Annotated in this window: 108 protein-coding genes, 1 rRNA gene and 4 riboswitches (1 of these 113 running past the window's edge); of the genes, 87 read left to right on the top strand and 22 right to left on the bottom strand. The window is 38.1% G+C overall.

The annotated features are described in order from the left end of the window. From rrf to purD, 14 genes are all read left to right on the top strand, one after another. A 5S ribosomal RNA gene (rrf, locus tag ACIQXI_RS19365) occupies window positions 1-92 on the top strand; the annotation flags it as partial. 250 nt (window positions 93-342) lie between these two features. Next, on the top strand, window positions 343-537 hold the full coding sequence (locus tag ACIQXI_RS19370) for an NETI motif-containing protein (RefSeq protein WP_402927862.1): 195 nt from the start codon (window positions 343-345) through the stop codon (window positions 535-537). Window positions 538-628: 91 nt separating this feature from the next. Continuing rightward, window positions 629-727, top strand: a riboswitch (purine riboswitch). A 212-nt stretch (window positions 728-939) separates the two neighbouring features. Beyond that, a complete protein-coding gene (gene purE, locus ACIQXI_RS19375; protein ID WP_340822204.1) occupies window positions 940-1,428 on the top strand; it encodes a 5-(carboxyamino)imidazole ribonucleotide mutase in 489 nt (162 codons plus the stop codon). After that, window positions 1,425-2,549, top strand: a complete 1,125-nt coding sequence (purK, locus tag ACIQXI_RS19380; protein ID WP_402927863.1) for a 5-(carboxyamino)imidazole ribonucleotide synthase — start codon at window positions 1,425-1,427, stop codon at window positions 2,547-2,549. The genes purE and purK overlap by 4 nt, the downstream gene beginning before the upstream one ends. 13 nt (window positions 2,550-2,562) lie before the next feature. Further along, window positions 2,563-3,858 (top strand): adenylosuccinate lyase, encoded by a 1,296-nt coding sequence (purB, locus tag ACIQXI_RS19385; RefSeq protein ID WP_402927864.1) that lies wholly within the window; start codon window positions 2,563-2,565, stop codon window positions 3,856-3,858. Window positions 3,859-3,985: 127 nt separating this feature from the next. Next, entirely contained in the window at window positions 3,986-4,696 is a 711-nt protein-coding gene (gene purC, locus ACIQXI_RS19390; protein ID WP_402927866.1) for a phosphoribosylaminoimidazolesuccinocarboxamide synthase, read from the top strand. A 2-nt stretch (window positions 4,697-4,698) separates the two neighbouring features. Further along, entirely contained in the window at window positions 4,699-4,947 is a 249-nt protein-coding gene (gene purS, locus ACIQXI_RS19395) for a phosphoribosylformylglycinamidine synthase subunit PurS (RefSeq protein ID WP_402927868.1), read from the top strand. A gap of 2 nt (window positions 4,948-4,949) precedes the next feature. Continuing rightward, complete coding sequence (gene purQ / locus ACIQXI_RS19400) at window positions 4,950-5,633, top strand: phosphoribosylformylglycinamidine synthase subunit PurQ (RefSeq protein WP_402927869.1); 684 nt, start codon at window positions 4,950-4,952, stop codon at window positions 5,631-5,633. Continuing rightward, window positions 5,620-7,854: a phosphoribosylformylglycinamidine synthase subunit PurL gene (purL, locus tag ACIQXI_RS19405; RefSeq protein ID WP_402927871.1), complete on the top strand. Its 2,235-nt coding sequence runs from the start codon at window positions 5,620-5,622 to the stop codon at window positions 7,852-7,854. The genes purQ and purL overlap by 14 nt, the downstream gene beginning before the upstream one ends. After that, window positions 7,830-9,254 carry an amidophosphoribosyltransferase gene (gene purF, locus ACIQXI_RS19410; protein ID WP_402927873.1) on the top strand — a complete coding sequence of 475 codons (1,425 nt, stop codon included), beginning with the start codon at window positions 7,830-7,832 and terminating at the stop codon, window positions 9,252-9,254. Before purL ends, purF begins: the two co-directional genes overlap by 25 nt. 117 nt (window positions 9,255-9,371) lie before the next feature. After that, a complete protein-coding gene (gene purM, locus ACIQXI_RS19415) occupies window positions 9,372-10,427 on the top strand; it encodes a phosphoribosylformylglycinamidine cyclo-ligase (RefSeq protein WP_402927875.1) in 1,056 nt (351 codons plus the stop codon). Then, window positions 10,427-10,996 carry a phosphoribosylglycinamide formyltransferase gene (gene purN / locus ACIQXI_RS19420; RefSeq protein ID WP_402927877.1) on the top strand — a complete coding sequence of 190 codons (570 nt, stop codon included), beginning with the start codon at window positions 10,427-10,429 and terminating at the stop codon, window positions 10,994-10,996. The genes purM and purN overlap by 1 nt, the downstream gene beginning before the upstream one ends. A gap of 176 nt (window positions 10,997-11,172) precedes the next feature. Next, the gene (gene purH / locus ACIQXI_RS19425) at window positions 11,173-12,699 is read left to right on the top strand and encodes a bifunctional phosphoribosylaminoimidazolecarboxamide formyltransferase/IMP cyclohydrolase (protein WP_402927878.1); all 1,527 of its coding nucleotides are present in this window, start codon (window positions 11,173-11,175) and stop codon (window positions 12,697-12,699) included. 214 nt (window positions 12,700-12,913) lie between these two features. Next, on the top strand, window positions 12,914-14,170 hold the full coding sequence (purD, locus tag ACIQXI_RS19430) for a phosphoribosylamine--glycine ligase (RefSeq protein WP_402927880.1): 1,257 nt from the start codon (window positions 12,914-12,916) through the stop codon (window positions 14,168-14,170). An 82-nt stretch (window positions 14,171-14,252) separates the two neighbouring features. Here the strand turns inward: purD and ACIQXI_RS19435 are convergent, their stop codons facing one another. After that, window positions 14,253-14,744 carry a YgaP family membrane protein gene (locus ACIQXI_RS19435; protein ID WP_402927881.1) on the bottom strand — a complete coding sequence of 164 codons (492 nt, stop codon included), beginning with the start codon at window positions 14,742-14,744 and terminating at the stop codon, window positions 14,253-14,255. Window positions 14,745-15,024: 280 nt separating this feature from the next. Here ACIQXI_RS19435 and ACIQXI_RS19440 point away from each other — a divergent pair, with 280 nt between their 5' ends. From ACIQXI_RS19440 to ACIQXI_RS19525, 18 genes are all read left to right on the top strand, one after another. Further along, window positions 15,025-16,746 carry an adenine deaminase C-terminal domain-containing protein gene (locus tag ACIQXI_RS19440; RefSeq protein ID WP_402927883.1) on the top strand — a complete coding sequence of 574 codons (1,722 nt, stop codon included), beginning with the start codon at window positions 15,025-15,027 and terminating at the stop codon, window positions 16,744-16,746. Between the two features lie 86 nt (window positions 16,747-16,832). Beyond that, window positions 16,833-17,885: a DUF3048 domain-containing protein gene (locus ACIQXI_RS19445; RefSeq protein ID WP_402927885.1), complete on the top strand. Its 1,053-nt coding sequence runs from the start codon at window positions 16,833-16,835 to the stop codon at window positions 17,883-17,885. A 16-nt stretch (window positions 17,886-17,901) separates the two neighbouring features. Further along, window positions 17,902-18,222, top strand: a complete 321-nt coding sequence (locus ACIQXI_RS19450) for a YerC/YecD family TrpR-related protein (RefSeq protein WP_004225717.1) — start codon at window positions 17,902-17,904, stop codon at window positions 18,220-18,222. A 109-nt stretch (window positions 18,223-18,331) separates the two neighbouring features. Beyond that, a complete protein-coding gene (gene pcrB, locus ACIQXI_RS19455) occupies window positions 18,332-19,021 on the top strand; it encodes a heptaprenylglyceryl phosphate synthase (RefSeq protein ID WP_402927887.1) in 690 nt (229 codons plus the stop codon). A 31-nt stretch (window positions 19,022-19,052) separates the two neighbouring features. Further along, complete coding sequence (gene pcrA, locus ACIQXI_RS19460) at window positions 19,053-21,305, top strand: DNA helicase PcrA (protein WP_402927888.1); 2,253 nt, start codon at window positions 19,053-19,055, stop codon at window positions 21,303-21,305. Window positions 21,306-21,319: 14 nt separating this feature from the next. Continuing rightward, window positions 21,320-23,317, top strand: a complete 1,998-nt coding sequence (gene ligA / locus ACIQXI_RS19465; protein ID WP_402927889.1) for an NAD-dependent DNA ligase LigA — start codon at window positions 21,320-21,322, stop codon at window positions 23,315-23,317. Window positions 23,318-23,414: 97 nt separating this feature from the next. Beyond that, a complete protein-coding gene (locus ACIQXI_RS19470) occupies window positions 23,415-24,551 on the top strand; it encodes a CamS family sex pheromone protein (protein ID WP_402927891.1) in 1,137 nt (378 codons plus the stop codon). A gap of 263 nt (window positions 24,552-24,814) precedes the next feature. Beyond that, window positions 24,815-25,102 (top strand): Asp-tRNA(Asn)/Glu-tRNA(Gln) amidotransferase subunit GatC, encoded by a 288-nt coding sequence (gatC, locus tag ACIQXI_RS19475; protein ID WP_024364473.1) that lies wholly within the window; start codon window positions 24,815-24,817, stop codon window positions 25,100-25,102. 24 nt (window positions 25,103-25,126) lie between these two features. Further along, window positions 25,127-26,590 carry an Asp-tRNA(Asn)/Glu-tRNA(Gln) amidotransferase subunit GatA gene (gene gatA / locus ACIQXI_RS19480; RefSeq protein WP_402927892.1) on the top strand — a complete coding sequence of 488 codons (1,464 nt, stop codon included), beginning with the start codon at window positions 25,127-25,129 and terminating at the stop codon, window positions 26,588-26,590. A 1-nt stretch (window position 26,591) separates the two neighbouring features. Continuing rightward, entirely contained in the window at window positions 26,592-28,019 is a 1,428-nt protein-coding gene (gatB, locus tag ACIQXI_RS19485; protein WP_402927893.1) for an Asp-tRNA(Asn)/Glu-tRNA(Gln) amidotransferase subunit GatB, read from the top strand. 167 nt (window positions 28,020-28,186) lie between these two features. Then, window positions 28,187-28,753, top strand: a complete 567-nt coding sequence (locus ACIQXI_RS19490; protein WP_402927895.1) for a thioredoxin family protein — start codon at window positions 28,187-28,189, stop codon at window positions 28,751-28,753. Between the two features lie 146 nt (window positions 28,754-28,899). Continuing rightward, window positions 28,900-29,814 (top strand): diacylglycerol kinase, encoded by a 915-nt coding sequence (locus tag ACIQXI_RS19495; RefSeq protein WP_402927897.1) that lies wholly within the window; start codon window positions 28,900-28,902, stop codon window positions 29,812-29,814. Between the two features lie 363 nt (window positions 29,815-30,177). Next, window positions 30,178-31,524 carry a cytochrome ubiquinol oxidase subunit I gene (locus tag ACIQXI_RS19500; protein WP_402927898.1) on the top strand — a complete coding sequence of 449 codons (1,347 nt, stop codon included), beginning with the start codon at window positions 30,178-30,180 and terminating at the stop codon, window positions 31,522-31,524. Beyond that, window positions 31,521-32,546, top strand: a complete 1,026-nt coding sequence (locus tag ACIQXI_RS19505) for a cytochrome d ubiquinol oxidase subunit II (protein ID WP_402927900.1) — start codon at window positions 31,521-31,523, stop codon at window positions 32,544-32,546. The genes ACIQXI_RS19500 and ACIQXI_RS19505 overlap by 4 nt, the downstream gene beginning before the upstream one ends. Window positions 32,547-32,558: 12 nt before the next feature. Next, window positions 32,559-32,681 (top strand): cytochrome bd oxidase small subunit CydS family protein, encoded by a 123-nt coding sequence (cydS, locus tag ACIQXI_RS19510; protein WP_402927902.1) that lies wholly within the window; start codon window positions 32,559-32,561, stop codon window positions 32,679-32,681. A 119-nt stretch (window positions 32,682-32,800) separates the two neighbouring features. Further along, window positions 32,801-34,165: a 23S rRNA (uracil(1939)-C(5))-methyltransferase RlmD gene (gene rlmD / locus ACIQXI_RS19515; protein ID WP_402928054.1), complete on the top strand. Its 1,365-nt coding sequence runs from the start codon at window positions 32,801-32,803 to the stop codon at window positions 34,163-34,165. A 212-nt stretch (window positions 34,166-34,377) separates the two neighbouring features. After that, entirely contained in the window at window positions 34,378-36,552 is a 2,175-nt protein-coding gene (locus tag ACIQXI_RS19520) for a transglycosylase domain-containing protein (RefSeq protein ID WP_402927904.1), read from the top strand. A 294-nt stretch (window positions 36,553-36,846) separates the two neighbouring features. Next, a complete protein-coding gene (locus tag ACIQXI_RS19525; RefSeq protein WP_402927906.1) occupies window positions 36,847-37,137 on the top strand; it encodes a hypothetical protein in 291 nt (96 codons plus the stop codon). A gap of 294 nt (window positions 37,138-37,431) precedes the next feature. Here ACIQXI_RS19525 and ACIQXI_RS19530 read toward each other — a convergent pair whose 3' ends face one another. Then, the gene (locus ACIQXI_RS19530; RefSeq protein WP_402927907.1) at window positions 37,432-37,632 is read right to left on the bottom strand and encodes a cold-shock protein; all 201 of its coding nucleotides are present in this window, start codon (window positions 37,630-37,632) and stop codon (window positions 37,432-37,434) included. 769 nt (window positions 37,633-38,401) lie between these two features. On the opposite strand from ACIQXI_RS19530, the gene ACIQXI_RS19535 reads away from it, so the two are divergent. The 3 genes from ACIQXI_RS19535 (at window position 38,402) to ACIQXI_RS19545 (ending at window position 42,279) form a co-directional block, all read left to right on the top strand. Further along, on the top strand, window positions 38,402-39,610 hold the full coding sequence (locus ACIQXI_RS19535; protein ID WP_402927908.1) for an MFS transporter: 1,209 nt from the start codon (window positions 38,402-38,404) through the stop codon (window positions 39,608-39,610). Between the two features lie 248 nt (window positions 39,611-39,858). After that, window positions 39,859-40,044, top strand: a riboswitch (Lysine riboswitch). 161 nt (window positions 40,045-40,205) lie between these two features. Further along, window positions 40,206-40,922, top strand: coding sequence for a cysteine hydrolase family protein (locus ACIQXI_RS19540; protein WP_402927910.1), 717 nt, complete (start codon window positions 40,206-40,208; stop codon window positions 40,920-40,922). Between the two features lie 13 nt (window positions 40,923-40,935). Next, window positions 40,936-42,279, top strand: a complete 1,344-nt coding sequence (locus ACIQXI_RS19545; protein ID WP_402927911.1) for an APC family permease — start codon at window positions 40,936-40,938, stop codon at window positions 42,277-42,279. 221 nt (window positions 42,280-42,500) lie between these two features. On the opposite strand, the gene ACIQXI_RS19550 is transcribed toward ACIQXI_RS19545, so the two are convergent. Next, a complete protein-coding gene (locus ACIQXI_RS19550; RefSeq protein WP_402927912.1) occupies window positions 42,501-43,394 on the bottom strand; it encodes a 3-hydroxyacyl-CoA dehydrogenase in 894 nt (297 codons plus the stop codon). Window positions 43,395-43,554: 160 nt separating this feature from the next. On the opposite strand from ACIQXI_RS19550, the gene ACIQXI_RS19555 reads away from it, so the two are divergent. Beyond that, window positions 43,555-44,637, top strand: a complete 1,083-nt coding sequence (locus ACIQXI_RS19555) for a LuxR C-terminal-related transcriptional regulator (protein WP_402927913.1) — start codon at window positions 43,555-43,557, stop codon at window positions 44,635-44,637. Window positions 44,638-44,708: 71 nt separating this feature from the next. On the opposite strand, the gene ACIQXI_RS19560 is transcribed toward ACIQXI_RS19555, so the two are convergent. After that, window positions 44,709-45,434 carry a FadR/GntR family transcriptional regulator gene (locus ACIQXI_RS19560; protein WP_402927914.1) on the bottom strand — a complete coding sequence of 242 codons (726 nt, stop codon included), beginning with the start codon at window positions 45,432-45,434 and terminating at the stop codon, window positions 44,709-44,711. A gap of 236 nt (window positions 45,435-45,670) precedes the next feature. On the opposite strand from ACIQXI_RS19560, the gene ACIQXI_RS19565 reads away from it, so the two are divergent. Together ACIQXI_RS19565 and ACIQXI_RS19570 are read left to right on the top strand one after the other, a co-directional pair. Then, window positions 45,671-47,056, top strand: a complete 1,386-nt coding sequence (locus ACIQXI_RS19565; protein ID WP_402927916.1) for an FAD-binding oxidoreductase — start codon at window positions 45,671-45,673, stop codon at window positions 47,054-47,056. An 11-nt stretch (window positions 47,057-47,067) separates the two neighbouring features. Further along, window positions 47,068-48,051: a bile acid:sodium symporter family protein gene (locus tag ACIQXI_RS19570; protein ID WP_402927918.1), complete on the top strand. Its 984-nt coding sequence runs from the start codon at window positions 47,068-47,070 to the stop codon at window positions 48,049-48,051. A gap of 102 nt (window positions 48,052-48,153) precedes the next feature. Here ACIQXI_RS19570 and ACIQXI_RS19575 read toward each other — a convergent pair whose 3' ends face one another. Then, window positions 48,154-48,747 carry a TetR/AcrR family transcriptional regulator gene (locus tag ACIQXI_RS19575; protein ID WP_402927919.1) on the bottom strand — a complete coding sequence of 198 codons (594 nt, stop codon included), beginning with the start codon at window positions 48,745-48,747 and terminating at the stop codon, window positions 48,154-48,156. A 140-nt stretch (window positions 48,748-48,887) separates the two neighbouring features. Here ACIQXI_RS19575 and ACIQXI_RS19580 point away from each other — a divergent pair, with 140 nt between their 5' ends. The 15 genes from ACIQXI_RS19580 to ACIQXI_RS19650 all read left to right on the top strand — a co-directional run bounded on the left by ACIQXI_RS19580 (window position 48,888) and on the right by ACIQXI_RS19650 (window position 65,421). After that, window positions 48,888-49,658, top strand: a complete 771-nt coding sequence (locus ACIQXI_RS19580) for an SDR family NAD(P)-dependent oxidoreductase (protein WP_402927920.1) — start codon at window positions 48,888-48,890, stop codon at window positions 49,656-49,658. A gap of 18 nt (window positions 49,659-49,676) precedes the next feature. Then, entirely contained in the window at window positions 49,677-50,459 is a 783-nt protein-coding gene (locus ACIQXI_RS19585; RefSeq protein WP_402927922.1) for a glucose 1-dehydrogenase, read from the top strand. Window positions 50,460-50,672: 213 nt separating this feature from the next. Beyond that, window positions 50,673-51,482, top strand: a complete 810-nt coding sequence (locus ACIQXI_RS19590; RefSeq protein WP_402927923.1) for a MerR family transcriptional regulator — start codon at window positions 50,673-50,675, stop codon at window positions 51,480-51,482. 41 nt (window positions 51,483-51,523) lie between these two features. Beyond that, window positions 51,524-52,702, top strand: coding sequence for an MFS transporter (locus tag ACIQXI_RS19595; RefSeq protein ID WP_402927925.1), 1,179 nt, complete (start codon window positions 51,524-51,526; stop codon window positions 52,700-52,702). A 295-nt stretch (window positions 52,703-52,997) separates the two neighbouring features. Next, the gene (gene ltaS / locus ACIQXI_RS19600; RefSeq protein ID WP_402927927.1) at window positions 52,998-54,944 is read left to right on the top strand and encodes a lipoteichoic acid synthase; all 1,947 of its coding nucleotides are present in this window, start codon (window positions 52,998-53,000) and stop codon (window positions 54,942-54,944) included. Between the two features lie 312 nt (window positions 54,945-55,256). After that, window positions 55,257-56,210, top strand: a complete 954-nt coding sequence (locus tag ACIQXI_RS19605) for a tRNA dihydrouridine synthase (RefSeq protein ID WP_402927929.1) — start codon at window positions 55,257-55,259, stop codon at window positions 56,208-56,210. Between the two features lie 135 nt (window positions 56,211-56,345). Next, window positions 56,346-57,971: a nickel ABC transporter substrate-binding protein gene (gene nikA, locus ACIQXI_RS19610; protein WP_402927931.1), complete on the top strand. Its 1,626-nt coding sequence runs from the start codon at window positions 56,346-56,348 to the stop codon at window positions 57,969-57,971. A gap of 17 nt (window positions 57,972-57,988) precedes the next feature. Next, complete coding sequence (gene nikB, locus ACIQXI_RS19615; RefSeq protein ID WP_402927933.1) at window positions 57,989-58,933, top strand: nickel ABC transporter permease subunit NikB; 945 nt, start codon at window positions 57,989-57,991, stop codon at window positions 58,931-58,933. After that, window positions 58,930-59,763, top strand: coding sequence for a nickel ABC transporter permease subunit NikC (nikC, locus tag ACIQXI_RS19620; RefSeq protein WP_402927935.1), 834 nt, complete (start codon window positions 58,930-58,932; stop codon window positions 59,761-59,763). The genes nikB and nikC overlap by 4 nt, the downstream gene beginning before the upstream one ends. 66 nt (window positions 59,764-59,829) lie before the next feature. Then, window positions 59,830-60,588, top strand: coding sequence for an ABC transporter ATP-binding protein (locus ACIQXI_RS19625; protein ID WP_402928056.1), 759 nt, complete (start codon window positions 59,830-59,832; stop codon window positions 60,586-60,588). A gap of 44 nt (window positions 60,589-60,632) precedes the next feature. Then, window positions 60,633-61,472, top strand: coding sequence for an ATP-binding cassette domain-containing protein (locus ACIQXI_RS19630; RefSeq protein ID WP_402927937.1), 840 nt, complete (start codon window positions 60,633-60,635; stop codon window positions 61,470-61,472). A gap of 134 nt (window positions 61,473-61,606) precedes the next feature. Continuing rightward, window positions 61,607-61,697: riboswitch (cyclic di-GMP riboswitch) on the top strand. A gap of 167 nt (window positions 61,698-61,864) precedes the next feature. Further along, window positions 61,865-62,239, top strand: coding sequence for a hypothetical protein (locus ACIQXI_RS19635; protein WP_402927939.1), 375 nt, complete (start codon window positions 61,865-61,867; stop codon window positions 62,237-62,239). Between the two features lie 40 nt (window positions 62,240-62,279). After that, window positions 62,280-62,993 (top strand): hypothetical protein, encoded by a 714-nt coding sequence (locus tag ACIQXI_RS19640; protein ID WP_402927940.1) that lies wholly within the window; start codon window positions 62,280-62,282, stop codon window positions 62,991-62,993. A 39-nt stretch (window positions 62,994-63,032) separates the two neighbouring features. Further along, window positions 63,033-64,067 carry a methyl-accepting chemotaxis protein gene (locus ACIQXI_RS19645; RefSeq protein WP_402927942.1) on the top strand — a complete coding sequence of 345 codons (1,035 nt, stop codon included), beginning with the start codon at window positions 63,033-63,035 and terminating at the stop codon, window positions 64,065-64,067. 94 nt (window positions 64,068-64,161) lie between these two features. Next, on the top strand, window positions 64,162-65,421 hold the full coding sequence (locus tag ACIQXI_RS19650) for an MFS transporter (protein ID WP_402927943.1): 1,260 nt from the start codon (window positions 64,162-64,164) through the stop codon (window positions 65,419-65,421). A gap of 396 nt (window positions 65,422-65,817) precedes the next feature. Here the strand turns inward: ACIQXI_RS19650 and ACIQXI_RS19655 are convergent, their stop codons facing one another. Further along, on the bottom strand, window positions 65,818-66,018 hold the full coding sequence (locus tag ACIQXI_RS19655) for an alpha/beta-type small acid-soluble spore protein (RefSeq protein WP_402927945.1): 201 nt from the start codon (window positions 66,016-66,018) through the stop codon (window positions 65,818-65,820). Window positions 66,019-66,211: 193 nt separating this feature from the next. On the opposite strand from ACIQXI_RS19655, the gene ACIQXI_RS19660 reads away from it, so the two are divergent. From ACIQXI_RS19660 to ACIQXI_RS19670, 3 genes are all read left to right on the top strand, one after another. Continuing rightward, complete coding sequence (locus tag ACIQXI_RS19660) at window positions 66,212-66,709, top strand: YehS family protein (RefSeq protein ID WP_402927947.1); 498 nt, start codon at window positions 66,212-66,214, stop codon at window positions 66,707-66,709. A 153-nt stretch (window positions 66,710-66,862) separates the two neighbouring features. Then, window positions 66,863-67,057: a hypothetical protein gene (locus tag ACIQXI_RS19665; protein WP_402927949.1), complete on the top strand. Its 195-nt coding sequence runs from the start codon at window positions 66,863-66,865 to the stop codon at window positions 67,055-67,057. Between the two features lie 189 nt (window positions 67,058-67,246). Next, complete coding sequence (locus ACIQXI_RS19670) at window positions 67,247-67,942, top strand: hypothetical protein (RefSeq protein WP_402927950.1); 696 nt, start codon at window positions 67,247-67,249, stop codon at window positions 67,940-67,942. An 82-nt stretch (window positions 67,943-68,024) separates the two neighbouring features. On the opposite strand, the gene ACIQXI_RS19675 is transcribed toward ACIQXI_RS19670, so the two are convergent. Beyond that, window positions 68,025-69,719 (bottom strand): methyl-accepting chemotaxis protein, encoded by a 1,695-nt coding sequence (locus ACIQXI_RS19675; RefSeq protein WP_402927951.1) that lies wholly within the window; start codon window positions 69,717-69,719, stop codon window positions 68,025-68,027. A gap of 288 nt (window positions 69,720-70,007) precedes the next feature. After that, on the bottom strand, window positions 70,008-71,003 hold the full coding sequence (locus tag ACIQXI_RS19680) for a M23 family metallopeptidase (protein WP_402927953.1): 996 nt from the start codon (window positions 71,001-71,003) through the stop codon (window positions 70,008-70,010). A gap of 200 nt (window positions 71,004-71,203) precedes the next feature. Between ACIQXI_RS19680 and ACIQXI_RS19685 the strand changes: the two genes are divergently transcribed. The 3 genes from ACIQXI_RS19685 (at window position 71,204) to ACIQXI_RS19695 (ending at window position 75,879) form a co-directional block, all read left to right on the top strand. Beyond that, the gene (locus tag ACIQXI_RS19685; protein WP_402928057.1) at window positions 71,204-73,099 is read left to right on the top strand and encodes a PrkA family serine protein kinase; all 1,896 of its coding nucleotides are present in this window, start codon (window positions 71,204-71,206) and stop codon (window positions 73,097-73,099) included. A 162-nt stretch (window positions 73,100-73,261) separates the two neighbouring features. Further along, a complete protein-coding gene (gene yhbH / locus ACIQXI_RS19690; protein WP_402927955.1) occupies window positions 73,262-74,431 on the top strand; it encodes a sporulation protein YhbH in 1,170 nt (389 codons plus the stop codon). Window positions 74,432-74,478: 47 nt separating this feature from the next. Next, the gene (locus ACIQXI_RS19695) at window positions 74,479-75,879 is read left to right on the top strand and encodes a SpoVR family protein (protein WP_402927957.1); all 1,401 of its coding nucleotides are present in this window, start codon (window positions 74,479-74,481) and stop codon (window positions 75,877-75,879) included. Window positions 75,880-75,939: 60 nt separating this feature from the next. Here the strand turns inward: ACIQXI_RS19695 and ACIQXI_RS19700 are convergent, their stop codons facing one another. Then, entirely contained in the window at window positions 75,940-76,368 is a 429-nt protein-coding gene (locus ACIQXI_RS19700) for a hypothetical protein (protein WP_402927959.1), read from the bottom strand. Between the two features lie 246 nt (window positions 76,369-76,614). On the opposite strand from ACIQXI_RS19700, the gene ACIQXI_RS19705 reads away from it, so the two are divergent. After that, entirely contained in the window at window positions 76,615-77,499 is an 885-nt protein-coding gene (locus ACIQXI_RS19705; RefSeq protein ID WP_402927960.1) for a radical SAM/SPASM domain-containing protein, read from the top strand. A gap of 498 nt (window positions 77,500-77,997) precedes the next feature. On the opposite strand, the gene ACIQXI_RS19710 is transcribed toward ACIQXI_RS19705, so the two are convergent. Then, window positions 77,998-78,387 (bottom strand): helix-turn-helix domain-containing protein, encoded by a 390-nt coding sequence (locus ACIQXI_RS19710; RefSeq protein WP_173479607.1) that lies wholly within the window; start codon window positions 78,385-78,387, stop codon window positions 77,998-78,000. 212 nt (window positions 78,388-78,599) lie between these two features. Between ACIQXI_RS19710 and ACIQXI_RS19715 the strand changes: the two genes are divergently transcribed. Beyond that, window positions 78,600-79,247, top strand: a complete 648-nt coding sequence (locus ACIQXI_RS19715) for a restriction endonuclease subunit S (protein WP_402927962.1) — start codon at window positions 78,600-78,602, stop codon at window positions 79,245-79,247. Between the two features lie 73 nt (window positions 79,248-79,320). Here the strand turns inward: ACIQXI_RS19715 and ACIQXI_RS19720 are convergent, their stop codons facing one another. Continuing rightward, window positions 79,321-81,000, bottom strand: coding sequence for a ribonuclease J (locus ACIQXI_RS19720; RefSeq protein ID WP_402927963.1), 1,680 nt, complete (start codon window positions 80,998-81,000; stop codon window positions 79,321-79,323). A gap of 136 nt (window positions 81,001-81,136) precedes the next feature. On the opposite strand from ACIQXI_RS19720, the gene ACIQXI_RS19725 reads away from it, so the two are divergent. From ACIQXI_RS19725 to ACIQXI_RS19745, 5 genes are all read left to right on the top strand, one after another. Beyond that, window positions 81,137-81,367: a hypothetical protein gene (locus ACIQXI_RS19725; protein WP_402927964.1), complete on the top strand. Its 231-nt coding sequence runs from the start codon at window positions 81,137-81,139 to the stop codon at window positions 81,365-81,367. Between the two features lie 44 nt (window positions 81,368-81,411). Beyond that, window positions 81,412-81,621 (top strand): hypothetical protein, encoded by a 210-nt coding sequence (locus ACIQXI_RS19730; RefSeq protein WP_402927966.1) that lies wholly within the window; start codon window positions 81,412-81,414, stop codon window positions 81,619-81,621. Window positions 81,622-81,638: 17 nt separating this feature from the next. Beyond that, on the top strand, window positions 81,639-81,833 hold the full coding sequence (locus ACIQXI_RS19735; protein WP_402927967.1) for a gamma-type small acid-soluble spore protein: 195 nt from the start codon (window positions 81,639-81,641) through the stop codon (window positions 81,831-81,833). A gap of 81 nt (window positions 81,834-81,914) precedes the next feature. Then, window positions 81,915-82,097: a cysteine-rich CWC family protein gene (locus tag ACIQXI_RS19740; RefSeq protein WP_402927969.1), complete on the top strand. Its 183-nt coding sequence runs from the start codon at window positions 81,915-81,917 to the stop codon at window positions 82,095-82,097. 82 nt (window positions 82,098-82,179) lie between these two features. Then, the gene (locus tag ACIQXI_RS19745; RefSeq protein ID WP_402927971.1) at window positions 82,180-82,758 is read left to right on the top strand and encodes a DUF305 domain-containing protein; all 579 of its coding nucleotides are present in this window, start codon (window positions 82,180-82,182) and stop codon (window positions 82,756-82,758) included. A 356-nt stretch (window positions 82,759-83,114) separates the two neighbouring features. Here the strand turns inward: ACIQXI_RS19745 and ACIQXI_RS19750 are convergent, their stop codons facing one another. After that, entirely contained in the window at window positions 83,115-83,726 is a 612-nt protein-coding gene (locus tag ACIQXI_RS19750) for a metallophosphoesterase family protein (RefSeq protein WP_402928058.1), read from the bottom strand. Between the two features lie 224 nt (window positions 83,727-83,950). On the opposite strand from ACIQXI_RS19750, the gene ACIQXI_RS19755 reads away from it, so the two are divergent. The 9 genes from ACIQXI_RS19755 (at window position 83,951) to ACIQXI_RS19795 (ending at window position 96,742) form a co-directional block, all read left to right on the top strand. Next, window positions 83,951-85,441, top strand: coding sequence for a class I adenylate-forming enzyme family protein (locus ACIQXI_RS19755; RefSeq protein ID WP_402928059.1), 1,491 nt, complete (start codon window positions 83,951-83,953; stop codon window positions 85,439-85,441). Between the two features lie 162 nt (window positions 85,442-85,603). After that, complete coding sequence (locus tag ACIQXI_RS19760; protein WP_402927972.1) at window positions 85,604-86,587, top strand: C39 family peptidase; 984 nt, start codon at window positions 85,604-85,606, stop codon at window positions 86,585-86,587. A gap of 91 nt (window positions 86,588-86,678) precedes the next feature. Continuing rightward, on the top strand, window positions 86,679-87,905 hold the full coding sequence (locus tag ACIQXI_RS19765; RefSeq protein WP_402927973.1) for a carboxylate--amine ligase: 1,227 nt from the start codon (window positions 86,679-86,681) through the stop codon (window positions 87,903-87,905). Then, window positions 87,905-88,606, top strand: coding sequence for a cysteate racemase (cuyB, locus tag ACIQXI_RS19770; RefSeq protein WP_402927975.1), 702 nt, complete (start codon window positions 87,905-87,907; stop codon window positions 88,604-88,606). The genes ACIQXI_RS19765 and cuyB overlap by 1 nt, the downstream gene beginning before the upstream one ends. Before the next feature lie 131 nt (window positions 88,607-88,737). Beyond that, complete coding sequence (locus tag ACIQXI_RS19775) at window positions 88,738-89,886, top strand: DEAD/DEAH box helicase (protein WP_402927976.1); 1,149 nt, start codon at window positions 88,738-88,740, stop codon at window positions 89,884-89,886. 1 nt (window position 89,887) lies between these two features. Beyond that, the gene (locus ACIQXI_RS19780; protein ID WP_402927978.1) at window positions 89,888-91,117 is read left to right on the top strand and encodes an aminopeptidase; all 1,230 of its coding nucleotides are present in this window, start codon (window positions 89,888-89,890) and stop codon (window positions 91,115-91,117) included. Window positions 91,118-91,139: 22 nt separating this feature from the next. Then, complete coding sequence (locus tag ACIQXI_RS19785) at window positions 91,140-92,063, top strand: SGNH/GDSL hydrolase family protein (RefSeq protein WP_402927979.1); 924 nt, start codon at window positions 91,140-91,142, stop codon at window positions 92,061-92,063. 444 nt (window positions 92,064-92,507) lie between these two features. Beyond that, entirely contained in the window at window positions 92,508-93,665 is a 1,158-nt protein-coding gene (locus ACIQXI_RS19790) for an exonuclease SbcCD subunit D (protein ID WP_402927980.1), read from the top strand. Next, window positions 93,662-96,742, top strand: coding sequence for an AAA family ATPase (locus tag ACIQXI_RS19795; RefSeq protein ID WP_402927981.1), 3,081 nt, complete (start codon window positions 93,662-93,664; stop codon window positions 96,740-96,742). Before ACIQXI_RS19790 ends, ACIQXI_RS19795 begins: the two co-directional genes overlap by 4 nt. A 189-nt stretch (window positions 96,743-96,931) precedes the next feature. Here ACIQXI_RS19795 and ACIQXI_RS19800 read toward each other — a convergent pair whose 3' ends face one another. Both ACIQXI_RS19800 and ACIQXI_RS19805 read right to left on the bottom strand, forming a co-directional pair. Beyond that, a complete protein-coding gene (locus ACIQXI_RS19800; protein WP_402927982.1) occupies window positions 96,932-97,054 on the bottom strand; it encodes a hypothetical protein in 123 nt (40 codons plus the stop codon). Window positions 97,055-97,082: 28 nt separating this feature from the next. Then, window positions 97,083-97,415, bottom strand: a complete 333-nt coding sequence (locus ACIQXI_RS19805; protein WP_402927983.1) for a magnetosome magnetite crystal formation protein family — start codon at window positions 97,413-97,415, stop codon at window positions 97,083-97,085. Between the two features lie 129 nt (window positions 97,416-97,544). After that, a riboswitch (TPP riboswitch) is annotated at window positions 97,545-97,652 on the top strand. A gap of 123 nt (window positions 97,653-97,775) precedes the next feature. Here ACIQXI_RS19805 and thiT point away from each other — a divergent pair. Beyond that, window positions 97,776-98,336: an energy-coupled thiamine transporter ThiT gene (thiT, locus tag ACIQXI_RS19810; protein WP_402927984.1), complete on the top strand. Its 561-nt coding sequence runs from the start codon at window positions 97,776-97,778 to the stop codon at window positions 98,334-98,336. A 234-nt stretch (window positions 98,337-98,570) separates the two neighbouring features. Next, window positions 98,571-99,326, top strand: coding sequence for a type I methionyl aminopeptidase (map, locus tag ACIQXI_RS19815; RefSeq protein WP_402927985.1), 756 nt, complete (start codon window positions 98,571-98,573; stop codon window positions 99,324-99,326). Between the two features lie 24 nt (window positions 99,327-99,350). Here map and ACIQXI_RS19820 read toward each other — a convergent pair whose 3' ends face one another. Then, window positions 99,351-100,064, bottom strand: coding sequence for a hypothetical protein (locus ACIQXI_RS19820; protein ID WP_402927986.1), 714 nt, complete (start codon window positions 100,062-100,064; stop codon window positions 99,351-99,353). Between the two features lie 206 nt (window positions 100,065-100,270). On the opposite strand from ACIQXI_RS19820, the gene ACIQXI_RS19825 reads away from it, so the two are divergent. Both ACIQXI_RS19825 and ACIQXI_RS19830 read left to right on the top strand, forming a co-directional pair. Next, the gene (locus ACIQXI_RS19825; RefSeq protein WP_402927987.1) at window positions 100,271-101,089 is read left to right on the top strand and encodes a polyphosphate kinase 2 family protein; all 819 of its coding nucleotides are present in this window, start codon (window positions 100,271-100,273) and stop codon (window positions 101,087-101,089) included. Between the two features lie 108 nt (window positions 101,090-101,197). Next, window positions 101,198-101,788, top strand: a complete 591-nt coding sequence (locus tag ACIQXI_RS19830; RefSeq protein ID WP_402927988.1) for a GNAT family N-acetyltransferase — start codon at window positions 101,198-101,200, stop codon at window positions 101,786-101,788. A 288-nt stretch (window positions 101,789-102,076) separates the two neighbouring features. Here the strand turns inward: ACIQXI_RS19830 and ACIQXI_RS19835 are convergent, their stop codons facing one another. Further along, the gene (locus ACIQXI_RS19835; protein WP_402927990.1) at window positions 102,077-102,826 is read right to left on the bottom strand and encodes a class I SAM-dependent methyltransferase; all 750 of its coding nucleotides are present in this window, start codon (window positions 102,824-102,826) and stop codon (window positions 102,077-102,079) included. A gap of 118 nt (window positions 102,827-102,944) precedes the next feature. Between ACIQXI_RS19835 and ACIQXI_RS19840 the strand changes: the two genes are divergently transcribed. After that, window positions 102,945-104,024, top strand: a complete 1,080-nt coding sequence (locus tag ACIQXI_RS19840; protein ID WP_402927992.1) for a helix-turn-helix domain-containing protein — start codon at window positions 102,945-102,947, stop codon at window positions 104,022-104,024. Window positions 104,025-104,094: 70 nt separating this feature from the next. Here ACIQXI_RS19840 and ACIQXI_RS19845 read toward each other — a convergent pair whose 3' ends face one another. Then, a complete protein-coding gene (locus ACIQXI_RS19845) occupies window positions 104,095-104,664 on the bottom strand; it encodes a beta-class carbonic anhydrase (RefSeq protein ID WP_402927993.1) in 570 nt (189 codons plus the stop codon). 404 nt (window positions 104,665-105,068) lie between these two features. Here ACIQXI_RS19845 and ACIQXI_RS19850 point away from each other — a divergent pair, with 404 nt between their 5' ends. Beyond that, window positions 105,069-105,416, top strand: a complete 348-nt coding sequence (locus tag ACIQXI_RS19850; protein WP_402927995.1) for a hypothetical protein — start codon at window positions 105,069-105,071, stop codon at window positions 105,414-105,416. A 184-nt stretch (window positions 105,417-105,600) separates the two neighbouring features. Then, window positions 105,601-105,795, top strand: coding sequence for a hypothetical protein (locus ACIQXI_RS19855; protein WP_402927997.1), 195 nt, complete (start codon window positions 105,601-105,603; stop codon window positions 105,793-105,795). Window positions 105,796-105,928: 133 nt separating this feature from the next. Here ACIQXI_RS19855 and ACIQXI_RS19860 read toward each other — a convergent pair whose 3' ends face one another. Together ACIQXI_RS19860 and ACIQXI_RS19865 are read right to left on the bottom strand one after the other, a co-directional pair. Beyond that, window positions 105,929-106,063: a hypothetical protein gene (locus ACIQXI_RS19860; protein WP_402927998.1), complete on the bottom strand. Its 135-nt coding sequence runs from the start codon at window positions 106,061-106,063 to the stop codon at window positions 105,929-105,931. Between the two features lie 142 nt (window positions 106,064-106,205). Then, window positions 106,206-107,441, bottom strand: a complete 1,236-nt coding sequence (locus ACIQXI_RS19865; RefSeq protein WP_402928000.1) for an aminopeptidase — start codon at window positions 107,439-107,441, stop codon at window positions 106,206-106,208. 197 nt (window positions 107,442-107,638) lie between these two features. Here ACIQXI_RS19865 and motA point away from each other — a divergent pair, with 197 nt between their 5' ends. Beyond that, window positions 107,639-108,442 (top strand): flagellar motor stator protein MotA, encoded by an 804-nt coding sequence (gene motA / locus ACIQXI_RS19870; RefSeq protein ID WP_402928001.1) that lies wholly within the window; start codon window positions 107,639-107,641, stop codon window positions 108,440-108,442. After that, window positions 108,426-109,199, top strand: a complete 774-nt coding sequence (motB, locus tag ACIQXI_RS19875) for a flagellar motor protein MotB (RefSeq protein WP_402928002.1) — start codon at window positions 108,426-108,428, stop codon at window positions 109,197-109,199. The genes motA and motB overlap by 17 nt, the downstream gene beginning before the upstream one ends. Window positions 109,200-109,262: 63 nt before the next feature. Here the strand turns inward: motB and ACIQXI_RS19880 are convergent, their stop codons facing one another. After that, a complete protein-coding gene (locus tag ACIQXI_RS19880) occupies window positions 109,263-109,484 on the bottom strand; it encodes a DUF1128 domain-containing protein (RefSeq protein WP_024364531.1) in 222 nt (73 codons plus the stop codon). 179 nt (window positions 109,485-109,663) lie between these two features. Here ACIQXI_RS19880 and ACIQXI_RS19885 point away from each other — a divergent pair, with 179 nt between their 5' ends. Further along, window positions 109,664-109,990 carry a YtxH domain-containing protein gene (locus ACIQXI_RS19885; protein ID WP_402928003.1) on the top strand — a complete coding sequence of 109 codons (327 nt, stop codon included), beginning with the start codon at window positions 109,664-109,666 and terminating at the stop codon, window positions 109,988-109,990. A gap of 24 nt (window positions 109,991-110,014) precedes the next feature. Further along, window positions 110,015-110,938: a YihY/virulence factor BrkB family protein gene (locus ACIQXI_RS19890; protein WP_402928004.1), complete on the top strand. Its 924-nt coding sequence runs from the start codon at window positions 110,015-110,017 to the stop codon at window positions 110,936-110,938. Between the two features lie 188 nt (window positions 110,939-111,126). Here ACIQXI_RS19890 and ACIQXI_RS19895 read toward each other — a convergent pair whose 3' ends face one another. Together ACIQXI_RS19895 and ACIQXI_RS19900 are read right to left on the bottom strand one after the other, a co-directional pair. After that, entirely contained in the window at window positions 111,127-113,031 is a 1,905-nt protein-coding gene (locus tag ACIQXI_RS19895; RefSeq protein ID WP_402928005.1) for a heavy metal translocating P-type ATPase, read from the bottom strand. A 316-nt stretch (window positions 113,032-113,347) separates the two neighbouring features. After that, window positions 113,348-114,886 (bottom strand): fumarate hydratase, encoded by a 1,539-nt coding sequence (locus tag ACIQXI_RS19900; protein ID WP_402928006.1) that lies wholly within the window; start codon window positions 114,884-114,886, stop codon window positions 113,348-113,350. A 225-nt stretch (window positions 114,887-115,111) separates the two neighbouring features. Between ACIQXI_RS19900 and ACIQXI_RS19905 the strand changes: the two genes are divergently transcribed. Further along, window positions 115,112-115,343, top strand: the 5' end (the start) of a protein-coding gene (locus tag ACIQXI_RS19905; protein WP_402928007.1) for a YwqG family protein. The gene runs 569 nt beyond the window's last position; 232 of the gene's 801 nt are visible here — the first part of the coding sequence; the start codon lies at window positions 115,112-115,114; the stop codon falls past the right edge of the window.

The following is a 115,343-nucleotide window of genomic DNA, read 5'->3' on the forward strand; positions in this document are numbered from 1 at the left end:
ACACCCGTTCCCATACCGAACACGGAAGTTAAGCTCTTTAGCGCCGATGGTAGTTGGGGGCTTCCCCCTGTGAGAGTAGGACGTCGCTAGGCAATTGTCAAAAAGCCAAGGATTTATTCCTTGGCTTTTTTTATTTCCTTCCTATCAGCTAATTAATCTACACACTAAGTAGGAGATTACGATATTACTACTATTTCAAGATGATATGGTAATCATTTTTAGAATTTGTACAGCATTACTAGCTTTTCAATATCGTGCATTCAGGATGCGTTATATCGGGTATAATGGATATTACAAGTAAGGAAAAAACAACAACAACATGCGAATGGAAGGAAGAACAGTTTGGGAAAAAAGCAAATTTGGTATGAAGTGGAAGAAAATGAAACGATTGATCAGTGCTTGGCTAGAATGCGGAAAGATGGATATATCGCGATGGGACGTAAAGAGGAACCAGTTTTTCATTTAGTAAATGGTGAACCCACATACTTGCGTCAAAAAATACAATTTAAAGGTATGTTGTGTCAAGATTCTGAATAAATCACCCTTAAAACCGAACGATTTTTAAAGCCTAAAATAAAATGTTCGCATTTTTCGTTGACGATATTGTTTCCAATTGTTAAAATGTGATTAGGAAAACAATTAAATCCCTCATATATGCTAGAGGATTGGCTCTAGTGTCTCTACCCGGCACCGTAAATGCTGGACTATGCGGGAAAGCAACTTTTGGCATGTTACGGGAAGGTGTGTGTACAGATGTCTAAATCTGCATATTCTTTTCATAATAGTCCTCAAGTAAGCTGCTTTCACGCCTAGAGTAGAGAGTAGCTTATTTGAGGTTTTTCTTTGTTAATAAAGAGAAAGAAATGCAGTAACTATTGAATAATAGAGGCTTGCACAATAATCGATCATTTTTCTATCGTTTAAAAGGAGCGACAATTCATGAATCCGAAAATCGGTGTCATTATGGGTAGTTCAAGTGACTGGGAAACTATGAAACATGCGTGTGATATTTTAGATGAGTTACAAGTACCGTACGAGAAGAAAGTAGTGTCTGCACATCGTACGCCTGATTTAATGTTTGAATATGCGGAGGCAGCACGTGGTCGTGGTATTCAAGTAATTATTGCAGGTGCTGGCGGTGCGGCGCATTTACCAGGTATGGTAGCAGCTAAGACAACGTTACCTGTCATTGGCGTGCCAGTACAATCTCGTGCGCTTAACGGTCTTGATTCACTGTTATCCATTGTACAAATGCCAGGTGGTGTACCTGTAGCAACTGTGGCAATTGGAAAAGCAGGTGCAACAAATGCAGGCTTACTTGCAGCACAGATTTTATCGACAACAGATGTAGAGCTTGCTAATAAACTAGATGCTAGACGTGAGGCGACTAAGCAACAAGTTTTGGAAAGCACAGGTGACTTAGTGTGACAAAAATAATTTATCCTGGACAGACGATAGGAATAATCGGAGGAGGACAGCTTGGCCGTATGATGGCACTTGCTGCTAAGGAAGCAGGCTTTAAAATAGCTGTTCTTGAACCGACAATGGATTCACCATGTGGACAAGTTGCAGATATTCGAATTGTGGCACCTTATGATGATGAGGCCGCATTAGAGGAACTTGCTGAAGTCAGTGACGTTATTACGTATGAGTTTGAAAATATCGATTACGATGGCTTAAAACGTTTAACACAAATGGCTTACGTCCCACAAGGAGCGGAATTAGTACGCATTACACAAAACCGTGTGACAGAGAAGGATGCAATTGTCAAAGCGGGCTGTCCAGTAGCTCCTTATATAGTAGCCAATACATATGAGGAGTTAGTAGCTAACATTGATCAGATTAGTTACCCATGTATCGTAAAAACAGCAAGGGGTGGCTATGATGGCAAAGGACAGCAACTTCTAAACTCAGCAGCAGATTTACCATTGGCGAAAGGGCTTTTTGCTCATTCCCAGTGCATTGCTGAAGGTTTTGTACCTTTTGTAAAAGAAGTATCAGTTATTGTACAGCGAAACGGTGATGGCGAATTATATTGTCAGCCAGTTGGTGAAAACATACATGTTCATCATATTTTACACGAAACAATTGTACCAGCACGTATTGAAGAGTCGACAGCACAAGCGGCTGAACAAGAAGCTTTGAAAATAGCAGATTACTTAAATTTAGTAGGGACGCTGGCAGTAGAAATGTTCGTGTTAGAAAACGGTAACATAATAATTAATGAACTAGCACCGAGACCTCATAATTCAGGTCATTATTCGATAGAAGCATGTAATATATCACAATTCCATCAGCATATACGCGCTATTTGTGGTTGGCCATTGCGCAAGCCACAACTTTGGGCGCCATCTATAATGGTGAATGTATTAGGGCAGCATGTAATGCCACTTAGTAACTCAATTGCAAAATATCCTGAATGGTCAGTACATCTTTATGGGAAAGCTGAAGCTAAGGTGAACCGTAAGATGGGCCACGTAACGATTATGACAAAAGACTTAGAAGCAACACTACAACAAATCGAGAGTTCTGGCATTTGGTCAGAATAGAAGGAGAAACGCGATGATTGAACGTTACACAAGACCCGAGATGGGTGCAATTTGGACAGAACAAAATAAATACCAAGCTTGGCTAGAGGTTGAAATTTTAGCATGTGAGGCTTGGGCAGAAATCGGCGATATTCCAAAAGAAGATGTAGCTAAAATTCGTGCCAATGCATCCTTTGATGTGGATCGTATATTAGAAATTGAGAAAGAGACACGACACGATGTAGTAGCCTTTACACGCGCTGTATCGGAAACTCTTGGTGATGAGCGTAAATGGGTGCACTACGGCTTAACTTCAACAGATGTTGTAGACACAGCTCTTTCTTATTTAATTAAACAAGCAAATAATATTTTACGAAAAGATATTACAAATTTTATTGATATTATTGCGGCAAAGGCAAAAGAACATAAGCATACGGTGATGATGGGGCGTACACATGGTGTGCATGCTGAGCCAACAACATTCGGCTTAAAATTAGGTTTATGGTACGAAGAGATGAAGCGTAACCTAGAACGTTTTGAGGCAGCAGCAGCGGTGATTGAAACAGGTAAGATGTCTGGAGCAGTAGGCACATACGCCAATATTGACCCACGTGTAGAACAATATGTATGCGATCAATTAGGGCTTACAGCATCACCAATTTCAACACAAACATTACAACGTGACCGCCATGCACAATATTTAGGTGCTCTTGCATTAATTGCAACATCAATTGAAAAGTTTGCAACTGAAATTCGAGGATTGCAAAAATCTGAAACAAGAGAAGTAGAAGAAGCTTTTGCCAAAGGGCAAAAGGGTTCATCTGCAATGCCACATAAACGTAATCCAATCGGCTCTGAGAACATGGTTGGGATGTCACGTTTAATGCGTGGTTACATGGTGACAGCTTATGAAAACGTAGCGTTATGGCATGAGCGTGATATTTCACATTCATCTGCTGAGCGCGTGATTTTACCGGATGCGACGATCACATTGAACTATATGTTAAATCGCTTCGGCAACATCGTTAAAAACTTAACAGTATTCCCTGAAAACATGAAACGTAATATGGGTCGTACATTTGGACTGATTTACTCTCAACGTATCTTATTAGCGTTAATCGATAAAGGATTAGTACGTGAAGAAGCGTATGATACAGTACAGCCATTAGCGATGCAGGCGTGGGACGAGCAAGTACAATTCCGTACGTTAGTTGATGCAAGTGAGAAAATCACTTCTTACTTAACGAAGGAAGAGTTAGATGAGTGCTTTGATTACAACTACCACTTACAACATGTAGATATGATTTTTGAGCGTCTTGGACTTAACTAACCGTATTGAATTGATAGACAGTTAGTGCCACGACGGATGTTACGGGTTTTGAATCTTATCCCAGATTCAAAATCCTTAACATTAATACGTCGAGGCGTATTTCATAATAATCTGGGGGAATGACGATATGACGAAAGACCAACTTTTGTATGAAGGTAAAGCCAAAAAACTATATGCAACAGAAGAACCTACTATACTTTTAGTAGAATACAAGGATAGTGCAACTGCCTTTAATGGTGAGAAAAAAGAAGAAATTGAAGGCAAGGGCATTTTAAATAACCGTATTACTTCTTTAATTTTCGAAAAATTAAAAGCAAACGGAATTGCGTCACATTTCGTAAAACAATTATCTGCTACAGAACAACTAGTGAAAAAGGTTGATATTATTCCAATCGAAGTTGTCGTACGTAATATTGCAGCAGGGAGCTTAGCTAAACGTCTTGGTATTGATGAAGGCACACTATTAAAACGCCCAATCGTTGAATTTTATTATAAGGATGATGCGTTAGGCGATCCATTGATTACGACTGAGCATATTGATGTACTTGGTTTAGCAACACCGGAAGAAGTAACAGCTATTTATAATGGAGCATTAGCTGTGAACAAAGTATTGCAACCAATTTTCGCTGATGTCGATGTCACGCTAATTGACTTCAAGCTAGAATTCGGTCGTGATACAAATGGAGACGTTTTGCTGGCAGATGAAATCTCACCAGATACATGCAGACTTTGGGATACAAAAACAAAGCAAAAGTTGGACAAAGATGTCTTTCGTCGAGACCTTGGTAATTTAACTGAAGTATATACTATTATTCTTTCTAGACTCGGAGGCAAATAACAATGAAAAAAGTTAAAATTTACGTGACATTACGTGAGAGTATTCTAGATCCACAAGGTTCAGCAGTACAAGGTTCGTTAGCAAAAATGGGTTACGATGAAGTAGAAGATTTACGTATCGGTAAATATCTTGAACTAACTGTCGGCGATTCAGCGCGTGATATTGATACTCTAGTAAAAGAAATGTGTGAAAAAGTTTTAACCAATGTAGTAATTGAGGACTACCGTTACGAAGTCGAGGAGGCTAACTAATCATGAAATTCGCAGTACTCGTATTCCCTGGGTCAAACTGTGACATCGATATGTATCATGCGATTAAAGACGAACTAGGTGAAGAAGTAGAATATGTATGGCACGCAGAAACAGATTTAAGTGGCTTCGACGGTATTTTAGTACCTGGAGGCTTCTCATATGGCGACTACTTACGTTGTGGCGCGATGGCGAACCAATCAAACATAATGGCAGAAGTGAAAAAAGCAGCAGATGCTGGTAAGCCCGTATTAGGCGTTTGTAACGGGTTCCAAATTCTTACTGAAGCCGGTTTATTGCCAGGTGCATTACTGCGCAATAAAAATTTGAAATTCATGTGTCGTACAATTCAGCTTAAAGTTGAAAACAACAATACATTATTCACAAATCACTATGAGCAAGGTCAAGTAATTAATATTCCAATCGCACACGGTGAAGGTAACTATTACTGTGACGAGGAAACATTACAAAAACTAAAAGATAACAATCAAATCGTGTTCACATACTCAGGAGAAAATCCGAACGGTTCTTTAGCCGATATCGCAGGGATTATTAACGAGCGCGGCAATGTATTAGGGATGATGCCTCACCCAGAAAGAGCTGTCGATGCATTAGTGGGCGGAGCAGACGGTCTAGCAGTATTCAAATCAATTGTGAAGCAGTGGAGGGAAAATCATGTCAACAACTAAGTTTGAGCCAACAGCACAGCAAATCAAAGATGAAAAGCTATACGCTGGAATGGGAATGTCAGACGAAGAATTTGCAATGGTCGAAGGTATTTTAGGCCGTTTACCAAATTGGACAGAGACTGGTCTTTTCTCAGTAATGTGGTCTGAACACTGCTCATACAAAAATTCAAAACCAGTTTTACGTAAATTCCCTACAAAAGGACCTCAAGTATTACAAGGTCCTGGTGAAGGAGCAGGGATTGTCGATATTGGGGACGAGCAAGCAGTTGTCTTTAAAATGGAGTCTCATAACCACCCTTCAGCCATTGAGCCTTATCAAGGGGCAGCAACAGGTGTAGGCGGTATTATTCGTGACGTCTTCTCAATGGGCGCACGTCCAATTGCTATGCTGAATTCACTTCGCTTTGGTGAGCTGAAATCAGCACGTGGTAAATACTTATTCGAAGAAGTGGTTGCTGGTATTGCTGGCTATGGTAACTGTATTGGGATTCCAACTGTTGGTGGCGAAATTCAATTTGACCCATGCTACGAAGGCAACCCACTAGTGAACGCAATGTGCGTTGGTTTAATTGACCACAAAGATATTCAACGTGGAATTGCTGCAGGTGTAGGTAATACAGTGATGTACGTAGGGGCTAAAACGGGTCGTGATGGTATTCACGGTGCGACATTTGCCTCTGAAGAATTAACAGAGGAATCAGAAAATCAACGTCCAGCTGTGCAAGTAGGGGACCCATTTATGGAAAAACTACTACTTGAAGCTTGCTTAGAAGTTGTAAAATCTGATGCGCTAGTCGGGATTCAAGATATGGGTGCTGCGGGTCTTACTTCTTCGTCAGCAGAGATGGCTTCAAAAGCAGGATCTGGTGTAGAAATGAACCTTGATTTAGTCCCTCAACGTGAAACTGGGATGACTGCCTACGAGATGATGCTATCCGAGTCTCAAGAACGTATGTTATTAGTGGTGAAAAAAGGTCGCGAAGATGAAATTAAAGCGATTTTCGATAAATATGATTTAGATGCAGTAGCGATTGGTGTCGTGACAGACGATAAAATGCTTCGTTTACTTCACAACGGTGAAGTTGTAGCAAATGTACCAGCAGATGCATTAGCAGAAGATGCGCCAGTTTATCATAAGCCATCCGCTGAACCTGCATACTATGCACAATTCCAAGCAATGGACAACGCTGAACCAGCTGTAACAGATTTTAAAGCAACGTTAAATGCTCTGTTAAAAGCACCGACAATTGCTTCAAAGGAATGGGTTTATGATCAATACGATTATCAAGTACGTACATCAACAGTTGTAGCACCTGGTTCAGATGCGGCAGTTATCCGTGTGCGTGGTACGAATAAAGGTCTTGCAATGACTACGGACTGTAACTCTCGTTACATTTATCTTGATCCGGAAGTGGGCGGTGCCATTGCAGTAGCGGAAGCGGCTCGTAATATTGTCGCAACAGGTGGTACGCCACTTGCTATTACCGACTGCTTAAATTTCGGTAATCCAGAAAAACCAGAAATTTTCTGGCAAATTGAAAAATCTGCTGACGGTATTTCTGCTGCATGTACAGCCCTTAATGCACCAGTAATCGGTGGTAACGTATCGCTTTACAATGAACGTTCAGGAGAAGCTGTTTATCCAACCCCAACAATTGGTATGGTAGGTCTAATTGAAGACTTAGCACATGTAACGACGCAAGATGTAAAAGCAGCAGGTGATATCGTATTCGTTATCGGTGAAACGAATACAGAATTCGGTGGCTCTGAGCTGCAAAAATTATTGAATAACGGTGTAATTTCAGGAAAAGCACCAGCTATCGATTTAGAGGTGGAGGCAGCGCGCCAACAAGCATTGCTAAAAGCAATTAAAGCGGGACTTGTCCAATCTGCGCATGACGTAGCAGAGGGTGGACTTGCTGTAGCACTTGCAGAAACTACTTTTGGTGCGCAAGGTCTTGGTCTAGATGTTACGTTAACAGGCTCTGCAACAACGGCTCTATTCAGTGAAACACAATCCCGTTTTGTAGTAACAGTGAAAGAAGAACATGCAGCTGCATTTATGGAAACAGTAAAAGATGCACAAAAAATCGGTGTCGTAACAAACGATGCGCTTGTTAAAATCAACGGGGACAACGGTGTGCTTGTAGAAGGTACAGTGGAGGAATTCCGTTCTAATTGGAAAGGAGCAATCCCATGCTTGCTGAACTCAGAGGCTTAAACGAAGAATGTGGGGTGTTTGGTATATGGGGCAACCCAAATCCAGCACACCTAAGTTATTACGGGCTTCATGCTCTTCAACACCGTGGACAAGAGGGTGCAGGGATCGTCGTATCTGACGGTCAGCATCTTCGTGCGGTGAAAGGCGAAGGATTAGTGAATGATGTTTTCAATGAAGAGAAATTAAAAGCAGTGGACGGGAAAGCAGCCATTGCACATGTTCGATATACGACTGCTGGTGGTGGCGGTATTGAAAATGTACAGCCATTACTATTTCATTCATCTACAGGAAGCCTTTCAATTGCTCATAACGGTAACTTAGTCAATGCGACACACTTAAAGCAGTATTTAGAGCGTCAAGGTAGTATTTTTCATTCGAGCTCAGATACAGAAGTGTTAGCGCATCTTATTAAGAAAAGCTCGCATTCACCTTTTCGAGCAAAAGTGAAAAATGCTCTTTCATTGCTGAAGGGTGCGTATTCTTTCTTAATTATGACAAAAGATGAAATGCTTGTTGCGCGTGATCCACATGGTTTACGTCCGCTATCTCTTGGCAAGTTAGGCGATGGTTGGGTTGTTGCTTCTGAAACTTGTGCGTTTGATTTAATCGGGGCAGAGTTTGTTCGTTCTGTAGAACCAGGGGAATTATTAATTATAAACGATGAGGGTGTAAAATCTGACCGCTTTGCTGATATGGAAAATCGCGCAATGTGTGCGATGGAATATGTATACTTAGCTCGTCCTGATTCAGATATTGACGGTATTAATGTGCATATGGCACGCAAACGTATGGGCAAACAATTGGCACGTGAATGTGCACATATTGAAGCGGATGTCGTTACTGGCGTGCCCGATTCAAGTATTTCTGCAGCGATTGGCTTTGCTGAAGAAAGTGGTATTCCGTATGAGTTAGGGTTAATTAAAAACCGTTATGTGGGCCGTACGTTTATTCAACCGACGCAAGAATTACGTGAACGCGGAGTGAAAATGAAGCTTTCGCCTGTTGTTCAAGTTGTCAAAGGAAAACGCGTTGTCATGGTGGATGATTCAATCGTGCGCGGTACAACATCTCGCCGTATTGTCAAAATGCTAAAAGATGCAGGTGCAGCTGAGGTGCATGTCGTTATCTCTTCTCCACCAATGACTGATCCTTGTTATTACGGTATTGATACGTCGACACATGAAGAGCTCATTGCTTCTAGTCATAGTGTAGATGAAATCCGACAGGCGATTGGTGCTGATTCACTGACATTCCTTTCCGTTGAAGGAATGGTGGAAACGATTGCGCGTCCATTTGAGGATGAAAATAAAGGTCTTTGCTTAGCTTGCTTTACAAGCAAATACCCAACAGAAATTTTCCCAGATACAATCTTACCGCACGAAAAAGAACTTTTACGCTAAGTGTGAATGGACATTAGGTCAGGATTTATCGTCCTCACTAAATGTTGAACATGGACAAATCTGCTCCTTGTGAAAGTAAGGGACGGTTGCGTAAATTATTTAAAGGAGGATCTCTGCATGTCAAAGGCATATGAACAAGCAGGTGTAAATATTGAAGCGGGCTACGAAGCTGTAAAACGAATGAAGTCTCACGTTGAACGAACAAATCGACTCGGTGTGATGGGTACGTTTGGTGGCTTTGGTGGTATGTTTGACTTGTCAGAACTAAATCTTAAAGAACCTGTTCTTATTTCAGGTACAGATGGTGTTGGGACAAAATTAAAATTAGCATTCATGGTAGACAAGCACGATACAATTGGTATGGATTGTGTGGCAATGTGTGTCAACGATATCGTAGCGCAAGGTGCAGAACCACTTTACTTTTTAGATTATGTGGCACTTGGCAAAGCAGAGCCAGCTAAAATCGAACAAATTGTCAAAGGCGTTGCAGATGGCTGTGTACAATCTGGTGCTGCTTTGATCGGTGGAGAAACTGCTGAAATGCCAGGTCTGTATGAAGAAGATGAGTATGATTTAGCAGGATTTGCGGTTGGTGCTTGTGAAAAATCGGCAATTATTACTGGTGAAAAGATTGTGGAAGGTGACGTGCTTATTGGTTTAGCTTCAAGTGGTGTCCATTCAAATGGCTATTCATTGGTACGTAAAATTGTTTTCGCGGACAACGATTATGCAGTAGATGCAGTTGTTGAAGGCTTCGAAGATTTAGGGCCAATCGGTGAAGCACTTTTAGTACCGACTAAATTATATGCAAAACCAGTGCTGGCAGCATTACAAACAGCAGACGTACATGGTTGTGCACACGTAACAGGTGGCGGCTTCTATGAAAACCTGCCACGTATGATGCCGGGAGGCTTAGCAACTGAAATTGACTTAGGTTCTTGGCCAGTTCTTCGCATTTTTGAATTTTTAAAGGAAAAAGGTCAGCTTGAAGATAAAGATTTATACAATGTCTTTAATATGGGGATTGGTTTCGTCTTGGCTGTACCAGCAGCAGAAGCCGATAAAGTCATTGCTTCAGCACAAGCGAATGGTGAAAAAGCTTACAAAATCGGTCGGGTTGTAAAGGGCGAGGGTGTTATATTTAACGGCTCACATGATGGGAGCTTAGTGTAATGACTGCACCGGTTAAAATTGCCGTTTTTGCTTCGGGGAGCGGCAGTAATTTTCAGGCTATTCAAGAAGCGATAGACCGTGGCGAACTACATGCAAAGATTGAGCTTGTTGTAACCGATAAGCCTGGTGCATTTGTAGTGTCACGTGCGAAACAATTTGGCATTCCGGTCCTTGCTTTAAGTCCGAAACAATTTACGTCAAAAGTAGAGTACGAGACTGCTATTGTTGAAGCTTTACGTGAATATGGTGTGCAGTGGATTGTACTAGCGGGGTATATGCGTTTAATTAGCGATGTGTTATTGGCTGCATATCCACAGCGAATCGTCAATATCCACCCATCGCTATTGCCATCATTCCCAGGAAAAGATGCGATTGGCCAAGCACTCGAACATGGGGTAAAGGTGACAGGAGTTACTGTACATTTTGTAGATGAAGGTATGGATACAGGGCCCATTATTGCGCAAGCAGCAGTTGCTGTTATTGAAGGTAATCGCGAAGCAACTGAAACGGCTATTCATAAAGAAGAGCATGTACTCTATACAAAGGCATTACAGCAATTATTAAAGTAGATTAGTAAGTAGTTAGGTTTGGCTGATTGTAACGGGAGATGCTCATTGCCCGTAGGATTCGCTCCAGTCATGATGAACTCCGCTCAAGTAGAACGAGTCGTTCAATTAGCACCTAACTCTACTGTTGGTTAGATATTTTCGTGTATAATCACGAGACAAATTAGGAGGATTTCGTTGTGACAAAACGTGCATTAATCAGTGTTTCCAATAAAGATGGTATTTTAGAATTTGCTAAAGAATTAGTGGCATTAGGTTATGAAATTTTATCAACTGGTGGTACGAAAAAAATGTTACAAGACAATAATGTCGCAGTAACAGCAGTGGATGAAGTAACAAAATTCCCAGAAATTTTAGATGGTCGTGTGAAAACGTTAAATCCAATGATTCACGGTGGGCTATTAGGGAAATTTGATGATGCTTCTCATCGAGCACAAATGAATGAGCATGGCATTGAACCAATTGAAATTGTGTGTGTAAATCTTTATCCGTTCGTTGAAACAATTTCAAAGCCTAATGTAACTTGGGATGATGCCATCGAAAATATTGATATTGGTGGACCAACAATGCTACGTTCTGCTGCTAAAAACCATCAATACGTAACAGTAATTGTCGATAGCAATGACTATGCGCAAGTTTTAGAAGAACTAAAAACGACTGGCGCTACAACAATTGCAACACGTCGTAAACTAGCGGCGAAAGTTTTCCGTCACACAGCAGCGTACGATTCTTATATTTCGAATTACTTAACGGAAGAAGCATTCCCTGAAAGCTTAACGCTTACTTATGAATTAAAGCAAAACTTACGTTATGGCGAAAACCCACATCAAAAAGCAGCGTTCTATCAAAAACGTCTTGGTTCGGATTTCTCTTTAGCGTATGCAACGCAATTGCACGGCAAAGAGTTATCCTATAATAATATCCAAGATGGTAATGCTGCGCTTCAAATCGTTAAAGAATTTGAAATGCCTGCAGCCGTTGCTGTGAAGCATATGAATCCTTGTGGTGTTGGTACAGGTGTCACACTAGAAGAGGCATTTGACAAAGCCTATGCAGCGGATCCTACCTCTATTTTCGGCGGCATAATCGCATTAAATACGGAAGTAGATGCGGCAACTGCAGAAAAGCTAAGCCATATTTTCTTAGAAATTATTATTGCACCTGCTTTCTCTCAAGAAGCATTAGACATTTTAACACAGAAGAAAAACATCCGTTTATTAACTATTCCATTTGAGCAAGCGAAAAAAGATCAATTTAACGTTGTATCTGTTGAAGGTGGTTTATTAGTACAAGAGCCAGATAGTTATGGCTTTGCAGAGGCTGACGTCAAAGTAGTGACAGACAGAGAACCGACTGAGCAAGAATGGGAAGCGTTACAGCTAGGATGGTCTGTAGTGAAACATGTGAAATCAAATGCCATCGTTGTAACCGATTCGCACATGACATTAGGTGTTGGTGCTGGTCAAATGAACCGTGTAGGCGCGGCAAAAATCGCTTTCGAACAAGCAGGTGACAAGGCGAAAGGGGCTTCACTAGCATCGGATGCATTCTTCCCTATGAGTGATACAGTGGAAGCTGCGCATGAAGCTGGGATTACAGCAATTATCCAACCTGGTGGCTCAATTAAAGATCAGGATTCAATAGATAAAGCAAATGAATACGGCATTGCAATGGTGTTTACAGGCGTGCGTCACTTCAAGCATTAATCAACGGCCATACTGTAATTAACAAAGGATAAAAGCCTATCCTAATAGAAAATAGTATACTGGGAGCGCTTCTAGTATGCTATTTTTTAATAGTCAAATAAAACATGTAGCGAGGGTTGCGACTGCCATAGTTGCCTATGGATAGCGATGTGGATGTTGGATGCATAAAGCTACTCAAATAGCCCTTATTGTCAAAGAGGAGGATTCACCCAATATGAACGTATTAGTTATAGGAAGTGGCGGTCGTGAATATGCCATTGCCAAACAATTTAGCATTTCTCCGTCTGTAGAAAAAGTTTATGTAGCTCCAGGTAATGATGGTATGCGTGATGATGTAGAAGTTATCGGGATTGATACAATGGACTTTGCAGGTCTTGCGCAATTTGCAAAAGAACATGCAGTAGATTTAACCTTTGTTGGTCCTGAGCAACCACTTGCAGAAGGAATTGTGGATTTCTTTACGCAACGCAGGTTACGAATATTTGGCCCGACGAAGGCAGCAGCGCAAATTGAAAGCAGTAAATCATATGCGAAAGATCTTATGAATAAATATCATATCCCAACTGCTGCACACGCAACGTTTACAGAAGCAGAGCAAGCGATACACTATATCCAAGCACAAGGCGCACCAATTGTTATTAAAGCAGACGGCTTAGCAGCTGGTAAAGGTGTTGTGGTTGCAATGACCGATGAGGAAGCGATTGAAGCGGTGCAAGATATGATTGGGAATCAGCGTTTCGGTGAGTCTTCATCTCGTGTAGTCATTGAAGAATTCCTCGATGGAGAAGAATTCTCTTTTATGTCGTTTGTCCATAAAGGTCAAATATATCCAATGGTCATTGCCCAAGATCATAAACGTGCATATGACGGCGATAAAGGTCCAAATACAGGTGGGATGGGTGCATATTCACCTGTACCACAAATTTCACAAGATGTCGTTGAAGTAGCATTTGAAACGGTCGTTAAACCTACTGTTCAAGGCATGGAAGCAGATGGGGTATCGTTTACTGGGATTTTATATGCAGGTCTAATTTTAACAAAAAATGGACCGAAAGTAATTGAGTTTAATGCTCGCTTTGGTGATCCAGAAACACAAGTTGTACTACCACGCATGCAATCAGATTTTGGAGCTTTTATGAGCGCCTTAATGGATGAAAAACCATTTGATCTACAATGGACAAAGGATGCGATGTTAGGCGTTGTCATTGCGGCTGAAGGCTATCCTGGAGATGTAGTCAAGGGCAATGCATTACCGAATCTGGAAGCACTTTCTGCTACGCACGCAGTCTATCATGCAGGTACAAAGTTTGTAGATGGAAAATTCGTAGGCAATGGTGGGCGTGTTTTATTAGTCGCTGCCAAAGCGCCTACTTTACAGGAAGCACAACAACAAGTATATGCTGGTATTGCAACAGTTGAATGGGACAACTTCTTCTACCGCAAAGATATCGGCTGGCGTACTTTTAAATAGCTATTGTATTCATCATTATAGACTTATCATTTCTTTAAAAAGTAAGGAGCCGTCTCATTTTGCATTGAGACGGCTTCTTTGACTAAGAAGGATTTTGTGCTTTAGTTGTAGAATTTTTACTGTCCGAGGAATTTTGGGTTGAAGTGTTGGCGTCAGTCGCAGTAGTTTTTGCTGTTGATGTTGTTATTTCTGACGCATTTCCAGTTATAGCAGAGGAGAAATCCTGCATCAGTTTATTGATTTGATCAGTAGACATTGGATTCTGTTCAGAATTCAGTGGATTTTGCCCAGAAGACATTGAATTCTGTCCGGAAGACATAGAATTCTGTTCACTGAACATACTTTGCATAGAGGTGTTCATGACATTTTCTAAACCAGAGCCCTTCATAGCTTTTAAAGGACAATATTTAAAAATACCTTCAGCCATTTTCATGGCCCCTAATGCAATCAAAAGTCCACCTTTCATACAGTTAGGATTTCTAGAAGCTCTAGCAATACCAAACGCCGTCATACCAGTACCAAGAGCAAAGCGGCAAAAGGCATTTTTATCACTAAGATTTGCTTGTTGCGTCATATCATTTCCTCCTTTAGTCATAGTGGAAAAAATAAAGCGGGGTGCACTTTGCTTTATGAAAGTGCTGTGTTACGATTGAAACAAGATGATTGCATAAAGCAGCATTATTTAGAGAAACTAAAGCACAGATTTTGAATGGCATCAAATAACCCCTTCAAAATGCAAATCATTACGCAAAAGGCGCAATGCATACAAATAAGCGTTTATGCAATAGTAGTATGTGAATTCAAGTAGGAATTACACAATGAAATTTTACGCAAATTAGGAAGGAGCGATTTACATGGATCCGACATGGAAAATTTCGGAGTTGCGTCAACATATAGCTGTCATAGATGGCAAAAAATCGCCTAATATTGTCTTAAAAAATGCACGTTATTTACATAGCATGTTAAAACAATGGGTGGTAGCAAACATTTGGATTTCAGGAGACCGCATTGTTTATGCGGGAGACCGAATGCCTCCTTTAATGGAAGGGACTGAAATAATCGACTGTACAAATAAAACAATTGTACCTGGTTATATCGAACCGCATGTTCATCCGTTCCAGTTATATCACCCACAATCCTTTGCTGATTTTTGTGGGCAATTAGGGACAACGACCTTTATTTCGGATAATTTAAGTTTTGTCTTATCTTTAGAGAATAAGAAAGCGTTTTCAATTTTAGATGACTTAAAGAAATTACCGTTCTCCTTTTATTGGTGGACGCGTTTTGATTCACAAACGGAAATGGTACAAGAGGAAGAGATTTTTTCAAATACGTCCATTTTAGAGTGGTTACAACGTGATGATGTATTGTTAGGGGGCGAGCTAACGGGATGGCCACGTTTATTGCACGGTGATGACTTGATGTTGTATCGCATGCAAATGGCGAAAGCACATGGCAAAAAGATTGAAGGCCACTTCCCAGGGGCATCAGAGCGAACTTTGGCGCGCATGAAGTTACTTGGTGCGGATGGAGATCACGAGGCAATGACGGTAGAAGAAGTAGAGCGACGAATTATGCAAGGATTTGCAGTAACACTACGTCATTCTTCGATACGTCCAGATTTACCGATTCTCTTAAAAGGAATTGTAGAAAAACAACTACCTATTTTCGACCACTTAATGATGACAACGGATGGTTCTACGCCTTCATTCCATCAAGATGGCGTAATGGATAAATGTATTCAAGTTGCCTTAGAGGCAGGTGTCTCACCAATTGATGCTTATCAAATGGCATCTTATAATGTTGCGCGTTATTATAATATGTCCAACTTACATGGCTTTATCGCGACGGGGCGTTTCGCTTCATTGAATATTTTGCAAGATGAATGGCATCCAGTACCAGAAAGTGTATTGTCAAAAGGTGTTTGGTTAAAACGTGATGGCGAACGAGTGCATCGTTTAGCTGAAATCGATTATTCGGCCATTCCTTCTTTTGACTTGGATTTCTCCCTAACGGCACATGATTTCCAATTCTCCATGCCATTTGGTATTGAATTAGTCAATGATGTGATCACGAAGCCTTATAATTCATTAATTACAAGAGAAGGTCAGCTTGCAAATCACGATGAAAGTTACTTAATACTGATGAATCGAAGTGGTAACTGGCATGTCAATACGATGATTAAAGGCTTTGCAACAAATGTTCAAGGCTTTGCATCGTCGTATTCGAACACTGGTGATATTTTGTTAATTGGGAAAAATAAAGACGATATGTTGAAAGCCTTCGAAGAGATGAAGGCAATGCGTGGAGGCATTGTTCTTGTAGAAAAAGGAGAAGTCGTAGCATCTGTTCCGCTCGCGATAGGTGGTCTTCTTTATGATGGCAATGTCGAAGAGCTGACCGAGCGAGAGATAGCATTAAAGCAAGCCTTAGCAGAACGTGGCTATCGATTAGGAGACGCCATTTATACTTTATTGTTTTTACAATCAACGCATTTACCGTATATTCGGATTACACCTAAAGGGATTTTTGATGTCATGAAGAATAAGTTATTATTACCTGCAGTTATGCGTTAGTAGTTGTAGCACATTTTTTGAAGCGCCTGAGCATCCACTTTCACATTTACATCAGAGGCGGAATTGACTAAAGGAGAGTAATGCAAGTGTTTAAATCAAAGAAACTATTAGTTGGCTTAGCATTTAGTGCTTTGTTTATCGGCGGATGTTCTAAAGACGCCTCTGAACAAGAAGAAGACGTAAGTAAAGTAGATGATGAACCAGCTATTGAAGAGCCGGTGAAGGAAGAGACGATTACAGCGCCGTTAACTGGGGAGATTGTTAAAGAAGAAGTGACACAGCGTCCTATTATGGTGACTGTTAATAATCACCCTGCTGCACGTCCGCAATCAGGCATAGCAGCAGCGGATATTATTTACGAGATGTTAGCAGAAGGAAATGTTACTCGTTTTCTAGCAGTCTATCAAAGTGAATTACCAGAAAACATTGGACCAGTACGAAGTGCACGCTCATACTTTGTTGATATGGCAAAGGGCTTTAACGCATTTTATGTAGCACATGGCTATAGTCCAGAGGCCAAAACGATGCTTAGCAATAACGTCGTTGATAATATAAATGGCATGAATTATGATGGCACATTATTTAAACGTTCGAATGATCGCGTAGCACCACATAATTCCTATATTACGTCTGAAAACATAGTAAATGGTGCTGAAAAAGTTGGCGCTTCAATGAATTACAGTGAAAAAGTGCATCAGGCTTTTTATGAACCCGATGAACGTGGTAAAATAGGCGTTGAAACAAGTCAAGTTGACATTTACTATGGGAATAGTGAATATTTCCACAATACGTATGTGTATGATCATCAAACAAATCGTTACGGACGACAATCGGCAGGCGTTGAAACAAAAGATATGCTGACAGGTGACGCATTAACATTTGCCAATGTTTTGTTTTTTGAAATGAAGCACCAAACAATCGATGATGTAGGGCGCCAAGATATTGATTTAACCTCTGGTGGAAATGCGTATGTATTTCAAAATGGTTATTTAAGAGAAGTAAAATGGGCTAATATCGATGGAATACCAACGGCTGTTGAAGAAACTGGTGAACTTGTGAAGCTCGTGCCAGGGAAGTCATGGGTTCATTTCGTACCGGCTTCACCAGGGTTACAAACAATGGTGAAAACGCAGCCTTAAGAGGGAGGAAAATGGCATGCAAATCGAAAAAATTCGAGGGCATCAAACTGATCAGTTATTTAAAGCAGTATTAGAACTGAAGGACATTGAAGAATGTTATAAATTTTTTGATGATTTATGTACGATTAGTGAAATTCAATCATTAGCACAACGCTTTGAGGTAGCGCATTTATTACGTTTAAAGAAAACCTATGAATCCATTAAAAAGGAGACAGGGGCAAGTACGGCAACGATTTCTCGTGTACGTCGCTGCTTTGATTATGGAAACGATACATATGATGAAATGTTAGGTCGTTTGTATCCAGATGAAAAGCCATTCCAAGCACCAAAAGAATAGTAGGTAAGAGGCTGGGTAGAGTTTCTGCTCAGCCTTTTTCATTCTTTTGTAGACAGTCATAAGCTATACTTGTAAACGGATAGATAGAAAAAGATAGGTGGTAAATTAGATGGATTATTTACAGTGGAGACATGTGTTCAAGCTAGATCCGGCAAAGGAGATTTCGGATGAAGCATTAGAAAAAATTTGTGAATCAGGAACAGATGTTATTTTAGTAGGGGGAACAGATGGCGTAACATTAGATGGTGTTTTAGATATCCTTGTTCGCGTACGCCGTTTTGAAGTTCCAATTGCGCTAGAAATTTCAACGATTGATTCAGTAACGCCAGGCTATGACTATTATTTCATTCCAACGGTGCTAAATAGTGATGATCCAAAATGGATTAAAAATTTGCACCATGAGGCCATTAAAGAATATGGCGATATTATGGTATGGGATGAGTTAGTAGCGGAAGGTTATTGTATTTTAAATCCAAATTGTAAAGCAGCACAAGTAACACAAGCAAAGACCGATTTATCGGTCGAGGATGTAGTGGCCTATGCTCGCCTAGCTGAAAATTTCTTTAAACTGCCTGTATTTTATTTAGAATATAGCGGGGAATATGGCGATACTGAAATGGTACGTGCTGTAAAAAATGAATTACAAAACACGAAGCTATTTTATGGTGGTGGTATTACCTCTACGAAGCAAGCAGCAGAAATGGCACAGTTTGCAGATACTGTCGTTGTAGGGAATATTATTTATGACGATTTAAAAGCCGCACTTGCGACTGTTAAGGCTGTAAAAAATGCGATATAATTAAGAACAAATGTTTGTAAGGTGGTGCCAAATGGAGCATTTAACAAAAAACTTATTGATAGGTATGAATCCAGAGCAGGAAAAAGCAGTGAAAACAACTGAAGGGCCACTGCTTATTATGGCGGGTGCTGGTTCAGGGAAAACGAGAGTATTAACGCATCGTATTGCCTATTTAATCATAGAAAAAGAAGTATACCCTTCGAAAATTTTAGCCATTACGTTCACGAACAAAGCTGCACGTGAAATGCGTGAACGTATAGATGGTATTCTTGGCAATGGAACGGGCGACAGCATGTGGGTATCCACGTTCCACTCAATGTGTGTACGTATTTTACGACGCAATATTGAACAACTCGGCATATCGCGCAACTTCACAATTTTAGATTCGACAGACCAACTTTCTGTTATTAAAAATGTCTTGAAAGATGAAAATATTGATCCTAAGCGTTTTGAACCTCGTGCTATTTTAAATGCCATCAGTTCAGCAAAAAATGAATGCATCACAGCAGATGAATATGCAGGTCAAATCAATGAACATAACCCATATGAAAAAACAGTGGCGCGTGTTTATAAAGGCTACGAAAAAAGACTACGTCGCAATCAGTCGCTTGATTTTGATGATTTAATTATGACGACCATTACATTATTTAAGCGAGTACCCGAAGTGCTTGAATACTATCAAAATAAATTTCAATATATTCACGTCGACGAATACCAAGATACCAATAAATCGCAATACTTACTCGTACAATTACTGGCAAAGAAATTTAAAAATATTTGTGTCGTAGGGGACTCAGACCAATCGATTTATCGTTGGCGAGGTGCGGATATTGGCAATATTTTATCGTTTGAAAAAGATTATCCAAATGCCAAAGTCATTATGTTAGAGCAAAATTATCGATCAACAAAACGCATCCTCCAAGCGGCAAATGACGTCATTCAACATAATACAAGCCGTTATCCAAAAGAGCTGCGCACTGATAATGCACATGGTGAAAAAATTGCTTTATTCAAAGCCTATAATGAGCAGGAAGAGGCTCAGTTTGTTGTCCAAACGATTCAACAGCTGATGGACAAGGAAAACCGTTCATTTGATGATTTTGCCATTTTGTATCGTACGAACGCACAGTCTCGTGTAATGGAGGAAGTGCTTGTAAAATCCAATATGTCGTATCAAATCGTTGGCGGTACAAAGTTCTATGACCGCAAAGAAATAAAGGATTTATTAGCGTATTTACGTCTCATTGCCAACAATGATGATGATTTATCACTGGCACGTATTATTAATGAACCGAAACGCAGCATCGGTGCAACGTCCTTTGAAAAAATGGCACGCTATGCAATTGATCAAGATCGCTCGATATTTGATGCGATGAATGATCTTGTGTTTATGGGGCTAACAGGAAAAGCCGCAGCTTCAGCAGAACATTTTTATGCGATGATTAAAGGCTTTACCGAAATGCAAAATTACTTGTCTGTCACAGAAATAGTGGAGCAAGTTATTGAGAAATCAGGCTATCGCGCGATGCTTCAAAATGAAAAAAGCATTGAAGCGGAAAGTCGTTTAGAAAATATTGAGGAATTTTTATCTGTCACAAAGGCGTTTGAAGAGCGTAGCGAGGATAAAAGTTTAATTGCCTTCTTAACGGATTTAGCACTTATTGCGGATATAGATGCGCTTGATAAGGAAGATGCATCGAAAGGTAATATTATTTTAATGACCATGCATGCCGCAAAAGGGTTAGAATTCCCTATCGTTTTCATTATTGGTATGGAAGAAAATATTTTCCCACATTCTCGTTCGTTAGATGATAATGATGAGATGGAAGAAGAGAGACGTCTTGCTTATGTGGGCATCACGCGAGCAGAGGAACGGTTGTATTTAACATGCGCACAATCTCGCACAATTTTTGGGCGTTCAAGCTTTAATAATGCTTCTCGTTTCTTACGTGAAATTTCAGAGGATATTGTAGAGTCCATATCCAAAGGTGGTTCAAAACCTGAAGTACCATTTGCATCAAGTAATCGTTCGGCTAGTGGGTATCCAAAACGTACACTTGGTGGACATCAGCAGACACAACCCGCAACAGCACGCCTACAAGCTACGGGAGGCGATCAGTTCGGTTGGAAAGCTGGAGATAAGGCGATTCATAAAAAATGGGGAACAGGTATGGTTGTGAGCGTAAAAGGTGAGGGTGATAGTACAGAGCTTGATATCGCCTTTCCACAACCAATCGGTATTAAGCGATTATTAGCGCAATTTGCACCTATTGAAAAAGCGTAAGTGGAGGAACTTAAATGAATGAAATTGAACAGCGCATAGCGGAGTTAAATAAATTATTGCATGACTATGGGTATGCGTATTACGTGCTAGATAAACCTCTAGTTCCAGACAGCGTCTATGACCAGCTACTACACGAACTCATTGCATTAGAAGAAGCGAACCCATCACTTATTTACCCTGATTCGCCGACACAGCGTGTTGGTGGTGCTGTGGTAGAAGGATTTAAAAAAGTAACACATGACTATCCAATGTTAAGTCTATCGAATGCATTTAATGAAGCGGACTTACGAGAGTTTGACCGAAAAATTCGCCAAGCAATCGGGGATCAATTTTCTTATGTTTGTGAATTGAAAATAGATGGTCTTGCTATTTCACTTAAATATGAGAATGGCGTTTTTGTGCAAGGTGCAACACGCGGCGATGGTGTAATTGGCGAGGATATAACAGCGAATTTAAAAACGATTCATGCTGTGCCATTGCGCTTAAAAGAGCCTATTACCATCGAAGTACGCGGCGAAGCATATATGCCTAAAAGGTCATTTGAAAAATTAAATGCCCAGCGCGCTGAAAAAGGAGAAGAGTTATTTGCCAATCCTCGTAATGCGGCTGCTGGTTCATTACGTCAGCTAGATCCAAAAATTGCAGCGAGTCGTCAACTATCAACTTTCATTTATGCGATTGGAGGAGATGGTGAGGCGTACGGTATTGATGGACATGGCGAGATGCTCGATTATTTGGAGGGGCTTGGCTTCCCATCTAATAAAGAACGTCAACGCTGTGTATCCATTGAGGAAGTAATGGCCTTTATCGAAACGTGGACAGAAAATCGTCCAAATCTAGCCTATGAAATCGATGGCATCGTTATTAAGGTAGATCGTTATGCACAGCAGGATGAACTTGGCTATACAGCAAAAAGTCCACGTTGGGCAATTGCCTATAAATTCCCTGCTGAAGAAGTTGTAACAACGTTGCTTGATATTGATTTAACAGTAGGGCGAACTGGCGTTGTGACACCAACAGCGATTTTAGCACCAGTACAAGTAGCTGGCACAACAGTGCAACGAGCATCTTTACACAATGAAGATTTAATTCGCGATAAAGATATTCGAATCGGGGATCGTGTCATCATCCGAAAAGCAGGCGATATTATTCCACAAGTAGTTGGCGTCATATTAGAGCAACGTCCGGAAGATTCAGTGCCATATGAAATGCCGGAAAATTGTCCTGTATGCGATAGCGAGCTTATTCGCATTGAGGGAGAAGTTGCCTTGCGTTGTGTCAATCCAGCATGTTTTGCCCAAATTGCTGAGAGCATTAAATACTTTGTGTCGCGGAACGCAATGAACATTGATGGGCTAGGTGAAAAGGTTGTTGAGCAACTATTGCGTGCTGATTTAATTCATGATGTATCAGATTTATATCAGTTAACAGTGGAGCAATTAGTGGCGCTTGAACGTATGGGCGAAAAGTCAGCTACGAACTTAGTGACGGCTATTCAAGCTTCGAAGGACAATTCAATGGAACGTCTCCTCATTGGATTAGGGATACGACATGTTGGAGAGAAGGCAGCGAAAATTGTTTCAGAGGAATTTGAGACGATGGAAGCAGTGATGGCTGCAACAGAAGAACAGCTCGTAGCAATTCATGAAATTGGCGATAAAATGGCATCTTCGCTCGTTGAGTATTTTGCCAATGAAGATGCACGCGCTGTGATTAAGCGCCTTGCTGAAGCGGGTGTCAATATGACGTATAAAGGCAAAAAGGTGGAAGTAGTCGTTGGTGACAATCCATTTGCAGGCAAGACGATCGTGCTAACTGGTAAACTTGAGCAATTGACACGAAACGATGCAAAGGCGAAAATAGAAGAGTTAGGTGGAATTGTTACAGGCAGTGTTAGTAAGAAAACAGATCTTGTGATTGCAGGTGCCGATGCAGGATCTAAACTAACAAAGGCTGAGCAACTAGGCATTGAAGTTTGGAACGAAGACGACCTAATTGAACAACTAACTTAATAGTTAAAGCACCGACGGAAATGTGCGCCTTAAAATGAGCGTTAACGAAAAAATTATTAAGGATGAATCTGATAATTAGTAAAGGGGTACTAACACAATGAAGTCATTTCGACTCATTCCAGCAATTATAGCTGCTGCAATGCTAGTCGGCTGTGTGCCTTCAAATAAGAAGGAGACAGAGCTTACACAGGAAACGCAACAGGAAAAAGCGGAAACAACGATTATTCCAAGTCTACAGATTGATGAATCTTTTTATAAAACACTAATCCCATATAAAGAAAGTGCTAGCCGTGGATTAGTCGTGTCAAACATTTACACGAAATATGATATGAAGGAAGTTGAAACAGGATTAATGCGTCTTTCTCAAAATGAGTTTGACACGGATAATTATTACTTCCAAGAAGGTCAATATTTAGCCGAAAGCACAGTAAGTTCTTGGCTGGCGCGTAGCTCACAAACGGAGGATGGTTTAAACCCTCCTACAACTGACGCTATGACACCGGAAGAACGTGCTACAAAGGCACCGATTTATTTAGCACATATTGTTGAGCAAAATTATTTAAAGAAAACGGATGATAATAAAGTAAAACTAGGTGGTATTTCAATCGGGCTATCTTTGAATTCTATCTACTATTATCAAAAAGAAAAGTATGGTGAATATTACGAAGAGCCTATTCCAGAGTCTGCGCTTATTGAGCAAGGCAAAAAGATGGCGGCTGAAATCGTCTCGCGTATGCGTTCACGTGATGAATTAAAAGACGTGCCAATTGTCGTTGGTTTATTTAAACAACAGGCTCGCAATTCAATTGTTCCTGGTGCGTATTTTACTTACGGTGTGGCAAAAGAGGGACAAAACGACATTGGTGATTGGCAAGCAATTGACGAAGAATATGTGTTGTTCCCAACGGATGATTCGCACGATACTTATCGAGATGTAAGTAATAATTTCAAAAACTTTAAGCAAGACGTGGATAAATATTTTTCCAACTATACAAGTGTCATTGGCACAGGCTTCTATCAGAATAAAAAAATTCAAAAGTTGAAAATTGAAGTTCCAATTCAATTTTTTGGCACTGCTGAAATCATTGGATTCACCCAATATTTGACAGGTGTGCTAATTAATCAATTTGATAATATAAAAGTCGAAGTAAGCATTACATCGATTAATGGTCCAGAAGCGTTAATTATTAAAGAAGCAAATGATAAAGACCCGTATGTACACGTTTATGAATAATAAAAAGCCAGCCTTGTGCTGGCTTTTTATATGCAAAGATTATGTCTAATTAGGCTATACTGTCACTTACCTGAAGCGAAGTTCGTTATTCATTCAACAAAAGAAGACAACACTTTGTTATAGTAGTGAAAGTTTCTATATTTTTGGTGAAAGTTGTGATTTTTAGTAGGAAAAATGTTATGATTATTGGCATGGTTAACTTTATTCAACCCTATTGTTATCGATAAAAACAATGAATTGGATAGTATTCGGAGGTGTGAACAATGGCAAAATTGACAAAAGAAGAGGTTAAGCACGTTGCGAATTTAGCACGTCTTGCAATTACAGAAGAAGAAGCGGAAAAATTTGCTGAACAACTTGGTAAAATTACTGACTTTGCAGAGCAGTTAAACGAGTTAGATACAACTAATGTTGAACCAACAACACACGTTTTACCATTAGTAAACGTAATGCGTGAAGATGTGGCAACAAAAGGTTTAGACCGCGATGTAATGATGTTAAACGTAAAAGAACAAGAAGATGGTCAAGTAAAAGTACCAGCTATCATGTAATACTAAAAAATAGGAGGATTCCTCATGACGTTATTTGAACGTTCAGCAAAGGAGTTACAAGCGGATATTAAAGCTGGTAACTTAACAATCGCTGACTTAACAAAAGAAGCATATGAACGTGTGACAAAGCTGGATGGCGATGTACAAGCATTCCTTGCTTTAAACGAAGAAAAAGCAACTGCACAAGCAGCTGAAATGGACAACGTGCCATTTGAAGAACGTGGACCACTTTTTGGTCTTCCTATTGGTGTCAAAGACAATATCGTAACAGAAGGCTTAGAAACAACATGTGCTTCTAAAATCCTTGAAGGGTTTATGCCAATCTACGATGCAACAGTCGTTCATAAGCTACGCGAAGCTGGCATGATTACAATCGGTAAATTAAACATGGACGAGTTTGCAATGGGTTCTTCAAATGAAAACTCATACTATAAAACAACAAAAAATCCATGGAATTTAAATCATGTTCCAGGCGGTTCTTCAGGTGCATCTGCAGCAGCAGTAGCAGCAGGAGAAGTACCATTCTCATTAGGTTCTGATACAGGTGGTTCTATTCGTCAACCTGCGGCATATTGCGGTGTGGTAGGGATGAAACCTACATATGGTCGTGTATCTCGTTTTGGACTTGTGGCATTCGCCTCTTCATTAGACCAAATTGGACCAATTACACGTAATGTGGAAGACAATGCGCACTTACTAGAAGCTATTTCAGGCTTAGACCCTAACGATTCAACTTCAGCAGACGTAGAAGTACCAAACTTCGCAGCAGCATTAACTGGCGATGTAAAAGGCTTACGTATTGCTGTACCAAAAGAATTTTTAGGTGAAGGTGTTGGCGAAGCAGCACGCCAATCAGTACTGGATGCATTAGAAGTATTAAAAGGCTTAGGTGCGACAGTAGAAGAAGTATCACTTCCGCATTCTAAATATGCATTAGCAGCTTATTATATCCTTTCTTCTTCAGAAGCGTCTTCAAACCTATCTCGTTTTGATGGTATCCGTTATGGCTTCCGCGCAGAAAACGTTACGAATTTAATGGACCTTTACAAAGAAACACGTGCACAAGGCTTTGGCGATGAAGTAAAACGTCGTATTATGCTAGGAACTTACTCACTTAGCGCAGGTACGTATGACGCTTACTACAAAAAAGCACAACAAGCACGTACACTTATTAAAGCAGACTACGACAAAGTATTTGAAGACTTTGATGTAATTATTGGACCAACTGCACCAACACCAGCATTTAAAATTGGTGAAAATGTAGATGATCCAATGACGATGTATGCCAACGATATTTTAACAATTCCTATGAACTTAGCGGGCGTACCAGCGATTTCAATTCCATGTGGCTTTGAAAACGGTCTACCACTAGGCTTACAAATCATTGGTAAATACTTCGATGAAGCAACAATTTACCGTGTAGCGCATGCGTTTGAGCAAGCTACTACGTTCCATAAAGAAGTTCCTCAAATTTGGGAGGGAAAATAACATGAACTTTGAAACAGTCATTGGTTTAGAAGTACACGTTGAGTTAAAAACAAACTCAAAAATCTTCTCGCCAGCACCAGCTCACTTCGGTGCTGAACCAAATACAAATACAACAGTAATCGACCTAGGTTACCCTGGTGTCCTTCCTGTGTTAAATAAAAATGTTGTAGATTTCGCGATGCGTGCGGCACTTGCATTGAACATGGAAATCGAACAAGAAACTAAATTTGACCGTAAAAACTATTTCTATCCGGATAATCCGAAAGCTTATCAAATTTCTCAATTCGATAAGCCAATTGGTAAAAACGGTTGGATTGATATTGAAGTAGATGGTTATACAAAACGTATCGGTATTACTCGTCTCCATATGGAAGAAGATGCTGGTAAACTAACGCATGCTGGTGACCATTCACTTGTAGACTTTAACCGTCAAGGTACACCGCTTGTAGAGATCGTTTCTGAGCCAGATATTCGTACAGCAAATGAAGCGTACGCTTACCTTGAAAAATTAAAATCCATTATCCAATATACAGATGTTTCAGACTGTAAAATGGAAGAAGGTTCACTGCGCTGTGATGCCAATATTTCTATTCGTCCTTATGGTCAAGAGGAATTCGGTACTAAAACAGAGCTTAAAAACCTAAACTCATTCAACTACGTACGTCGTGGGATTGAGCACGAAGAGTTACGCCAAGCAGACGTATTACTTTCAGGTGGCGTAATTGATCAAGAAACACGTCGTTTTGATGAGAAAACAGGTAAAACAATTTTAATGCGTGTGAAAGAAGGAACAGATGATTATCGTTACTTCCCAGAGCCAGATTTAGTACGTCTATCAATCGACGATGAATGGTTAGAGCGCGTAAAATCAGAAATCCCTGAACTTCCAGATGCACGTCAAAAACGTTATGTTGAAGAATTAGGGCTAACACCTTATGACGCTAGCGTACTTGTTATTTCAAAAGAAATTTCGGATTTCTTTGAAGCGATGGTTGCAGACGGAGCAGACGCGAAACTTTCTGCTAACTGGTTAATGGGCGATGTTTCAGCTTATTTAAATGCTGAACAAAAAGATTTAAAAGATACGGCATTAACACCAGAAAACCTTGGCGGCATGGTGAAGTTAATTACGGATGGTACAATTTCTTCTAAAATCGGTAAAAAAGTATTTGCTGAATTAGTAGAAAATGGCGGTTCAGCTAATGACATCGTTAAAGCAAAAGGCTTAGTACAAATTTCTGATGAAGGTGCTTTATTAGCAATCGTAACAGAAGTATTAGATAACAACGCACAGTCAATCGAAGACTTTAAAAACGGTAAGGATCGTGCCATTGGCTTCTTAGTTGGACAAATTATGAAAGCGACAAAAGGCCAAGCGAACCCACCGATGGTTAATAAATTATTACAACAAGAAATTGCCAAACGCTAATTTTTTGTGATAACAATGAGTCAAGAGAGTGTTTTCACTTTCTTGGCTTTTTCAATGCAAAGATTGTACATACTAACAAATAGTAGCACTAAATAGTTGTCTAAATAGCGCATTCATAGCAAAATATAGAATAGAACAACCATATCAATGAAAAAGGGGATAAGTATATGAAAACTGAACAACAATATTTTGAAGAAGCCACATCTATTCAGCAATATATGGACAACATGTCAACGCTAAAAGAAGACAGCTTTCGTATTTATGATGGCTTTGAAGTCCCAATGAACGATGGTTTCGTAGCTTTATTAAAAGACAAGCAACCAAAAATATTAACAATTACTGAAGATTGGTGCGGTGATGCGATGTTAAATAACCCAATTATTCGCCGTATTGCAGAGGCTGCTGGATTAGATATGCGTGCAGTCTTACGCGATGCGGATACAGATTTAATTGACCGTTATTTAACAAACGGTGGACGTGCAATTCCAATGTATATATTATTAAACGAATCAGGTCAGGTTATCGGTAAATGGGGTCCACGTGCGCCTGAGTTACAAGAGATTGTGGTGACAAAAAGAGCGACTTTGCCGGATAAAGAAGATTCAACATTTGAGGAAGCACAAAAAGCAATTTACGCAGAAATTCGTGAAGAGAATTTGACAAGTAAGACAAATTGGCATTATGTTTATGAAGATTTCAAGAAACATGTAACAGCAGCATTGCAAACGGTGTAATGCACATTACGTGTTTGTACTGGCATGGTGCTAGCTTATGGAGTATAAGTTGTAAAGTTTAGCACTTCGTATGAAATCACCAGTGCAACAATTCAGCGTATTATGCGTTGAAAGAATTAGAATCTTATGAAGCAGGAAGGTATGTTATGAAACGAGCAAGAATCATTTATAATCCTACATCTGGGCGTGAAGCGTTTAAAAAGCATCTACCAGAAGTATTGGAGAAACTAGAGGTAGCAGGCTATGAGACATCTTGTCACGCAACAACGTGTGAAGGCGATGCAATAGAAGCAGCAAAAAACGCAGTAGAACGTGGATTTGATATTATTATAGCAGTTGGTGGAGATGGGACGTTAAATGAGGTTGTCTCTGGTGTAGCTCAATTTGAAAAACGTCCAAAGATTGGTCTAATTCCAATGGGGACAACAAATGATTTTGCACGTGCTATTCATATTCCACGAAATATTGATGAAGCCGTTGATATTATTATTAAAGGCGATACCTTACCGGTTGATGTTGGATTGTTAAATGGAGAACGCTATTTCATCAATATTGCTGCTGGAGGACGTATTACGGAGCTAACATATGAAGTACCAAGCAAAATGAAAACAATGCTAGGGCAGTTAGCTTACTATTTAAAAGCAGTGGAAATGATTCCTTCGATTAAGGCATCACATATGCGTATTGAATACGATGGAGAAGTTTTTGATGGGGACGCCATGATGTTTTTATGTGGCTTAACGAATTCTGTTGGCGGTTTTGAAAAGCTAGCACCAGATGCAAGCATAAACGATGGCTATTTCACATTATTAGTATTGAAAAAAGTGAGCCTACCTGAGTTTATTCAACTTGCTGCCATGGCGCTACGAGGTGAACATTTAAAGGATGACCGTGTTATTTATAAAAAAGCGAGTGTTGTAAAAGTAACGACGGACAGTGAAGTCCATTTAAATTTAGATGGCGAATATGGTGGAGATGCACCTGCAACATTTGAAAACTTAAAACGCCATATTGAAATGTTTGTACCGCTTGAAGATATTCGCGAAGAAGACCGCATTTAAACAAAAAGTATTATTATGGGTCATCTTCTATAATCACGTTAAAATATTTTGCAAACATGTTCTTATTTTCATTAAATTCCCTTTAAAATCGTGCATGTGAACGAAATAAGAAAAATGTTTGGCGAATGTGCGTATATTACTTGAACAAAATTTGAAACCTTTATAATAGGCCGAAATATCGGTCCATTATAAAGGTTTTTTTCGTTGCAATAGTGGAAAATATGGGTATGGATAGGGAAAGGAAGTGGTGCGATTTGTATAAGTCACAGGAAAGGAAACTTATTTGGTTAAGCTTCGGTGTTGCAATTATTATGCTACTTTCCATACTTGGAAGAATATTTGGAAGTTAGGGGGGCAATTTAGATGATTAATGAATCAGCAGTCTTTTGGAGTAGAGCATTAACGGAGCTGACGTTAACGTTCCATATCATTTATGCAACGATTGGTGTTGGTGTGCCATTAATGATTATGCTCGCACAATGGACTGGATATAAAAAGAATGATGAGCATTATATTTTAATGGCGCGCCGTTGGGCAAGAGGTTTCGTTATTACTGTTGCTGTAGGAGTTGTAACAGGAACTGCTATTGGCTTGCAATTATCGTTACTTTGGCCGAATTTTATGCAACTTGCAGGGCAAACGATCGCATTACCACTTTTTATGGAAACCTTTGCATTTTTCTTTGAAGCCATTTTCTTAGGCATTTACTTATATACTTGGGACCGATTCGATAGTCAGAAAAAGCATATGTTGCTACTAATTCCTGTTGCTGTAGGAGCATCTATGTCCGCAGTCTTTATTACAATGGTCAATTCCTTTATGAACGCACCACAAGGCTTTGATATTGTAGACGGTCAGCTGGTCAATATTCAACCGTTTTTAGCTATGTTTAACCCCGCAATGCCAACGAAAGTAGCACACGTTGTCGTAACAGCCTATATGACATCGGCATTTGTGTTAGCTGCCATTGCAGGCTACCGTATGCTTAGAGGATCAGATCATATATACCATAAAAAATCATTGTTTTTATTGATGAAAATTGGTTTAGTTGCATCGATTGCTTCTGCTATTATTGGCGATTTCTCAGGTAAATACTTAGCGGAATACCAACCAGAAAAATTAGCTGCGGCAGAATGGCATTTTGAAACAACTGATAAAGCATCCCTGATTTTACTCGGTGTATTAGATGGTGAAGAGGTCAAGTATGCAATTAAGGTTCCGTATGCTTTAAGTATCCTTGCACGTAATAATCCAACTGCAGAAGTAATTGGCTTAGATCAATTTGCTGAAGAAGATCGACCACCGCTCTATATACATTATCTATTTAATATAATGGTCTTTATCGGGATGTTCCTAGTACTCGTATCATTGCTTTACGTTGTCGGGAAACCACGTGGTTGGCTCTTTATTCATTCCCGATGGTTTAGATGGATTATCGTTGCAGGTGCACCACTGTCCATTATTGCAATTGAAGCAGGTTGGTGGCTAGCAGAGGTAGGGCGTCAACCGTGGATTTTATATGGCATTATGCGCACCTCAGAAGGCGCAACAACGAGTGATCATGTGGATTTAATGATGCTGTTATTTACAGCTGTTTATGCAGTCCTTGGTATCGGAAGTACGGTCGTATTAGTCCGTATGTTTAAAAAGAATCCCATTGAGCGAGAAATTGAAGATCGACATACTGAAAAGGGCGGTGACATCATATGACATTAGAAGTATTAGGGATTTCAGTATTGTGGATTTTCCTTTTTGGTTATGTGATGATCGCATCGATTGATTTTGGGGCAGGCTTTTTCAATGCTTATAGTTTGCTTATTGGCAAAAACCATATTATTACTAATGTAATTAAGCGTTATTTATCACCTGTTTGGGAAGTAACGAATGTCTTTTTAGTGTTTTTCTTTGTAGGAATGGTTGGTTTCTTCCCGCAAACAGCCTTCTACTATGGAACAATTTTGCTTGTACCTGTGAGTATTTCATTAGTGCTACTTGCCATTCGAGGATCGTATTATGCGTTTGAGGCGTACGGGGCACGCGGGCATATTGGTTACACGCTGACATATGGTGTAACAGGCTTATTAATTCCCGCTTCACTATCTGTTGTATTTGCAATAGCAGGTGGTGGCTATGTGGACATCGTGGATGGGCAACCAGTATTAAATTATTGGACATTATATACGAGTACATTTGCCTGGAGTATCGTCGTACTAAGTATAGCGGCCGTCTTGTATATATCCGCCGTATTTTTAACGTGGTATGCAAATAAGGCAACCGATGTAGAAGCCACTAATTTAATGCGAAAATACGCACTGATTTGGGCAGCACCTTTAATCATTAGTGCACTTGGCATTATGTATGAGATGAAATCCATTAACCCTGAAAGCTATCAGCATATGCTCAACTTATGGTGGATGTTTGCCATTTCTGCAGTGTTATTCATTATTACGGTCATCTTGTTATGGATGCGAAAAAATTATGGGTTAGCGGTTGGCTTATTAATTGCACAATTTGCGGTAGCATTTTTTGCTTACGGTATCGCACAATATCCTTATTTACTGTATCCATATTTAACGATTTATGATAGTTTTACAAACAAACAAATGGCTATTTCATTAGTAGTCGTCTTTGTTTTAGGATTATGCTTGCTTCTTCCTTCACTGTATTTACTGTTGAAATTATTCTTATTCAATAAAAATTATGTGACAGGGAAAGAAGACCATCATGCATAGGAGGGAATAGCGATGGATAAAATTGAAATCTTTTATGCACCATTTATAGTAGTTATTCTTAGTATTATCATTATGTTTTGGTGGGCGCCAAAAGATGATTATGTAAGAAAAAATAACAAAAAGAGTCGCGAATAGCGGCTCTTTTTTAGCATTAGAGGAAGCTCGCCATCGTCTAGGCTATTAATTCAAGCCTTGTTCTTTTTTCCTCCGCTATCACATGCTACAATAAGGAGATTGAAATGGAGGATGTACGAATGTCAGCACCCGTAAAAAAGAATGACCAACTTACAGTTTATATAGAAGATTTAACACATGATGGCAATGGTGTCGCAAAAGTCGATGGTTATCCATTATTTATTCAAGGGGCATTACCAAATGAAACAGCAGAAATTCACGTGTTAAAAACATTAAAAAATTATGGATTTGCCAAAGTGGTAGAAATTATAAAACCATCACCGGATCGAGTTGATGCACCTTGCGATTATTTCAAGCAATGCGGTGGCTGCCAATTACAGCATTTATCGTACGAAGGGCAGTTAAAGTGGAAGGAAAATATGGTGCGTAATGTGATGCAACGCTTAGGCAAAATTGATGCGCCCGTTTTACCTGTAAAAGGGATGGCAGAACCTTGGCACTATCGCAATAAAGCCCAAATTCCATTTGCTACGAATGATGCAGGACAAGCCATTGCCGGTTTCTATAAAACGAAATCACATACAATTGTCGATATGGATCATTGTCTAATCCAAACTGGCGAGGCGGACGCTATTCTGTCTGGGCTAAAAAAGGAATTAGCAGCAATCGGTCTACAACCATACAATGAAGCATCACATCATGGCATGTTGCGTCACGTCGTAATCCGTACAGCACGTGCAACAGGTGAAGTAATGGTCGTACTCGTGACGACAAAGAAAAAATTCCCTCAAAAAGATGCGGCAGTAGCGAGCATATTGAAGCTAGTGCCGAATGTGACGTCCATTATGCAAAACGTTAATGGTGCGAAAACAAATGTTATTTTTGGTGATGAGACGATAAACCTTTGGGGTAAAGACGTCATTATCGACACGATTGGTGATGTGCGTTTTGAAATTTCGGCACGCTCTTTCTACCAAGTGAATCCACAGCAAACAGAAGTGCTATACAAGCAAGCGCTAGACTATGCTGATTTACAAGGACATGAACGTGTGATTGATGCCTACTGTGGCATCGGGACGATTTCTTTATTCCTTGCCCAAAAAGCAAAAGCTGTTATGGGTGTTGAAATCGTGCCTCAAGCCATTGAAGATGCAAAGCGCAATGCAGAGCTAAACGGCTTTACGAATACGTACTTCGAGGCAGGGCCAGCAGAAGAAGTGATTCCGCGCTGGTATAAAGAAGGCAAGGAAGCAGATGTCCTTGTAGTCGACCCACCACGTAAAGGCTGCGATGAAGCACTTTTACAAACGATATTAGAACAGCGTCCACAACGAGTTGTTTATGTGTCATGTAACCCTGCCACACTCGCACGCGATTTACGCTTATTGGAAGATGGCGGATACAAAACACAAGAAATTCAACCAGTCGATATGTTCCCGCATTCTACGCATTGTGAAGCGGTTGCGTGGTTGGAGTTAGTATAAAGAAAAAGAACGAATTTCCGATTGTGGAGTTCGTTCTTTTTTTGTAATAAAGGTGTTATTTGGACAGGTTAGTAAAATAATATAGTATCAACTATTAGTACTAGATGATAAAATTAATTGTTTAGGATATTGTTATGGGGGCATTAATAATATCGACACAGGCTTTTAATCTTATATGAACTGTAATTGTATTTAAATGGGAGAGAATAGGGATGTCAGAAAAAGGGTATCAAACTCGTAAGGAACGAAAAAAAGCGGAATTAACAAATAAAAAAAAACAAAGAAGTATAAGTATATTAAAAAAAGGATCGTTGTTTAAAAAAATAGTCATAGTCTGCTTGGTACTCGGTGTCGTTGCAACAGGAGTAGGCGCCATTACAGTCGCTTCAATAATGAAGGGGACACCTACCTTAGATTCTGCTAAGCTAGTGGATCCGCTTTCTACTAAATTTTATGATAAAGACGGAAACTTCCTTTATGAATACGGCAAGGAAAAACGGACAAAAATTACATACAATCAAGTGCCGGAAGTGTTAGAACATGCCTTTATTGCCACAGAGGATTCCCATTTTTACAAACATTCTGGGATTGACCTCAAACGGACAGCCAAGGCTATTTTCGTGAATGTAACCGGAAATTTCGGATCTCAGGGAGGTAGTACGATTACACAACAAGTCATTAAAAATTCATTCTTGTCTCCAGAGAAAACACTGAAACGCAAAGTGCAAGAATGGGACTTAGCATATCAGTTGGAAAAAGAATATTCTAAGGAAGATATTTTAATGATGTATTTAAATAAAATCTACCTTGGAAATCGTTCTTATGGAGTGGCTACTGCAGCAAAGAATTATTACGGAATTGAGTCCGATGATTTGGAAAAAATGACGCTTGCGCAAGCGGCGATGATAGCCGGACTGACACAGAGTCCGAACAATTATGATCCAACCATACCGGAAAACAAAGATGCCGCCACGAAGCGCCGTCACATCGTATTAAGCTCGATGCTTCGAGATGGCTATATTACGGAAAAACAAATGAAGGAAGCAGAAAAAGTTCCTGTAACAGAGGGACTTGTAGCAAAAAATACGCAGCAAAGTATGCCATATGAAGCATTTTTGGATGCAGCTGTGAAAGAAGTAAAGGGAAAACTGAAGGATGTGGACATTAGCGAAGACGGATTGTCGATTTATACAACCCTGGATCCAAAAGCACAGGACTTTGCGGAAAAAATGATGAATACGAATGAAATCATTGCCTATCCGGATGAAAATTTTCAGGGAGCCTTCGTTTTATTAGATACCATGACGGGGGAAGTCAGGGCAATCGGGAGTGGTCGCAATGACTATAAAGCTCAATTTTTAGGTAACAACTTTGCTATTAATATTAAACGTCAACCAGGATCAATCTTTAAGCCTATTTTTGATTATGGACCGGCGATTGAAAACTTAAAATGGTCCACTGCTCATTTGATTAACGACCATAAGACAACTTATGCAACGGGTGAGCCCATCTCAAACTGGGATCATCAATATCATGGAACGCTGACAATAAGGACGGCTCTGCAAAATTCCTACAATATCCCGGCATTGCTTACATTGAGAGAAGTTGGGATGGATAAAGCTAAGAGTTTTGCAGAACAACTTGGCATTACGTTTAACAATAATGAAGTATATGAATCCTACTCGATCGGCAGCAATACTGTCAGTCCTTTAGATATGGCAGGGGGATATAGTGCTTTTGGAAACAACGGATTATACAATAAACCGCATTTTGTCCAAAAGGTTGTATTAGCGGATGGCGCAGTCGTAAATTTTGCAGAAAAAGCAAAACGTGTTATGCAGGATTACACGGCCTATATGGTAACTGATATGTTACGCACAGTCGTAAATGCTGGTACAGGAACAGCGGCCAATGTTCCCAGACTGGATGTTGCCGGAAAAACAGGTACAACCAATTTTGATGAAAAAACTCGAGCTAAATATGGATACCCAAACTCTGCTACGAATGATAGCTGGTTTGCAGGCTATACACCTCAATACACCATGGCTGTCTGGACGGGTTACACTCAAAACGGACAGGGTAACTATATGACTGGAAATACGACGAAAATCTCACAGTTAATGTTTAAAGCTATGATGGAAGCTTACGGAACAGATACAGCAAATTTTCAGCAACCAGAAAGTGTCTACAGAGTGAATAATGAACTTTATATAAAAGGAATTGCTTCTGCAGAAGTGCCACCTAAAAAAATAACGCATCCTAATAATGGAGGGCATAAAGAGAAGTTCAAAAATGAGGAAAAGAAACATAATAAAGAGGAAAAGAAACTTAAAAAAGAAGAAGAGAAGCGTCGGAAAAAGGAAGAAAAGGAACATCAGCATGGTTAGATAGAAATTTTTTCTTCCCATTGTTCTACTGAATTAAGTAATCTGAAAATCTTGTAGGTTTGTTTCTAACAAAGAGGAAAAGAACTGATTAGAAATAAACTTACCAAAATCTCATGTGTTACCTCATCCACTCCGCACATTGTGAGGCAGTGGCGTGGATGGCATTCGTATAATAAAGAAGAACGAATTTCCGATGGTGGACTTCGTTCTTTTTTATTTGTCTAAAGGATAAAAGTTAATTTTGAAGAAGTATATAAGAATGCATTTGTAAAAATTTTCTATGGAGGCACAAGAATGACAAAGGAAATTATTATAACCATAGCGATCATTTTAGTATTGGTCATAGCAATCGACAAAATCTACGGAAAAATTAATTTAGAAAATTATTCACCTATTTGGGAGTATTTTTCTAAAGCTCTGCTCTATGGCTTTATTGCAAGCATTACATTATTTTATGAAAAGGATTCGCTACGAGATGTGAATACACTAGAATGGGCCATAGTTACCGTTTCCATAATAGAAGGAACAGGGAATTATATTAATTATGTAAAAGAATCAAAAAAGAGGAAAAAACAAAAGATATGAAGTCAAGTTAGACATCATCCTGAACAATGAATCCACCAGCACCTCTTATGTTGTCGTATACAATTCACACATTTTGAAGCTGTTGTGTGGTCGGAGTTAGAATGTGACACCATCAGCTCTTACCGGATGACCTATTGGACGTGGAGCGGTATGTGGCCGGCGTTAGTATAATTAAAATGAACGAAAGTTTGAAGTGAAACTCGAACTTTTTCTTTTATAAGTTGATTTGAGAAAGAGAAAAGGATGCAACTCTGCAAATTGCAGAATTACATCCTCCTTCAAGGAAAAAGTGAATTATCCTTTTAGAACGTTTGTTGCTTGAGGACCACGTTGCCCTGCTTCAATATCAAACGTTACTGGTTGTCCTTCTTCTAAAGATTTGAATCCTTCGCCTTGGATAGCTGAGAAATGTACGAATACATCTTCGCCACCTTCACGTTCGATAAATCCAAAACCTTTTTCTGAGTTAAACCATTTTACTGTACCTTTTTCCATGAGAAAAAACCTCCGTTGCGTATCCGCGTTTTATTACTATTCTTGCCTTCATTACATAAATCACAGATTTGCAACTTTGTAAAGTCAAAAATAACTTTCGTAGAGATAATAACACCATTAAAATAGAATTTCAACTACTTAAAGTAAGAAAAAATGTTACAAAAATGTGAAAAACAATGGGAGTGAAAGACTGAAGAAGTCCGTACAGTGTGCCGTTACGTGCCGCCCATTTACTTGTAAATTGCTAGCAGTGAAATTGATGTTTTTATCGTAATTTGCATCTGGAAAAGTTTACTTGTGACAGCAAATTGTGCTCTTAGGGAAATGTTTGAAAGCAGGAAGAAAATAAGTTTTGCATATTATAGGAGCCACTGTAAAAATTTATTTAGAAGCACTGCAAGCCTTACGAGACATCACTTTGTGCATTTTTTACCAATATTTTCTTGTATGAAAATAAAGATAATTTTGCTAGAATATCTTTTGAAATAATTAACCTTTAATACGGTCCAGAGAGGCTGACAAGGGATACATGGAATTTTAAGTTATTATGTAAGTAATATCTTCGCTTATTCATGCCCTTTTGTCTGTTTGGACGAAAGGGCTTTTATTTTGCCATTTAGCTGTGAGTACACAACTAACGTACCTCTTTTAAAGGAAGTCCAGTGAGGCTTAAAAGGAGAATGGAAACGTTATATTTATATAGATACATCCATTCATTCGTAAATAAAAGAGATTTATTTTCATCTAGAACATACTGGAGGATAGAAGAATGGATTATCGAAAAAAGACCGTGGTCGCATCGGTAGCAGGTTTAACATTAGAAGGCATGGATATCATGTTTATCTCATTTGCGATGACAATGATTATTGCCGAATTTAACATTGATTTAGCAACGGGAGGACTTATTTCTTCCATCACGAACGTAGGGATGCTTTTAGGAGGCATTATTTTCGGGATATTAGCGGATAAGTATGGTAGGGTAAAGGTCTTTACCTATACCGTAATCTTGTTTGCAATAGGTACAGCTTTAACTGGATTAGCGACAAGTATTGAACAAGTATATCTATTTAGATTTATTGCAGGTATTGGTGCCGGAGGAGAATACGGTATTGGGATGGCACTTGTAGCTGAAGCTTGGCCGAAAAATAAACAAGGGCGTGCATCTTCATATGTTAGTGTAGGCGCGCAATATGGTGTTATTTTAGCCGCATTACTAAGTGCTATCATTCTTCCTACTTTAGGTTGGAGAGCATTATTCTTTGTAGGGGTAGTACCCGTTATTTTTGCCTTTATCGTTAGAAAAAATTTAGATGAATCACCTGAGTGGCTAGCTGCCCAGAAACAGAAAAAAGCTAGTAAAAAAGCTGAAAAGGGCAAGTTAGTGCAATTGTTTGAAACGCCACGAACAGCGATTACAACCATTTCTTTAATCATCATGGCGACGGTGCAAATTGCCGGTTATAACGGATTAATGATCTGGTTACCATCAATGTTGCAACAGTCACAAGGTTTATCTGTTTCTGGCTCTGCTCTTTGGACAATTAGTACAGCGGTAGGTATGATTATAGGGATGTTATCTTTTGGTATATTTTTAGATCGATTTGGTGCAAAGCGTGCCTTTGGTATCTTCCTTCTTGCTTCAGCGTGTGCAGTATTCTTATACTCTTATGCTACTGGTAGTGCAGGTGTGCTAATAGGTGGTGCAATTGTCGGCTTCTTCTCAAATGGGATGTTCGCCGGATATGGTGCGCTGATTGGTAGTCTATATCCTGTACAAATTCGCAGTACAGCAACAAACACAATATTTAACTTTGGTCGAGCGATAGGTGGTTTCTCTCCAATCCTAGTCGGCTATATTTTACAAAGCTATGATATGAAAGTTGCGATGCTTTACTTAGCAGGGTTATATTGCATTTCCTTTATCGTCATGCTGATGCTAAAAAAAGAGCATGTAGGGAATGTAAGCGAAACGATATAATGAAGTACGACCATCAATTATAGAATTGGTGGTTTTTTATGCTCTTAATGTTCAGTCGCTTGTTAAATGCATATATCGGTAAAATGGAATAGTACATGCAAAAGTTATTGTGTAAAAATGTTTTTAATGTTATTTATTTGAAGTTTTATAAGGTAAACCTTATAAAATATAGTAAAATTAAAGGTTGACATAGAAAAAACACAATACTATAATTATTTCAAACAATTAAATATGCCTCACTTTTCCGATAGTGAGGTAGAGGCGCGACAGTTTAACAGTACCTAATGGAGTCCGAGAAGACGTAGAGGTTAGGTAGAAGGAAATGTCGCCGAAGTGTATGGTGAGTTCTCGCCATCATATGCTGGGTCTGTAGCGAATAGTTGCAGGACTGTCTTCATAAACATAGCTGTTTATGAAGTTGTGCTATCTCTGTTTAGACAAACAGTGGGGAATTTTAAATGGTCCATTCATTTTTAGTTTCTAGCTTTAAAATGAGTAGGTCATTTTTTGTGTTAGACAGATTCTTTTGCACAAAGAGTCTGTTTTTTTATTTGTCTAGGCAATTCGGAATAAGAGGTATTTTGGAGGAATTATTATGGATAATACATCAACTTTATATTATGAATTTTTACCGACGGACGGTCAAAAAATCAATGTGAACCCAGATAAAACAGCATTACTTATCGTCGATATGCAACATCAGTTTATTAGCCGTGACGGGTTAGATGCGCAAGTGGCAAGAGAAAAGGGCATGTTTGAGCAGTGGGCATACTTTTTTGATCGTATCGACAATTTAACGATTCCGAACAATAAAAAGCTTTTAGAATTTTTCCGTACGAATCAATTAGAAGTTACTTTTGGACGCATTGCTTGTCATCATAAAGATGGACGAGACCGTTCTCCTGTTCAACGCCGTCCAGGCTGGAACAATATTTTATTGCCAATCGGTGATCCAGGGGCGGAGATGGTCGAAGAATTAACGCCTCTTGCTGATGAAATTGTTGTCAATAAAACGACAGATAGTGTATTAAGTGGCACGAACTATGAATTTTTATTGCGCAATATGGGCATTGAAACAGTCGTTTGTACAGGCGTTGTCACAGATCAATGTGTTGCTTCAACAGTACGAAGCTTAGCGGATGCAGGCTTTGAAGTGATTTTAGTTGAAGATGCATGTGCAGCGGCAACACAACAGCTTCATGATGCTGAAATTATGATTATGAATCAAATTTATTGCCAAGTGATGAGCACAGATGAAGTCATCGATTTAGTAACAGCGGAACTAGCTAAACGTGAATCAGTGAATGTCTGAGAGGAAATAGACTATGAGTCAAACAGCCAATGATCATACACCACAGTTAAAACGTGTTTTAACATTAAAAGATTTAGTTATTTATGGTATTGCTTTTATGACGCCAATTGCGCCTGCTTATATTTATGGCTTTGCAGCAGAATCTACAGGCGGGATGTTGCCATTAGCCTACTTGGTTGCGATGGTAGCTATGATGTTTTCTGCCTATAGTTACGGTCGAATGGCTGCGGTCTTTCCGAATGGAGGGTCGACTTATACCTATACACAGCGTGCCATTAATCCGCATTTAGGATTTTTTGCAGGATGGGCAATGTTTATGGATTATGTTTTAGTACCACTCATTGTCTTTATGGTCGGTGCGTCATATGCGAATGCACTAATACCATCTATTCCGTATTGGGCTTGGGTGTTATTCATTGCAGGTATTATTACGATTGTGAATATTTTAGGTATTGGTATCGCAGCGAAAACCAATCAAATTCTCGTGCTATTTATGGGCATTATTGTCGTAATTTTTATCATTTTTTGTGTGAAGACAATTGTCGGTGGGGAAAGTAGTACGTCGTTCTTTTCGATTGTGCCGTTCTTTAACGATGAAAAATTCGTGATGTCTGCCATTATTTCTGGCGCCGCCATGGCCTGCTTCTCGTTTTTAGGGTTTGATTCGATTACAACACTTTCTGAAGAAGCCGTTAATCCAAAAGATGATATTTGGAAGGCAGCGATTTTAGCTTGTTTAATCGGAGGAATTATTTTTATTGGGCAAGCGTATGTAGCGCAACTCGTATGGCCGGATGTGACCAACTTTAGCTCAGCTGATACAGCTTTATTTGATATAGCAGAAAAAGCCGGTGGTGCCGTTCTTGCAACGCTTTACACGGTTGCGATTATTGTATCGACAGTGACAGCTGGTTTAACAGGCCAAGCCAGTGCATCTCGTTTAATGTTTAGTATGGGGCGTGATGAAGTGCTGTCGAAAAAGTTTTTCACACACTTACATCCAAAATATCAAACACCCGTCTATAATATTTTATTAATGTGTGCGATTAGTGTTTTAGGAGCACTGTTTTTATCAGCTAATTTCGTAGCAGAATTAATGAACTTTGGTGGCCTGACAGGATTTATGTTTGTCAATTTGTCAGTGATTGTCTATTACTTTTTCCGCAAAAAAGAAAGGAAGATCATTCGCTACCTATTAATTCCTGGGCTAGGTTTTAGTATTTGTTTCTACTTATTTATTAACTTATCACCAATGACCTTAAAGATAGGCTTTAGCTGGCTAGCAATCGGCTTTATCTATGCTGTTATTACGACAAAAGGCTTCAAAAAGAAACCACCAACTTTTACAGAATTATAAAACATGCTTGCAATTAATAATAAATTAGCAAGCGCACAAGTTATTTGTAGCGAAGGCGGTGACTCCTGTAGGAAAGCACGGAACGCAGACGGGCATTTAGCGCGTCAGCGAGGGTTGCGGCTCCTGTGCTGAGCAGAAAGCACCGCCGTAGCCGACAACAACGACAAAAAAAGTGTTAGATTGAGCTAAGCAATCTAACACTTTTTCAATGTTGTCTCTAATTAATTATGTTTAAGGAAGTCTTTATCCATATAGGCTGGATTAGGATATTTATAAAAACCTTCCCCTGAAGACATGCCCATTTTCCCTAAATCGATATACTCAGCTTTAATTTTTTCCGCTATGATTTTAGCCATAGGGTCATGTTCTGCCTTCATCATATTTAAGTTATATGGTGTTTCCATGCCAACGATATCTAAAAATCCGAACGGTCCGGCTGGTGATCCTGTTGAAATCATCCAGTTTTTATCGATTGTCTGTGGATCTGCAATGCCATTTGCCCACAACGCCATACCAGCACTTAAAAACGGTACAGATAATGAGTTTAAAATATAGCCTGTTTGTTCCTTTTTCAAATGGAATGGAATCATGCCAATCGTACGGGCGAATTCAACTACTTGTTCCGTGTACTGTGGATCAGTGCCTGCGTGACCCATTACTTCAGCTGTGTTGTTTTTCCAAATAGTATTGGCAAAGTGTAATGCTAAAAACTTCTCAGGTCGTCCTGTAAATTGTGCAAATTGACTAGGTAATAGCGTAGAAGAGTTTGATGCAAAAACAGTTTTTGCTGGTGCTACTTTGGCTAGTTGCTCATAAAATGATTGTTTAATCTCAATACGCTCTGGAACTGCTTCAATTACTAAATCGACGTCAGCAACTGCTTGTGCTAAATCAGTGTAAAATGATAAGCTTTCCAATGCTTTCGCTGCTCGTGCATCATCATTAAAATATTCTCCATATGTGTGTGATAACGATTGCAATCTCTCTTGTGCTGTTGCAATTGCATCGTTGTTAATGTCATAGACATTCACTTCGTAGCCGAAAAAGGCAGTTTGAAAAGCAATTTGACTTCCTAATACACCGCTACCTGCCACTAATACTTTTTTATATTCCATGTCTAGTCCCCATTTCTTAATTTAAATACCCTACTTAAATAGTTGAGCAAAATCACAAAATAAGTTGTTACAACTAAAGTGTAAATGATAGAGTAAATGCAAAGATACCGGCATTTAAGGGTATATTAATCGAAAATAAACATGCAAATGTAGGTGTACTATGACGAAAATAAACTTTCAATATGTACTGTTTCATAAAATGCATCATCAAGATATTGCCTATGCGTGGAATAAGCATGTGCAATCAAAAAAAGAGTTAAGTGAGCAAGAAATTATACAAATTGGTTATTGGTACCGCTCTTGGTTGACGTTTTTAAATGGTCAGTTAAAACATAAAACGATTCAACGCGAGGAGCTTATCAATTGGGCGACTATGCACAGTCGACTGTTACCAGAAAAATTACTAACGATATTTCCATCATTGTCTTATTCGGCAACAACAGATGTACTTAAGCAAATTAAACATCCATATACAGATGAAATGCTACAATATCACGATAAAATTCTAGATGTACTACGTCTTGTAAACAGTAAAGTAATCCAATCACCAGCAAAGGGTGAACTGACTCTGGAAAGTTTGCTAAAGTTACAGCGTTTTAGCAAATTGCTTATTCAATTAGATGGCGTCGATCATATGCCAACCATTTTATCGAAAGCACAGGAAAACTTCGGTTATCAACGTGTAATTTTTCATAGCTATAATCCGTGGCTCCATGAATTTTCGAATGTATATGGCTCGGAGTTACATAAAGTACAAATACTAAAAGGCAAGCTAGAAGAGGTGCCCGTATTTGCAATTAAAAAGCCACTTTATTTAGAACAACCAGCACCATATATCAATCCGATTGCCATTGAAATATTGAATTTATCTACAATTATTTTTATTCCTATACAGCAAAATGGCCAATTATTCGGTTGGTTAACGTTTGACCAATGTGGAACGTTCTTTTCCTATAATGAAGAGGACATGCATCTACTAGAGGAAACAGGGAACTTATTAGGCTGTTACTTTTCGCGCACACGTAGTACACAGCGTCTATTGCATGACTTAAAGCTAACTGATAAAGACTTGGCCGTGCTATTTTTATTAGCAGAAGGGTTTAGTAATAAAGAAATGGCAGAGCTTCTCGTTGTCAGTGAGTACACAATTCGTGACTATATTCAAAAACTATTAACGGTCTTTAACGCAAAAAACCGTACGCAAATCATTGCGACGGCTTTTCGAATGGCTGTGTTAGAATAAGCGAAAATGATAAACGAAAGGACGAATCCAAAAGTAGAGATTCGTTTTTTCGTTTTACGGTAGATGCTTAGTTATATGTGTGGCTCGCCAATATGTTGGAAAAGCGAAGCTGTTAATTCTCGCCGTATTTGCTTAATATGCTTTTCCATTAGTTGTTTCGCTTGATGGGCATCACCGGCAGCGATTGCCAAATAAATTTCTTTATGTTCGTCAAGTGTCTCTTGTGTACGTTCTATATCTTTTAAGCGTTCTGTTCTGGTCACACGGATAGTATCTTGCATATGTTCGCTAAGTGTTTGGAACAATTGAGAAAAGATTGTATTGTGTGAAGCAAGAACAATACTTATATGAAAACTAAGATCCGCTTGAATCCCTAGTTCTACATCATGTTTCACTTGATCCATCATTTCTAACGCTTGACCGATGCGTGCTAAATCTTCAGAAGTGGCGCGTTGTGAGGCTAAAAAGGCACATTCTACTTCAAGTGTTTGGCGAAGCTCTAACATCTCATATATGAGTTTTTTTTCAGTTTTTAAAATAGTAGAGGAAAGCTCTTCTCCTAGTGAATGGCTTTCTGATGATTTAATAAAACTGCCACTCCCTTGCTTAATGTCAACAATCCCTTTTATTTCAAGCTTGCGAAGAGCCTCCCTAACCGATGTTCGGCTGACCTGAAAACGACTCGCTAATTCTCTTTCTGTAGGCAATTTTTCTCCAGGCTGTAATTCACCATTTAAAAAATATTCAGTTATTTGGTCAACGATGACTTGATAGGCTTTTTTCTTTGTTTGCAACATTCCCTATGTCCTTCCCCTCAATTACATAGTTAAACTAAATGTTTTAATCATACAGAAATACGGCTATGTTAGCAATCTAAGGTAATGAATAATTATTGATATTTTCAGAATATTAAGTATAATAATAATGGTTGGACCAATTTTAATATCATTTAAATTGGTAGGACCTATATATTTGAATTCAAACAACTAGAATAGCATACACAAGTTCCAACAAGGTAAAAGGGGAGAATAACATGATTGCAACAAATGAAGATGTGGTAAGTGCACTACGCAGTGTACTTTCAGAAAGCCAAGTGACGACAAATCAAACGATTTTAGAGCAACATAGCAGTGATGAATCTTATCATAGTTCTAGTTTACCGGACATTGTTGTGTTTCCGACTACAACAGAAGAAGTTCGTAAAACGATAAACATCGCCAACCAATTCAACATACCGATTGTACCATTTGGAAGAGGAACAAGCTTAGAAGGCCATGTCATTCCTTATGACCATGGAATAACAATGGATTTTTCCAACATGAACAAAATAATAGAAGTGAGGGACAAAGATTTTCTTGTCAAAGTTCAACCAGGGGTAACGCGTTCACAGTTGAATAAAGAGTTAAAAAAATATGGTTTGTTTTTCTCTGTCGATCCTGGAGCAGATGCCACACTCGGAGGGATGGCAGCAACGAATGCAAGTGGCACAACCTCGGTTAAATATGGCGTAATGCGCGATCAAGTTCGCGATTTAGAAGTGGTGCTAGCAGATGGAACAGTCATTCATACGGGCAATTTAGCAGCAAAATCTTCATCGGGTTATCATTTAAATGGTTTATTTGTAGGTTCTGAGGGGACGCTTGGTTGCTTTACTGAATTGACGTTAAAAGTTTATGGTATACCGGAACATATTGTGGCTGCTCGTGCTTCCTTTCAAACAGTGAATGATGCTGTTGAAGCAGTCGTTAGTATTTTGCAAGCGGGCATTCCCATTGCAAGAGTTGAACTAGTAGATGAACCTTCTATGAAACAAGTGAACTTGCATAGTCAGACAGCCTATGCGGAACAGCCTACTTTATTTTTAGAATTTCAGGGCAATGAAGCGGGCTTACAGCAAGACGTTGAATTTATGAAGGAGCTTGTGGCGGAGCACAATTGTCAACATATTGAATTCGAGACGGATACTGCCGCTCGCAATCAGCTATGGGAAGCGCGCCACAATTTAGCTTATGCCTATGTTCATGGTCATCCTGGCAAAAAGCTAATGGTGACCGATGTTTGTTTACCGATATCCGAGCTAGCGGGAGCTGTTGAACATGCGAGAACTGCCCTTAATTCGTTTGCCCTTACTGGGGGAATTGTAGGGCATGTCGGTGATGGTAATTTCCATGTACTGTTAATGATTGATATGACGGATACAGCCGAAATAAAAAAAGCCGATGACTTCAATGAATTGATTGTGATGTACGCACTTGAACGAGGGGGAACTTGTACAGGCGAGCATGGTGTTGGTATTGGTAAACAGAAATACCAAGAGCAAGAACATGGTAAAGCATTGCTTGTTATGGAAAAAATCAAACAAGCGCTCGATCCGGATGCTCTTTTTAATCCGAATAAACTAGTAAAAAATAAAAAATAGGGAGTGGAAAAATGAAAATTTTAGAAGCCATTAGTACGATTGCGGGCAAATATTTTGCTGTATGGGTTATCTGTATTGCTGTTATTGCTTTTATTGCTCCAGATCCATTTTTAATATTTGGAGGCTATATTACGATTTTGCTAGGCATCGTCATGTTTGGTATGGGGCTGACATTGAAAGCAGTTGATTTCAAAATGATTATAACGAATCCAGTGCCCGTTATTATTGGTGTCTGTGCCCAATATATTATTATGCCACTTACGGCTTTTTTAATTGCGTATATGATGAATTTACCTGCGGAATTAGCTGCTGGGCTAGTCCTTCTCGGTTCAGTTCCAGGGGGCACTGCTTCGAACGTTATGGTTTATTTAGCGAAAGGTAATGTACCGTTATCCATTACAATGACTTCTTTTTCAACGTTATTAGCGCCAATTGCAACACCATTAATACTATTGTTACTGGCAGGTAAGTGGATGCCGGTCGATCCAATGGCGATGTTTACTTCGATTATTCAAGTTATTATTTTGCCAATTATTCTTGGGCTTGTTATACGGAAATTTGCTCCTACAGTCGTCGAAAAGAGCATCAACGTTATACCGCTTATATCAGTAGTTGCAATTATTATCATTGTTTCTGCGGTTGTTGCTGGAAATGTCGCTAGCATAGCTTCAGCTGGCTTTATTATTTTTACGGCTGTCATGCTTCATAATGCATTCGGCTTGCTTCTTGGCTATTTAACAGCACTTGCGTTAGGGCTTGATGAAAGTAATCGCAGAGCCATTTCCATTGAAGTTGGGATGCAAAACTCTGGTCTCGGGGTAGCATTAGCAACTGCTCATTTTGGTCCGTTAGCTGCCTTACCTAGCGTACTTGGTGCGGTTTGGCATAATATTTCTGGACCGATTCTTGCGACGTATTGGTCGAAGAAAACAGCTAACGTTGCGACTATACCGAGTAAACAAATGCAAGAAAGCAACGTTGGAACACATATGTAAAAGAGACAGTACGAATTGACATGGTGCTGGAGCATTATAAAAAGAACGAATTTCCGGTGGGGAATTCGTTCTTTTTTGATTATTTAAATACAAATAGCTTTGTTAACTGTCGATTTCTTTTATAATAAATCCTCTTGCAAAAGTGTTGAAAATTCGATTGAGACGCTCTGTCATTTCACCAGGAGTCGCATCAAAATCTTGTGCAATCCAGTCCAAGATTAAACCAGCTGTCCCATATGCCATATAGCGCTTTTGGGAATGATCATCAACAACCGACACGCCGTATTGAATATCAAATTTATCTTTGAGCAAATTAAAAATCGCTTCAGGTAGTTGCTGGTGGATACGAGGTAACGTATCTTCTAACAGTAGTAATGTGAAGTAATCCCGGTGGTCGTAAATGTAATACAACAATTCAAAGGAATGGGTAGTCAACTCCTGTACTTTCACACGACTATTACTTTCATACTTAGACATGCTGTTATATTGGATAGCTTCAAACATTTCTTCCATTAACTCTTCAACAAGATCATCTATATTTTGATAGTACACATAAAAGGTTGTCCGATTATATTGAGCATAATCTACAATATCCTTCACTGTCACAGCACTAAATCCCTTTTTATGGACCATATCAATAAATGCCTTCTTCAAGAAATGCTTTGTACGTAAAGCTTGATTGGAATTAGATTTCATCAAATTTATCTCCTACATTAGACAGATTGATAAAAAGTGTTGGTTTCTTCGACATTATAGCAAATATTAAGGATGGCTTACAGAAAGTGAAACCCATTACACTATAAATGTAACAACAATCTTTAGGGGAGGTACAAAAAATGAGATTCGAAAATAAAGTGGTCATTATAACAGGTGCTGCAGGAGGTATCGGTAAAGAGATTGCTCGCAAGCTTGCCGGTGAAGGAGCTAAGTTAACCCTAGTGGATTTAAATGAAGCTGCGGTGAAAGCGGTTGCAGACGAGCTGGATTTAAGTGAGGATCGCGTACTGACTTTAAAGGCAGATGTTTCAAGTGAAGTAGAAGTAAAAAATTATGTTGATCAAACTGTATTAAAATTTGGTCGCATCGATGGATTTGCAAACAATGCAGGGGTAGAAGGTCCAGCAAAAATTTTAGAAGAAATTACTGAAGAAGATTTTGATTTCGTATATAGCATTAACGTAAAAGGTGCTTTCTTCGGTTTAAAATACGTTATGCCAATTATGAAACAACAAAAAGCAGGTTCTATTGTTAACACAGCTTCAGTTGCTGGATTAATTGGTTCGCCAAGTATGATGTTATATAATTCGTCAAAACATGCTCTAATGGGCATTAATAAAGTAGCTGCGTTAGAAGCTGCTCCATATAATGTACGTGTTAATACAGTCAACCCTGGTGTAATTAATACACAAATGATGCGTCAAATCGAAGCGAAAGTTGCACCAGGTGCCGCTGAAGCAGCGCAATCCGCCTATCAAGATGCAGTGCCAATGAAGCGCTATGGTGAACCGAATGAAGTAGCAAATGTCATTGCATTTTTACTATCAGATGAAGCTTCTTATGTAAGTTCTTCATCTTACACAGTAGATGGATCATTATATAACATTTAACAACGGAGGGAATTTCAAATGAAACGTTTTGAAGATAAAGTAGTCATTGTTACAGGTGCAGGATCTGGTCTTGGACAAGCAGCAACACTTCAATTAGCACAAGAGGGTGCGAAACTAGTATTAGTTGACTTGAATGAAGCGGGTTTAAAGGAAACGGAAGAAAAAGTGTTGGCCATCGCACCACAGGCTGAACTGTTCTTAATTGCAGCAAATGTGGCAGATGAAAATGCTGTAAAAGATTTTGTAGATGCGACAGTAGAAAAGTTCGGCAAAATTGACGGGTTCTTTAACAATGCAGGTATTGAAGGAAAACAAAATTTAACAGAAGACTTTGGCATTGATGAGTTCCAAAAAGTTGTTTCCATTAACTTAAATGGTGTGTTCTACGGCATGAAATACGTTTTAAAAGTAATGAAAGAACAAGGATCAGGATCAATTGTGAATACGGCATCTGTAGGTGGTATTCGCGGTGTTGGTAATCAATCAGGTTACGCAGCATCTAAACATGGTGTTGTCGGCTTAACACGTAACTCTGCAATTGAATATGGTCAATTTGGTGTTTCGATTAAAGCAATCGCACCGGGTGCCATTATGACACCAATGGTAGAGGGCTCTTTACGTCAAATTGGTGGCGATAATTGGGAAGAGGTAGGAAAAGAATTCGTCAAACCAAACCCAATGCGCCGCTTCGGTAAACCACAAGAAGTTGGTTATTTAGTTGCCTTCCTTCTTTCAAGCCAAGCAGACTTCATTAATGGTGTTGTTGTGCCCATCGATGGTGGACAATCATATAAATATTAATTATTGTGGAGTGAAATACTCGCAATCTTTATATAGTAAGAAAGGTGAAATTGACTACGTTCAATTTCACCTTTCTTTTTTCTTATTTACATACCATTATGTAGTATTGTCAGATAGTAATAGTTATTGAAAATTATTTCAAATAATCATTTGACTTTCCCCCTTACTAAAGGGTTTATACTTTGGTTAAATAACGAAAATGGAGGATTGAGGATGTTTAAAATCGGTGAGTTTTCTCTGTTAAGTAAAGTGCCTGTAAAAACATTGCGTTACTATGACCGTATTGCGCTATTAAAGCCGCAAAAAACAGATCAAGCAACGGGGTATCGATATTATGCGGCAGAACAACTATTAGAAGTAAATCGAATTTTTCTGTACAAAGAATTAGGTTTTACGTTAAAACAAATTGCTCAGCTCCTTCATGAAGAAATTTCCTTAGAGCAGATTCAAGGAATGTTTAAGCTGAAAGAGAGCGAAATTCAACAACTGGTAGAGCGAGAACAAGAAAAATTAGACCGTATTAAAGAACGGATGCTGTTAATTGGTCGGGAAGGGAGTGCAGAAAAAGAGCAGGAAGTAATTATCAAAACTGTTGAAAGTGAGCGACTTATTGCTTTTCAAGCTTGCGGATCAGTAGAAGAGATTCCCTTGCTCTTTGAGACACTGAATCATTTGTTAGAAAAGGAAAATCGAGATTTGATAACGGAAACACAAACCGTGTTATGGAAGGAATCTGCGGACAAAGATTTTGAATTTGAAGTAGGCTATTCGCTCAAAGGTAAAGTTGCATCCGTGCCACAGCCGCTATCTATTCGTACATTACCAGCTGAGTCCATGATGGCTACGCTGCTATTTCGTGCAAATTCTCCTTGTGCACAAACTGCTTGTCTTGATTTGGCCACATGGATAGAGAAAAGTGGCTATCGCGTGAAAGAAGACCAACCGGGTCGGGAAATTTATTTTCCTTCTTCTGAAAATCAAGAAGATCGATTAATTGAAATTCAAATTCCAATTGAGCTATGAAGTGAAATTTTAGCACATTAAAATAAGGGAGAAATGTTTTGGTGAAAAATAAAACAGTTATTTATTTGCTTGCACTAGCAGTCTTTTTAATAGGAACGATTGAATATATCATCACAGGTATTATCCAAATGGTAGCAATAGACTTAAGTGTATCTACATCTGTAGCGGGTTTATTGGTCACTGCATTTGCACTGTCAGCAGCCATTGGTGCTCCTATTGTCATTGCGCTGACAATTAATGTTGACCGAAAAAAAATATTGTTATGGATGCTTAGTCTGTTTATTATAAGTAATTTTATTACGTTTTTTAGTCATAGTTTTGCTATGGTTCTTCTTTCAAGAATTTTGCAAGGATTAAGTGGTGGTATCGCTACTGTTGTGGCTATGGCTGTTGCAACTCGCCTAGTTGACAGCGAAAAAAGAGGAAGTGCTATTGGGATTATTTTAATGGGTTTAAGTAGCTCATTAGTTTTCGGTGTACCACTAGGCACAATTCTTAGTGAGATGATAGGATGGAAGGCATTATTCATATTAATTTCTGTAATAACCATTATTCCATTAGTCGTTGTTTATAGGAGTGTTCCTACAATTAAAGAGCAAGAACCCGTAACCATTGCTATGCAGTTAGCTATATTAAAAGATAAAAGAATTGTGTCAGCCGTTGCAGTGACCTTATTTTATGTAGGTGGCTATTCCACATTATTCACCTATTTAACACCATTCTTACAAGCTTCAGCAAACCTTTCAATTGCAAATATTAGTGGTATTTTATTACTTGCGGGTATTTGTAGCTTTGTTGGCTCAAGCATTGGTGGGGTTGTGGCGGATAAAAAGGGTCCTAAATTTACGATTTTCACCGGACTAGTTCTACAAATTCTTATGTTGTTGTTACTAGCAGTAATCGGAGGAAATCTTGTGGGTATTATTGCAGTTATTATGATTTGGATGATTGCCACGTGGAGTACTTCGCCAGCACAGCAATACTATTTAGTTACATTAGTACCGAAATCTCCTGATATTGCTTTAAGTGTCAACACTTCATTTATTCAATTTGGTTTCGCCTTAGGGTCGGGATTAGGTGGTTTTGTCATAAGCAACAGTTCTGTATTGCATCTTAGTTTGGTCAGTGCCGGCACAGTTGTACTTGCTTTAGTAATGACCACACTGTTAGTAGCTTTTGAACGACATGCAAGTAGTAAGTCATTGATGGAAAAATGTTAGTGTGTTTTTTGTACAAACCTAACGTTGTAGCGAGTTTAGTATACAATTTGCTTAATTTACCCTGTAGATGTTAGTGTAAACTAACGTTTACGGGGTATTTTTATGGCAAGTAGTAAAGTTATTGAGAACAACGAAACTAATTCTCTTGCAATATCGTCTACAACTTGACAGAAGTGTGAAAACGGGAGTATTATACATTAGCCGCCGAAAAAAAGCTATAGTGAAGTAATAATTTTCCGAAATTTATACTTATAGTCTAAATGTAATTTTAAATAAGTAATAGGTAGGTGCAAAAATGAAAAATCTAGTAAGTAAAAACTTAATAAACAAATTTTTAGGGTTTTATATATTAGCAGTTGTCATGTTATGGTTGAAAACATATATCACGCAGACAGCACAGTTTGATCTAGGTGTAGAAGGTGCGCTTCAACAATTCCTTTTACTACTAAATCCACTAGGATCGGCAATGCTATTCCTAGGGTTCTCGTTTTTATTTAGAGGGAAGAAAAAATATACCTCACTCGTAATAATTTACACACTAATGTCTATTCTTTTATATGCTAATGTTGTATATTACAGATTCTTTAGTGACTTTATTACATTACCGACAATTTTCCAAACACAGAACTTTGGTGATTTAGGTGGTAGTATTCTTTCTTTATTAAAACCTTATGATATTTTATTCTTTGTCGATGTATTTTTCATGATATATTTACGTTTCTCAGGGAAAATACAAAAACAAACAACGGCTATGGGCTATAAAAAAGCATTCGCTATTATTGCGTTTGCCTTAGCAATCTCAATCGTTAATTTAGGATTAGCTGAAACTAGCCGTCCACAACTATTATCTCGAGGTTTTGATAGAAACTATATTGTGAAATATTTAGGTATGTATAACTATACGATTTATGACACAGTTGAAACGATGAAAGCATCTTCAGAGCGTGCTTTGGCGGATAGCAGTGATATTACAGAAGTCATTAACTATACAAAATCTAATTATGCCAACCCGAATCCGAAGTATTTTGGTGCAGCAAAAGGAATGAACGTAATTTATTTACATTTAGAGTCATTCCAGAACTTCCTTATCGACTATAAATTAAACGGTCAAGAAGTTACACCATTTTTAAATTCATTAGCTAAAGATCAAAACACATTGTATTTTGATAATTTCTTCCATCAAACAGGGCAAGGTAAAACATCTGATGCAGAATTTATGTTAGAAAACTCTTTATTCGGATTACCACAAGGTTCTGCGTATATTACAAAAGCACAAAATACGTACCAAGCAGCGCCTAGTATTTTAAAAGATTACGGTTATACTTCAGCAGTTTTCCACGGTAATAACGGAAGCTTCTGGAACCGCAATGTCATTTATAAATCATTTGGCTTCGACAAGTTTTATGATGCAAGTTATTACGACACAGGCTCTACAGAAAATATGGCTGAATACGGTTTATTAGATAAACCATTCTTTGAACAATCTCAAAGTTTCTTAAATGCATTGCCACAACCGTTCTATACAAAGTTAATTACGGTAGGGAACCACTATCCGTATAAAATGAACCAAGATTTAGTAACAATTGAGAAAGCTACAACTGGTGATGCAAGTGTAGATAATTATTTCCAAACTGCACGTTATGCAGATGAAGCGATTGAACAAATGTTTAATCAATTAAAAGAATCTGGTTTATATGATAATTCGATGATTGTTCTTTACGGTGACCATTATGGTATTTCCGATAATCATAATAAAGCGATGGCACAGGTGATGGGTAAAGACATTACACCTTATGAAAGTGCTAATTTACAGCGTGTACCTTTATTTATTCATGTTCCAGGTATGCAAGGTGAAACAAACCATACGTATGGCGGACAAACAGACTTGCTACCAACATTATTACATTTACTAGGTATTGATACGCAAAACTATGTGCAATTTGGTTCAGATTTATTATCTGAAGAGCACAATGAAATCGTACCGTTTAGAAATGGTGATTTTGTCAGCCCTTCGATTTACTCGATTAACGAGAAATTCTACGATAGTAAAACTGGTTTACCACTAGATGATAGCCAATTAGAGGCTGCGAAGGCGATGAAAAAAGAAGTAGACCTTAAATTAGGTTTATCAGATAAAGTAGTAAACGGCGACTTATTAAGATTTTATACACCAACAGGATTTACACCAGTCGATCCTTCTAAGTACAATTACAATAAAGAGGCAGTAGAAGAAACGAAGTAAACCTTAAGTTTTGGAGGGCAGTTCGAGAAGATGTGTTGGATATCGATATAATAACGATATCTACCGTTTTCTTGAATTGCTTTTTTATTTAGTGTCAGTCTCATTAGATGGACTGACTTTGAATTGAAGTTGGAAATCTAGTGAAGCACAAACTGTCAGAAGATAAATTAAAAAAGCTAGGTTATACTATAATAATGACTTACTTGGACCTAGATGTAAGCTTGTTAGCGGAAGTGTTCAAGGTAAAACTAGAAATAATTGGGGAACTCAGTTTGATAGGGGCACTCAACATGAGAGGATTTGAATTAGCAAATGACAACTAATTTTTGGCAGGATTTACCTAGACCATTTTTTATACTTGCACCAATGGAAGATGTAACAGATGTTGTGTTTCGTCATGTAGTAAGTAAAGCGGGTAGACCAGATGTGTTTTTCACAGAGTTTACGAATTCGGATAGTTATTGTCATCCAGAGGGACATAAAAGTGTACGAGGGCGTTTGCTGTTCACAGAAGATGAACAGCCAATGGTGGCACATATTTGGGGAGACAATCCGGAGTATTTTCGTCAAATGAGTATTGGCATGGCCGAGCTTGGCTTTAAAGGCGTTGATATTAATATGGGCTGTCCAGTACCGAACGTGGCTTCACGAGGCAAGGGAAGCGGTCTAATATTGCGCCCTGAAGTTGCTGCGGAACTTATTCAAGCAGCGAAAGCAGGGGGATTGCCTGTTAGTGTGAAAACAAGACTTGGTTTTACAGAAGTGGATGAGTGGAAGGAATGGCTTACACATATTTTAAAACAAGATATCGCCAACCTTTCGATTCACCTGCGTACGCGTAAGGAAATGAGTCAAGTAGAGGCACACTGGGAGCTAATCCCGGAAATTAAGAAATTGCGCGATGAAATTGCCCCACATACGCTATTAACGATTAATGGTGATATTGCGGATCGTCAAACTGGCTTGAAGCTTGTTGAGCAATACGGTGTGGATGGCGTAATGATTGGACGAGGCATTTTTAAAAATCCTTTTGCCTTTGAAAAAGAGCCAAAAGAGCATAGTAGTAAAGAATATTTAGATCTTTTAAGATTACAGCTTGATCTTCAGGACCAATATGCAGAAGAGCTACCGCGTTCCGTGACAGCACTGCATCGCTTTTTCAAAATTTATGTTAAAGGATTTCGCGGAGCTAGTGAATTAAGAAATCAATTAATGAACACGAAGACAACGGATGAAGTACGCGCACTGCTAGATCAATTTGAATAAAAAAACATGGGTGCCAGTCACTCAAACAATTCTGAATTGTTTGAGTGACTGGCACTTTTTTTCTTGACAAAAAAAAATTCTGTTTTTAATATATAAATGAAAATGATTATCAATATCAATAAGGAGGTAATTTAAATGCTTTGTGCAATTAATAAATCAGGGGTTTTCTTAACATCTTTGTTTATTTTTTTGCTAACAACAGTATTAGTTGGTTGTACAAAAGCTAGTGAAGAGTCGACATCGTCAGAAAGTGAAGGGGCTAAAAACATGTTAACGATTGCATGGCCTAGAGATGTGGGGGAAATGAATCCACATGTTTATAATCCTACACAATTATTCGCTCAATCAATGGTATACGAACCATTAGTGAGTTATCAAAATGGAGGCGAGTTAAAACCGCATCTTGCTGAATCATGGGAAATTTCTGAGGATGGTAAAGTGTATACATTCCATCTTCGTAAAGACGTAAAGTTTTCTGATGGCACAAGCTTTAATGCAGAAATTGTTAAAAAGAATTTTGATACGATAATGAATAATCTTCAATTACATAGTTGGTTAGGTTTTCTTTCTAAAATAGATCGAACGGATGTAAAGGACGAAAACACGTTTCAAATCACGTTAACAGAGCCTTATTATCCAACGATACAAGAGTTAGCTGTCGTTAGACCTGTTCGCTTTTTAGGTGAGGCTGGATTTCCTAAAGATTCCGATACGTCAAAAGGCATTGAAAAAGCGATTGGAACAGGTCCATGGATTTTGGATGAACATAAAGTGGATGAATATGCGGTGTATAAACGTAATGAAAGTTATTGGGGTGATAAACCAGAAGTCGAAAAAATAATGGTGAAAGTCATTCCTGATGCGGAAACAAGAGTACTCGCCTTTGAAAAGGGTGATGTAGATTTAATTTATGGTGAAGGAGCTATCAGTTTAGATTCCTTCCTACAATTAAAATCCACTGGAAAATATAACACGAGTATTTCAGAGCCAGTGGCAACGCGATTACTTGTAATGAATACAAAGATAGAACATTTGTCAGATGAACGTATTCGCCAAGCGCTACATTATGGATTTAATAAAGAATTAATGGTAGAAGGAATTACGTCAGGCTTAGAAACAGTTGCCGAACGTATACTGTCAACGAATTTCCCTTATACATCTAAAATTGATGTGAAGCCGGTTCTATATGATGTCGACAAAGCTAAGTCTCTATTAGAAGAAGCAGGTTGGATTCTTCCAGAGGGGAAAACAATTCGGGAAAAAGATGGGCAACAGCTAACTATTGAATTAATGTACAATTCAGCCGAAACAATTCAAAAAGTAATGGCAGAAACTTTGCAATCAGAATGGGCTGCCATTGGTGTGAAATTAAATATTGTTCCGCTAGAATTGGCAGAACAGATTCAACGCTTCAAAGATAATAACTTTGCTATTAATTTCTTTAGTAATTATGGTGCTCCATATGATCCGCATACTTTTATTAATATCGTAGCAACTGAAGGATTTGGATTTAGTGAAGCAATTTCAGCTTATCCGAACAAAGATGAGTTGCTAAAACAAATGAGTGAAGTCCCTAAAACTACGGATGAAAATGAGCGTCAACAATTATACGCATCGATCTTATCATCACTACAAGATCAAGGAGCGCTTGTTCCTATTTCCTATTTAAGCCAGACAGCAATCTATCAAAAGAACGTCACTAACTTTACGTTTCCTGCTAATCGAGACGAGCATCCATTCACAGGAATTAGCATTAAATAGTGGGCTAGGGGGATTTGATGGGTACTTATATACTTAAAAGAATTACGTCGATTATTCCGGTTTTTCTGTTGGCTACGCTACTAACGTCAGGAATGATCCATCTATCACCGGTGGACCCAGCTGAGGCCTATTTAGCAGCGGCTCATATTCAACCAACAGATGAAATATTAGCTCAAAAAAGACAGGAATTTGGTTTAGACCAACCATTTTTAAAACAGTATATAAACTCTATTATGAAAATCATTCAGCTTGATTTTGGTCATTCATATGTTTCTAAAAATCCTGTCTGGGACGAGGTTACATCTAAAGTTCCTGCTACTATCCAGCTAGCTTTAGGGAGTTTAATAATAGCAGTGGTAATTAGTGTTCCTCTAGGTTTCTTAGCGGGAATAAGGCAAAACAGCATTATCGATTATTTTAGTCGCTTACTCTCGTATATAGGATCATCAATTCCTTCTTTTTGGCTTGGGTATATATTGATTTTTTTCTTTTCTGTTAAACTTAATCTATTTCCGGTGGAGGGTATGGGGACATGGCAGCATCTTGTTCTGCCCTCCATTACATTAGCTGTCCCTTTAGTTGCGATGTATACAAGGCTATTGCGTGCAAGTGTCTTAGAAAATTTACAGGAGCCTTATGTATTATTTGCACGGGTGAGAGGTCTAAAAGAAACAATCATTATGACAAAGCATGTCTTAAAAATTGCGATTTCTCCAATGATTACTGGACTAGGGATAAATTTTGGAAAGCTTCTAACTGGAGCAATTATCGTTGAAACAGTTTTTTCTTGGCCAGGTTTTGGCCGCTATTTTATTGAAGCTATCTTAAATCGTGATATACCTATTATTCAATGCTATGTCTTAATGGCTGCTTGTTTATTTATTATTAGTAATTTAATTGTAGACCTTATTCAAATGTATATTGATCCCCGTATTTCAAGAAAAGAGGGGCGTCTTCAATGATAATAAGAATACGTGAATTGTTGAAACATCAAAAAGTAATTTCCATTTGTTCCATCGTTTTAGCTATTCTATTTATCATCGCAATCTTTGCACCTTGGATAGCACCAAATAATCCTGTTGCTGTTAATTTAGCATATAAGTTGCAATCGCCATCATGGCAGTTTCCATTAGGGACGGACCATTTAGGCAGATGTAATTTATCACGGATATTATTTGGTGCTCGTATTTCATTGGGCTTTGCTCTGCTAATTTTTATTTCTTCATTGATGATTGGTTTGATTGTAGGGACCTTATCTGGATATAAAGGCGGATGGATTGATTATATATTAATGAGAATATGCGATGGTATTTTGGCTTTTCCAAACCTTATTCTTATCCTAGGCTTAGTTGGTATATTCGGGCCTGGGCTTCCACAGGTTATTTTAGCGCTAATGCTTGTGCAATGGGTCTATTACGCCAGAATGTTCCGTGGAATGGTGCTTAGTCTGAAGGAGCAGAACTTTATTGCAGCTGCGAAAATTTGTGGCTCTTCTCAACGGAAAATAATTAGAAAGCATATTATTCCTAATGTTCTTCCGCCACTTGTAGTAATTGGGACATTAGAAATTGGCTGGGCAATTATCGATATCTCGGCACTGTCGTTTTTAGGCTTTGGAGTAGAACCCCCAATACCAGAATGGGGGGCGATGATTCATGAAGGAAAAGCATATATACGAACAAACCCAGAATTAATGCTTTATCCGGGCTTGAGCATTATGCTGGTGATTATTACGTTCAATCTATTAGGCGAAGCGTTAGCAGAACGTTACGGCATCAAACGTAGCTATTAAAAAGGAATGAGACTGTTGGCACTTGAACAGAGGAAGGTATTAGAGGTTAAAGATTTAGTTGTCAAAATGAAAACGAACAATAACTATATAACCATTGTTCAAAATTTAAACTTTAATTTATATAGCGGGAGGGTACTCGGACTTGTTGGGGAAAGTGGAAGCGGCAAAACGATAACTAGTATGGCAATTCTTCAGCTTTTGGATAAAAAGACAACAACCATTTTTGGTAGCGTAACTCTACAAGGAAGAGAATTGAATGGCTTAGGTGAGAAAGAAATGCGAAAAATACGCGGTAAGGATATAGCGTTTATTATGCAAAATCCGATGAATGCCTTTACACCTGTTTTTACTATAGGTCACCAGCTAATTGAAACAATACGCTCTCATACACAGTTGAGTAAAAAACAAGCTAGAGAGCTAGCTATTGAGGCTTTGCAACAGCTGAACTTACCTAATCCTGCGAATTTATTAAAAATGTATCCTTTCCAATTAAGCGGGGGAATGCTTCAGCGGGTGATGATTGCTACTGCAGCATGTTTACATCCAGCTGTTATTATTGCAGATGAACTAACAACTGCCCTTGATGTAAATAATCAGAAGAAGGTGTTGCATCATTTAGAACATATTCGTGCTGAATATGGCTCTGCGATTTTATTAATTTCTCATGATTTAGGTGTAATTTCAGAAATGGCTGATGAAGTCGTTGTTATGCAAAAAGGTAAAATAGTCGAACATGCTGATGTTATCCAATTATTTAACGAGCCAAAGTCTGACTACACGAAGAGGCTATTAAATGCGCGAACAATATTTCATTTACATGAATAAGCTGTATTCGTGATTAATTAATGGGACATAAAGAAGGGTGAAAAATGAGTTTATTACAAGTGAAAGGTGTATCTCATAGCTATGGATTCGATTTAAGTAACTTTTTTAAGTGGAATACTCGATCTAAAAAGGTACTTTCTAGTATCACACTGTCGATTGATGTGGGAATTTGCTTAGGGGTGCTTGGGACGAGTGGAGCTGGTAAAAGTACTTTAGGGAAAGTGATTCTTGGTTTACAACGACCACAGTGTGGACAAGTTCTTTTTCAAGGGCATGATATTTATACAGCAGACAAGCATACTCGTTATAAAATTCGCCGTCATTTGCAAGCTGTTTTTCAAGATTCTTACTCATCAGTTAATCCCCGTATGACTGCTGAACGCATAATTGCCGAACCATTAGAGAATTATGAAAAGCTTACTTTAGCTGAATTAAAACGAAGTGTGATTGAATTATTGGAAAGGGTAGGTCTAAGTGAAAAGGACTTAAAAAAATATCCCCATCAATTTAGTGGTGGCCAATTGCAACGCATCAATATCGCAAGGGCCATATCACTCAAGCCGAAATTAATTGTATTAGATGAGTCCATAAGTAGTTTAGATATGGTCAATCAAACGCTTATTTTAGAATTACTAAAGGATTTAAAAAAAGACTTCGGGCTGTCGTATTTTTTTATTACCCATGATATTAAAGCAGCCTGTGCAATCAGTGATCAATTAGCTGTACTTGAAAAAGGTGAAGTAATTGATTTTTACGATTGTAAAAATCAATTTTTCACTTCGGAACACCCTGTAGTAAAGACTATGATAGGGTCAATGCTTGCGGAGCATCCGCAAAAAAACATCGGTGCCAGTCACTCAAACAATTCTGAATTGTTTGAGTGACTGGCACTCTTTTTTAAGCAAAAAATACCCTGTTATTTACCTAATATTTCTAAGCTAATAATACTAATGTCGACAAAAATTGACAAATGATCTATAATGTAAAATTGTAATAATGTCAGTATATTATTTTAGAAAAATGAAAAAGGCAAACTTACTGAAAATTAAGGACGCAAAGCTACGAGTCTACCATCCCAAAGCAAGGATTATGATAGTCGGGTTGCCACTAACAATAAGCAATTAGTCGGCTATCCTACTCTAATCAAGGATAGTTTTTTTATTTAAATGGCGAAGGACTTGGAGCATAGATGTCATACATTGTTGTGTACGTTTACTTGAGCACACATTTCAATGTTGGAAAGCAAAGCAAACGAAATGAGTAAAGGAGATTAGAGATGAAAGTCGTTGATAAACAGAAATATAATATGGCGATTTATGAGGCAAAAAAAGAAGTACATGTCCAAATACATGGTTTTATTAAAGCAGATCTTGTAGAGGACTATATGAGAGATCTGGAAGCGACTGTTGCAAAAGTACAAAAAAGTACCTATACATTTGTAGTCGATGCAACGTATCAGTCACCAGTTCCTTCAAAGGTTTCTTCAGAGCTTGGACAAACATTAATGTTTTATGCATCACTAGGCTTTAAGGATATTTATATTGTGAATCCAGCATCTAAAATTGCCTATGTGCAAGTGCGAAATGCATTAGAGGGCGTTCATTTCCCTGGTACAGTTGTTGATAATGTTTCACAATTAGCAACGCGTTAGTCTTTATATTTAAACTCTAATATGAGAAGGGATTTTACCTATGCAAACTACAGCAGATTTATATACATATGAAATTCTTACGAAAGACCAGACAAATCTAATTGAAAAGACAGCCGCATGTTTAGCTAGTACATTTGTTGGTGTCAATGTTGCGGGCAAATGGGTGCAAGAGCCGATAATTGGGTACTCCTTAAAGCTATCGTACGATGATTTTTATCAATTTACGAAAGAATATATTGAGGCAAATGTACATCAAGGTTATTGTGCTGTTGCATTAGACGAAGAACATAATGTTGTCGGTGCCCTTGTGGGTGATACAAATGCCCTTGAAGTGATTGAAGGCGATATTTTTAGTGGCACATTTTCAGATATGAATATTGTCATGCGTGTATTAGAGGATATTGATATTCGTTTCCTAGCTGATTATAAAAAACGCTTTGGCAAAGATATGGAAGATGGAGAAGTTTTACATTTATTTTTATTAGGTGTTATTGCTGAGCGTAACCGTCACGAAATTGTCCAAACGTTAGGTGATATATTAATTAATAAAGCAACTCAACAAGGATTAAGACTTGTTTTAGCGGAAGCGACTAATCCTAAATCAATGACTTTATTAGAAAAGTTTCATGGCATGCCAAAATATGTCGATGTAGAAGGAAACTTTATTGTACACAAATACGAAGACAATGAGCATTTAAATGATATTCCAGCAGATGTGGCAGATGGCATATACATCATTGTCAAAGAGCTATAACATTCCAACAATCATAGTAGAATAGGAGATATTTATGTCATGGACGTCATTATGCTAGCCGTTATTGTGTTGTTATTATGTACATCTTTGTATTTTGCTTACCGATATTTTTCACTGAAACGTCAATCTCAAACAAATACGGAACTGGTTGAGAAAACGGGAGAATTATCAATTGAACAAACAAAAGAACAATACCTTTCGTTTGCCAAAAATGTGAATGAAAGAGGTCAACAACTTGCTGAGAATGGGGAATATGCAGCTGAAAAGGCTGATATTGTAAGAGCCGCAATCGACGAAGTTGGTAAAGGATTAAAAAAACAATTAGTTGCTACTGAGGAAAGTTCTACTTCTATAGAAGATATGACACAGGCAATTGAAGAGCTGTCGATAAGATCCAACCAAATTTCAGAACAATCGAATACGACGTTGGAGTTAACGCAAGATGGTAACGAAAAGTTAAAAGATTCGATGGTGAAAATGGAGCAATTCGATCAAACGATTAATACAACATTTGATGCAATCAATATACTTGGGGAAAAATCGCACGAAATTGGCATGATTGTCAAAGTAATTACGGGCATTTCCGAGCAAATTAATTTATTAGCATTAAACGCAGCAATCGAAGCAGCTCGTGCAGGTGAGCATGGCAAAGGGTTTGCTGTAGTTGCGGATGAGGTTCGTAAATTAGCTGAACAATCACATCATTCAGCTGCTGAAGTATCAAACATTGTGAAAAATATTCAAGAAGAGACAAATCGAGTTGTTACATCAATGAAGCAAGGAACAGAGGAATTTGCTCAAACGAATACAACCATATTAGAAATTGGCTCGATGTTTGAAAAAATCGTAGAAACGACAAAAATTATTGCTGAAAATAATGCCAATTCATCTGCGAGTACAGAAGAATTATCTTCGAGCTCTCAGCAAATTATGGCGACGATGAGGGATATTTCTTTCATTTCTCGCGAATCCGTTGAAATGTTTGAAGAGTTAGTGGAAATTAGCGACGACGAATTAAATACAATGCAAAAACTAGTGCAAGAAGCAGAAAATCTCGCTAATTTAAAAATATAGAAATAATGGTGCCAGTCACTAAAACAATTCAGAATTGTTTTAGTGACTGGCACTTTTTCATATGATTTAGAAAAGCTAATAGGAGTAGATGTTAATGGACAAACAAAATAGCAAATACAGATGGCTTGTATTTGTTGTTGTATTGTTTACGTATTTATTAATGGCAAGTCAACGCACGGCACCAGGTTTAATTACAGACCAATTAATGCGGGATTTCCATGTAACAGCAGCAACAATTGGTCTGTTAACGAGTATACAGTTTTTTGTCTATACAAGTTTGCAAATTCCAATGGGCATTTTGGCGGATCGTTATGGCCCGAATTTCTTTTTAATTTTTGGTTCGACACTGACAGGTTTAGGCACAATTATTTATAGTTTCGGAACGCATGAATACGTTTTATTTTTTTCAAGAATACTTACGGGCGTTGGAGATGCAACTATTTGGGTCAATATGGTGCTTATTTTAGCGCAATGGTTCCATCGAAAGGAGTTTGTTCGATTAATTGGTTTGGCCGGGATGACAGGGAGTCTTGGCTTTTTATTGGCGACAGTTCCTTTTTCCGCATGGATCGATTTGCTTGGCTGGAGAATGGCTTTTTTATCAGCGGGACTCTTATTATGTTTCTGTGGCTTCGTCCTTTATATTGTATTGGAAAAGAAGCCGAAAACGCTCTTTGTGGCTGAGCAAGTAGTTGACATAACAAACCAGCGTGAAAAAACTTCCATGTTAATAAGAAGAATATTTTCAAATCGGCAAGCGTGGGCGCTATTCTTGTGCCATTTTGGCGTAGTAGGAGGATATGTAGGATTTATCAGTTCGTGGGCAGTACCATACGGCATGAATATGTATGACATGACACGTTCAGGTGCTAGCCAATTAATTATGATTGGTCTAATTGGTGCACTTATAGGCGCTCCATTAGCGAGTTGGGTTTCCAGTAAGTTAGAAACAATAAAGCGACCATATATTGTTATTCATCTAATAGTGCTACTAGGATGGTGTTCGTTTCTGTTATTCAATGGGCAACCATCCTTTAACTTGCTGATGCTGCTATTTTTTATTATAGGCTTTGGTTACGGTGCCAGTGCATTAACCTTTGCTGCTGTACGACAAGCATTTCCTTTAAATGAAGCGGGCGTCGTATCGGGGTTTGCAAATACAGGCGGTTTCCTTAGCGCTGTATTGCTGCCTATTATTTTTGGTAATTTGTTAGATCACTTTCAAGCTATTTCAGGAAATGTTAGTGATGGCTACTATTACGGTTTTATCGCGCCAGTAATGTTCTCTATTATCGGTTTGGTGGGTGTGCTGTTATTTAAGGAAAAGCGTATTGATATTGTGCAGGGGAAGTAAATTGCCTCACCATTGAATATGTGTGGAAGATTATTATTTGCGGTAACAGGGAAAAATGAATTTAATGTGAATGAAAAGCTAGCTATAGTAGCGAAAGTTATTATATTAAAAGAGCAGTTTAGTTGAAGAATTAGAAATAGAAGGTTATTTTAAATAGGTAAACTAAAGTGGCACTATTGTTAAAAAGCTTTTATTCCACTTTACGTATGGGAAGGAGTCAGCGTTTTGGGTATAACTAGTATGTTCGGATACGTAATTATAGGAGCATTACTTATTCTTTTAGTAGTATTCGTTGTTGTAATGATCAATGGAGCGAAGAAGAGTAAAAAATAAGTTAAGTAAGTGCCAGGCACTAAAACAATTCAGAATTGTTTTAGTGCCTGGCACTTTTAATTTTTATAAACCTTTTGCTTTTTTTTCTGCCATTTGTACAAGTCGTTTTGTGATTTCTCCGCCTACTGAACCGTTTGCGCGAGAAGAAGCATCTGGCCCAAGTTGTACGCCGAATTCTTGTGCGATTTCATATTTCATTTGATTGACTGCTTCTTGTACACCAGGAACTTGAAGTTTATTAGAACTTCGATTGTTGTTAGCCATTTTTCTCACCTCCTTGTGCTATTAGAATGGTCGTGCGCTAGTTTTTCATACATTTAAAAAGAAGGAAATGTGCAAGCTAAATACTATAGTTAGGAATAACAGGAAAGGTAGCTATAAATGCAATTTACTCTGTTATAATAAAGCCTGGCTCTTAAAATTAAAGCTTTGCTAGATGATCAAGGAGGTTTTTAGTATGACGAATAACGATATTTTGATTCGTTTACGATATGCATTGGACATTAAAAATACCGATATGGTAGAAATTTTTAAGCTAGGTGGCATGAAATATACAAAAGATGATGTAATGAACATGCTTATAAAAATTAAAGATCCCGAAGAGGAGATTCCAGAGCACTACATTAAGTGTAATAACAAAATGTTAGAAGGATTCCTTAATGGGCTCATTATATTTAAACGTGGCCCACAACAGCCAAAACAAGGGCAACAGGAAGGACCACCCCCTGTTACTGGAACGGAAAGCCGCAATAATATGCTGTTGAAAAAAGTAAAAATTGCATTGTCTTTAACAACGGAAGATATGCTAGAAATTTTATATGAAGGTGGCGTAACAGTATCGAAAGGGGAACTCGGTGCTATTTTAAGAAATCCGAGTCATCGCAATTATAAAGAATGTTTAGATCGATTTGTCCGCAATTTCTTAAAGGGACTAACATATAAATATAGAGATTGAAAACACATTCATTAGGTAATTAAAAAATATTTTGTAAAAGTACCATTTTTTTCATTAGAACTGTTGATAAATGTGACGGAATTGTGTACACTTAAATAGACACAAAATTGTCACAAAGGGAAAAGAAATGTTCATGAACAGAGGGGTGCTTTTATGATATTTTTTGATCTTATTTTAATTGCTGTTTCTTGTGTTAGTATTCCACTGATAGTTGCTGTTATGTTAGATATTTTTTATGCAGAACGCAACAAAGTTCGTTTTTCATTACGCCGTACTTCTGTATGGTATGTCTTTGTTTTTGCTTTATCCTTTATTCCATCGGTGTTACTCGTAACACAATTTACATGAATTTGTTCAATAAACATTTAGGGGTAAGTGTTTATTAAATTTATGAGCAGCGACACGTCTTCCAAACGTGTTGCTGCTTTTTTGTCGTTGTCGATTATCATGCTGGAATGAAATAAGAGATAACTGAATAAGATTTCTAATATATAGATGTATTTTTCCTATCTATTATTTTTTGAAGGTGGGATGTTTATGAAAACGGTCTTTCTATTATTGTTAGGTACAATTTATTTGTTTTTATCCAATGCTATGGAAGCGGTACTAATTAAGAAAATATACTTTTTAATTGGCTTAGCGTTAGTGAGCGTTGGAGCCATTCGTTATATTAAAGGAATATATCATAGTTATAAAATAATGACTGAACTAAAATTAGCTAGTGAAGAAGAATTTAATAATATTCCCCATACACATGGCACCATCGCCAGTGACAGTTTACATGCCTTGTTATTGAATGAGCAGACAAAAACATTGATGCTAGCTGAGAGAGAGGATTGGGAAGCAGAGGTAACAAAAAAGGAAATTTATTTTAACGAACTATATGAAGTAGCGATTGTAGAGGACGGTGTTATCATAGCAAGAACAAGTAATGGCTTATTGAGTGATTCACTACTAGAGGAAGAAGGGGACTTTTTAGTAGCAGATGATGATATAGATGAAGACGATTATGAGGAACTGGAAGAGGTGTCACATTTAGCTTTAAAAATGGTTGTAGATAATATTTCTGCACCCATTATGGAATATGTATTTTTTGAACAAGAGGATGGTATTGCAAAAGAGGATGATACGTATATCGAGGCGATGGAATTATGTGAACAATGGTTTCAGAAGCTCAGTATTATTATAAAGCGCCATGAACTGGAAAGAGTACCTATTCGAACTTGGCAGTAATGAAGGACACTAGTTGTCCGAAAATACGCTTTGCTTAAGAAAAAAAGCTATCACGAAAAACATTCGGATAGCTTTTTGCTTGTTATAAAGTAAATTTTTGTAGTTGCGTATTTAGCTCTTCTGCCATTTCAGCCAATTGATTTGCGCTTTTTGAAACCTCATCCATTGTTGCTGCTGTTTCTTCAACAGTTGCAGTTGTTTGTTCTACGCCAGCTGCAGATTCTTGTGAAATAGAGGCCATTTCATCAATAGAACCATTAATTGCTTCTGAGTGTTGAGAAATTTTCGTTAAGTTTTGTGAAATGACGTTAATATTATCATTCATATCTTCTACAGCTTGCGAAATTTGATCGAACGTACTATTGGTTTGATCTAATTGTGCAGTTCCTTTTCGTACTTCCTCATAGCCTGATTGTAGTGAGTTGGTTACAGTACCTGTTTCGTCTTGAATGCGATGGACAATTGTTGAAATATCAGTAACAGAGAATTGCACTTGTTCTGCCAGCTTACGCACTTCATCAGCAACGACGGCAAAGCCTTTGCCATGTTCTCCTGCACGAGCCGCTTCAATGGCAGCGTTTAACGCTAGCAAATTCGTTTGGTTTGAAATTTCATCTATAACTGAAACTAGCTTAGAAATTTCAGCAGACTGTGCGTTCAAGCCTTCTACCTTTTTCACTGAATCCAATACAATATCATTAATAGTTGCCATTTGTTGCGTTGATTGTACCATTAATTGTTTACCCGTTGTTGTTAAATCATGGACATGCTCGGAATGTTCTTTTAACTCTATACCTTCTTGCGTTGTTTCATGAACATTGCGTTGGAAAGTAGTCATTGTTTCAGCTAAATCGCCAGCCGTCGAAGCTTGTGTTTCAGTACCTGTAGCAAGTTCTTGCATAGTATAAGAAATTTGTTCTGTACCGGTTTGTACTTCATTGGCAGACTGCGCTAATTCTTCACTACTAGCAGCGACCGTTTCAGACACATTATGAATCGAGCTGATTGTTTCTTTTAACTTTTCATTTAGGTCATTGGCAGAGTACATTAATTGCCCTATTTCATCTTGCTGTGTTACGGCAAATGGTTCATGGCGCAAATTGCCATCTGCTAATTCTCTCATACGATTAGCAACAACCGTAATTGGTTTAGAAATTCTACTAGCTGTAAAAATAGCAATGAGAATGCCGCTTATTGTTAAAATAAGACTGACAATCATTCCAATGGTTTTATTGTTTGCACTTGTCGTTACGACATCATTACCGACTTCCTTAATTGACTTTGTACGTTTATCGGCTACTTCCTCATAACCAGTTCGAACTTGCGTAACAAGATCATTCATCGCTGTTAAATTTTCTAATGCTAATTGTTTATCGCCGCGCTTATATACTTCAAATACTTCGCTATTCACACGGTTGCTCCATTCACGAGCTACTTCTACAAGTTTTTCACGTTCTGCTGTTTTTTCATATTGCTCTACAATCTGATTACTATCTTCAGCAAGTTGACGGTACTTATTAAAAGTATCTATGTATGTTTCATCGCCTGTTACAACATAATTTAAGGCTGCAGACAATCGTACGCTTATAGACATCGATAAATCTTTACTCGCTTCTAAAACTACTAAATCTTCCTTCACAAGTCCTTTTGCTTGTTTTTCCATGTTTGTATTTGAAAAATAAGTATAAGTTGTAAAGCAAACAAATAATACTAATAAAATGATAAATGTAGTTAAAATGCGTGCTTTAATTGTTTTGAATTGAAATAATCCGTTCATTTCTTCCATCCTTTTACTTTTTATATAGAACTAATACCATCTATTTATTTTATTACTATTTCATAAGAAAAGTAGAATTATTTTGTTATATATACTAAAAAAGGTTTTTTGGCATAATTAATTTACATTTTTCTTATAATTTTTATAGTTTTTTAATTATGCGCTACTTTATGCCTACTTTAATGATAAAAAAATGAAGACAAGCCTACTAATGTGCTTGTCTTAAGGAGGCTTGTCGCACTATATTTATCGTATATTTGGGATGCTTTTACTATTTTTAGACAAATTTTATTGCTTTTCTTTTTTTGCTTGTCGTTCCCATTGTAATAAGGATGGATATGGATCAAATGCCCATTCTGTTCGACCGTTAAATTTGTATATACCGTAATGAAGATGTGGTGGGAATTTACCAGAAGTTCCTTCTTTACCGTAACCTGAGCTGCCGACATAGCCGAGTACTTGCCCTGGTTCTACAATATCTCCAACCTTTATGTCTTTATGAAAGCTCCCGAGATGGGCATAATAATGATAAGAATTATGATTATCACGAATACCAATTCGCCATCCACCAAATTGGTTCCAGCCTTTAATTTCGACGACTCCATAGGAAGTGGACAGGACAGGCGTACCATAGCCAGCAAAAATATCCGTTCCTTCATGGATACGTCTACCGCCCCAGCCTCTGTTGTCGCCCCAGGTTCCCCTATAGCTGTAATCATAGCGGGTTGGAAGAGGGAATGTATGGGCATCTAGCTCCGTTGTTTTAAAATGCTTATACAAAGTGGAGATCGTGACAACTTGATTAACCGCTTCTTCGCTTCTGTAGTATTCCCATAATGCAAGTTTGAAATCTTCATCTGTGGAGCCAAATTGACTGATATAGCTTGCCATAGAAAAAATAACATCGACATCATCTTTGGGGCTTGCAATACCATCATTGTTGCCATCAAGTCCCATACCACCAAAGTAACTGATGGTTTCGGGTATCGTATCTTCCTTGACAGGATTTAATGCTCCGGACCAATATTCATCAGAAAATTGAATGGCAATAAAGCCATCTCGCTTAGGAATATCTTTACGAACAGATTGGAGATTGCGCTCATATTGGTCAATAGCAGCTAAGAAATGCCATGGAATTAATAATTCATCGAATTGTACATAATAAGCCATACGTTGTTGTAAAATTTCTTCATTACTCGGTCCCTCATTTGCTAACGTCTCTGTTGGGGAAAAATAACTCCACAAAAGTATACAAGTTAGAAGGGAAATAAAATGACGATTCAAAATTGGACCTCCTTTCTACAGATAGAATAACCGAAAATGAATATTTCATAAGTCCACTTTACATGCAGTAAATCCCTTTTTTGAGCAAGAAAATAACGGAACAATAAGAAGAAACTTAAATCGAAGAAAAAGTAATGGGTATCATAATGTCTTTAACTTCATACTATGTTATAAATCAAGCCCTGAATGGAGGGAAGGCTATCAACATTTTAGATAAAGTGAAGAGCTATCGCGAAGAAGAAAATCGACTGAAGTGGGAAGGTACATTTGCAGACTATTTAAGCATTCTTAAGGAAAGACCTGAAGTTGCTCAAACAGCCCATTCTCGCGTCTACAGTATGATAAAAAGCGCTGGTGTAGAGGAACGCGATGGGCAAAAAATGTATCAATTTTTCGGGAAAGAAATTTTTGGGCTTGAATCAGCAATTGAAAGACTGGTGGAGGAATATTTCCATCCAGCAGCAAGAAGGTTAGATGTTAGAAAACGAATTTTGTTATTGATGGGGCCTGTAAGTGGAGGGAAATCCACTATTGTGACTTTGTTAAAGCGTGGACTTGAACAGTTCTCGCGTACGGAAGAAGGAGCAGTTTTTGCCATTAAAGGATGTCCAATGCACGAGGATCCTCTGCATTTAATTCCACATCATTTACGTAATGACTTTTTTGAAGAATATGGAATACGAATTGAGGGCAGCTTATCGCCTTTAAATACGATGCGTCTTGAAAAAGAATACGATGGGCGTATTGAAAATGTCATCATTGAGCGTATTACTTTTTCAGAAGACAAACGTGTAGGCATAGGAACCTTCACACCTTCTGATCCAAAATCACAAGATATTGCAGATTTGACAGGAAGCATTGACTTCTCCACAATTGGTGTCTTTGGCTCCGAGTCAGACCCTCGTGCTTATCGCTTTGATGGAGAGTTAAACAAGGCAAACCGAGGGATGATGGAATTCCAAGAAATGCTGAAATTAGATGAAAAGTTTTTATGGAATTTATTATCACTTACGCAAGAAGGGAATTTTAAGGCAGGGCGATTTGCCTTAATTAGTGCGGATGAGTTAATCGTTGCGCATACCAATGAAACAGAATATCGTTCCTTCATTTCGAATAAAAAGAACGAAGCCTTACACTCGCGCATTATTGTTATGCCGATACCGTATAACTTAAAAGTGAGCGAGGAAGAACATATTTATGAAAAAATGATTAATGAAAGTGATATGTCCCATGTTCATATTGCGCCACATGCATTGAAGGCCGCAGCAATCTTTTCGGTCCTAACAAGGCTGGAAGTTCCGAAAAAACAAGGTGTGGATCTTATTAAAAAAATGCGCTTGTACGACGGAGAAAATGTGGAGGGATTTAATTCCGTTGACTTAGAGGAGCTGAAAAAAGAGTTCCCTAATGAAGGCATGAACGGTATTGATCCACGGTATATTATTAACCGAATTTCTTCAGCGATTATTCGCAAAGAAGTGCCATCGATTAATGCATTGGATGTATTGCGTGCACTGAAAGATGGCCTTGATCAGCATGCTTCTATATCACAAGAGGATCGCGAAAAGTATATGAATTATATTGCTGTCGCGAGAAGAGAGTATGACGAAATCGCGAAAAATGAAGTGCAAAAAGCATTCGTTTATTCGTATGAAGAATCTGCGAAAACATTAATGAATAATTACCTCGATAATGTAGAGGCATTTTGTAATAAAAATAAAATTTTCGATCGCTTAACTGGTGAAGAAATGAATCCAGACGAGAAGCTAATGCGCTCAATTGAAGAGCAAATTGGTATTTCGGAAAATGCGAAAAAGGCATTCCGTGAAGAAATATTAATTCGTATTTCTGCTTATGCAAGAAATGGCAAGCGCTTTGACTATAATTCTCATGAAAGATTACGAGAAGCCATTCAAAAGAAATTATTTGCTGACTTAAAAGATGTCGTGAAAATTACCACTTCTTCAAAAATGCCAGATGAGTCACAATTGAAGAAGATTAATGAAGTGGTAGCTCGACTTGTCGATGAACATGGCTATAACACAACATCGGCCAATGAATTATTACAGTATGTAGGCAGCTTACTGAATCGTTAGTGATTTTACTGTTAGTCACTATTATGCAGGGGCGTAATTGATTGTCGTAATAGGAGTGTCCCAATTTTAGGGCACTCCTTTTATTTCTCTAAAAAAGTTCAATAAAGCGGATGACTAGCATAGTATAGAAAAAGCGAATTTGATAGATGGGTGAGGATAAAAATGACTGAAAACGAAAATAAGGGTTTTGTCATCTCTCAGGAAAATTGGTCCCTCCATCGTAAAGGGCACCAAGACCAGCAACGTCATATGGAAAAGGTTAAAGATGCGATAAAAAATAATTTACCTGATTTAGTTAGTGAGGAAAGCATTATTATGTCCAATGGTCGAGAGGTCATTAAAATTCCGATACGCTCCCTCGATGAATATAAAATACGCTATAACTATGATAATTCAAAGCATGTCGGTCAAGGACAAGGTGATAGTAGTGTAGGGGATGTTGTCGCACGTGACGGTAGTAAGAGCAATCAAGGCGATGGCAATGGTAAAGAAGCTGGTGACAAGCCAGGTAAAGATTATTATGAAGCAGAAGTCAGTATGGAAGAAGTACAAAATGTGTTATTTAAAGAGCTAGAGCTACCTAATTTGCAGCAAAAGGAAAAAGCAGATATTCAAACTGAAAAAATAGAATTTAACGATATAAGAAAAAAAGGACTTATGGGTAATGTCGATAAGAAGCGGACGATATTGAATGCGTTAAAACGCAATGCTATGGAAGGAAAAGCGCAAATAACACCTATTCATAATGATGATTTACGCTTTAAAACTTGGGATGAAGTAGAGAAACCTGAATCGAAAGCAGTCGTACTAGCCATGATGGATACCAGTGGTTCAATGGGTTCCTTTGAAAAATATTGCGCAAGAAGCTTCTTCTTTTGGATGACAAGATTTTTACGTTCGAAATATGAGACCGTTGAGATCGAATTTATTGCACATCATACAGAGGCGAAAGTGGTGACAGAAGAGGAGTTCTTCACGAAAGGGGAAAGTGGCGGAACGATTTGTTCATCGGCGTATACAAAAGCGTTAGAGTTGATTCGTGAGAAATATAATCCAAGTCGCTATAATATTTACCCTGTGCATTTTTCAGATGGAGAAAATATTTCGATGGATAATGAAAAATGTTTAAAGCTCGTTCATGAATTGATGGAAGTATCGAGCATGTTTGGCTATGGAGAAGTCAATCAGCATAACCGATTCTCGACATTAATGTATACGTATAAAAAAATTGATGATCCAAAATTCCGCTACCATATTTTGAAGAAAAAAGGCGATGTCTATGATGCCTTAAAAAGCTTTTTCCAAAAAAATGAAGTCCAAAATGAAAAATAATGGTGGAGGGTGTTAAGTATACATTTCCGAAAGAAGGAGGTTGAAAAATGGAGAAGGAGCTTCACCGTGCGATTGATGAAATAACAGAAATTGCAACAGGGTTTGGGTTAGATTTTTTCCCGATGCGTTATGAAATATGTCCTGCAGATATTATTTATACATTTGGCGCATATGGTATGCCTACGCGTTTTTCCCACTGGAGCTTTGGAAAGCAATTTCATAAGATGAAGCTGCAATATGATTTAGGGTTAAGTCAAATTTATGAGCTCGTTATTAACTCCAATCCGTGCTATGCATTTTTACTTGATACGAATTCACTTACACAAAATAAGCTAATTATTGCGCATGTATTAGCTCACTGCGATTTCTTTAAAAACAATGTGCGCTTCTCAAATACGAGACGTGATATGGTTGAAAGTATGACTGCAACGGCCGAACGTATTGCAAGCTATGAAAGAGAGTATGGCAAGGAAGAGGTAGAACAGTTTTTAGATGCGATTTTAGCTATTCAAGAACATATCGACCCTTCTATTTTAAGGCCTAAGTTGTCAGCAGAAGATGAAGACTTTGATGAAGAAGACGTGGTAGTTTCTAGATCCCCTTATGATGACCTATGGAATTTAGATAATAAGGAAAAAGAACATAGGACGGTACGCCGAAAAATCAAGCCGTTTCCAGTGAAACCGGAAAAGGATTTATTACTATTTATTGAGCAACATAGTCGAGAGTTAGAGGAATGGCAGCGTGATATTTTAACGATGATGCGTGAAGAAATGCTGTATTTTTGGCCTCAATTAGAAACGAAAATAATGAATGAAGGCTGGGCATCTTATTGGCATCAACGCATTATGCGCGAACTGAATTTAACGACAGTGGAGACGATTGAATATGCCAAGTTAAACGCTGGCGTAGTGCAACCATCTAAAACATCCATCAACCCATATTATTTAGGCTTGAAAATTTTTGAGGATATCGAAAAACGGTACAATAATCCGAGTGAAGAGATGCGGAGATTAGGGGTTCTACCAAATACCGGACGCGAAAAAATGTTTGAAGTCCGAGAAATAGAATCGGATATTTCCTTTATTCGCAACTATTTAACGAAGGATTTAGCAAAGCAAGAGGATTTATATTTGTTCCAAAAAAAGGGCAATGAATATCGTATAACAGATAAAGATCATGAAATGGTACGTGACCAGCTAGTATCGATGCGTGTCAATGGTGGGTTCCCATATATCGTTGTAAAAAATGGCGATTACTTACGAAACGGTGAATTATATTTAGTCCATGGTTTTGAAGGGATGGAGTTAGATCCACATTATTTAGAAAATGTATTGCCATATATTTATCAATTATGGGGGCGTCCTGTCCATCTAGAGACGATGGTTGACAGCAAACCGGTGCTCTATTCCTATGACGGCACAAAAAATTATAAGCGCTCAGTGTAAAGTAAAGCTTCTATCAGGTAGGATGAAAATTCCTACAGATAGAAGTTTTACTTTTTATCTTTAGTCATTGTTTTCGTTAGGTGTTTCCTCTTCTAGTAGCTCTTCCTCATCTTGAGATTGATTTGCGTGGGAATGGCTATCGCTATCTACAACTAAACTATCTCGAACTTTAATACCTTGTTGCCCACCAGCCTCACCGTTATCATCTCCGGCGATACCACTTCTGCTATTACCATCTGCAAATTGGGATTTAAGATTTCTTGTTTGGCTGTGATTTAGCGCATTTTGCCCGCCTTGATTAGCGTTTGTACCAACATCTTTATTAATTTGCCCGCCACCTTCAGCCCTTTGCTCAAAATGGTTTTCGGTGTTGCCAATATTAAAAGTAATATTTATTGTAATGTCATTTTTAGCTTGTTTATTAGAGTTTTCTCGTTCAGGTTCATTGTGGTTATTAGATTTTCTTGAAGGATTGTAAAAACCCGTCATAGTATTCACTCCTTTCTTTTTAGTATTATTATTAAAGTATTAAATTCTTAGCCGTTTACTTGTACGTGTAGCCTTATAGGTAAAGAGAAATATTGAAGAAATTATTTGTAGCTTGTGAAATAGTAATGCAGTATGGAAATATTACATTTAGGCTATCAATAATGAATTTCTGCGCGCCAACACGAAAATTTGTTAAAATGAATAAGATTATATGAATAACTATGGAACTGGAACGGTGAATAAACGTTGAAAACATTTAAAAAGGTTTATATAGAAATAACAAGTGTCTGTAATTTAGCTTGTAGTTTTTGCCCGCCAACGGAGCGTGCAAAAGGTCTAATAAAGGTCGAGCAATTTAATAAAATATTGGATGAAATACGTCCGCATACCAAATATATTTATTTGCATGTAAAAGGGGAGCCACTATTACATCCACGTATTAATCAGTTATTAGATGCTGCTCATGAAAAAGGCTTTAAAGTCAATATTACAACGAATGGCACATTGATTAAAAAGAATCGTGAAAAGCTATTAGGGAAACCAGCATTACGTCAAATTAATTTCTCTTTACACAGTTTTGATGGCCATGAGGGGTCTGAAAATCGTGAGAAGTATTTAGGGGATATTTTAGAATTTGTACGTGAAGCAAAAGAATACAACACGATTATTTCGTATCGGTTGTGGAATTTACAGCAGGATCATGTTTCAGACATTGCAGCTAGAAGAAACCGTGAGACGCTAGAAATTTTGGAGAATGAATATCATCTCGATTTTCGTATTGAAGAGAAAGTGCAGCCGGGCAAGGGCGTGAAAATCGCTAACAATATTTATTTAAATCAGGACCATGAATTTAGATGGCCAAGCTTGCTTGCGCCAGCGGATGAGGGCAAAGGTTTTTGTCATGCGCTACGTAGCCAAGCAGCCATTTTAGTAGATGGTACAGTTGTGCCATGTTGTCTCGATGGAGAAGGCGTTATTAACTTAGGTAATGTCCATGAGCAGTCCTTTAGTGAAATTGTGGAAGGCGAGCGTGCCAATAATTTAGTCGATGGCTTTTCACGAAGAGAAGCGGTTGAAGAGCTATGTAAAAAATGTGGTTATCGTCAGAAGTTCGGCATGGAAGGCGAATAGGGTAAAAGAGAAACAGTGTTAGATAGACTGCAGTAATCTTGCTGTGACTGTTGCGGACGGTCGCTTTCTGTGGTCACAACGTAGCTAGTGATTTCCGTTACGGGTTGCTCGCGTTCCGCGGGCGTGGCTTAAGCCTCCTCCTCCGCTGCGCTACGTGCGGGGTCTTAAGTCTCACGCTTATCCCGCAGGAGTCGAGCAACCCTCCACTACAATCACAAAGTTTTGTATCTGCTACTATATGAGTGCCAGTCACTCACACAATTCTACTAGACTCCTGCGGAAAGCGAAGTGGATTTTTCCGCTTTAGGAGCTACTACTCTTATGTCTTGGAGCTATTGTGGCATGCCAGTCACTCATACAATTTCTATGCGTTGCATTCTAAACTAACAAAGGAAAAATCCACGGAGATTCCCGCGGAAAGCGAGCGAACGGTAACGGAATCCACTATATTATGAAAGTTGCTGAGCAAGCGACATTTACAGTCGAACAGCTCCAATGTTAGTCAACATTGGAGCTGTTTTTCTTTGATTGCGCATCAATTGTATTGAGGAAATCTCTTGTGATGCGTACTACGTATTTAACTTCGTCTAAATTGCGCTCTCGTAATAATGAGCGATGAATGTCGAGCATAAGATTCTTTTCTTCAATATCAGTTACACCCGATAATCGTTGAAAATTAAAAAGTTCCTCAGGTGCAATATCTAACGCTTTCATCAGCAACTCTAAAGTACTAAGCGTAATATTAGATTGTCCATGCTCAATATTTGAAATGCGACCTTTGCTAAAACCTAACTTCCCCGTTCTCTCTGCTACTTCTTCTTGACTAAGCCCTTTGGAAACTCTAATGATACGGAGTTGTTCACCTACTAGCTTTAAAAAGTCTGACATATCATTCACCTCTATGTAAAAAGCTAGTGAAAAACAATGAAAATGCATATACCATTAAAGTTATATAATGTAGATAATGTTACATTAAAATGGTACAATAATCATTATAAAAATGTTAAAAGAGGGTAATTATAGTATTTTGCTATACACTCTGACATTTTTATTATTAGATATAACGGATTAAAAGCTCTTTAAGAATGGAGGATTTAATCGTGTTGGAGCGTTATAGATTAGATGAAATAGCCCTTATTGTTGCTAGTTTAACAACACCGCATATATCATATAGCTCAACTAGAGGCCAACCATTCATTACAGCTGAAAATTTAAAGTGGTTGGCATTGGACGGTGATATTCATCAGTTACCAAAAATAAACGAAACGGTTACTGCGTATGCAAAATGTGCAAAAGTACCAGCCAAAACCATTATTCTAGCAAAAAATGACGTAGGCGATGCAAAAAAGTATATTTTTCAATGTGAACAAGAAATGTATATTGCCCATGATGTCGTTGCCATTATCCCGAATGAATCTATTATTTTAAGCGATTATTTATATTTCTTTCTCCAGTGGTATCAGCCGACTAAAGATTGGACTCAATTGCGTCATATTAAGTTAGATATCCCTACTATGGAGGTGCAAACGAACATCGTCCAGCTATTAAAAACAAGTCAACTTTTATTAAAAAACAAACATACCTTGCTGACGGTCGTAGAGGAGCTACCACAGCATATACAAAATACGGCAAAGCAAACAGCACAACATACTAACCATTTAAATCATGGATTTGATCGACTTCAAATGTTTTATCATATGGCGCTACATAAAATATTTACAGGAGAGTTATATCAAATAAAGCGCTGACTTCAAATAAAAATACAAGTCGGTGGGCTAACGTCTTCCACCGACTTGTTAACATCTTGCGTTAAATGCTGAATTAAACTTCAATAATAATAGGTAAAATCATCGGTTTGCGTTTGGTTTGAGAAAAAAGATATTGGCCAACCGCTTTTTTAATTTCTCGTCTTAAAACAAATAGTTGTTGTTTAGTTTCCCCTTGGAGTTCGCTAATGGTCGCTTTTACAACTTCATTCACTTTGTTCAGCAAGTCCTCTGACTCCTTGGCATACACAAACCCTCGCGATGTCGTATCAGGTTCTAAAATAATCGACCCATCACTCTTATTAAGCGTTAACACGATAACAAGCATACCGTCCTCAGAAAGTTGTTTACGATCGCGTAATACAATGCCCTCCACTTCACCAATTCCAATACCATCCACATACGTATCACCAGATGGAATTTTTCGTGTTTGCCTTGCTTTGGATTTTTCAATATCCACAACGTCCCCATTTTTTATAATGAAGGTATGTCCTTTTTTAACACCGACCGATTCTGCTAACAAACGGTGTTGATGGAGCATGCGAAACTCTCCATGAATTGGGATGAAAAACGTTGGCTTCATTAGCGTCAGCATTAGCTTTAAATCCTCTTGATAACCATGTCCGGAAACGTGCATGCCCGTGTTACTGGATGAACCATAAATTACTTTTGCTCCAAGCTGAAATAAATTATCGACGATGCGGGAGACACCTTTTTCATTACCTGGAATGGGAGAGGAGGCTAAAATGACCGTATCGTCTGGTAAAATTTTTACTTCTCGGTGATTGCCACTAGCTAAACGAGAAAGTGCAGCTAATGGTTCTCCCTGGCTACCTGTACATAACACAACGACTTCCTCTGGAGGGAGATATTTCACTTCACGGGCATCAAGTAAAAAATCATCAGGCATCGTTAAATAGCCACGCTCTAATGCGACATCTACAACATTCACCATACTGCGCCCTAACAATGCCAGTTTGCGATTGGTTGCTAATGTGGCATCTACAATTTGCTGAATTCGATTCACGTTGGAAGCAAAGGTAGAAATCACAATTTTTCCTTCGGCATGATGAAAAGCTTCTTCGATATGATGTCCTACAAGTTTTTCTGAAGGCGTTAATCCTGGCTTTTCAGCATTTGTACTTTCAGATATTAAGACTAATACACCTTTTGAGCCAATATCCGCCATCTTGTGGATATCCGCAAACTGATTATTGACCGGAGTTAAATCAAACTTAAAGTCTCCTGTGTGGACAACATTACCTTCAGGTGTATGAAAAACAATGCCTAAACAGTCCGGTATACTATGATTTGTTCTGAAGAAACTAACATCAATCTGTCCAAATTGCAAAGAAGAATCTGAGCGAATTTCTATTAATTCGGTTTCTCTCAGCAGTTTATGCTCCTTTAGCTTTAATTCAATTAAGCCCAATGTAAAACGAGTTGCATAAATGGGCATATTCAATTTCTTTAATAGGTATGGAATACCACCTATATGATCTTCATGACCATGCGTTACAATTAAACCTTTAATTTTTTCTTTGTTTTCTTGTAAGTACGTAATATCAGGGATAATCAAATCAATGCCTAATAGGCTTTCATCTGGAAACTTCGCTCCACAATCGACAATTAACAAATCGTTTGCGTATTGAATAACATACATATTTTTCCCTATTTCATTAATGCCCCCGAGAGCAAAAATGGATAATGCGTTATTTGATGCGTTCAATATCATAACCTCCATGTAAACGTAGTTCGATAAAATTTAGTATTGCTCACGTTCTTCATCTTATACTTTCTAGGACGTGGGATTTAGGATGATAAGACAACTATTGGATAACATAAGGGCATTAATAGAGGAGCTGCTGATCATGAAAGAATTTAAAATCACGTATTTTTTTGATGAAAATCACTATGTTCGGAGATTTATTCATATTGAATCACAAGAAAAGGCCCAACAGTTGGTAAAAAGTGAGCGCGATCAATATATTGCATTTACGGATAGCAGAGGAATATATCATGAATTGCATACAAGGAATGTGCGCGTTATTCAAGTTTCAGAATATCATCGGATTGATAAATCAATTAAGAAGAGCACATAATCTATGCATGTTTACACACATTAAAGATAAAGGAGTGTGACAACATGAACAAAGAAAATATACCACCTGAGAAAAGAATGTTTATGAACTTATCAAGTAAGGACAAGCCAGATATGGTTGATTCGGATACGATTAGTATTTTTGATTTGCACGAAGATATGCAAACGGTCGATATAATTCCGATTGGGGAACTGAATAAAAGAGTGCAAAGAGAAGGCGATGAGCTGATTGAACTCCAGCCTGATGAATTGTAAAAGGAGATAGATATTATATGAATGAAGAACAGCTAGCAGCCTCGGGCACGAATATTAATGAAGTAAAGCGTAAAAATGCCGAAGCAGGTTTATCCTATAATGAAGTTAAAGAGCTTCTAGCTCAAACTGGTGGGCACGGTACGGCAAAATATAGTGATACTAATAGTGAAGAAGTGAAGGCAGAAATTACTCAATCTTTACGTAATCAGTAATGCTGTAAGGAGTGCGAAAATAAATGTATTTCGTACTCCTTTTATAGTACTGTACAATCAGTTAAGAGGGGAGGTAATGAAATGCAAAATGAAGAAAAGTGTTGTCCTTTATGTGGGAAAGAAAATAATTGTGGTGTTGCGGAAGGTCAACAGACATGTTGGTGCATGACGGATAATTTCCCTGAAGGAATATTAGAAATTGTCTCTAACGAACGCAATAAATGTATTTGTCAAAATTGTTTACATACATATAAAAACAGATAGCAATCTTCCTGTTCGCGATGGTACAAATGTCTATCGCACAACAACCTACGGGGCATACATTACTCTGAAAGGAGTGTGTCTAATGATCAAACCAATTCCACTTAGTAATGTAACCCAGGCATATTTAGAGGAAAATAAAAGAATAATTAATAAGATGATGCAGGGGATGACCTATGTAACGATAACATGTAGCATATCTGAAAACTTCATCAAACAAATAATTCCACATCAAATTGCAGCTATAAGAATGTCAGAAAATGTATTGCAGTATACAACGAATATCCCTGTACAAGATTTCGCAATAGAAGTGATAAAAACTCATACTGAATTAGTTGAAAGTCTTGAAGCAATACAAAACAGATGTTGTATCGTACAAAATACAGAATATGAATTATACGAATATATGTGCACATTTAAAGAAATTGCTGAAACGATGTTCCAAGCATTATGCTCACCACCAACCTCTAATAGTATCAATATAAATTATCTTCAAGATATGATTATTCATCATCAAGCAGGTGTTCGATTAGCACAAAACGTCCAACGTTTCTGTATATGCCAAGAGCTAATTCCAATTTTGCATTGCATGATTCAAACGCTATGTTGCCAGCTTGATGAAATGCAAAAATTACTAGATGCCCTACAAGACTGTGATTGTTAAAAAATAAAACGCTAAAATTGTAGACAATTTTAGCGTTTTATTTTGTAGTATCGTCTGCGTTGATTTCCGTTCCAGGCGCTCCCTTTCCGCAGGGACGGCTTCAACTAATTTTTGCGGCTGTCACCGCAAAAATGGATTTTCAGCTCGTGCTGGTCCTGCTGGAGTGTCGCGCCTTCCACTCCAATCAACGAGTAGCTCTTTCTATTAATTTGTAGGCGACCTAGTTGATGGTAGCGAAGGCAGTTTCTGCAGAAATGCTCACACTGTAAGTCGCGGGCATCCTGCACGCTAGTGAGGGTTGCGGCTTACGGTGTGCTGAGTGGATAGCACCGCCGCAGCGGACATCAACACTGTCATTAAATACCGACTGCATCCTGTCCATTGAAGGACGAGGCACACATAAAAGTAACTGTTCGCTTGTCACTATCGTAGAGGCACCATTCACGGTGATCAACGACAGAGCCGACATTGATGCGATATTGTTTTGCTTGTAACTCAATCGGTTGTCCGAAATGGATACGAATTGGCAACTTTTTATTTTGACGATAAATTCCTGATTCATGACTATGTCCGAAAAAAAGAAGTTGATTTTCAATGGCGGGAAACTTCGGCTGCCAAGAAACACTCCATTGGAATTGATGTCCATGAATAAGCAATGCACCTTCGATATCCATTGTTTCAGGCAATGCAACAAAGCGCTCAATGCCTGTAATATGTGTAATGCGTTCTTCTTGATTGCCACGAATCGATGGGAATGTTAGTAGATTCTCAAAATCATGTTCAATAATCGCAGCTTTTTGTAAAGGTAAGCCGGATATTGTTTGGGCTTTTTTCTTACTCACTGTACATTCATATAAATCACCTAAACCTATTATTTCAGCATCTTTTGCTGTTTGTTGTATATGAGCTAATACTGCTTTTGTATCAGCAATATTAGAATGTAAATCTCCTAAAAGTGCATATAGCATTCTAATCATGCCTTTCTTTTACAAATAATTTTTACAAGTATCATACACCTAACAGAATTTGATAGAAAAGTAATAAGTATAAGAATATTTTGTGACAAAGATTACATATTTTGAATGTAGGCAAAAATTGCTTACAAAAAGATAGCTTGATAAAATAAGATTATTATTCTAAATTTTCTGATTTTTAATAGGTAACAAAAATAATGAGGGGGTTTATGATCATGATGTTGATGACGGATATTTTACAGAACTATGCTACACAGCAAGCTAATGCGATTGCGACAGTTTATGGCGAAAAACGAATTACTTATGGTGAATTTTATAAGTGTAGTGAACGATTTGCTGCGTATTTACAGCAGCAGGGCTATGAAAAAAACGATGTCATTGCGTTATATACACTTAATTCCGATTTATTTTTAATTGCTTACATTGGTATTCAACTTGCGGGTTTTGTTGCGATGCCTATAAATACAAAGCTTGCTGCACGAGAGGTAAACTTTATTGTCGAGCATTCACAGGCGAAGGGGCTTATTTATGACGAGAGAATAGAGGACATACTAGCAGATGTTCCATATGCCTTTCATCATGTAATCACACTAAAGCAAATGAAAGAGATTATAAAACAAGATGGGGGACAAAGAAAGGTCGTACAATTACAAGCAAATGATACCGCTGTTGTGATGTATACGTCTGGGACAACAGGAAAGCCGAAAGGGGTCATGCTAACCCATCAAAATATTGCAGCGACAGCGGCTATTTGGTCAGCATCAATGAATATGACACATGAGGATAGTATGTTTATTTGTACACCATTGTTTCATTGTGCAGGACTGCATGTATTTGCGATGCCGATGTTTTATCAAGGTGGTACCGTCATTATAGAGGAGAGCTTTTCACCGAAAAATACGTTACAAGAGCTTGCCAACACACGGGCTACGATATTTTTTGGCGTACCTTCCATGTACACAATGCTGTTAAATACGCCGGGCTTTAAGGATCATACCTTCGTCCATTTACGTCTATTATGTTACGGTGCAGCGCCGATGCCGTATGAGCTTGTAAAACAAGTGAAAGAAGCATTGCCAAATGTAAAAGTGCAAAATTTATATGGACAAACAGAAAATACGCCGGCTGCTACATCACTGTTGGACGCGGATGCATTAACAAAAATTGGTTCTGTCGGCAAGCCGTTAGCACAGACAGAAATTCGCGTAGTAGATAGTTTTGGTGAAGCTTTACCAGCAGGTGAAGTCGGTGAAATTTGCGTAAGAGGACCACAAGTTATGAAAGGTTATTTACGCAATGAGGAAGAGACGGCTCGAACAATACGGGATGGTTGGCTTTATTCTGGTGATTTAGGGCGATTCGACGATGAAGGTTACTTATATATCGTGGATCGTAAAAAGGATATGATTATTCGCGCTGGCGAAAATATTTATCCAATTGAAATCGAAGAAGTGTTATATCAGCTACCAGCCATTTTAGAAGCAGCTGTCATTGGCTTGCCTCATGAAGTGTACGGAGAAGTGCCAAAAGCGTTTGTCGTACTAAAAGAAGGGAAGCTCACTAATGAAGAGGCCATTTTAGCCCATTGTCGTTCACAGTTAGCAAAGTATAAAGTGCCTTATGAAATTGAATTTTTAGCGCAATTACCACGGAATGCGTCAGGCAAGGTGTTAAAGCATACGCTTCGGCCTAAAGTAACAACATCTTAAGTCCCGCATATTGTGCTAGATTTTTGTCTAATCCTTGAAAAGTAGCAGGATAAAATAGGAACACTAATTAATTTAGCGTATAATAAAAACATGACAAATTGTTGTAAAAAATAGAATAGAAGATAATGTATTTCTTCGATTGAGATAGGAGCGGAATTTGTCTTGTGGAGTGATTATAAACGTCTCTTAATAGTTAGTATTATGATTATCATGCTACTTTCAGGTTGTAATCAATTTACACAGCAAAGTCGACCAAAAAACCAAATAACTGTTTTAACGGTAGAATTTAATAGTGGTGCACCGATTCCAAGTCTCTTTATAACAATGACAGATACGGAGACCGGTAAGAAAATTGAGGAAGCGATAGGCTCTGAAGAGGGAGAGGCTACTTTTTCAAATCTTGTAGACGGCAGAGAATATACGATTACGGCAACAACGCATAATAGCCATGGTGACGATGGCTATACGACAATAGAAAAATTTACGTATGATGAGACGAAGCCGTATTTTCGACTGCCAACACATGCCTCAAGAGCAGAGCAGGAGCTTGCTGTGCCGGTGGTTATGCAAAAACCTGAGCTTCCCCAAGGTTGTGAAATTACAGCACTAACAGCTGTTTTAAATTATTACGGCATGAATGTATCAAAACTTGAAATGGCAGATAACTATTTGCCTAAACAAAATATTTACACAGCAGGTGGACAACGGTACGGCCCAAACCCTGGTATTGCATATGCTGGCAATCCTCGCGACAAGGCAAATGGCATGTATGTCTATGCAGCACCGATTGTCAAAGCAGCAGAAGCTGCTATTGCAGATAAGCAGGCAAACTTGCGTGTAACGGATATGAGCGGTGCCTCTCAGAGTGATATTTTAGAGCTCGTAGAGGAGGGAGTGCCGGTGGTGGTATGGGTTACACTTGATTTATCAACACCGAAAACAACGGCCAATAAAGGTTGGATTTATGAAGGAGAAACGGTGAAACGCCAAGCGTACATAAATTTGCATGCCGTCGTATTGACTGGGCATTCCAATCAGCAAGTTGTCGTTATGGACCCATTACAAGGCAATGTTTCTTATAATGTAGATGAATTTTTTAAGAGCTATCAGGAGCTGAATATGCAAGCAGTTGCGGTTCATAAATAAGAAGGGGCGCAAGTTTCCTAATTAGGCGCGCAATTTTGCTAGCATGAAAATATGTTACACTAATAAAAAAAGCTAAAGTGAGTTGAGTAGAATGGCCATTGAGCACGCTTTTTTACCAGTTTTATTGGGCGATGAAATGAATGCTTACGGCATGGCGCGAGCATTTTACGAGTCCTATGGCGTCAAACCACTAGCATTAAATCATACGAATATGGAAAAAATTCAACAAAGTGATTTATTAAGTTTTCGAGAAGTACCAAGATTGCATATTGAAGAGCGCTTTGTTGTAGCCTTGAAAGCCATTGCAGAGGAGTTTGCAGATAAGAAATTACTGCTATTGGCTTGCGATGAGTTTTATGTAAAGAAAATTGTGCATTATAAAGAAGAATTGTCGAGCCATTTTATTATTCCCTATGTGGATGAACCACTTGCCAACCAATTACTAACGAGGGAAAGCATGTATCAGCTTTGTGCGGACTATGGCTTCCACCATCCAGCCATGGCTATTTGTACGGTTAATGATTACGAACAGTTGAAGTCTCTAGACTATCCAGTTGTCATCAAGCCCATGAATATGACGAAGTACGCAAGTTGTATTTTCCCAGGTAAGAAAAAGGTCTATATTGCACAAAATGAGGAAGAAAAAGATGCTATTTTCCACGCAATCTATAAAGAATCGGCCTATCGTGATGATTTGATGATTCAGCAATATATTCCAGGTGAGGACGCCAATATGCGTGTTGTAAATGCTTATGTTGGACAAGATCACAAAGTCAAGCTACTATCTGTAGGGAACCCGATTTTAGAAGAGCATTCTCCAGATGGTATTGGGCGTTATGTTGCTATTATGACAACGTACGACAAGGAACTAATGGATGGTGTTAAAGCGTTTCTAGAAGCAATAAAATTCCAAGGTTTCGCCACATTTGATATGAAATATGATGAACGTGATGGGCTATACAAATTATTAAGTATAGAATTACATAATGAACTATCGAATTATTATGTGACGGCAAGCGGTTATAATTTAATGCAATATGTAGCGGATGATTTTATTCGTGGAAGTAAACAGCAACTGACATATGTGCAGAACAAGCATCTTTGGACGATCGTACCAAATGGTGTATTATTTAAATACGTATTAAATGAACAGCTTGTGATTGAAGCAAAGAGCCTAATTCGCCAAGGACTAACTACGGATTCTATATTCAATTATAAAGATATGAATGCGAAACGTTGGTTGAATGTAACGCTTGATAATTTAAGCTTTTATCGCAAATATAAGAAATATTTTAACAACAAAGGTCTGTCTAACTAATGAAAAAACAAACTTTAGGTATAATAGGTGGTGTCGGTCCACTTGCAACAATGTTTATCGGCGAAATGATTGTAAGACGTACAAAGGCTATAAAGGATCAGGAACATGTTCATACCATTATTGATAATGATACAAATATTCCTGATCGTACTGCTTTTATTTTAGATAAAACAAAGGAAAATCCTGTTCCAGTATTAATTGAGGATGCAAAAAAACTAGCTTCAGTTGGTGCAAATTTAATTGCCATTCCGTGCAATACGGCGCATACTTTTTATGATGAAATAGCACAAGACTCGCCTATTCCTGTGTTACATATGATTCGGGAAACGGCCAAGCGTGCACACGATTTAGGCGCAAAACGTGTCGGCATTTTAGCAACAACAGGGACGTTAACATCACGCATGTATCAAGATGCCTTAGAGGACTTCGGTATTACACCGGTTGTACCAGATGATGCAATGAAAGAACAAGTGATGGCAATAATTTACGACTATGTAAAAGCAGGCAAGGATGTTACAAAGGAAGATTGGCTGCCTATTGAAGAAGCGATGCTAGCTTTAAATTGTGATCGTATCGTGCTAGGCTGTACAGAGCTATCAATCGTTAATCGAGATTTAAAATTAAGTGACAAATATATTGATTCACTAATCGTCTTAGCCGAATGTGCTATTTTAGCATGCGGCTATGAATTAGTGGACTAGCATTTTGGCTCACCTGTTGTAAAAGGTGAGCTTTTTCAATACTTGTTTGCACAATCATAAAGAAGGAAAATGCTTGTACACAGCTAGTATGTTAAACTAATGTCAAGCAGGATAATAAGGTGGGAATTAACATGTCAGTTATAAATTTATTAAAAGAAGAATTACAAGCAAAATGGAAATTTGAAGAGCCGATGAAAATTCAAGAAGAAATGATTCCGGCAATGCTAGAAGGGAAAGATATTGTAGCAGAATCACCGACAGGCTCAGGGAAAACATTGGCTTATGTGTTACCTCTACTGAATAAAGTAAATGGTGGGAAAAAACAAACACAAGGGCTAATAGTTGCGCCGTCTCAAGAATTAGCGATGCAAATCGTTGAGGTCATTCGTGAATGGACTGCTGGTTCTGATATTACCGTACAACAGCTTATTGGTGGTGCAAACTCTGCACGTCAAATCGAGAAGCTAAAGAAAAAACCGACAATCGTCGTAGGTACTCCAGGACGCCTAAATGAATTAGTGCGTGCGGGTAAATTAAAGTTAAAAGAAATTGAAACAGTTATTTTAGACGAGTGCGATCAGCTACTAAGCCGTGAATATCGTGTTGTGGTGAAATCATTTATCGAAGGATCAGCATTCGGTCGCCAAGTAGTGGTTGTTTCTGCGACAATTACGGAGGAAATTGAATTAGTCGCAAGCCGTATGATGTTTGAGCCATTACGTTTCAAAATTAAACCAGAGGACATGGTGAAATTCGGCAAAGTTGTTCATTCGTTCGTCAAAGTAGAAGAACGCGATAAAACTGACTTCCTACGTCGACTATCTCATACGGAAGATTTACGTGCTCTTGCTTTCGTCAACAATATCGATCAATTGCTAATGAAAGAAACAAAGCTACAATACCGTTCAGCACCAATTGTGACACTCCATTCTGACATGAAGAAAGAAGAGCGTAAAAAAGCGTTAGATGCATTCCGTAAAGGAGAAGCACGCGTATTAATCGCCACAGATATTGCCGCACGTGGTTTAGATATTGCTGGTTTAACACATGTTATTCATGTCGATGTTCCACGTACAATTGAACAGTACTTGCATCGTTCTGGACGTACTGGCCGTGCAGGAGCAGATGGTGAAGTATTAACACTGTTATCCTACCATGATGAAAAAACGTATAAAAAGTGGACACGTGAAATTCCAGGCAAGCCAGTGCAGAAAGTATGGCATGATGGCAAGCTAGTAGAAGGTAATACAAAAACAATTGGCCAAAAGCGAGGGAAATAATATGACATTTGAAGAAAAATTACGAGCATATGCAGAGCTAGCAGTTAAGGTTGGTGTCAATATTCAACCAGGGCAATACTTATTAGTCAATACATCGGTCGATGCATTAGATTTTGCTCGTTTAGTGGTGAAGGAAGCATACAAGGCTGGCGCTGGTCGTGTTCATGTTAATTTTTCAGATGATGAAATGGACCGTGCATTTTTTGAGCATGCCTCGGATGAGGAATTTAATCATTACCCACAATGGGTAGTGAAAATGCGTGATGAGCTAATTGAACGCAAAGGCGCATTATTATGGATTGATGCTGCAGATCCAGACAAATTAAGCGGCATCCCTGCGGAGCGTTTAGCAACATACCAAAAGGTATCTGGAGCTGCCTTGAAAAATTATCGTAATGCTGTGATGAAGGATTTAATTGCTTGGTCGATCATAGCAGTCCCTTCAGCAAAGTGGGCTGGAAAGGTATTTCCGAATTTAGCAGTTGAAAAACAAGTTCCAGCACTATGGGAAGCAATCTTTAACACTGTACGTATTGGGCAAGGAAATGCGGTTGAAAACTGGCGTACGCATGTTGCGAATTTAGAGTCTAGAGCAGCATTATTGAACGACAAAAAGTATGCAAAACTGCACTACACTGCACCTGGTACAGACTTAACGATTGCATTAGCGCCACAGCATAAATGGCTTACTGGTGGCAGTAAAACACCTGATGGTACGATTTTTATCGCGAATATGCCAACAGAAGAAGTGTATACGTTGCCAATGAAACAAGGGATTAATGGCTATGTAAGTAATACAAAACCATTAGTATACCAAGGCAATATTATTGATGGTTTTAAGCTTACTTTTGAAGAAGGAAAAATTATTGATGCCAAAGCTGAAGTGGGCCATGATTTATTACAAGAGTTAATCACGGTAGATGAAGGCTCTAGTTACTTAGGAGAGGTAGCCCTTGTGCCACACGAATCTCCAATTTCAGCTTCGGAAATATTATATTTCAATACATTATTTGATGAGAATGCGTCCAACCATTTAGCAATTGGAGAAGCTTATCCAACTTGCTTAGAAGGTGGAAGAGACCTAGAGACTGGTCAACTGGAAGCATTAGGTGCGAATATTTCAGTCACGCATGAGGACTTTATGATTGGTAGCGGGGATATGGATATTGATGGTATTTTAGCCGATGGCACTGTGGAGCCAATATTCCGTAAAGGTAGCTGGGCTTTTTAATAATTTAATGTGAGGTGAGCAGATGAAACGACTATTGAGCCTAGTAAGTATAACTGTGCTTTCGTTGACACTTGGTGTTTCATCTGCCTTTGCTCGGACTGAAAATTATGTGGCGCTTGGGGATTCATTAGCAGCAGGTCAAACGCCATATCAGGAAATTGATGCAGGCTATAGCGATTTGATTGCTATGCGTTTGGGGAAGATGGGACAACTAGGTCACTATACAAAAGAGCTTGCCTTCCCAGGCTTCACAACAGCGGAAGTTTTAGCGCGTGTAAAATCAGCAGAGGCAAGTGCGTTATTAGCACAAGCAACAGTTATTACTATTTCAGCCGGGGCTAATGATTTACTACGTCTAGTGCAAGTTAACCCATCAGCTGGTACGTTAACGTTTTCGCAGCTTCAGGTTGATTTTGCGTTAAATTTAGCACGTAAAAATATGGCGGAATTGTTAGCAGAGGTAAAAGTGCGTGCACCGCATGCGCAAGTGTACGTCATGGGTTATTATTTTGCTTATCCAAATGTACATGCAACACAGAAGGTCGGCACGAATGCACAGCTAGTGAAGTTAAATACGATTTTACAGCAACAAGCCGAGCAGGCAGGCATGACTTATGTTCATGTTTACGATGCTTTCGGCATGCAAGCTACAGACTACTTACCTAATGTTGCCGATGTCCATCCTAATTTTGAAGGATATCGTCAAATGGCCAATGCCTTTTTAAATGTATATAGTGGGAGCGATAGATTGGCCATTTCTTCAGCAGAGTTACCTAAGCCTAACCCAATGACATTTCAAGAAATATTGGAACAACAGGCACAGTTTAAAGAACAGGCAGTAGAAGACAATAAAGAAGAAGTATCCATCGTTAGAAACATTCAAGGCTTTATTGGTTATGCTGCCTTTATAGAAAAAGTAAGAGCCAATCCACGCTGGCAATTATAACGAATCTCGCACATGAACAAGTGCATAACAGTTGTCATAGAGTAAAAAAAGTATGCTAAGTATCTGAACTATCTCCTAATTAGAGGTTCAAGTAACTTAGCATGTTTTTTTTAGTGCCTTTTTGGTGCAAGCACGTACAAAAAAGGTGCCTGGCACTGAAAAAATTCTGAAAATTGACTGTAAGAACTTTTAATATCTAAGTAAAGATCCAAGAGGAGTCCTGCTAAGAACTGCACAGTGTTGTAAGACGCCACGAACCGCGTGCGAAAGAAGGTTGGAGGCTTACGCTGTATACCTAGAAAAGCGCAATGAAATAGAAGGCAAGTGCCAGAAGGCAAGTGCCAGGCACGCAAACAATTCTGAAAAGTACGGGTGCCAGTCACTGAAACAATTTAGGTTGAATGCGTGCTAAAATAAAAGAAAAAGACAGGAGGCGCAAATACTATGAAATTATTCCATACAGCCGATTGGCATTTAGGAAAGCTTGTACAAGGGATGTATATGACTGAGGACCAGCGCTATATTTTACAGCAATTTTTACAAGCCATTGATGAAGAAAAGCCGGATGCGATTATTGTAGCAGGCGATTTATATGATCGCTCATTGCCACCTGTAGAGGCTGTAAACTTGTTGAATGATGTTTTTGCTGAGATTGTATTGGAAAAGAAAATTCCGATATTAGCGGTAGCTGGAAATCATGATAGTGCGGGGCGATTGAATTTTGGTAGCCGAGTCATGCGTGATAGTGGGCTCCATATTGTAGGGCAATTTACTAAAGAACATTCTCCAGTCATACTAACAGACGAATTTGGTGAGGTGCATTTTCATCTTGTGCCGTTTGCAGAGCCTGCATCAGTACGTACCATTTTAGAGGACGAAACGATTCAGTCACACCAAGATGCGATGCAAAAAATCATGGCGCATATTAACGAAACAATGGATATAACAAAGCGTAATGTTTTTATCGGACATGCCTTCGTAACGAAATACGGTTACGAAGAAGCGAATACTAGTGATTCAGAACGCCCGCTATCGATTGGTGGCTCCGATTGTGTGGATGCTGCGTTATTTGCACCTTTTAACTACACAGCACTAGGTCATTTGCATAAAGCTCACTTTGTCCTAAACGAAACAATTCGCTATGCAGGCTCACCTTTGAAATATTCATTGTCTGAGCATTTACATGAAAAAGGCTTTTTAATTGTAGAACTAGATGCAAGTGGCAAAGTAGAAGTTAATAAGAGAAAATTCGTGCCAAGGCGTGATCTAAGAGTGGTAGAAGGCTCGATGGATGAACTATTAAAATTACCACCATGTGATGATTATGTTTTTGTGCGCTTAACAGATACGACACCTGTCGCTTCACCGATGGAGCGAATTCGTACAGTATTTCCCCATGCCATGCATATAGAGCGCAAAGCGTCACGAGTGCAGGTGGCTCAAGAAATACAAGCAGTTGACTCAGAAAAAGTAGAGGACATTGATTTATTCCGTGGATTTTACGAAAATGTATTAGGTGAACAGCCTGATGTAGATACAGAGCGTCTATTTGTAGAAATGCTACAAGAGTTATTAGAAGAGGAACGGGAGGCAGTGCGATGAAACCACTTAAGTTAACCATTACTGCTTTCGGTCCTTATAAAGAGACAGAGGTTATTGATTTCCAACAACTTGGAGACTATCGATTATTTGCTATATCGGGAAAAACAGGTGCCGGGAAAACAACCATTTTTGATGCTATTTGTTATGCACTTTATGGTTCGGGAAGCGGAGAAGATCGTCAAGATACAGCGATGCTACGAAGCGGTTTTGCAGCAGATGATGTTTATACCGCAGTGGAACTAGTATTTGAAATGCATGGCAAGGTCTATCAAATTGTTCGCCAACCGGGTCATATTAAAGCTAAAAATAAAAGTGTTACAGGGAAAAAAGTTGAATTAGCGGAAATAAAAGAGGGGAAATTTGACTTTAGTATTGTAGAGAAGCAACAAACAAATGAAGTAGATAAAAAGCTTCTGGACATTATAGGGCTAACAAAAGATCAGTTTAGCCAAATTGTGATGTTGCCACAAGGAGAGTTTCGTAAGTTATTAACTTCGGATTCTACGAATAAAGAAGTAATCTTACGGAAAATTTTTAAAACCGATCGTTTTAGTGCCATGACGAAAAAATTAGATACAAAACGAAAAGAAGCAGAAAAGGATTTAGAACGTGCGCAACAATTAAAAGAACATTTACTTGGTCAAATTGCAGGTGCATTACCACAGCGCAATTCTACGCTGTTTACTTGTATCAGCAATAATACTGACAATATGCATCAGTTGAAAAATGCCCTTGAAGAAGAGCAGTTCTTCTATAATGCCAGCATCAAAACAGAGCAGCTACGCTATGAGGAAGCTGTTGCACATCATCGAAAAGAACAAGAATATTACAGTATGGCTAAGGCACTTAATGAGCAATTCGAGCAACAAGCGCAACGACAAGCGCGTTTGCAACTATTATTACAAGAACAAAAATTGTATACAGCGAAGGAACGGGAAATAAAATTAGCTGAGCAAGCAGACCGTCTTATTATGCAGGAACAACAATGTATTGATTTACGGACAGAGCAAAATCGGAAAGAACAACTATTTCAACAAGCGACATTAGCGCACAAAAATGCGTTGGCACAGTTGAAAAAAGCGCAGGAATTGTATGCAGAGGAAGAAGCGAAAGAGCCAGAGCGTCAGCAAATAGTGCAACAAGAAATGCAACTAGTAGCATTATTACCGAAATTTGAAGTGTTTGAGCACAATCAGCAACAATTAGCAATAAATGAACAGCTTGTTTTAACGGCAAAGCGAGCAGTAGCTGATAATTTAGCAATTTTAGAAACTGAACAAAGACAACAACAGCAATTAATAGCAACAATTGAAAAACATGAAAAACAAATGGAGCCTTATGCTGAGTATTTAGAAAAGCTACCTATTCTTAAGGAACAAGTAACTTTATTAGCCCAAATTGAAAAATATGAGCGAGCAATCGAACAAGCTGAGCAAGCTGTCAACTTAGCGCGACAACAATATCAAGAAAGTAAAAGTGCACTACAAACAAAAGAACAACAATGGATAGCTAGTCAGGCAAGTATATTAGCAGCCCAATTAAAGGATGGCGATCCCTGCCCAGTTTGTGGAAGCACAACACATCAATTAGCACATAACGAACCAAAAGAAGTAGTCGACGAAGTGGAGCTAGAATCGATACGTGCTACAGCAAATGCCAATGAGCGTAAGTATTTGGAACAAGAAGCGACACTAAAATCGACGAAACAACTGTTACAGGATGTGAATGAACAATTAGAGGCTCATCACATATCATTAGCAGAGAAACTAGAACTGACATCCTCTTTACACTTTGTTGAACAACAAGTCGCAGTGTTGAAAATCGTGAATGATCAACTGTCTGTTGCACGAGCAAAGCTAAAAGGGCATGTCGAACAAAATGAACACCTACAACAAAAACAAATTCAATTAGAGCAACATTTTGCTGAGCAGACCAATGACTTAATAAAACAGCAAGCTATAGTAGAAGAACAGCAAAAGCATATTCCTGAGCATGTGCAGTCATTACAAGAGCTAAAGCAAACAATTGCAGATGTCGGACAGCAAAAGCTTGCACTTCAAACTGCATGGCATACAAGCCAGCAAAACTTGCAAGTGGCACAGGAGGCAACAAGTAAGGCGACGATGGTGGAAGAGTTGGCTAAAAAAGCATATGAGGAATTGCAAAAAACGCTTAATGACAAACGCGAACAGTTTTTAGCTAGTATGAAGGATGTTGGTTTTGCAAGCTATGAAGAATATGCTGCTGCAAAACGAAGTGTTGTACAAATTGAGGATTTACGTAAAGCTTGTCATGATTATGCATTGCAGCTCCATTCTTTGCAGCAACAACTGGCAGATGGTGCAAAGCATCTTGAAGGAAAAGCGAAGCAAGATTTAACAATATTAGAAGAAAAGCTTGAAGGGCTGCGCAACACATACGAAGAGGCATTTAAAACTTTGCAATTGACCCAAAGCTATGCAAGGGCATGTGCTGACTTTATCGTTAAAGTTGAGGAAACAGCAAATGAAATAAATGTCCTTGAAAAAGAAGCGGGGCGTGTCAAGGAACTTTATACATTGTTAAATGGCCAAAATCCGAAAAAACTATCCTTTGAGCGCTATATTCAAATTAGTTATTTGGATAAGATTACGGCAGCAGCAAATCTTCGCTTATTCCATTTATCAAATGGACAATTTGAATTGCGACGTTCCGACCGATTAGAGAAGCATGCGAAACAAAGTGGGCTAGGATTGGATGTTTATGATGCCTATACGGACCAGTTACGAGATGTTAAAACTTTATCAGGTGGAGAAAAGTTTAATGCATCATTAAGCCTTGCGTTAGGGATGGCAGATGTCATTCAAAGCTTCCAAGGCAATATACGAATTGAAACAATGTTTATTGACGAGGGCTTTGGCTCGTTAGATGAAGAAGCGTTAAATAAAGCCATTGATACGCTAATTGATTTACAGGACTCAGGCAGAATGATAGGCGTTATTTCACATGTAGCCGAATTAAAAGCTGCCATGCCAGCAGTGCTACATGTCGAAAAAACGTTAAGCGGACATAGCACAACACATTTTGAAGTAAAGTAAGTGCCAGGCACTGAAACAATTCTGAATTTTGATAGTGCGTTGAGCCGCGAAGTTTCTTGGTCAATGCCGAGAAAAAGTGCCAGGCACTCACACAATTTAAGTAAAAACCCACGGAGACTTCTGCTGCTTACTATGTTGAGCGGAAGGCGACGTGGGTTTTTCCGTTTTAGGATAGCGAAATATTTGCTACTATTTTCTGCGTGTTTGTACGTTAGCTGTTGTTCCTTTTTTAGCTGCGACTACTTTTTTTACGATAGGAATAACGATGGGTGCAAATTTTATAGCAGTTTTAACTACTTTTGATACTTTCACAAATACGACAGCTCCTTTGAACGAATTTTTAACGAATCACTCGTACAGCTTGCACTATATTCCAAATGACAATCGCTAATGATACGAGTAAATAAATTGCAAATGATACAAACCATATAATAATAAATGTATTCCCATTTGCAGAAGGGTCAAACATATTGAGTGACATCGTTGAAAAAATGAAAACGATAAAGAAGATGATGCCAAAGGCAAGTGGGATTAAGTGAGAAATAAGTGCTCTGACAGCATGTCTTTTGATATCACGATCATTTGAAACAAAATAGACAACTAACGGGACGATAAATGGTGCAAAAAAAATACTGAGATAACTAAATGCAGGTAAAATTTTTTGATTCTCCATCATTGTTCCTCCTTTTTTTATATTTACGCATTAAAAAATCAAAAGTTTCAAAAAAAAATAAGCGTGGAAAAGGTTGTAATCGTCCAGACGTTTGCGTACAATGAGGGTGTTCAATAAAAAATTAGATGTAACGACCACAAGGGGAGCTGATGATGTCAGCTGAGACTGGGCACGTAATGCCTTTACTCTTTGAACCTGTAAGTTAACACTTGCGTAGGGATGTGGATAGAAACCGACACTTTTACGATGTGAGGCTCTGTCCTGGCATCGTTTTTTTCATGCCGGATTGTGCGCATATCAATAATTGATTTCTATTCCTGCTCTTGTATCCTACATCGGAACAAAGGAGAGAATAATTTTATGGACAAAAAAAGATTACTCATGCTGGTCGAGATTGCCATTTTCGCAGCGATAGGACTTGTGCTTGATCAAGTTTCCTTTAAAGTATGGGCACAAGGTGGCTCTGTGAGCTTGGTGATGATTCCAATCATATTAATGGCGTTTCGTTGGGGCCTTTGGTCAGGGCTTGCAACAGGGCTATTGATTGGTGTTATACAAACAATGTTTGGTGCTTATATTGTGCACTGGCTTCAAGGATTACTAGATTATGGGGTGGCCTTTACCGTAGTAGGTTTAGCAGCAATCGTTCGTGAACCTGTATTAAAGGCAGCAACAGCTTTAAATAAAAAGAAAATGGCCGTTTATATTGTCATTGGTACGGTGTTGGCAGGTTTCCTTCGTTATCTTGCGCATACGTTCGCAGGTGCAGTATTTTTTGCTGAATATGCAGGCGATCAAAATGCATGGGTCTATTCAATTATTTATAATGGAACATACATGCTACCAGCTACCGTTTTAACCGCAATTGTTGGTGTGCTATTATTTACAGCAGCACCGCAATTAATGCAACGTAAATCTTAAACAATATTAGCCTATCCAAAAGGGAAAAATAGTATGCTAAGTATCTTAGTATGCTATTTTTTATTTTTAGAGCAATACTCGTTGAACAAAGTTGAGATTTGGTAAATTGTTGTTTTTTATTTGATGGTACGTCTAAAATCATGGCGGCATAGAATAATTAAAGCGTTTGGCGTTATGCGCATTTAAAGTTATGTTATATTAAAGAATAGATATTAGATGAAAGGGACGTTAAAAATGATTGTAAAAACGCAAGAAGAAATTGAAGCCTTTAAAAAAATTGGTCGCATTTGTGCCGAAATTCGTGAGGCGATGAAGGCAGCTACAAAACCAGGAGTGACAACACTTGAATTAGATGAAATTGCAGGGCGCATGTTTGCTGAAGCAGGAGCTATTTCAGGTCCTAAAGGTGAATACGATTTCCCTGGATATACTTGTATTAGTGTGAATGAAGAAGTGGCCCATGGTATTCCTGGACAACGCATTATTCAAGAGGGAGACATCGTCAATATTGATGTATCCGGTTCTCTAAATGGCTATTTTGCAGATACAGGTATTTCATTTGTAGTAGGGCAAGGTTACGAAGATAAAGAAAAACTTTGCCGCGTAGCGAAAAGTGCCTTTGATCGTGCTATGACAAAAGTAAAAGCTGGTTCTAAACTAAACCAAATTGGGAAAGCGGTAGAGCGTGAAGCTTATGCCAATGACTTAACGGTTATTATGAACTTAACAGGACATGGTTTAGGTCGTTCATTGCATGATGAACCAAACCATATTTTAAATTATTACGATGCATGGGATTCAACAATTATGAAAGAGGGCATGGTACTTGCAGTTGAGCCGTTTATTTCAGCGAAAGCAGAGCATATCGTTGAAGCTGGTGATGGCTGGACATTTATCACACCTGATAAATCATTAGTTGCCCAAATTGAGCATTCTATTATTGTTACAAAAGATAAACCAATCATTTTAACTTCATTAGATGAAGCATAAAAAACTAAAAACCTGCTTACCGATTTAATCTCGGTAAACAGGTTTTTTTTTGACGAATAAAATGCCCACAATAAGCACGCCACATAAAAATAAAGCTGCTGTCGTCACCAGTAATTCATCAAGGCCATTATGCAATACGATGCCGATAAAGGCCCATATAAATACGCTAGGATACACAATATCGAAATGATGGTAACGAATATGTAAAGCGATGGCAGTACCTATTGTCAATAATATTACTGCCCAAAGTGGGTTGCTCAGTCCAAAACCATGCCACCCATAAGATGTTAGGATAAAACTTGCGTTAGTTAACATCATAAATGTAGACCATGCAAAGTAAAGTGAAAATGGCAGTCTTCCTGTTAGCGAATTATTTGTAAATGAGTACGTATTGTAAAGGAAAAATAAGTACAGTACTAAAATTACTGAAGAGCAGAAAAATATTATGAAAAATTCATAATGCCAAAATAAAATAGACAGCGCTTGTAATATGCATACATTGCTAAAGAGAACAGTCTGTTTAATAGATGTCTTTTTAAAATTCATAACTAACCAATAAGCGAGCAAAATGTAAATCACTATCCATATCATATAGCTAATATTAATAGGTGCAAACATTACGGGAAAACGATTTGAGATTTCTAACGTAGATTGACCATTTATTGTTATGAAATAGGATGCAAAGGTTAGGATGAGTGAGACAATATACGTTATTGTCATTAAAATAATCTTAGGCAAAGCTTCCTCTCCCTTCGTGTTAAATTTTATAGGGAAAAGACAAATAAGTATAGGACTGTCACGAAATATCTATTTTATTATACCGGAAAATCCTTACAATGGAACAAGTGAATTTGCGTAAATTGTCTACAATTTACCATTTGATTAGGCATCCAAATATTTCTTTAGTACAATAGAAATATCCAATTTGAAGGAGTGGAATTTTGATGACGCAAAATCTAAAAAATCTTGACCTATCAATTGAACTAGATAAAAAACTGTATAAAAAGAAATTAAAAGTACTCCAATATGAAATGTTAAATGCACAGCAATTTTTACTAAACAATAAAATTGGACTTATTCTAGTATTTGAAGGGATGGATGCTGCAGGCAAGGGTGGCGCCATTAAGCGTCTCATTGAACGAGTTGACCCTCGAGGCTATGTCGTTCATCCTATCTCAGCTCCACAGCCTCACGAACTTCGATATAATTACTTACAACGTTTTTGGAGAAAGTTACCGCAACACGGACAAATTGCGATTTTTGACCGTTCTTGGTATGGACGCGTGTTAGTTGAGCGTATTGAAGGATTTGCAACAAAAGAAGAGTGGTCCCGAGCGTATGAAGAAATTAATAACTTCGAAAAAATATTAACTGCTGGCGACTACATTATTATAAAATTTTGGCTACATGTTTCTGAAGAAGAACAGTTAAAGCGTTTTAATGAGCGTGCACAAGATCCTTATAAAGCATGGAAGTTAACTGATGAAGACTGGAGAAATCGTGAGAAAACACCGGAATATATAGCAGCGGCAAATGAAATGTTTGAAAAAACAGACAAGAAAAATGCTCCTTGGGTATTGGTGGCAGGAAACGATAAAAAGCATGCGCGCGTACAAGTGCTACAAGAAACACTTGCCCATATTGAACGTGAGGCGCAAAAAAGGGGTCTACATTTAACAAACGTTTTAGATAAGTCCCATTTAGAGGATGCGGAGTCATCAAGTATCGGCCTACAAATTCATGCTAAAAAAACGAAAAAATAAAAAGAATGATGCTGTACTATTTAGACAGGGCCGTTTTAGTAGTAGCAGCATCTTCTATTACATACAATGAACATGTACTGACATTTATCGGAAGGCTTGTGGGGAGAAATGGTGCTAAAAATTTGGAATTTATTAAGGAAAAAGGGTGGAAATGTGGTCTCAATTCAGGGGGAGAAATGCTACGTTCGCACATTCCAAGAAAAAGATGCACAAAGCTTAACGGGTCTAGTAAGTCGAAATAAATATTTTTGGTCTACATATGAACCGTTACAGCGTCCTGAATACTACACAATTGATGCGCAATATAAAAAAATACAAGAAAGTTTATATTTAATGGGTTCAAAGAGGGAATATACTTTTGGAATATATGAGCTAGGTACAAATAATTTAATCGGTCACATTGCACTTTATGCTATCAAACGTTTACCGTATTCGAGTGCATTTGTTGGTTATGCGATGGATGAAATCTATGTGGGTAAAGGCATAGTAACGGAAGCGGTAGAATTAGTTGTAAAATTTGCCTTTGAACAAATTGGGCTCCATCGAGTGGAAGCTTATGTATCGACTGAAAATATGGCCTCAATTCGAGTGCTAGAAAAATCAGGTTTTCAACAAGAAGGCTTGTTAAGGAAATTACTGTACATTAATGGTCAATGGGTGGATCACTACATGTATGCTCGCCTAGAGCCATTGTCTTGAACGCACAACATGCTTGGAAGTGTAAAAAGTGTTAGATTGACTGCCATCAATCTAACACTTTTTTGCAATGTCGTTGTTGTCTGCTACGATGGTGCTTTCCGCGGACACACATGTGTAAGCCGCAACCCTCTCTAACGCGCGGGCTGTTTGTGCGTTCCCGCAGGAGTCACCGCCTTTGCTACCAACAACTAATTATTGTCTACTTTTAAATAATAAAGAATGAATGGCTAAGAAATTGTACTAAACCCTTTGCTTGTTTTCATTTTTATAGAAGCTAAACTTTAAAAATTATTTAACAGCTTCAAAAGTAATAGTTTGATTTCGATCTGTAGGATATTGCTGATAGCAATAGTCTGATGAAATAACGATATCTTTAAAGCCAACTTGCATTAAAAGTCTTTTAAATTCATTTATTCCATACCATTTTAAGGTGAATGTTTCGAATTCGCTGTCGATACAATTGCCTTCTCGCCATTTATCGTAGCGATGATGGGTAGTAGTTGTTTGGTTAATATAATTTATTTCAGATTGTGTTGCTTGCAATGTAATGATCTCACCTTGGCTGTTTGTAAACGTTCGATAGCGAGAGCTTCCTTCCCTAAAGTCCGGTTGCAAAAAGATATCTAGAATCAATCTGCCGTTCAATTCTAAATGATTGTACAAATTAGTCAATATTTGATATGCCTCTTTGTCATCAGTAATTAATAAAAATGTTCCTGCAGGAATAATGATAGCTTCATACAGTTGAGCTGCTTGAAAGGTCTCCATATTTTCATGAAAAATATTCGCTTCTTGCTTGGCTTTTTTTAAATTGTCTCGACAGTACACTAACATTTCCTCAGACAGATCAAAACCTTCAATTGTCATTCCACGCTCAAGCAATGGGATTAAAATACGGCCCGTTCCAACAGCTGGCTCTAATATTTTTCCTTTGACATGAGCAAGGCGTTGACTATAATATTCGACATCTCCAAACGAACTGCCGATAGGTTTGTCTAGGTTATAAACTTCTGCTGAAATTGAATGATAAGATTGCATTTCCTTCCTCCTGTATACTATATATTTGCTAAATTTTACCAAATAATGATATGAAACACAACAAATATCAAATAAAAGAAATTGATAGTACTTATAATTTTATTTGGAGGTGAGATCAATGGATGGACAGATACAGTTTATGATTGAGTGGATTGAAGGTAAATTAAAAAATCAATTTTCGTTAGATGAACTTTCGCATCGTATGGGATATTCACCATACTATTGCTCGTTTAAATTTCACCAAGCAACAGGTATAACGATTCGACGCTATATTTTTCTAAGGAGATTGTATTTATCTACAGAAGATTTGGCGAAGGATCGGAAAATCATCGATATCGCCTTTGGTTATGATTACTCTTCGCAGGAAGCGTATAGCAGAGCCTTTAAAAGGGTTTTTGGTATTAGTCCTAGAGAATATCAGCTTCATAAGTTGCCTGTTCAATCGATGAATAAACTGACAATGAATAAAAATGAGGAATGGTGTGGAATGAAAGTGAACCAAAAATTTGAGGTTGAACGGTTACAACATAAAAAGTGGGCGTTTTTTGACAAGGAGGTACTAAATATACTAAACGGTCAAATGATGTATGAGGAGTTTAAGGATAATAGGCTAATGGGAGACTCTGATTATGCTCCATTTAATGAAGCGATGTGTGTAAACGCCACTACTAGTCAAGTTTTTGATAAGGAATTTATTAAGAAACGAGCCTATGGACATCAAGATTCCGTAGAAAATTATATTCAAAAAGTAATTGCACCATTAGAGCGTCTGTTTAACAAGGAATATAAGTGTATCGTTTTATGGTTTGGTGAAGACATGTTTTGTCAAATGAACCTGCTTACCATACTCTCTTATCTTGAACAGTCTGGCTATGAGGGAAAAGTGTTGTTAAATAGTTTCAGGGAAGACGAATTTAAAGTGAATCAAAGTGAACTGCAATTAGGGCAATATCAAACTGTGTATAATGATGTGTTGGTCAACCATAAGAGGCCATCAAATGCAGTGCTACCAGTGATGTATCAGGCAATTAATATATATTTAGATATGCTAAATGAAGATAATACAGTTGTAAAATATATTGCCAAACATAAAGATTTATCGACAAGCGAATTATTGCAGCAACTATTTACGCTATTTACAACCGTGGGCTATGGTGATACCCAATATTTACAGCTGATAAATAAAGTAAGGCAATAAAAAAGGTGTCTATCAAAACGATAGACACCTTTTTATTTATATGGAAAGATTTACTGTTACCCAAGCAGTGTTAATTATTTGCCTTACTACCGTCGTCAATTAAATCAAGGCGGCCAGTATTAGGATCAATTACTAGACCATGAACAGGTACTGTTTGAACCATTAGTGGGTGATTACGAATGGTATCGACACTTTTCTTAACACTTGTCGCTACATCGCCAAAGCCACGTAAGAAATCTTTTAAATCAATTCCTGAGTATTCCATCATTTTAATCGTTTCTTCTTTAATACCTCGGTTAACCATTTTACTAATCATTGCATCTGGATCAACTGCGCTCATACCACAGTCGTAATGTCCAACTACATACACTTCATCTGCTTGCAGCTCATAAACAGCAACAAGTAAACTACGCATTACGGCACCAAATGGGTGACTTACTAAAGCACCGGCACTTTTGACAATCTTGACGTCACCGTTTCTTAAGTTCATCGCTTTTGGTAATAGTTCAACTAGGCGCGTATCCATACAAGATAATACAACGATACGTTTATCAGGGTACTTAGTTGTAATAAAAGGCTCGTATTTCTTTTCTTGAACGAAATCTTCATTAAATTTTAAAATATCTTTTAACATTGACATGAAAGTTTGCTCCCTTCCCTACAAAAATATTTTAGAGCAAAAACGCAAATATGCAAACAATAATACCAATATTCACGTAATATTTATGAAAAAAAGAGCAGTTTCGCAAATTATTTAGCGAATCGAAATGAAAGAAATGATATAGCATTGCAAAAAAAGGCTAGGACAAAGAGAAAAAGTGTTGCTTTGATCTTTGCAAAGAAAGCCACAATACTCGCTAAAGCAAAATCTCCGAATGTGCCTCTCTGTAAGTTTTTTATTTGGAGGTAGTTTTTATTTAAGAGATCAAAAAAATTGTTACAATTTTTTGTTTTATATTTTATATTTTATATTTTTTATTTAAAATATAAGAAGAATCAGAATATTTTAGGAGGAGTTTTACAGATGAGAAAAATATTTTTTTATTGACTTGTTTGGTTCTCTTATTCTTTTTCACAGGAAATTTTGGTTTAACAGCATCAACAGTAACTGCAGCTGAACAAAATAATGATTTTGCAATTACCATTTTAAATGAAAGTACGATGCGTTTTGATTTGTTAAATGAAGAAGCAAAAATTGAAAACGATGAAGTTGGTAATTTTATTGTTACAAAAGGAGATTATTCAGAAGTATTACCAAATCAAGCGATAGATAGTAATGGTAATGAGGTAAAATTAATTTATAAATCAGTTGATAACGGGCTGATTATAGAATTACATAGCAGCGAACAACAACCGACTAGACTTGCTGTTCGAAATGGAAGTGTGCATTAGGGGTTCTTGGAGTTTATTATCTTGGTGCATTAACTGGTTTAGGGGTAGGTGCGGGTGTTGGATCTGTTATTCCTGTTATTGGAAATGCCGTAGGTGCTACAGGAGGGGCTATTATAGGCGCAGCGGGCGGAGCTATGTCGGGCGCATCATCCTCTTGTTTTGATTAGTGTATAGGGGGACTTGTATGCTGAATGTAGATTATTTTTATAGTGTGCCAATGATATTGGCTTATTATGTCTGCTTGATTTTGTGGATATTATTGCTGTTAGCATTAGAAACAACTTTACTATGGGCTTTATTAAATCCATTAAATTTTGGTTTAATTTACAACATAGTATTTGGGATTTTTTATCAGTTTAAAAAAAGGAATAAGACATAGTTATACTCAATATATCCCGAGGGTAATTCTCTCGGGGTATTTTTTGTGAGTAAAAAAAGACTGAAGACAAAGCCAAATTACTTTGACTTTGTCTTCAGTCTGAAACAGCTACGGAAAGTAGCTGATAATTTAATTAATATTTTTCTTTTGGTTGTGGGTCTACAGTTACTGAAGATTTAGAATCTAAGCCAACTTGTAGGTAGTGAATGAAAAATGCTAGAGAAATTAATAATACGACTGAAAAACCAATTACAGTTGTAACGAACATTATAAAAGCTCCTCTCTACATAAATAATCTACTATAAGAACTATACTTATTATACAATAGGTTGCTAGGAAAATGTAAGGATAATTTATGACATCCATAAGATACCTAGCCTAGCATAATATTATTAAGACTGACTATTTTCTTAAAACGCCCAGTTACCATTGCGGAAAATTGGTTCAATTTGACCGTCGGCTGTTATGCCGTCAATATTCATGTTGGCAGAGCCAATCATAAAGTCAACATGCGTTAAGCTTTGATTTAGACCATGTGTTAGTAACTCGTCTTTAGACATTTCTTTGCCGCCTGCAATACAGAATGCATAGGCATTGCCGATTGCTAAATGATTAGAGGCATTTTCATCGAATAATGTATTGTAAAATAATAAACCTGATTGTGAGATAGGGGACTGATTCGGCACAAGTGCTATTTCACCAAGATAATGAGCACCTTCATCTGTTGCGATGAGTGATGCTAAAATTTCTTGCCCTTGCATAGCTTGACTATCAACTATCCGGCCATCTTTAAATGTTAACTTAAACTGATCGATAATATTCCCACCATAGCTCAATGGTTTCGTATTGGATACATAGCCATTAACACCGGTTTTTAATGGTGCAGTAAACACTTCTTCGGTTGGCATATTCGCCATAAATGTCTGTCCTTGGGTATTGACACTACTACCACCTGACCATATATGGTTTTCTGGTAATGCTATTGTTAAGTCAGTCCCCGGCGCTGTATAGTGAAGGGATTTGTATTGTTTAGCGTTTAAATAGTTGGCTTTGTTACGTAACTGTTGAGCATGTGCTTGCCATGCACTTACCGGATATTCTTCGTCTGTACGTGTCGCGGCAAAAATAGCTTCCCATAGAGCATCTACTTGCTGGTCTTCTGGTAGCTGAGGGAATACTTTGGCTGCCCATTGTTTAGAAGGAGCCGCAATAACGGTCCAGCTAAATTTATTCGCTTGCAACATCGTATAGTAATTTGCGAGTGCTTTACCTGATGCTTTTTGGGAAGACATAATTTTCTCATATTCGATATCTTTTAAAAGGTCTGGGTCTTGAGAAACAATGCTTAAAAAAGCAGCACCTTGTTCAGCAAGCCATTCACGTTCTTGAATTTTCCATGGAGGAAAGAAATCAAATGAGTCTTTAGGAGCTTTTTCATAGCGTGTGCGGACAAGTCGGTCGTCTGATAAATCGACAAATACTTGTTTTGCACCATTTTCATAGGCAATTTTAGTAATTATTTCTGCTAGTTTTAAGTTATCGGTCGAACAACTCACATAAAGATACTGATTTTCTTGGATATTTACTCCTATTTTCACGGCTAATTCGGCATATCTTAGTAATTTTGTGTTAAATGATAATAACAAATTCTTAACTCCCTTCAATAAAAGACAATTTAGTGTATTATTCTTAATTCAATATAATCAAATATGGTCGAAATGTGAATAAAAAGCATTTATTTCATCGAAAAATTAAAGAAATACATTTATACTTGTAATATCTTTATTTAAATTATGGAAAATGGGACGAAAATAAGTAAGATAGAAGATTTGGAGGTTCTAAAATGGATTTATCGTCAGTAGTAGGGATAATTTTAGCGTTCGTCGCATTGCTAACAGGGATGGTATTAAAAGGTGTAAATTTAACGTCCTTTTATAACCCAGCGGCTATTTTAATTATCATCGTTGGTACAATATCGGCTGTTACAATTGCCTTTCCATTAAAGGAATTAAAGCGTGTACCAAAGCTGTTTAAAATTCTTTTTAAAGAAACTAAACTAGCGGATGATATTGAAATTATTAAGATGTTTTCACAATGGGCAGATTTAGCACGTCGTGAAGGTTTGTTAGCATTAGAAAGTAAAGCATCAGAAATTGAAGACCCATTTTTAAAAAATGGTCTTACATTAGCAATTGATGGTCAAAACGCAGACTATATTCGTGACGTCTTAACGGAAGAAGTAGAAGCGATGGAAGACCGACATACAAGTGGTGCAGCCATTTTTACACAAGCAGGTACATATGCCCCGACATTAGGGGTACTCGGTGCGGTAGTAGGGTTAATCGCAGCGTTAGCAGATATGAATGATATTGATAAGTTAGGACATGCCATTTCTGCTGCATTCATGGCAACTTTATTAGGTATCTTTACAGGTTACGTTTTATGGCATCCTTTTGCCAATAAGTTAAAACGTAAATCAGCAGTTGAAGTGAAACAAAAACGTATGATGATTGAAGGCATTCTTTCTGTTCTAGAAGGGGAAGCGCCACGTGTTATTGAACAAAAATTATCTTCTTATTTAACAATGGAAGAGCGTCGTCAAATTTCGGGTGAAAGCGGGGCGGGCGGCCTTGGCAAAGAAAGCTAAGAAAAAAAAGCATGATGAGCATATTGATGAATCTTGGTTAGTACCATATGCGGATATTTTAACATTGTTACTAGCATTATTTATCGTACTTTTTGCATCCAGTTCAGTTGACCAAGAAAAATTAGAGCGGTTATCAGCGGTATTTAATCAGGTATTTGATGGAGGGACAAGCTTTTTAGAACAGCCTGCGCCATTACCAACGCCTAATCCAAGTGAGCAAACACCGCAACAGCAACAACAGAACTCAGCGTATTTAAAAGATCAGCAGGAACTAGCAGAAATAAAAGATAGTGTTGATAATTTTATTGCGGTCAATGAGATGGAAGGTCAGTTTGCAACAGAAATGACAGATGAGGGTTTACTTGTCACGATTCGTGATAGCATTTTGTTCGATCCGGGTAGAGCTACCATTAAGCCTGAGTATAATAAAATTGCAGCTGAACTTGCAGGGGTATTAGTATCAGACCCAGCTCGTAGTATTGTCATCACCGGTCATACGGATAATGTTCCGCAAACAGGCCCTGAATTTGCTTCAAACTGGGAACTTTCTGTGATGCGTGCCGTGAACTTTTTAAAGATTTTAGTAGATAGTAACTCGAATCTTGATCCGGTTTATTTTAGTGCAAAAGGATATGGAGAATATAAAGCCATTGCACCTAACAATACAGCTGAAGGTCGCGCAAAAAATCGTCGTGTAGAAGTATTAATTCAACCACTTGTCGCTGAAGACGGTTCTGCAGCGAAAAACACGCAGTAACACAAAAGCTATTAGCAATCGACGTGAGGTCCTTGCTAATAGCTTTTTTCGTATGCTGAACAATTATTTACGTAATGAGCCCAATTCAGCAACGATAGCTTGCATTTCACTCGGGCTAAATGTGTCGCGTTTCATAACCATTTCGTATAGATAGACTAAATCTTCATAATTTGCTTCATCAAAGTTCTCTGATTTCATAGCATCTACATTGACCATGCGAAGCTTATCTTTCATTTGATCAACCATATAAATAACGTTCTCTTTTGACGATATAGATAAATCCATTCAATTAAACCTACCTTTCTTAATCCTAGCCAATATCATTTCATTGAATAAAAAAAATGTCAACACTGTATTTGGGCGTTGCTTTAAAATTAGACTGTTATTGGGTAGAATAAGGGCAGTAAGCAGTTTCAATATTATAAAAAAGGGAATAACATTAAATAATTCAGGGGGTAAATCATATGGGTCAAAGTAAATTATTAGCATCAATCGTAATAGGGGCAGCAGTTGGTGCTGCAATCAGCATGTTTGATCGTACTACACGCCAAAAAACAGTCGCTACAACGAAAAGAATGAAAGAATCGGTATCGTATTACGCATCACATCGCAGCGAGCTGCAAGACTTACTTGAAGAAAAAGTGCTAGCAGCTAAAGTACTATGCGATACAGTATCGGAAAATGTTAACACACTTGCGGAGAAAGTTGATGAATTTAAAGACTTCCCTTCCACAATTCAAGGCATGATTAGCGATACAAAATCAGCTTTCACTTCATCAGATAAAGAATAAGTTGTAGTAAAAGGAGGGAATTAAATGGAGAAGAAAAAAGCATCCATACAGGCAACATTTGGTGAAGTAAAAGCGTTTTTCTCACCAGATGAAGAAGTTGTAGATGTGATGACATCGAGGGGTTTTATGCAAGATTTAATACTTCGCATTCAACGCGTTGAAATATCAGCTCTTGGGGCACAACTTGCTTATTTCTTTTTACTATCTTTCTTCCCCCTACTAATTTTCCTTGTTACACTCTTGCCATATTTAAACTTAGAAACAACGCAAGTATACTCATTTTTAGTCAATTTGATGCCTGATGAAGTATATAGGCTTATTGAAAGTACGTTAAATGAAGTATTAACGAACCGTAATAGTAGTTTATTATCTATCGGGGTACTTGGTACGATATGGTCTGCGTCAAAGGGAATAAATGCGTTAATAAGAGCGTTAAACAAAGCGTATGATACAGAAGGTAGAGTAGGTTTATGGGATAGGGGATTGTCCCTTGTATTTACAATTGCTTTAGTCATTGTTATTGCAGTTGTGCTTTTATTACCTGTTTTTGGACAGCAAATTGGGCATTTTTTATTTTCAATCGTCAACATTGAAGACGAGTTTGAATCTCTTTGGCGTAATATTCGCTGGTCCATGCCGCCATTGCTTATCTTTTTAGTGTTAATGGCTATTTACTGGTTAGTGCCAAATACTAGCCCGCGATTGAAAATCATGGGTGTATGGCCGGGAGCGTTGTTTTCGACGGTTGCTTGGCTAATTGTAACATATGGTTTTTCTTTTTATATTAGTAACTTTGGTAATTATTCTGCTACATATGGTAGTATTGGTGGCGTTATTATTTTAATGCTGTGGTTGTATTTTACAGGGATGATTATCATTTTTGGTGGTGTACTAAACGCCACGATGCAAAAAAGAGCCTTGCTAAAAGCGGAAGGTGCTATTAAATAACTTTAAAAAAAGGTGGTCTCTGTTAGAGGCTACCTTTTTAGTATTTGTTATATTAACTGCCGAATTGAGACTTAATACCCCGCACGTAGCGTCAACGGAGGAGGAAGCTTAAGCTACGCTCGCGGAAAGCGGTAACCCGTAAATATGTTGACATATGAAAAGGTGGTCTCAGTTTGAGACCACCCTTGTTATACGTTTTTATTAAGCATACGTAAACCGTTTAAAATGACGAGAATTGTGCTACCTTCATGTCCGATGACACCTAGAGGTAAATCAACAACTTGTAAAAAGTTAGAGGCTATGAGTAACACAATGACGCCAATAGAGAAGAAGATGTTTTGCTTCACAATCCGTTGCATTTTACGTGATAGGCGGACTGCATAAGCAATTTTAGATAAGTCATTTTTCATTAGTACAACATCTGCTGTTTCTAGAGCAACGTCCGTACCTTCGCCCATTGCAATACCAGTAGTAGCTGTTGCTAAGGCAGGGGCGTCATTGATGCCATCTCCGACCATCCCGACAAAGTTATGCTGCGCAAGTAGCCGTTTCATTTCCGTAACTTTTGTTTCAGGAAGACATTCTGCTACATATTCAGTAACACCAGCTTCTTTAGCAATAACATTTGCTGTTTTGTCATTATCACCAGTAAGCATAATCACATCAATACCTAGTTCTTTTAACAAGGCAACGGCTTTTTTTGCCTCATCACGAACGGTATCTTTTAACGCTGCAAGAGCAACAATACCTTCAGTATCACGCATAAAGATGACCGTTTTACCTTCTGCAGTAAGCTTCGATAAGGCGTTATTTGCAAAGGTATTTGCTTCCTCTTCTCCGACAAAATCAGGTTTGCCAATCAAATACTCCGTTTCATTGACGTAGCCTTTCATGCCCCAGCCAGGGATATCCTCAATCGTTGCTTGTGCAAACTGCGAAATACGTTGTGCTTTCGCATAGTTTGTAATGGCTTGGGCTAAAGGGTGATTGGATTGTGCTTCTATTCCTGCAAGGACTGCTAATGTTGCATTCTTATCTAAGCCGTCGCGTACAATGAACTCTGTAACGACTGGTTTTCCTTGTGTAAGTGTCCCTGTTTTATCGACAGCTAATGCACGTAATACACTTAGATGTTCGAGATGTAAGCCTCCTTTAAATAGCACACCGTTTTTCGCGCCATTTGAAATGGCTGCTAATGTTGCGGGCATAATGGAGGCAACTAGTGCGCAAGGAGAAGCAACTACTAACAAGACCATTGCTCGATAAAATGTTGTCGTCCAGTCCCAACCGATTAGAAAGTGGGGCAGGAACATCATAAGTGCAACAGAAAGTAAGACGAATTTTACATAAGTGCCTTCAAATTTTTCAATAAATTGCTGAGAAGGTGATTTCTCACTTTGCGCACTTTGGACAAGCATAATGATTTTTTGGAATAATGTTTCAGAATTTGGTTTTGTCATCTCCATTGTAATGGACCCGTTTAAATTAACGGTTCCTGCAAATACTTCATCACCTTCAAATTTCGCAATAGGTAACGGTTCTCCACTAATTGCTGATTCATCAATAGACGACTGTCCTTTAAAAATAACACCATCTGCAGGGACACGTTCTCCAGGTTTAATAAGTAAATGGTCGCCAATTTTTAATGTGGAAACGGCAACCTTCATCGGTTCAAAACCACCACGTACTAGCCAAGCTTCTTCCGGTTGTAAATTCATCAATGCAGAAATTTCACGATGACTTTTGTTCATAGCGTATGTCTCTAGAGCACCACTAATAGCAAAGATAAAAATGAGGATTGCGCCCTCTGTCCAATAACCTATAGCAGCTGAACCTATAGCAGCTAAAATCATCAGCAACTCTACATTCAATTTTTTTTCTTCTAACGTTTCTTCAATGCCTTCCTTTGCCTTAGCAAAGCCTCCGACGCAAAAGGCTACAATATATAGGAGAACAGACGCTGTTGTTTGATCATTTGTATCTAAACGCCATGCTAGTAAAATAAATAATCCTGCCATAATAGCAGCAATAAGTTCCGCATGCACTTTAATATTCTCAATTAAGTTATTATTTTCTCGATTAGAGTATTCCAATCAAATCCCCCCTTGATAATGAAAATCAATATCAAAACCCTTATTAAACAAGGTAATACAAGCGTTTTCGTAGATGATAATCACTTTCATTTATATCTTTTCTACTTTAGAATTATTATAACAAAGGTGTTTGGAAAAAGAAAGCAATAACTTTTAATGGATATGGTATAAGTGTCATATCAATAAAATATAATGATGTGTTTAAGAAACTGCAGGTAGTTATTTGCCGATTATGTAAGGAGTACAGAAAAAAGACACAGTATATTCACTAGGAATATTCTGTGCCTTTGCTTTTTGTTCAAGATGTTTTTCTAACTTAGAAAACTCTTTCTGCATGTTGAGCTAGTTTTTCTAAAGATGATTTGTCTACATCAGCGTGAAGGGAGTTGCCATGAGAGTCCATTGTTACGACAGCTGTGAAACCTTCAACATTTAAGTGCCACATAGCTTCAGGAATACCGAATTCCATTAAGTCTACACCATCTACACCTTTAATGCAGTCTGCGTAGTATTGAGCAGCACCACCAATGGCATTTAAGTAAACACCGCCATGTTCGCCTAAAGCAGCAAGCGTTTTTGGACCCATACCACCTTTACCGATTACAGCGCGGATGCCGAATTTTTTCATGATATCACCTTGATATGGTTCCTCACGAATGGAAGTAGTCGGACCAGCAGCTTTTACTGTCCAGTTGCCTTCTTCGTCTTTAGCCATTACAGGACCACAGTGATAAATAACTTGTCCATTAAGATCAACAGGAGCATCATGGCTCATTAGGTGATGGTGAATAGCATCACGGCCTGTGTACATACGACCCGTAATCGATACTACATCACCAACTTTAAGAGAACGAATTTGTTCTTCTGTAATTGGCGCAGTAAGTTCCACAACATTTGTTGAAGTTTCTTCTGTTGTTGCAGCAACTTCATCTTCTTTAAATGTAATTTTTTCGCCTTCTTGGTAGTGCCAGTTGATGATTTCACCAGTTTCTGGATTGATATCCACTGCCATACGACGGTATGCCCAGCAGTTATATGCTACAGATACGTAAAATGACGCTGGAATACGGTGCATAACGCCGATTTTACAACCAAGTAAAGTTGCTTCACCACCGAAGCCCATTGTACCGATACCAAATGTGTTCGCTGTTTTCACAACGTATTCTTCTAATTTTGCTAAATCTGGATTTGAGTTTGTATCTTCAACATGACGGAATAATTGCTCTTTTGCTAAATCATAACCAGAAGAGCGATCGCCACCGATTCCTACACCGATAAAGCCTGCAGAACAGCCTTGACCTTGTGCTTGATATACAGAGTGTAAAATACATTTACGGATACCATCTAAATCACGACCTGCACGGCCAAGACCTTCTAATTCACATGGTAGGCTGTACTGGATATTTTTGTTTTCGCAGCCGCCGCCTTTAAGAATTAATTTAATCGTAATATAATCTTTTTCCCATTGCTCGAATTTCATAACTGGCAGACCATCACCAAGGTTATTACCGCTGTTAGCTCCAGTTAATGAATCCACGGCATTTGGACGAAGTTTTGCATCCGCTGTTGTATCGTTAATTGCTTTTTTGATTGCTTCTTTTATTTCTAATTGATTGACACCTACAGGCGTATAAATTTTAAATGTTGGTAGACCAGTATCCTGACAGATTGGTGATACATTATCTTCTGCCATAATAATATTATTTGAGATTGTTTCTAAGCTCATTGCTGCACGCGTACCCGAATTTTCAGCTTCTTTCGCTTTTTTAATGGCACGACGTACGTCTTTTGGTAAATTTGTAGACGTCTCAGTAATTAAATCGTAAAGACTTTTCTCTAAAGTTTGAAGATTCATTTCGTTATTGCCCCCCAATGAAAATTTGATGATTTCCACGAACCATTATACTCTTTTCCACTAATGAAAAAAAGAGTACATCTAATAGTGGAGAAATAATCGATTATTTTTATAGAATTTCAAGTGTTTATGAATGAAATGGTATAGATGCATAGAAAAAGATATTTGATTATTAGGAACATTTGTTCTAAAATGGAATTAACTTTACTTTAAGGAGGATATTTCATGTTCGAAACGAAATCACTGAAGTTACCAAAGGAAGTTGAGCAATATCGCCATTTAATAGAAGGAACGATGCAGCCCGTTATTGACATCGAAACGCATGAAAAAGAAACGACTTTATTTGACAGCAAATTTGGAGGTAATCCATATTTTCCACTTGCGATGGAATATCCAAAAAACGAACAACAACAACCGTTAAAACTTTTAGCACAAATTAATTTTGCGGATGTACCAA

The sequence above is a fragment of the Lysinibacillus sp. NPDC097195 genome (genome assembly GCF_044762075.1).
In the GTDB taxonomy this organism is placed as follows: Bacteria; Bacillota; Bacilli; order Bacillales_A; family Planococcaceae; genus Lysinibacillus.

Coding starts and splice junctions, on each gene's coding strand:
- purE (WP_340822204.1), top strand. CDS start 940: ATGAATCCGAAAATCGGTGTCATTATGGGTAGTTCAAGTGACTGGGAA.
- purB (WP_402927864.1), top strand. CDS start 2,563: ATGATTGAACGTTACACAAGACCCGAGATGGGTGCAATTTGGACAGAA.
- purC (WP_402927866.1), top strand. CDS start 3,986: ATGACGAAAGACCAACTTTTGTATGAAGGTAAAGCCAAAAAACTATAT.
- purS (WP_402927868.1), top strand. CDS start 4,699: ATGAAAAAAGTTAAAATTTACGTGACATTACGTGAGAGTATTCTAGAT.
- purQ (WP_402927869.1), top strand. CDS start 4,950: ATGAAATTCGCAGTACTCGTATTCCCTGGGTCAAACTGTGACATCGAT.
- purL (WP_402927871.1), top strand. CDS start 5,620: ATGTCAACAACTAAGTTTGAGCCAACAGCACAGCAAATCAAAGATGAA.
- purF (WP_402927873.1), top strand. CDS start 7,830: ATGCTTGCTGAACTCAGAGGCTTAAACGAAGAATGTGGGGTGTTTGGT.
- purM (WP_402927875.1), top strand. CDS start 9,372: ATGTCAAAGGCATATGAACAAGCAGGTGTAAATATTGAAGCGGGCTAC.
- purN (WP_402927877.1), top strand. CDS start 10,427: ATGACTGCACCGGTTAAAATTGCCGTTTTTGCTTCGGGGAGCGGCAGT.
- purD (WP_402927880.1), top strand. CDS start 12,914: ATGAACGTATTAGTTATAGGAAGTGGCGGTCGTGAATATGCCATTGCC.
- ACIQXI_RS19435 (WP_402927881.1), bottom strand. CDS start 14,744: ATGACGCAACAAGCAAATCTTAGTGATAAAAATGCCTTTTGCCGCTTT.
- ACIQXI_RS19440 (WP_402927883.1), top strand. CDS start 15,025: ATGGATCCGACATGGAAAATTTCGGAGTTGCGTCAACATATAGCTGTC.
- ACIQXI_RS19450 (WP_004225717.1), top strand. CDS start 17,902: ATGCAAATCGAAAAAATTCGAGGGCATCAAACTGATCAGTTATTTAAA.
- pcrB (WP_402927887.1), top strand. CDS start 18,332: ATGGATTATTTACAGTGGAGACATGTGTTCAAGCTAGATCCGGCAAAG.
- pcrA (WP_402927888.1), top strand. CDS start 19,053: ATGGAGCATTTAACAAAAAACTTATTGATAGGTATGAATCCAGAGCAG.
- ligA (WP_402927889.1), top strand. CDS start 21,320: ATGAATGAAATTGAACAGCGCATAGCGGAGTTAAATAAATTATTGCAT.
- ACIQXI_RS19470 (WP_402927891.1), top strand. CDS start 23,415: ATGAAGTCATTTCGACTCATTCCAGCAATTATAGCTGCTGCAATGCTA.
- gatC (WP_024364473.1), top strand. CDS start 24,815: ATGGCAAAATTGACAAAAGAAGAGGTTAAGCACGTTGCGAATTTAGCA.
- gatA (WP_402927892.1), top strand. CDS start 25,127: ATGACGTTATTTGAACGTTCAGCAAAGGAGTTACAAGCGGATATTAAA.
- gatB (WP_402927893.1), top strand. CDS start 26,592: ATGAACTTTGAAACAGTCATTGGTTTAGAAGTACACGTTGAGTTAAAA.
- ACIQXI_RS19490 (WP_402927895.1), top strand. CDS start 28,187: ATGAAAACTGAACAACAATATTTTGAAGAAGCCACATCTATTCAGCAA.
- ACIQXI_RS19495 (WP_402927897.1), top strand. CDS start 28,900: ATGAAACGAGCAAGAATCATTTATAATCCTACATCTGGGCGTGAAGCG.
- ACIQXI_RS19500 (WP_402927898.1), top strand. CDS start 30,178: ATGATTAATGAATCAGCAGTCTTTTGGAGTAGAGCATTAACGGAGCTG.
- ACIQXI_RS19505 (WP_402927900.1), top strand. CDS start 31,521: ATGACATTAGAAGTATTAGGGATTTCAGTATTGTGGATTTTCCTTTTT.
- cydS (WP_402927902.1), top strand. CDS start 32,559: ATGGATAAAATTGAAATCTTTTATGCACCATTTATAGTAGTTATTCTT.
- rlmD (WP_402928054.1), top strand. CDS start 32,801: ATGTCAGCACCCGTAAAAAAGAATGACCAACTTACAGTTTATATAGAA.
- ACIQXI_RS19520 (WP_402927904.1), top strand. CDS start 34,378: ATGTCAGAAAAAGGGTATCAAACTCGTAAGGAACGAAAAAAAGCGGAA.
- ACIQXI_RS19525 (WP_402927906.1), top strand. CDS start 36,847: ATGACAAAGGAAATTATTATAACCATAGCGATCATTTTAGTATTGGTC.
- ACIQXI_RS19530 (WP_402927907.1), bottom strand. CDS start 37,632: ATGGAAAAAGGTACAGTAAAATGGTTTAACTCAGAAAAAGGTTTTGGA.
- ACIQXI_RS19535 (WP_402927908.1), top strand. CDS start 38,402: ATGGATTATCGAAAAAAGACCGTGGTCGCATCGGTAGCAGGTTTAACA.
- ACIQXI_RS19540 (WP_402927910.1), top strand. CDS start 40,206: ATGGATAATACATCAACTTTATATTATGAATTTTTACCGACGGACGGT.
- ACIQXI_RS19545 (WP_402927911.1), top strand. CDS start 40,936: ATGAGTCAAACAGCCAATGATCATACACCACAGTTAAAACGTGTTTTA.
- ACIQXI_RS19550 (WP_402927912.1), bottom strand. CDS start 43,394: ATGGAATATAAAAAAGTATTAGTGGCAGGTAGCGGTGTATTAGGAAGT.
- ACIQXI_RS19555 (WP_402927913.1), top strand. CDS start 43,555: ATGACGAAAATAAACTTTCAATATGTACTGTTTCATAAAATGCATCAT.
- ACIQXI_RS19560 (WP_402927914.1), bottom strand. CDS start 45,434: ATGTTGCAAACAAAGAAAAAAGCCTATCAAGTCATCGTTGACCAAATA.
- ACIQXI_RS19565 (WP_402927916.1), top strand. CDS start 45,671: ATGATTGCAACAAATGAAGATGTGGTAAGTGCACTACGCAGTGTACTT.
- ACIQXI_RS19570 (WP_402927918.1), top strand. CDS start 47,068: ATGAAAATTTTAGAAGCCATTAGTACGATTGCGGGCAAATATTTTGCT.
- ACIQXI_RS19575 (WP_402927919.1), bottom strand. CDS start 48,747: ATGAAATCTAATTCCAATCAAGCTTTACGTACAAAGCATTTCTTGAAG.
- ACIQXI_RS19580 (WP_402927920.1), top strand. CDS start 48,888: ATGAGATTCGAAAATAAAGTGGTCATTATAACAGGTGCTGCAGGAGGT.
- ACIQXI_RS19585 (WP_402927922.1), top strand. CDS start 49,677: ATGAAACGTTTTGAAGATAAAGTAGTCATTGTTACAGGTGCAGGATCT.
- ACIQXI_RS19590 (WP_402927923.1), top strand. CDS start 50,673: ATGTTTAAAATCGGTGAGTTTTCTCTGTTAAGTAAAGTGCCTGTAAAA.
- ltaS (WP_402927927.1), top strand. CDS start 52,998: ATGAAAAATCTAGTAAGTAAAAACTTAATAAACAAATTTTTAGGGTTT.
- ACIQXI_RS19605 (WP_402927929.1), top strand. CDS start 55,257: ATGACAACTAATTTTTGGCAGGATTTACCTAGACCATTTTTTATACTT.
- nikA (WP_402927931.1), top strand. CDS start 56,346: ATGCTTTGTGCAATTAATAAATCAGGGGTTTTCTTAACATCTTTGTTT.
- nikB (WP_402927933.1), top strand. CDS start 57,989: ATGGGTACTTATATACTTAAAAGAATTACGTCGATTATTCCGGTTTTT.
- nikC (WP_402927935.1), top strand. CDS start 58,930: ATGATAATAAGAATACGTGAATTGTTGAAACATCAAAAAGTAATTTCC.
- ACIQXI_RS19625 (WP_402928056.1), top strand. CDS start 59,830: ATGAAAACGAACAATAACTATATAACCATTGTTCAAAATTTAAACTTT.
- ACIQXI_RS19630 (WP_402927937.1), top strand. CDS start 60,633: ATGAGTTTATTACAAGTGAAAGGTGTATCTCATAGCTATGGATTCGAT.
- ACIQXI_RS19635 (WP_402927939.1), top strand. CDS start 61,865: ATGAAAGTCGTTGATAAACAGAAATATAATATGGCGATTTATGAGGCA.
- ACIQXI_RS19640 (WP_402927940.1), top strand. CDS start 62,280: ATGCAAACTACAGCAGATTTATATACATATGAAATTCTTACGAAAGAC.
- ACIQXI_RS19645 (WP_402927942.1), top strand. CDS start 63,033: ATGGACGTCATTATGCTAGCCGTTATTGTGTTGTTATTATGTACATCT.
- ACIQXI_RS19650 (WP_402927943.1), top strand. CDS start 64,162: ATGGACAAACAAAATAGCAAATACAGATGGCTTGTATTTGTTGTTGTA.
- ACIQXI_RS19655 (WP_402927945.1), bottom strand. CDS start 66,018: ATGGCTAACAACAATCGAAGTTCTAATAAACTTCAAGTTCCTGGTGTA.
- ACIQXI_RS19660 (WP_402927947.1), top strand. CDS start 66,212: ATGACGAATAACGATATTTTGATTCGTTTACGATATGCATTGGACATT.
- ACIQXI_RS19665 (WP_402927949.1), top strand. CDS start 66,863: ATGATATTTTTTGATCTTATTTTAATTGCTGTTTCTTGTGTTAGTATT.
- ACIQXI_RS19670 (WP_402927950.1), top strand. CDS start 67,247: ATGAAAACGGTCTTTCTATTATTGTTAGGTACAATTTATTTGTTTTTA.
- ACIQXI_RS19675 (WP_402927951.1), bottom strand. CDS start 69,719: ATGAACGGATTATTTCAATTCAAAACAATTAAAGCACGCATTTTAACT.
- yhbH (WP_402927955.1), top strand. CDS start 73,262: ATGACTGAAAACGAAAATAAGGGTTTTGTCATCTCTCAGGAAAATTGG.
- ACIQXI_RS19695 (WP_402927957.1), top strand. CDS start 74,479: ATGGAGAAGGAGCTTCACCGTGCGATTGATGAAATAACAGAAATTGCA.
- ACIQXI_RS19700 (WP_402927959.1), bottom strand. CDS start 76,368: ATGACGGGTTTTTACAATCCTTCAAGAAAATCTAATAACCACAATGAA.
- ACIQXI_RS19710 (WP_173479607.1), bottom strand. CDS start 78,387: ATGTCAGACTTTTTAAAGCTAGTAGGTGAACAACTCCGTATCATTAGA.
- ACIQXI_RS19720 (WP_402927963.1), bottom strand. CDS start 81,000: ATGATATTGAACGCATCAAATAACGCATTATCCATTTTTGCTCTCGGG.
- ACIQXI_RS19725 (WP_402927964.1), top strand. CDS start 81,137: ATGAAAGAATTTAAAATCACGTATTTTTTTGATGAAAATCACTATGTT.
- ACIQXI_RS19730 (WP_402927966.1), top strand. CDS start 81,412: ATGAACAAAGAAAATATACCACCTGAGAAAAGAATGTTTATGAACTTA.
- ACIQXI_RS19735 (WP_402927967.1), top strand. CDS start 81,639: ATGAATGAAGAACAGCTAGCAGCCTCGGGCACGAATATTAATGAAGTA.
- ACIQXI_RS19740 (WP_402927969.1), top strand. CDS start 81,915: ATGCAAAATGAAGAAAAGTGTTGTCCTTTATGTGGGAAAGAAAATAAT.
- ACIQXI_RS19745 (WP_402927971.1), top strand. CDS start 82,180: ATGATCAAACCAATTCCACTTAGTAATGTAACCCAGGCATATTTAGAG.
- ACIQXI_RS19750 (WP_402928058.1), bottom strand. CDS start 83,726: ATGCTATATGCACTTTTAGGAGATTTACATTCTAATATTGCTGATACA.
- ACIQXI_RS19755 (WP_402928059.1), top strand. CDS start 83,951: ATGTTGATGACGGATATTTTACAGAACTATGCTACACAGCAAGCTAAT.
- ACIQXI_RS19765 (WP_402927973.1), top strand. CDS start 86,679: ATGGCCATTGAGCACGCTTTTTTACCAGTTTTATTGGGCGATGAAATG.
- cuyB (WP_402927975.1), top strand. CDS start 87,905: ATGAAAAAACAAACTTTAGGTATAATAGGTGGTGTCGGTCCACTTGCA.
- ACIQXI_RS19775 (WP_402927976.1), top strand. CDS start 88,738: ATGTCAGTTATAAATTTATTAAAAGAAGAATTACAAGCAAAATGGAAA.
- ACIQXI_RS19780 (WP_402927978.1), top strand. CDS start 89,888: ATGACATTTGAAGAAAAATTACGAGCATATGCAGAGCTAGCAGTTAAG.
- ACIQXI_RS19785 (WP_402927979.1), top strand. CDS start 91,140: ATGAAACGACTATTGAGCCTAGTAAGTATAACTGTGCTTTCGTTGACA.
- ACIQXI_RS19790 (WP_402927980.1), top strand. CDS start 92,508: ATGAAATTATTCCATACAGCCGATTGGCATTTAGGAAAGCTTGTACAA.
- ACIQXI_RS19795 (WP_402927981.1), top strand. CDS start 93,662: ATGAAACCACTTAAGTTAACCATTACTGCTTTCGGTCCTTATAAAGAG.
- ACIQXI_RS19805 (WP_402927983.1), bottom strand. CDS start 97,415: ATGGAGAATCAAAAAATTTTACCTGCATTTAGTTATCTCAGTATTTTT.
- thiT (WP_402927984.1), top strand. CDS start 97,776: ATGGACAAAAAAAGATTACTCATGCTGGTCGAGATTGCCATTTTCGCA.
- map (WP_402927985.1), top strand. CDS start 98,571: ATGATTGTAAAAACGCAAGAAGAAATTGAAGCCTTTAAAAAAATTGGT.
- ACIQXI_RS19825 (WP_402927987.1), top strand. CDS start 100,271: ATGACGCAAAATCTAAAAAATCTTGACCTATCAATTGAACTAGATAAA.
- ACIQXI_RS19830 (WP_402927988.1), top strand. CDS start 101,198: ATGGTGCTAAAAATTTGGAATTTATTAAGGAAAAAGGGTGGAAATGTG.
- ACIQXI_RS19835 (WP_402927990.1), bottom strand. CDS start 102,826: ATGCAATCTTATCATTCAATTTCAGCAGAAGTTTATAACCTAGACAAA.
- ACIQXI_RS19840 (WP_402927992.1), top strand. CDS start 102,945: ATGGATGGACAGATACAGTTTATGATTGAGTGGATTGAAGGTAAATTA.
- ACIQXI_RS19845 (WP_402927993.1), bottom strand. CDS start 104,664: ATGTCAATGTTAAAAGATATTTTAAAATTTAATGAAGATTTCGTTCAA.
- ACIQXI_RS19855 (WP_402927997.1), top strand. CDS start 105,601: ATGCTGAATGTAGATTATTTTTATAGTGTGCCAATGATATTGGCTTAT.
- ACIQXI_RS19860 (WP_402927998.1), bottom strand. CDS start 106,063: ATGTTCGTTACAACTGTAATTGGTTTTTCAGTCGTATTATTAATTTCT.
- motA (WP_402928001.1), top strand. CDS start 107,639: ATGGATTTATCGTCAGTAGTAGGGATAATTTTAGCGTTCGTCGCATTG.
- ACIQXI_RS19880 (WP_024364531.1), bottom strand. CDS start 109,484: ATGGATTTATCTATATCGTCAAAAGAGAACGTTATTTATATGGTTGAT.
- ACIQXI_RS19885 (WP_402928003.1), top strand. CDS start 109,664: ATGGGTCAAAGTAAATTATTAGCATCAATCGTAATAGGGGCAGCAGTT.
- ACIQXI_RS19890 (WP_402928004.1), top strand. CDS start 110,015: ATGGAGAAGAAAAAAGCATCCATACAGGCAACATTTGGTGAAGTAAAA.
- ACIQXI_RS19900 (WP_402928006.1), bottom strand. CDS start 114,886: ATGAATCTTCAAACTTTAGAGAAAAGTCTTTACGATTTAATTACTGAG.